This window comes from Lactobacillus sp. UMNPBX19 (assembly GCF_002553805.1).
Lineage (GTDB): Bacteria > Bacillota > Bacilli > Lactobacillales > Lactobacillaceae > Lactobacillus.
In genome coordinates, this window is sequence record NZ_PCYR01000006.1 from 1 (window position 1) to 85,040 (window position 85,040).

69 protein-coding genes, 6 tRNA genes and 5 pseudogenes are annotated in these 85,040 nt (G+C 35.0%); 63 read left to right on the forward strand and 17 right to left on the reverse strand.

From position 1 onward, the window contains the following. Positions 1-67 precede the first annotated feature (67 nt). Positions 68-140 (forward strand) — tRNA-Asn (locus tag CP370_RS02820). A gap of 113 nt (positions 141-253) precedes the next feature. Here the strand turns inward: CP370_RS02820 and CP370_RS02825 are convergent. Beyond that, positions 254-1,627 carry an amino acid permease gene (locus CP370_RS02825; RefSeq protein ID WP_087712684.1) on the reverse strand — a complete coding sequence of 458 codons (1,374 nt, stop codon included), beginning with the start codon at positions 1,625-1,627 and terminating at the stop codon, positions 254-256. A gap of 312 nt (positions 1,628-1,939) precedes the next feature. Between CP370_RS02825 and adhE the strand changes: the two genes are divergently transcribed. Further along, complete coding sequence (gene adhE / locus CP370_RS02830) at positions 1,940-4,549, forward strand: bifunctional acetaldehyde-CoA/alcohol dehydrogenase (protein ID WP_012846603.1); 2,610 nt, start codon at positions 1,940-1,942, stop codon at positions 4,547-4,549. 191 nt (positions 4,550-4,740) lie between these two features. On the opposite strand, the gene CP370_RS02835 is transcribed toward adhE, so the two are convergent. After that, positions 4,741-5,163, reverse strand: a complete 423-nt coding sequence (locus tag CP370_RS02835) for a hypothetical protein (RefSeq protein WP_087712686.1) — start codon at positions 5,161-5,163, stop codon at positions 4,741-4,743. A 282-nt stretch (positions 5,164-5,445) separates the two neighbouring features. Here CP370_RS02835 and CP370_RS02840 point away from each other — a divergent pair, with 282 nt between their 5' ends. The 4 genes from CP370_RS02840 (at position 5,446) to CP370_RS02855 (ending at position 11,715) form a co-directional block, all read left to right on the forward strand. Further along, positions 5,446-6,153 carry a carboxymuconolactone decarboxylase family protein gene (locus CP370_RS02840; protein WP_180707238.1) on the forward strand — a complete coding sequence of 236 codons (708 nt, stop codon included), beginning with the start codon at positions 5,446-5,448 and terminating at the stop codon, positions 6,151-6,153. 113 nt (positions 6,154-6,266) lie between these two features. Next, positions 6,267-8,147, forward strand: coding sequence for a TerB N-terminal domain-containing protein (locus CP370_RS02845; RefSeq protein ID WP_087712688.1), 1,881 nt, complete (start codon positions 6,267-6,269; stop codon positions 8,145-8,147). A gap of 3 nt (positions 8,148-8,150) precedes the next feature. Next, a complete protein-coding gene (locus CP370_RS02850; protein ID WP_180707239.1) occupies positions 8,151-9,485 on the forward strand; it encodes an ATP-binding protein in 1,335 nt (444 codons plus the stop codon). A gap of 7 nt (positions 9,486-9,492) precedes the next feature. Then, on the forward strand, positions 9,493-11,715 hold the full coding sequence (locus tag CP370_RS02855) for a DEAD/DEAH box helicase (protein ID WP_087712689.1): 2,223 nt from the start codon (positions 9,493-9,495) through the stop codon (positions 11,713-11,715). A 42-nt stretch (positions 11,716-11,757) separates the two neighbouring features. On the opposite strand, the gene galE is transcribed toward CP370_RS02855, so the two are convergent. Together galE and CP370_RS02865 are read right to left on the reverse strand one after the other, a co-directional pair. After that, on the reverse strand, positions 11,758-12,750 hold the full coding sequence (gene galE, locus CP370_RS02860; protein ID WP_004893395.1) for a UDP-glucose 4-epimerase GalE: 993 nt from the start codon (positions 12,748-12,750) through the stop codon (positions 11,758-11,760). A 61-nt stretch (positions 12,751-12,811) separates the two neighbouring features. Beyond that, the gene (locus tag CP370_RS02865; RefSeq protein ID WP_087712690.1) at positions 12,812-13,579 is read right to left on the reverse strand and encodes a TIGR02452 family protein; all 768 of its coding nucleotides are present in this window, start codon (positions 13,577-13,579) and stop codon (positions 12,812-12,814) included. Between the two features lie 123 nt (positions 13,580-13,702). Here CP370_RS02865 and CP370_RS02870 point away from each other — a divergent pair. From CP370_RS02870 to CP370_RS02885, 4 genes and pseudogenes are all read left to right on the forward strand, one after another. Continuing rightward, positions 13,703-15,034 (forward strand): annotated as a pseudogene (locus CP370_RS02870) (FAD-dependent oxidoreductase). An 81-nt stretch (positions 15,035-15,115) separates the two neighbouring features. Continuing rightward, positions 15,116-15,973 (forward strand): aldo/keto reductase, encoded by an 858-nt coding sequence (locus CP370_RS02875; protein WP_087712691.1) that lies wholly within the window; start codon positions 15,116-15,118, stop codon positions 15,971-15,973. Positions 15,974-16,071: 98 nt separating this feature from the next. Beyond that, positions 16,072-16,144 (forward strand) — tRNA-Thr (locus CP370_RS02880). A 152-nt stretch (positions 16,145-16,296) separates the two neighbouring features. Next, entirely contained in the window at positions 16,297-16,818 is a 522-nt protein-coding gene (locus CP370_RS02885; protein WP_087713444.1) for a GNAT family N-acetyltransferase, read from the forward strand. Here the strand turns inward: CP370_RS02885 and psiE are convergent. Then, positions 16,813-17,217 carry a phosphate-starvation-inducible protein PsiE gene (gene psiE / locus CP370_RS02890; protein WP_004893411.1) on the reverse strand — a complete coding sequence of 135 codons (405 nt, stop codon included), beginning with the start codon at positions 17,215-17,217 and terminating at the stop codon, positions 16,813-16,815. The genes CP370_RS02885 and psiE overlap by 6 nt on opposite strands. A 143-nt stretch (positions 17,218-17,360) precedes the next feature. Between psiE and CP370_RS02895 the strand changes: the two are divergent. From CP370_RS02895 to CP370_RS02915, 5 genes and pseudogenes are all read left to right on the forward strand, one after another. Further along, positions 17,361-18,078 (forward strand): annotated as a pseudogene (locus tag CP370_RS02895) (putative ABC transporter permease). Positions 18,079-18,300: 222 nt separating this feature from the next. Then, entirely contained in the window at positions 18,301-19,059 is a 759-nt protein-coding gene (locus CP370_RS02900) for a hypothetical protein (protein ID WP_087713445.1), read from the forward strand. Between the two features lie 356 nt (positions 19,060-19,415). Then, positions 19,416-20,330: a cell surface protein gene (locus CP370_RS02905; RefSeq protein ID WP_087712693.1), complete on the forward strand. Its 915-nt coding sequence runs from the start codon at positions 19,416-19,418 to the stop codon at positions 20,328-20,330. A gap of 189 nt (positions 20,331-20,519) precedes the next feature. Continuing rightward, positions 20,520-20,591 (forward strand) — tRNA-Gln (locus tag CP370_RS02910). Positions 20,592-20,652: 61 nt separating this feature from the next. Beyond that, positions 20,653-20,973, forward strand: a complete 321-nt coding sequence (locus CP370_RS02915) for a DUF898 family protein (RefSeq protein WP_087712695.1) — start codon at positions 20,653-20,655, stop codon at positions 20,971-20,973. 61 nt (positions 20,974-21,034) lie between these two features. Here the strand turns inward: CP370_RS02915 and CP370_RS02920 are convergent, their stop codons facing one another. Then, positions 21,035-22,021: a Gfo/Idh/MocA family protein gene (locus CP370_RS02920; RefSeq protein ID WP_087712696.1), complete on the reverse strand. Its 987-nt coding sequence runs from the start codon at positions 22,019-22,021 to the stop codon at positions 21,035-21,037. A 5-nt stretch (positions 22,022-22,026) separates the two neighbouring features. Next, a complete protein-coding gene (locus tag CP370_RS02925; protein ID WP_087712698.1) occupies positions 22,027-22,692 on the reverse strand; it encodes a ribose-5-phosphate isomerase A in 666 nt (221 codons plus the stop codon). A gap of 152 nt (positions 22,693-22,844) precedes the next feature. Between CP370_RS02925 and CP370_RS02930 the strand changes: the two genes are divergently transcribed. From CP370_RS02930 to CP370_RS02945, 4 genes are all read left to right on the forward strand, one after another. After that, complete coding sequence (locus CP370_RS02930; protein ID WP_087712700.1) at positions 22,845-23,684, forward strand: MurR/RpiR family transcriptional regulator; 840 nt, start codon at positions 22,845-22,847, stop codon at positions 23,682-23,684. Positions 23,685-23,756: 72 nt separating this feature from the next. Beyond that, positions 23,757-24,665: an L-lactate dehydrogenase gene (locus tag CP370_RS02935; protein ID WP_004893431.1), complete on the forward strand. Its 909-nt coding sequence runs from the start codon at positions 23,757-23,759 to the stop codon at positions 24,663-24,665. 88 nt (positions 24,666-24,753) lie between these two features. Continuing rightward, positions 24,754-24,835, forward strand: a tRNA-Tyr gene (locus CP370_RS02940). A 55-nt stretch (positions 24,836-24,890) separates the two neighbouring features. Further along, a tRNA-Gln gene (locus tag CP370_RS02945) sits at positions 24,891-24,962 on the forward strand. Between the two features lie 69 nt (positions 24,963-25,031). On the opposite strand, the gene CP370_RS02950 is transcribed toward CP370_RS02945, so the two are convergent. Further along, on the reverse strand, positions 25,032-25,334 hold the full coding sequence (locus CP370_RS02950; RefSeq protein WP_087283693.1) for a rhodanese-like domain-containing protein: 303 nt from the start codon (positions 25,332-25,334) through the stop codon (positions 25,032-25,034). A gap of 92 nt (positions 25,335-25,426) precedes the next feature. Between CP370_RS02950 and CP370_RS02955 the strand changes: the two genes are divergently transcribed. After that, positions 25,427-26,548 carry a hypothetical protein gene (locus CP370_RS02955; RefSeq protein ID WP_087712702.1) on the forward strand — a complete coding sequence of 374 codons (1,122 nt, stop codon included), beginning with the start codon at positions 25,427-25,429 and terminating at the stop codon, positions 26,546-26,548. Between the two features lie 54 nt (positions 26,549-26,602). Then, positions 26,603-27,304 carry a GntR family transcriptional regulator gene (locus CP370_RS02960; protein ID WP_004893439.1) on the forward strand — a complete coding sequence of 234 codons (702 nt, stop codon included), beginning with the start codon at positions 26,603-26,605 and terminating at the stop codon, positions 27,302-27,304. Between the two features lie 53 nt (positions 27,305-27,357). Here CP370_RS02960 and tagD read toward each other — a convergent pair whose 3' ends face one another. After that, positions 27,358-27,744: a glycerol-3-phosphate cytidylyltransferase gene (tagD, locus tag CP370_RS02965; RefSeq protein ID WP_004893441.1), complete on the reverse strand. Its 387-nt coding sequence runs from the start codon at positions 27,742-27,744 to the stop codon at positions 27,358-27,360. A 142-nt stretch (positions 27,745-27,886) separates the two neighbouring features. Between tagD and CP370_RS02970 the strand changes: the two genes are divergently transcribed. The 24 genes and pseudogenes from CP370_RS02970 to CP370_RS03090 all read left to right on the forward strand — a co-directional run. Beyond that, entirely contained in the window at positions 27,887-28,621 is a 735-nt protein-coding gene (locus tag CP370_RS02970; protein ID WP_087712703.1) for a WecB/TagA/CpsF family glycosyltransferase, read from the forward strand. Further along, entirely contained in the window at positions 28,618-29,733 is a 1,116-nt protein-coding gene (locus CP370_RS02975; protein WP_087712705.1) for a glycosyltransferase, read from the forward strand. Before CP370_RS02970 ends, CP370_RS02975 begins: the two co-directional genes overlap by 4 nt. Continuing rightward, a complete protein-coding gene (locus CP370_RS02980; protein ID WP_087712706.1) occupies positions 29,717-31,711 on the forward strand; it encodes a glycosyltransferase family 2 protein in 1,995 nt (664 codons plus the stop codon). The genes CP370_RS02975 and CP370_RS02980 overlap by 17 nt, the downstream gene beginning before the upstream one ends. Positions 31,712-31,820: 109 nt before the next feature. Continuing rightward, entirely contained in the window at positions 31,821-33,293 is a 1,473-nt protein-coding gene (locus CP370_RS02985) for a nicotinate phosphoribosyltransferase (protein WP_087712707.1), read from the forward strand. 1 nt (position 33,294) lies between these two features. Beyond that, on the forward strand, positions 33,295-34,128 hold the full coding sequence (gene nadE / locus CP370_RS02990) for an ammonia-dependent NAD(+) synthetase (protein ID WP_004897875.1): 834 nt from the start codon (positions 33,295-33,297) through the stop codon (positions 34,126-34,128). 24 nt (positions 34,129-34,152) lie between these two features. Then, the gene (locus CP370_RS02995; RefSeq protein ID WP_087712709.1) at positions 34,153-36,138 is read left to right on the forward strand and encodes an AAA family ATPase; all 1,986 of its coding nucleotides are present in this window, start codon (positions 34,153-34,155) and stop codon (positions 36,136-36,138) included. Between the two features lie 205 nt (positions 36,139-36,343). After that, a complete protein-coding gene (locus CP370_RS03000) occupies positions 36,344-39,037 on the forward strand; it encodes a calcium-translocating P-type ATPase, PMCA-type (RefSeq protein WP_180707250.1) in 2,694 nt (897 codons plus the stop codon). A 125-nt stretch (positions 39,038-39,162) separates the two neighbouring features. Next, positions 39,163-40,311: a CDP-glycerol glycerophosphotransferase family protein gene (locus tag CP370_RS03005; protein WP_087712712.1), complete on the forward strand. Its 1,149-nt coding sequence runs from the start codon at positions 39,163-39,165 to the stop codon at positions 40,309-40,311. A gap of 11 nt (positions 40,312-40,322) precedes the next feature. Then, complete coding sequence (locus tag CP370_RS03010) at positions 40,323-41,765, forward strand: oligosaccharide flippase family protein (protein ID WP_012846575.1); 1,443 nt, start codon at positions 40,323-40,325, stop codon at positions 41,763-41,765. Beyond that, positions 41,762-42,463, forward strand: coding sequence for a glycosyltransferase family 32 protein (locus tag CP370_RS03015; RefSeq protein ID WP_087283726.1), 702 nt, complete (start codon positions 41,762-41,764; stop codon positions 42,461-42,463). The genes CP370_RS03010 and CP370_RS03015 overlap by 4 nt, the downstream gene beginning before the upstream one ends. Further along, positions 42,463-42,921 (forward strand): SprT family protein, encoded by a 459-nt coding sequence (locus CP370_RS03020; RefSeq protein ID WP_087712713.1) that lies wholly within the window; start codon positions 42,463-42,465, stop codon positions 42,919-42,921. Before CP370_RS03015 ends, CP370_RS03020 begins: the two co-directional genes overlap by 1 nt. Before the next feature lie 57 nt (positions 42,922-42,978). Next, a tRNA-Leu gene (locus CP370_RS03025) sits at positions 42,979-43,067 on the forward strand. 72 nt (positions 43,068-43,139) lie between these two features. Continuing rightward, complete coding sequence (locus CP370_RS03030; RefSeq protein ID WP_087283730.1) at positions 43,140-43,757, forward strand: ECF transporter S component; 618 nt, start codon at positions 43,140-43,142, stop codon at positions 43,755-43,757. Position 43,758: 1 nt separating this feature from the next. Further along, positions 43,759-44,385, forward strand: coding sequence for a glycoside hydrolase family 73 protein (locus tag CP370_RS03035; protein WP_087283733.1), 627 nt, complete (start codon positions 43,759-43,761; stop codon positions 44,383-44,385). Between the two features lie 97 nt (positions 44,386-44,482). After that, positions 44,483-46,729: a DNA helicase PcrA gene (gene pcrA, locus CP370_RS03040; RefSeq protein WP_087712715.1), complete on the forward strand. Its 2,247-nt coding sequence runs from the start codon at positions 44,483-44,485 to the stop codon at positions 46,727-46,729. Positions 46,730-46,767: 38 nt separating this feature from the next. Further along, positions 46,768-48,774 carry an NAD-dependent DNA ligase LigA gene (gene ligA, locus CP370_RS03045; RefSeq protein ID WP_087712717.1) on the forward strand — a complete coding sequence of 669 codons (2,007 nt, stop codon included), beginning with the start codon at positions 46,768-46,770 and terminating at the stop codon, positions 48,772-48,774. Between the two features lie 21 nt (positions 48,775-48,795). After that, on the forward strand, positions 48,796-49,935 hold the full coding sequence (locus CP370_RS03050) for a CamS family sex pheromone protein (protein ID WP_004897864.1): 1,140 nt from the start codon (positions 48,796-48,798) through the stop codon (positions 49,933-49,935). Between the two features lie 10 nt (positions 49,936-49,945). Beyond that, complete coding sequence (gene gatC / locus CP370_RS03055; RefSeq protein ID WP_004897863.1) at positions 49,946-50,248, forward strand: Asp-tRNA(Asn)/Glu-tRNA(Gln) amidotransferase subunit GatC; 303 nt, start codon at positions 49,946-49,948, stop codon at positions 50,246-50,248. After that, the gene (gene gatA, locus CP370_RS03060) at positions 50,248-51,687 is read left to right on the forward strand and encodes an Asp-tRNA(Asn)/Glu-tRNA(Gln) amidotransferase subunit GatA (RefSeq protein ID WP_004893485.1); all 1,440 of its coding nucleotides are present in this window, start codon (positions 50,248-50,250) and stop codon (positions 51,685-51,687) included. Before gatC ends, gatA begins: the two co-directional genes overlap by 1 nt. Positions 51,688-51,690: 3 nt before the next feature. Continuing rightward, a complete protein-coding gene (gene gatB / locus CP370_RS03065) occupies positions 51,691-53,121 on the forward strand; it encodes an Asp-tRNA(Asn)/Glu-tRNA(Gln) amidotransferase subunit GatB (RefSeq protein ID WP_004893490.1) in 1,431 nt (476 codons plus the stop codon). Positions 53,122-53,144: 23 nt separating this feature from the next. After that, a complete protein-coding gene (locus CP370_RS03070) occupies positions 53,145-54,053 on the forward strand; it encodes a diacylglycerol kinase (RefSeq protein WP_087712718.1) in 909 nt (302 codons plus the stop codon). 51 nt (positions 54,054-54,104) lie between these two features. Further along, the gene (locus CP370_RS03075; RefSeq protein ID WP_004893496.1) at positions 54,105-54,314 is read left to right on the forward strand and encodes a hypothetical protein; all 210 of its coding nucleotides are present in this window, start codon (positions 54,105-54,107) and stop codon (positions 54,312-54,314) included. Between the two features lie 9 nt (positions 54,315-54,323). Beyond that, entirely contained in the window at positions 54,324-55,139 is an 816-nt protein-coding gene (locus CP370_RS03080) for a Cof-type HAD-IIB family hydrolase (protein ID WP_087712720.1), read from the forward strand. 188 nt (positions 55,140-55,327) lie between these two features. Further along, positions 55,328-56,184 (forward strand): annotated as a pseudogene (locus CP370_RS03090) (SP_1767 family glycosyltransferase); the annotation flags it as partial. 74 nt (positions 56,185-56,258) lie between these two features. Here the strand turns inward: CP370_RS03090 and CP370_RS03095 are convergent. From CP370_RS03095 to nhaC, 6 genes are all read right to left on the reverse strand, one after another. After that, positions 56,259-56,972, reverse strand: coding sequence for a Bax inhibitor-1/YccA family protein (locus CP370_RS03095; RefSeq protein ID WP_012846564.1), 714 nt, complete (start codon positions 56,970-56,972; stop codon positions 56,259-56,261). 62 nt (positions 56,973-57,034) lie between these two features. Beyond that, positions 57,035-57,865, reverse strand: coding sequence for an energy-coupling factor transporter transmembrane protein EcfT (locus tag CP370_RS03100; RefSeq protein ID WP_087712721.1), 831 nt, complete (start codon positions 57,863-57,865; stop codon positions 57,035-57,037). Beyond that, entirely contained in the window at positions 57,858-59,579 is a 1,722-nt protein-coding gene (locus CP370_RS03105; protein ID WP_087712723.1) for an ABC transporter ATP-binding protein, read from the reverse strand. The genes CP370_RS03100 and CP370_RS03105 overlap by 8 nt, the downstream gene beginning before the upstream one ends. Positions 59,580-59,600: 21 nt before the next feature. After that, a complete protein-coding gene (locus CP370_RS03110) occupies positions 59,601-60,158 on the reverse strand; it encodes an ECF-type riboflavin transporter substrate-binding protein (protein ID WP_012846562.1) in 558 nt (185 codons plus the stop codon). Positions 60,159-60,178: 20 nt separating this feature from the next. Beyond that, the gene (locus CP370_RS03115) at positions 60,179-61,042 is read right to left on the reverse strand and encodes an S-adenosyl-l-methionine hydroxide adenosyltransferase family protein (protein ID WP_087712724.1); all 864 of its coding nucleotides are present in this window, start codon (positions 61,040-61,042) and stop codon (positions 60,179-60,181) included. A gap of 106 nt (positions 61,043-61,148) precedes the next feature. Next, entirely contained in the window at positions 61,149-62,525 is a 1,377-nt protein-coding gene (nhaC, locus tag CP370_RS03120; protein ID WP_012846560.1) for a Na+/H+ antiporter NhaC, read from the reverse strand. A gap of 359 nt (positions 62,526-62,884) precedes the next feature. Here nhaC and CP370_RS03125 point away from each other — a divergent pair, with 359 nt between their 5' ends. The 14 genes from CP370_RS03125 to CP370_RS03185 all read left to right on the forward strand — a co-directional run bounded on the left by CP370_RS03125 (position 62,885) and on the right by CP370_RS03185 (position 76,340). After that, entirely contained in the window at positions 62,885-63,589 is a 705-nt protein-coding gene (locus tag CP370_RS03125; protein WP_087712726.1) for an ABC transporter ATP-binding protein, read from the forward strand. Then, positions 63,582-64,265 carry an MFS transporter permease gene (locus CP370_RS03130; RefSeq protein WP_087283758.1) on the forward strand — a complete coding sequence of 228 codons (684 nt, stop codon included), beginning with the start codon at positions 63,582-63,584 and terminating at the stop codon, positions 64,263-64,265. Before CP370_RS03125 ends, CP370_RS03130 begins: the two co-directional genes overlap by 8 nt. A gap of 49 nt (positions 64,266-64,314) precedes the next feature. Next, positions 64,315-65,667, forward strand: coding sequence for a 23S rRNA (uracil(1939)-C(5))-methyltransferase RlmD (rlmD, locus tag CP370_RS03135; RefSeq protein WP_087712727.1), 1,353 nt, complete (start codon positions 64,315-64,317; stop codon positions 65,665-65,667). 114 nt (positions 65,668-65,781) lie between these two features. Beyond that, the gene (locus CP370_RS09835) at positions 65,782-65,922 is read left to right on the forward strand and encodes a hypothetical protein (RefSeq protein WP_180707233.1); all 141 of its coding nucleotides are present in this window, start codon (positions 65,782-65,784) and stop codon (positions 65,920-65,922) included. Positions 65,923-66,099: 177 nt separating this feature from the next. Continuing rightward, the gene (locus tag CP370_RS03140; RefSeq protein ID WP_369821753.1) at positions 66,100-66,930 is read left to right on the forward strand and encodes a restriction endonuclease; all 831 of its coding nucleotides are present in this window, start codon (positions 66,100-66,102) and stop codon (positions 66,928-66,930) included. A gap of 2 nt (positions 66,931-66,932) precedes the next feature. After that, positions 66,933-67,256 carry a DUF3841 domain-containing protein gene (locus CP370_RS03145; protein ID WP_087712730.1) on the forward strand — a complete coding sequence of 108 codons (324 nt, stop codon included), beginning with the start codon at positions 66,933-66,935 and terminating at the stop codon, positions 67,254-67,256. 103 nt (positions 67,257-67,359) lie between these two features. Further along, on the forward strand, positions 67,360-67,866 hold the full coding sequence (locus tag CP370_RS03150; protein ID WP_087712731.1) for a hypothetical protein: 507 nt from the start codon (positions 67,360-67,362) through the stop codon (positions 67,864-67,866). Positions 67,867-67,920: 54 nt separating this feature from the next. Next, a complete protein-coding gene (locus tag CP370_RS03155) occupies positions 67,921-68,355 on the forward strand; it encodes a hypothetical protein (RefSeq protein WP_087712733.1) in 435 nt (144 codons plus the stop codon). Between the two features lie 9 nt (positions 68,356-68,364). Continuing rightward, positions 68,365-68,568 (forward strand): helix-turn-helix transcriptional regulator, encoded by a 204-nt coding sequence (locus CP370_RS03160; RefSeq protein ID WP_087712734.1) that lies wholly within the window; start codon positions 68,365-68,367, stop codon positions 68,566-68,568. Positions 68,569-68,746: 178 nt separating this feature from the next. Next, complete coding sequence (locus CP370_RS03165; RefSeq protein ID WP_233186310.1) at positions 68,747-69,343, forward strand: methylase; 597 nt, start codon at positions 68,747-68,749, stop codon at positions 69,341-69,343. Further along, positions 69,327-70,409: an Eco57I restriction-modification methylase domain-containing protein gene (locus CP370_RS03170; RefSeq protein ID WP_087712737.1), complete on the forward strand. Its 1,083-nt coding sequence runs from the start codon at positions 69,327-69,329 to the stop codon at positions 70,407-70,409. The genes CP370_RS03165 and CP370_RS03170 overlap by 17 nt, the downstream gene beginning before the upstream one ends. Continuing rightward, positions 70,409-73,753, forward strand: a complete 3,345-nt coding sequence (locus CP370_RS03175) for a DEAD/DEAH box helicase (protein WP_087712739.1) — start codon at positions 70,409-70,411, stop codon at positions 73,751-73,753. Before CP370_RS03170 ends, CP370_RS03175 begins: the two co-directional genes overlap by 1 nt. A gap of 1 nt (position 73,754) precedes the next feature. Next, a complete protein-coding gene (locus tag CP370_RS03180; protein ID WP_087712740.1) occupies positions 73,755-75,725 on the forward strand; it encodes a DUF262 domain-containing protein in 1,971 nt (656 codons plus the stop codon). Between the two features lie 12 nt (positions 75,726-75,737). Next, a complete protein-coding gene (locus CP370_RS03185) occupies positions 75,738-76,340 on the forward strand; it encodes a hypothetical protein (protein WP_087712741.1) in 603 nt (200 codons plus the stop codon). 232 nt (positions 76,341-76,572) lie between these two features. Here CP370_RS03185 and CP370_RS09840 read toward each other — a convergent pair whose 3' ends face one another. Beyond that, the gene (locus CP370_RS09840) at positions 76,573-76,734 is read right to left on the reverse strand and encodes a hypothetical protein (protein ID WP_180707232.1); all 162 of its coding nucleotides are present in this window, start codon (positions 76,732-76,734) and stop codon (positions 76,573-76,575) included. An 810-nt stretch (positions 76,735-77,544) separates the two neighbouring features. Between CP370_RS09840 and CP370_RS03190 the strand changes: the two are divergent. Together CP370_RS03190 and CP370_RS03195 are read left to right on the forward strand one after the other, a co-directional pair. Further along, positions 77,545-78,675, forward strand: a pseudogene (locus tag CP370_RS03190) (IS30 family transposase). Positions 78,676-78,865: 190 nt separating this feature from the next. After that, positions 78,866-79,132: a hypothetical protein gene (locus CP370_RS03195; protein ID WP_002328812.1), complete on the forward strand. Its 267-nt coding sequence runs from the start codon at positions 78,866-78,868 to the stop codon at positions 79,130-79,132. A gap of 130 nt (positions 79,133-79,262) precedes the next feature. Here CP370_RS03195 and vat(E) read toward each other — a convergent pair whose 3' ends face one another. After that, positions 79,263-79,907 (reverse strand): streptogramin A O-acetyltransferase Vat(E), encoded by a 645-nt coding sequence (gene vat(E), locus CP370_RS03200; RefSeq protein ID WP_087712743.1) that lies wholly within the window; start codon positions 79,905-79,907, stop codon positions 79,263-79,265. Positions 79,908-80,054: 147 nt separating this feature from the next. On the opposite strand from vat(E), the pseudogene CP370_RS09950 reads away from it, so the two are divergent. Both CP370_RS09950 and CP370_RS03210 read left to right on the forward strand, forming a co-directional pair. After that, positions 80,055-80,883 (forward strand): annotated as a pseudogene (locus tag CP370_RS09950) (IS30 family transposase); the annotation flags it as partial. Positions 80,884-80,998: 115 nt separating this feature from the next. Continuing rightward, on the forward strand, positions 80,999-85,040 hold a 4,042-nt coding region (locus tag CP370_RS03210), incomplete at its 3' end, for a YSIRK-type signal peptide-containing protein (RefSeq protein WP_098046667.1).

Below are 85,040 nucleotides of genomic sequence, written 5' to 3' on the forward strand. Positions count from 1 at the left end.
AACGCCGAGAGTAGTTGGTGGGAAACTGCCTGCGAGGGTAGGCAGTCGCCGTGCTCTTTTTTAATATTCCGGCTTAGCTCAGTTGGTAGAGCACCTGACTGTTAATCAGGTTGTCGTCAGTTCGAGTCTGACAGCCGGAGTAAAGTAATGAGTTAAAGGAAGAATGAAGGATTATCTTTGTTCTTCCTTTTTTTGTATAGTTATTATTTTTCATGAAAAAATCCTCTAGTTTTCTTAACTAGAGGATTTAATATTAATTACTTTTTTTCTGTATAAAGTGAGTTAGACATACTAAAACTGTAAAAATTATTCCTGCACTTATCATTGGAATTCGATAATTTGGAAATATTAGTAACACAATAGTCATTGCCATAAAAAATATTAGTACTGCTATATCTGATATTGGATATAACGGCATTCTAAATGTTGGAAGTTCATTCTTTGGTGTCTTTTTACGGTAAGTCATATGAGTCACGATCATAATTGACCAAATTAATAAAAACATACTCGTTGCAGTGGAAGAAATAAAGGTAAAAGCATCCTTTAAAAAGAGATTTAAAAGAGGTGCTAATGCAATTAAAACTGTTGAGAATACTAAAGCATTTTTAGGTAATTGTCGATGATCCAACTTACCTAAATGCTTACTGATTTTGTTTTTACCATTGTAATTTATTGAAAATAATAAACGGCCCGCACTATAGATAAAGCTATTAGTTGATGAAATGGCTGCACTTATAACAACAAAGTTAATTATTGAACCTGCATTTTTTATTCCTGTTGCACCTAATGCTTGGACGAATGGTGAACTTGAAGTTGAAACCTTTGTCCAAGGAATTGCTAATAAGATACTTAGAATTGCAAGCACATAAAATAAAATAATTCGAACAGGCAGTTGGTCAATAGCACGTGTAATAGTTTTCTTTGGTTCTTTTGCTTCAGCAGCAGTTAAACCAATTAACTCAACGCCGATGAAACTAAAGATTACCATTTGAAAACCTAATAAAAAGCCTTTAGGGCCTTTGGCGAAAATACTGCCATCAATCATCATGTTATTCCAGCTAACATGCCCATACTTTGTTGAAGAATTTGTAATTAATAGGTAGAAGACAAGAATAACAAATGCAATAATTGTTACAATTTTAATAATTGCAAAACTGAATTCTAAGTTTCCAAATACCCGTGCTGAAATTAGATTAATACCTAATAGTACTAATAAAGTAATTAATCCGGGAATCCAACTTTGCAGGTTGGGCCACCAATATTGAAAATAAATTCCTAGAGCAGTAATTTCTGCCATAGCGAGAGTCAACCAACTGAACCAATATAAATATCCTGTTGTTGTTCCAATACTTTTTCCTAAGTATTCTGAAATAAAATCAATATAGGTATTTTTCTTAATATCTGAAAGTATCAGTTCTCCGAGTGCTCTCATTAACAGAAAAAGAAAGAATCCAACTAGGCAATAGATAAAAATTACTGCAGGACCAGCTAGTTCAATACTATTTCCAACTCCTAGAAATAGTCCTGTTCCAATTGTTCCCCCTAATGCAATTAGTTGAATATGGGCGTTTGTCAAACTCCGTTTCATAGTTTTAACCTCAGATGATTCCGAGATATTTTTTGACATTAAAATATAAAACTCCTTTCATAGTTTATTAAAATTTTAACATAAAAATCTATGATAACTGATAAAACGTATAGTTTTTAAGATTTTTTATAAGATTATGAATAAAAAAATTACTTGATACTTTTGTGAAAAATTTTTCAATATTATACAAAATGTAACCGATAACATTATTGAAAACAGTTATTTCTTACTTTTTATCATATTGTGAATTTGTAAAAAGATGCACAAAGTCATTTACAAGTGTTGGATATAAGGACTATACTGTCATTGTTCAAAAAAATGCCTAGATTTCCGAGTAGGAGGCCCAATTAAATGGTGCAAGATAAAAAGGCGACAAAAGAAGAAAAAGCAATTGATGTAAATAAAATGATTGATGGCTATGTAGAAAAAGCTCATGTTGCTTTAGATGAGATGGCCAATTTTGATCAAGAAAAAGTTGATAAAATTTGTGAAGCTATTGCAAGTGCTGGGGAACAGAATAGTTATTTACTTGCAAAAATGGCTGTTGAAGAAACTGGTCGTGGAGTAGTAGAAGATAAGACTATTAAAAATATGTTTGCCAGTGAAAATATTTGGAATAGTCTTCGTCATGAAAAAACTGTTGGCGTTATTGAAGAAGATAAAGAAAAACAATTAGTTAAAATTGCAGAACCTAAAGGCGTAATTGCTGGAGTAACTCCCGTTACTAACCCAACTTCAACTGTAATCTTTAAAGCTATGCTTGCTTTAAAAACTAGAAATGCTATTATTTTTGGTTTCCACCCACAAGCACAAAAGAGTTGTGTAAAAACTGGTGAAATTATTCGAGAAGCAGCAATTAAAGCTGGTGCTCCTAAAGATGCTATTCAATGGATCGAATATCCAAGTCTTGAAGCAACTAGTACTTTAATGAATCATCCAAATGTTCAAACTATTTTAGCTACTGGTGGTCCTGGAATGGTTAAGGCAGCTTATTCATCTGGTAAACCTGCAATCGGTGTTGGTCCAGGTAATGGTCCTTCATATATTGAAAAGACCGCCAATATTCCAGAATCCGTCTATGATATTGTCCTCTCTAAGACTTTTGATAATGGTATGATTTGTTCCTCCGAAAATTCTGTAGTAGTTGATGAGGATATCTATAACGAAGTAAAAGATGAGTTTAAGTCTTGGAATTGTTATTTCTTAAAACCAGATGAAATTAAGAAGTTTGAAGAAAAATTCATTGATCCTAAGAGAGGAACTGTTGCTGGTCCAGTTGCTGGTCGTTCGGCTTATCAAATTGCAAAATTATGTGGAGTAGATGTACCAGAAGATACTAAGGTAATTATTGCAGAATACAAAGGTGTGGGTAAAAAGTATCCTTTATCTGCTGAAAAGCTTTCTCCTGTATTTACCATGTATAAAGCTAACGGTCATGAAGATGCCTATAAGATTTGTACCGACCTTCTAAATTATGGTGGGCGTGGTCATACTGCGGGGGTTCATTCTCAAGATGAAAAAGTAATTGATGAGTTTTCAATGAAAATGGATGCATGCCGTATTTTGGTTAACTCTCCAGCTTCAGTTGGTGGCGTTGGTGACTTGTACAACAATATGCTTCCTTCCCTTACTTTGGGGACCGGTTCATATGGTGCTAATACTTTTTCACATAATATTGGTGCTAGAGACTTGCTTAACATTAAGACAGTTGCAAAACGTCGTGATAATATGCAATGGATCAAGGTTCCAAAGAAGACATATTTTGAACATAATGCAGCAAATTATTTAAAGCATATGCCTGATGTTGAAAGATTTTTCATCGTGACTGATGAAGGTGTAGCAAGCAAATACATTAATAAAATTACTGATATCATTAGTCAACGTCGTGGTAAAAAGAGCTATGAAGTCTTTCAAGCAGTAACTAAGGATCCTGATACTGATATAATTGCTGACGGTGTTCACCGGATGAATATCTTTAAGCCGGATGTCGTGATTGCTATTGGTGGTGGATCTGTAATGGATGCTGCTAAGGTAATGCGATTATTCTATGAAAATCCAGATATGAGTTTTGAAGATGCTTATTCAAAATTTTTAGATATTAGAAAAAGAACGGTAAGATTTCCAAAATATAATGCTATCCAATTAGTATGTATTCCAACTACTTCAGGAACTGGTTCAGAAGTATCACCATTTTCAATTATTAAAGATGCAAAGACCGGAATTAAACACACTCTTTGTGATTATTCTTTAAATCCTGATGTTGCCATTGTTGACGATCAATTTGTAGAAACTATGCCAAAGGAATTGATTGCTCGCTCTGGTTTTGAAGCATTAGCTCATGCAGTAGAAAGTTATGTTTCGACTATGGCTACTGATTTTACTCGTGGCTGGTCGATGGAAGCTATTAAGTTGATTTTTGAAAACTTAGAAAAATCATATAATGGTGATCAAAATGCTAGAAGTAGAATGCATAATGCAGCTACTTTAGCTGGTATGGCATATGCAAATGCATTCTTAGGTGTAGGACATGCAATTGCTCATACAGAATCATCTGAGTTTGGTATTCCAAGTGGCTTAAGTGATGCTATTGCAATGCCATATGTGATTAGATTCAATTCTAAAAAGCCTAGAAAACTTGCTATGCGCCCACATTATTCAACTTTTAGAGCTGATAAAGATTATGCAGAAATTGCACGTAGTCTGGGATTAAAAGGAAATAGCGACCAAGAACTAATTGATGCTTTAATCAAGAAAGTTGTTGAATTAGGACATGCTGTTGGGATGAAGTTAAGCCTTAAAGCTAATGGAATTAGTGAAGCTGATTTTAATAATAAGGTAGAAAACATGGCTGTTGAAGCCTATGGCGACCAAAACGTTGTAACAAATCCTTCTGCGTTATTGATTAGTGAAATTAAGAATCTAATGAAAGAAACATACACTGGAAAGGGTATTAAAGCTTAATTTTTTCGTATCTCTCTTAAAATATTAATATGAATTCGCACGTAAAAGGGGAAGCAATATATTGCTTTCCCTTTTTTATTTTGATCAAAAACAAAAAGAATGATAATTCTTTACCAAAGAGGGTAAGGAATATATCATTCTTTTTCTGTATGTATGTAAATTAAACTATAAAACTATTACTATAAATTAGACTAATTTAATTTGCCGGCTTTCTTCAAGATGTCTTGAGCCTTTTCAAGATAGTGGTGTTCAGTTCTGAAAGCATCAATATCTCCACCGCTGAAGTCATTTAACTTAGCAAGTTTGTCATCTAATTCTGCGAAGTCCTTCTTCAAATCGTTGATAAAAGGTTCTTCTTCTTCATAGACGTAGTGGTTTTCCGTTGAATCCTTAGGACCTTCGCCTTTGAATTCTTCGATCTTGTCTTCGTCTTTGTCGACTTTTCTTGCGTGCTTAAGAATTGACTTAATATCCTTAATTGTTTCATGTTGAGCGGTGCGATGTTTCTTATCATCAATACTATCTTCAATCTTTGTTAAGTGACCTTCTGCATCTGAAATCTTCTTAGCAATTCTGTCTAATGCTTTCATTTCTCTTTTTGCATAATCTGTCATAACAATATACCTCCTAAAATCATTCTATTAACTTAATCATCTTTACTATAGAATCTAATAGTTATATATTAAAAATGTTATTTTATAAAATAAGCGTATAGGTCTGAAATAACTAATACTTTCATAAATATATATGGCTATGCTTTGAATATTAATAACGCAAGTTACGATAATGTTATTTATGAATCTATGTTTTAATAGTATATTTCTACATGCATATAAAGTAGTTTTAAATAGAATTTTTAGCTTTTATAATAAGTTATAAGAAAGAAGAGTGAAATAATGCTTAGAGAAGATGCAAAAAATATCCATGAAAAAATTTTAAAAGTAAATGATCCTGAAGCTTGGGAAAGAATTGGTCATTTTGCTTTTGAGGAAGTCCAAGATGACGTAGACCTACCAAATAAAACAAAATTATTATCTAACTTAGCTTATTTGTTAGGGATGCAAGGTTTAGAAGAATATAGCTTAATGCTTCCGGTTGCTCTAGATAATGGAGTAAGCCCAGTTGAAGCAAAAGAAGTAGTTTATCAAGCGGTTGATTATTTAGGATTAGGACGTGTAATGCCATTTTTTGAAGCAACAAATCAAGTTTTGCTCGATCGTGGTGTTAAATTGCCATTACCTAGTCAAGCTACCACTACTATGAAAAATCGTCTTGAAAAAGGTGAAGAAACTCAAATTAGATTATTTGGACTACAAATGAAAGATTTTGCTAAAAAGGGTATTATCAATAAGTGGTTAGTAGATAATTGTTTTGGGGATTATTACACCAGAAAAGGCTTAGACGATAAAGAGAGAGAAATGATAACTTTCTGTTATTTGGCTGCTCAAGGAGGGTGTGAACCACAATTGTTGGCCCACGCCAAGGCTAATGTAGGTCTAGGAAATGATCAACAATTCTTAACGAAGATTGTTTTAGCTAATGTTCCCTTTATTGGCTATCCTCGTAGCTTAAATGCAATTAATGTTATTAATCAAGTAAAATAGTGAGGCTATTTAATAGCGCTGAGATCATTATGGTTTCAGTGCTTTTTTATTGCACCTTCATGGCTAGACAAATAAAAATATAGTAGAATATATGTTCGAAAGGAGCTAGACCCATGAATACCGATGAATTATTAAGTTATGCTATAAGACATTTTGGAAAAAATAGTATTAGTGAAGTTAATGACAATCCTAATTTGGTAACTTTTAGTTCACCGATTACTAAAAATTGGTTTGCTCTTTTAAATTTAGATCCTAAAAATAAAAGTTTAAACATTAATTGTGGAGATTTTGCAGCAACAATTAAAGACTTACCCGGCTTTTCAACTTCATCCTTAATAAAAGAAGCTAAGTGGGTTGAAGTTAGCTTAGGGTTAAGTAATCAAAAAATAAAAAAAGCATTGGAATATGCTTTTAAAATCGCTCTCATGTCCAATAAACGACCTAATCCTGAAAAATTAATTTATATTCCTGATACTATTCAAAATGATGAGGAAAGTGTCTATCATGAGCAAAAATTAAACTTTAAAAATTGGAAAAGGTCATCTAATATACTTCGAAAAGAAGAAAAATCTACAGAAGAAAAAATTAATTTAAATTTTGAAGATACCCAGTTTGTTCCTAAAGAAATAAAAAAGATGATTGAGTACTATCAATATTCTTTACCAGGATCTGTTCGTAGAGAACAAAATTTTTATTTACAGGGTAAATTAATGGCTTTATACGAGGATCACTATGAAGGAAAACAAACTTTCCTACGATATTATCCAACTTACCATGACTTAACAGTGGGACAAGCAAGGACGTATTTCACTTGGCGTACGAAAATTAGACAAAATATCTATGAAAAAATTTCAGATTCATATGCTTACATTTATTTGTATGAATTACTAAATGGAATTGGAATTAAGGATCCAGAAGAAGGATTAGATAAGTTAATTACTTTTAATAAAAATTATGCGCAAAAATTTTCACCGGAAATAGGAGCTTATCTTGAAAGATGGATTCGTGATTATATTGTTTTTTACAATATAAATAAAGCAAATGATACGTTTTTTGTTAAAGAAAAAGATAATGATAAAAAGTATGAACGGTTGTTATCACCAGATCAATTTTCTAGGCACGAAGTTGCAGGAAGCTTAATGAAGTTATCTAATTATAAGATTGGCAATTGTCCCTTGTATAAAAAGAATATAGAAAAATTTGAACATCTTTTAGTCCTAATTTGGCGCAAAATTTTAGATTTACGGAATGATGGATTTGATTTTTTTAATAGTTATATTGCTTATAAGAATCAGATGACAGTTCAACTATTTTCAGCTGCTGTATTTAATCATCAGCTAGAGCCAAAGACAACTAGTTATGAAATCGATCAAATTAGAAAATATTTTTATGATGAAGAAAAAAATACATGGTATTGTGAGTCTTACTGGGGATTGACCGGTCAAAAAAGTATTATGGGTAATTTTTTGCATGAAGTAGATCGAGAAATAAGATTACGTTTTAATTTGGGACGAAATTTAAAACCTCGAAAAATAGAAAAGCATTATCTTAGGGCTATTAGGGATGGAATTAAGGAATATCAAATAGAGAAACAAAAATCAAAACAACCTAAAATTGAATTTAACCTGGCCCAGTTATCTACAATTCGAGCTGATGCAGCAGGGACTCGAGACAGTTTATTAACTGAAGAAGAGCTTCAAGCTGAGCAAGAAGAAAATAAGCAAATTGAAGAAGCTGTTGTAGATGATGAGCAAGAAAACTACGGGTTAAGCTCAGAAGAGACGACCACCATAACTTTGCTTTTAAAAGGAAAAGATCTAAACAAATATCTTAAAGGACAACATTTAATGGCTGCCGTTATAATTGATAACATAAATGAAAAACTTTTTGATGAATTTGGTGATAATGTCATTGAGTTTATAAATGATATACCTACAGTAGTTGAAGATTACCAAGAAGATCTAGAAGATATGTTTTTGAAAGGAACAAACTAAAGTATGGCTATTAATAAAAATAGAAAAGTGCCTAAAAGAATAGCTCAAACTATTTTGAATTCTTTAAAAGGAGGAGTAGTACCTAGAATCGGATTACCATACATTACTGTTGGAAGAAAAGCCGAAGTTGAAGCTTTATTACATGATGTAGAGCTAATCAAAGATGGAGGAGCTTCTTTTAGATTTATAGTGGGTCGGTATGGCTCGGGAAAGAGTTTTTTACTTCAAACTATTAGAAATTATGTAATGGATAAAAACTTTGTTGTGATTGATGCTGATTTATCGCCGGAAAGACGGCTGCAGGGTGGAAAAGGGCAAGGATTGGCCACTTATCGAGAACTAATTCAAAATCTTTCTACCAAAACTAGGCCTGAAGGTGGAGCACTAACCTTGATTTTGGATCGCTGGATTAATTCGGTTCAAATGCAAGTTAAATCAGATACAGGATTAAATGATGATACTCCTGCCTTTGAAGACGCAGTCAATAAGAAAATTTATGCAGTAATTTCTAATCTTTCTGAATTAGTGCACGGGTTTGATTTTGCAAAGTTACTTGAAATGTATTATCAAGCCTATATCAATGATGATGAGAAAACAAAAGCCAAAGTTGTTAAGTGGTTTAGAGGTGAATATGCCAATAAAACACAGGCTAAAAAAGAATTAGGAGTCGATATTGTAATATCTGATGACGATTGGTATGAGTACTTAAAATTATTCGCATCGTTTTTTAGACAAGCTGGATATGCGGGCTTGATGATTATGATTGATGAATTGGTCAATATTTATAAAATCCCGAATAGTATTAGCCGCCAATATAACTATGAAAAAATATTAACAATGTACAACGATGCCTTACAAGGAAAGTCGAAGTATCTTGGAATTATTATGGGTGGAACCCCGCAGGCAATTGAAGATAAGAGACGCGGAGTATATTCATATGAAGCATTGCGATCACGTCTTGCTAGTGGAAAATTTTCTGAAGCCGGCAATCGAGATATGTATGCACCTGTTATTAAGCTTGATCCTCTTACTCCAGAAGAAATGCTTGTTTTAACTGAAAAACTTGCAGATATGCATGCTAATCTGTATGGATATGAAAAAACAATTACAGAGGATGATTTACAAAAGTTCATAAAAATTGAATATTCACGTGTAGGAGCATCAACAAATATTACGCCACGTGAAATTATTCGTGATTTTATTGAATTATTAGACATTGTTTGGCAAAATCCAGAGACTGACATTGAAAAACTACTTAATTCGGGTAAGTTTTCTTATGCCGAATCAGAGGCAGTTTCTAATGAAAAGTCTGATGATTTTGCTGAGTTTAGAATTTAAGTGAAAAATGGATATTTTTACACGTTTTGCTCCCTTTATTCAAGATTATATTTATGAACATGGATGGAAAAATCTCCGTTCAATTCAAGTTGGAGCAGCAGAAACTATTTTTAATAGTCGAGATAATGTCTTGCTAGCTGCGTCGACTGCTTCTGGTAAGACGGAAGCTGCATTTTTTCCAATTTTAACTGATCTCTATGAAAATCCTCCTCAATCAGTGGGTGTATTATATATTTCTCCGCTAAAAGCCTTAATTAATGATCAATATGAACGTTTAAACGAACTTTGTCAGGATGTTGATATTCCTGTATGGCGTTGGCATGGCGAAGTGACCCAGACACAAAAGAGAAAATTATTTAAACATCCCTCTGGTATTTTACAAATTACACCGGAATCTTTAGAGTCATTGATGATTAATAAACACATGGATATCCCCAATTTGTTTCATGATCTGAGATATATAGTAATTGATGAATTGCATTCTTTTTTAAGATCTGACCGTGGAGGCCAAACCTTTTGTTTAATCGAGAGATTATCTAAAATAGCCGGTGTTGATCCTCGTCGTATTGGACTTTCTGCAACAATTGGTGATACAAAATCTGCGGCTGAATTTTTAGGGGCTGGTTCTAAACGTAAAACTACTGTTCCTAAAGTAGAAGTAAGGGGACAAGTTTGGCGGCTATCAATGGAACACTTTTACGATAATGGCCCACAGGCTGATAGTAATGATTTTGATCCTGCTCAACCAGTTTTAGATGAGAAAAGTGATCAAGCTCCAAACACAGCTGATCCATCAATGGCTTATATTTTTGAACATACACGCGGCAAAAAATGTTTAGTCTTTACTAATAGCCGTGAAGAATGTGAAGCAGTTTGTCAGATATTAAGACAATACTGTGAAGTAAAACATGAACCAGACCGTTTTTTAATTCATCATGGTAATCTATCGGCTGCTTATCGGCAAACAGCTGAAGCAGAAATGAAAGATGAAGATTCTTTGATGACTACTTGTGCTACTGCCACACTTGAATTAGGCATCGATATTGGAAAATTAGAGCGTGCTTTTCAGATTGATGCGCCATTTACTGTATCTGGCTTTTTACAAAGGATGGGAAGGACAGGACGTAGAGGCAATCCTTCTGAAATGTGGTTTGTAATGCGCGAATCGCATCCTGAATCCCGTGCTATGCTTCCTGAGATTATTCCTTGGTCTTTATTACAAGGGATTGCTTTAATTCAACTCTATTTAGAAGAAAGATGGGTAGAACCTCCTGAACCCAATCGCTTACCGTATAGTTTGCTCTACCATCAGACTATGTCTACTTTAGCTTCCAATGGTGAAATGACGCCTGCAGAGCTAGCTTCGCGAGTATTGACACTGCATTATTTTCGGAATGTTAGTCAAGATGATTATCGAGTATTACTTAGACATCTAATTAAAGAAGATCATATTCAGCAAACTGAAAATGGTGGTTTAATTGTAGGTCTAAGTGGTGAACGCATAGTTAATAATTTTAAGTTTTATGCTGTTTTTCAAGAAAATGAAGAATATTCTGTTAAGTCAGAATCAGAAGAGCTGGGAACTATTGTTAAACCACCGCCGGTTGGGGATAAAATAGCGATAGCGGGTCGTGTTTGGGTAGTAGAGGATGTAGATCGTAAGCGACATCAAGTCTATTGCCATCCTGTTAAAGGACGTATTCCGGCATATTTTGGGGATGTTGCAGGCGATATTCAGCCTGAGATTTTACAAAGAATGAATAAAATTTTAACCGAGCAAAAGCAATACCCCTATCTAATGAAACATGCTATTGCACGTCTTAAAGAAGTGCGTGATACTGCTAAAACTTCGGGTATGCTAGAAAGTAACTTGATTAACTTAGGTGGAAAAATGTGGTGTCTCTTTCCGTGGACAGGAACATATGCATTCTTAGCTTTAGAAAGATTGATCAAAATTAAGTGTGCTAAACGAATTGGCTTGCGCGGCTTTAATTCTAGTCGTCCATATTTTATGCAATTTGCAATGGATGTAAGTAAGGAAGAATTTTTAGAAATTTTAGTAGAAGAAGCCAATAAGGATTTTGACCCATTAGAGCTAGTGTATCCAAATGAAGTACCGGTATTTGATAAATATGATGAATATTTACCCGATGAATTAGTGAGAAAAGAATTTGCTCATAGTATTTTAGATATTGAAGAAATGAGAAAATGCGTTAATCAATTGCAATAAAAAAATCCATTCAATCCTCACGACTGAATGGATTTTTTTTATTTATTTATCTTCGTAACCCTTTGGGTGACTCTTGTGCCAGTTCCAAGCAGTAGCAATTACGTCATCAACATCTTCGTGTTTTGGCTTCCAGCCTAAAACTTTACGAGCTTTGCTTGAATCAGCAACTAAGGAGTCAGGGTCTCCGCCTCTTCTTGCACCAATAGTGTAAGGAATGTCGATACCAGTAACTTTCTTAGCAGCTTCAAGAATTTCTAAGTTAGAGTATCCTTGTGCAGTACCTAAGTTAAAGACATCAGATTTATTAGTGTCCATCACATGCTTAAGAGCTAAGATATGAGCATCAATTAGGTCTTCAACTTGAACATAGTCACGGACGTTAGTACCATCTTTAGTGTTATAGTCATCCCCAAAAATAGTGAAGTTACCGTCGCCCGCAATAGCACTCTTTAAAATGTTAGGAATCAAGTGAGTTTCAGGTCCGTGATCTTCACCGATTGAACCATCACTTGAAGCACCAGCTACATTGAAGTAACGAAGGGCGATTGACTTAATGCCATTAGCCTTGTCAGCCCAGTGCATAATTTTTTCCATCATCATCTTAGTTTCACCATATGGGTTAATTGGATTTAATGGAGTGTCTTCAGTAATTGGTAATTTTTCAGGAATACCGTAAGTAGCAGCACTAGAAGAGAAGACTAAATATTTAACTTTAGCATCTTCCATAGCTTGAAGTAGTGAAATCATCCCAGAAACATTATTATCATAGTATTTCAAAGGTTTCTTAACTGATTCACCAACTAATGAGTAAGCAGCAAAGTGCATTACTGCGTCAATATTTTCATCACGTAAGATTTTGCTTACTAAATTAGTATCTTCAATGTCACCTTGATAGAATTTAGCTCTCTTGTCTACGGCCTTTCTGTGACCAGTGTAGAGAGAATCAAGGACAACAACATCGTTTCCTTCTTCAATTAATTTTCTAACAGCGTGAGAGCCAATGTAACCAGCTCCGCCGATAACTAATACTCGCATTAACGTGTTACTCCTTTTTAAATAAATAATAACCGAATCAAGTTAATTTTATCATACTAGATTATTTTGAAAATTCTGATTTAAAAATTTGTGCATTTTGAAATCCTAAATGATCTATTACTGCAAATTGTATTTCTTTAATCGGTGAAGGAGTGCGCCATACATCATGCCACATTTTAGCAACCTCAATTCCACGAAAACCAAATGCGCCAGCTCCCCAAGCCCCTAAAATTAATTTATCTACTCTTTCATATTCAGCGATGTTTTTTACAAATTCCATTCTTTTCTTTAGTACTATACAAGCTTTTTCATAAGAAATATTAGTATGTTTGGCGATAGTATAACAAGGAGCGGCACAAGTGATAACGTCTAGTGTATTAACAAAACTTCCGTCTAAATTTGTAAATACGATATTAGGAGTATAAAGAGCACGATGTTCATATAAGTTTTGATTGAGATTCATTTGATTCCAGCTATAGTATTGAGAAAATTTGGTTAGAACTTGATAAAGATCTGATTGATGACATAAAACTTCTTCTTGAGCTAGTGCTCCGTGTAAGTAGCCTCCTCCTGGGATGGTGTAATTTGCAAAATTAAGAATAGCTACTTTTAGATTAGAATCTTTTTCTTTTAGAGATATTCCTGCATGTGCTGAATCTATATTTTTAAAACTTAAAATAGGGTAATTATTTCCTGTATATTTCACTTCTGAGGCATTGGTAAATATTTTACTTTGTATAGCACTATGCTTTATTTCAGTCTTATATTTTTTCCCTATTATTTTATTATGCTTTTTTGCCATTTTTATATGTTGTTCTACAATTCCCATTTTTTTACCTATAAATAAAATGATTTTATATAAAAATTATAAGCATAAAAGATGCAAATTAATATTATATGTATAAAATAATAGTTAAAAGAACAAACTTATAAAAAGTAAGATGAAAATAATATAGAAACAATTAAAAACATAATTATCGGCTTTGGAAAAGGTGGGAAAACCTTAGCTAAGTTTCTAGCACAAAAGGGAAAAGAAGTAATAGTAATTTAAAAATCTAATAAGATGTATGGAGGTACTTGCATTAATATTGCCTGCCTACCTTCAAAAAGATTAATTATTGAAGCTGCAAATGGTGTCTCTTATGTGGATGCAGTAAATGGTAAAAATGAAATGACTGCACAATTGCGGGAGAAAAACTATCATATGCTTGCAGATGAAAAGACTGTAACTGTATTAGACGGAAAAGCTCATTTTATTGCTGATCATGAAATTGAAGTAGAACTTCCGAATGGTAAAAAAGCTTAGTATAAAGGAGACCGTATTTTCATTAATACTGGTGCAGTTCCAGTGATGTTACCAATCCCTGGCTTAAAAGAAAGCAAGTATATCCTTGATTCAACTCAAGCTATGGATGAAAAGAAGATACCAAAGAATTTAACAATTATTGGAGCGGGATATATTGGGTTGGAATTTGCTAGTATGTTTGCAAAATATGGTAGTAAAGTTACAGTGCTTGATCATAATAAGGAATTTTTAGTCCGTGAAGATGAGGATATTAGTAATGCGGTAAGAAAAGATATGGAAGACGCTGGTATTAAGTTTGAATTTGGCGCTGATATTGAAAAGATTACTGATGAAAAAACTGATGCAAAAGCTACTTATCAAATAAATGGAAAAACAAAGACGATTAATGCAGACCGAATTTTGGTAGCAACTGGTCGTAAGCCAAATACTGAAAACTTAGGTTTAGAAAATACTGCAATTGAAACGACTGATCGTGGCGCTATAAAAGTAGATGATTTTCTAAGAACTACTGTGGATAATGTATGGGCAATTGGGGATGTTAAAGGAGGTCTTCAATTTACCTATATTTCTTTAGATGATTTTAGAATTATTAAAGATCAACTGTTTGGTACGGGTGCTCGCATGGTTAGTGACCGAAAGGTAATTCCTTATAGTGTATTTATTTCACCCGCTTTGTCTCAAGTTGGTTTAAATGAGAAGCAAGCAAATAAATTAGAAAAAGAATACAAGTTATTTAAGTTGCCCGTTACAGCAATTCCTAAAGCAAAAGTTGCAAAAGACAATAGAGGTTTATTTAAGGCACTCGTTGACCCAGAAACCGAAAAAATTCTAGGGGCTACACTTTATGGAATTGAGTCATATGAATTGATTAACATGATTTCTTTAGCGATGAAGGCCCATTTATCCTATACGGTTCTAAGAGATCAGATTTATACGCATCCGACCATGTCTGAAGCTTTTAATGACTTATTTAAATAAATTCATTGTGAAAAGCTAAATTTCATAAAAAAAGCATAAATTACTTTTATAATGTAAGTAATTAAAGAAAAGAGGAAAAATATGAAATTTAATTCAGTTGAAGATACATACACATTGAATAATGGTGTCAAAATTCCTATTATTGGTTTTGGTACTTGGCAAACTCCAGACGGGGATGTGGCAAAACACGTAGTTGAAGCAGCATTGAATAGCGGCTACAGACATATTGATACTGCTGCAGCTTATGGAAATGAAGAAAGTGTAGGAGAAGGAATTAAGAATAGTGGCATTAACCGCCATGACTTATTTATTACTACTAAACTTTGGAATTCAGATCACGGTTATAAGGAAGCAAAAGCTGCAATTGATAAAAGTTTGCAAAATTTAGGGACAGATTATTTAGATTTATATTTAATTCACTGGCCTAATCCATTGGCTCTTCGAGATCACTGGGCTGAAGCAAATGCGGAAAGCTGGAGAGCTATGGAAGAAGCGGTTAAGGCGGGTAAGATTAGAGCTATTGGAGTTTCTAATTTTAGAAAGCATCACCTAGAGGAATTGTTTAAAACTGCAGAAATAAAACCAGCCGTTAACCAAATTATGCTTAATCCAAGTGATTTACAATCAGATGTAGTGAAAGTAAATAAAGAGTTAGGATTATTAAGTGAAGCATATAGTCCATTAGGCACGGGTGGTTTGTTAGGAAATGAAGTTGTTAACGAAATAGCTAATGAAGTTGGAAAATCACCAGCTCAGGTTTTAATTCGTTGGTCGCTAGAACACGGATTTTTACCTTTACCTAAATCAGTTCACGATAAATACATTGCAGCCAATATTGATGTATTTGATTTTGAATTAAATGATGAGCAGATGAGCAAATTAGATAGTTTACATGGAGTTAGTGGCTTAGCTACTGATCCAGATACGGCTAGCTTTTAATTAAAAGTCGAAGTAGGGTTACTTCGACTTTTTTATTTATAAAATTTTACTGATGCTTTACAGGGGAAGAAAATCTTTGTTATAATTCTAGTGTTAATGCTGAATTAGCTCAGTTGGTAGAGCGCTTCCCTCGTAAAGAAGAGGTCGCCAGTTCGATCCTGGCATTCAGCACTCAGGGTATTAACTAAGAGTCTTTCAAATAAAGTTTTAGAAAACTTTATTTGGCAGGCTCTTTTTTTACATTAACATTCAATATAACCTAAAAAGCAGGGCCTAAGCCCTGCTTTTAGGTATACTAGTAGAAAAATGAAATGAGTGAGATTATGACTTTAATTTATACACGCTATGCCACTAACGCCGATTTATCAAATATCATGGGTATTATTAATGAAGCAAAAGATTTTCTAAAGCAAAGCGGAAGTAGTCAATGGCAAGGAACCTATCCAAACGAAGATACAATTTTAACTGATATCAAAAATAAAAGTGCCTTGGTTTTAATAGTAGATGATAAGGTGGCTGGCTATGCGGCAAGTGTTGTTGGGATAGAGCCGACTTATCAGAAAATAAATGGGGAGTGGAAAAATACTAACGATGATTATGCTACTTTTCATCGTTTAGCTATTAGCAGTAAGTATCGCGGGATGCACTTAGCTAATTTTATGTTTTCAGATTTGATTTCAATTATGGTAAATCAAGGAATTAAAAATTTTAGAATTGATACATCACGTAAAAATCAAATTATGCAACATTTAGCTTTAAAAAATAATTTTATTGAACGTGGGATTATTATGGTTGATGAAGATCCAGAGGATCCTAGTCGTTTAGCCTATGAATTAAATCTATAATTTGATATGTTTGTTCAAAATTACTACTCCAATAATTAGTAATAATATTGCTACTGCATGAATTAAAATTTGCATTGGTTCACCATGCGCAGTAATTAAATTTCTTAAAAGGGCTGTAATTCCTAGACTCATTAAAAAGTTTAAGCTTGTATGCCCCATATGCTTTAAGGCTGCCACGATCATAGCCGAAAATTCAAAGAATAAGAAGAAAGTGACTATTTCATCTAACACTTTCGTAGGTATGTTAATTAAATTATTGCTAATCATAATACGACCTATTGCAAATAATTGACTAAACATCAGGATCAGCATTAAAGCCCCCAAAATTCCTAAAGCAATTATAGTAAAAAAGCGTAGAATATTAGCATATTTACTAGCTGTTTTATTAAATTTCTTCATTATATATGTACCTTTCAATTGCAGATAAGAATATTTTTATGCTTTTTAGTTAATTTTTCCAGAGGTGTTGTACGCCTTAATTTCATTAAAGAATGATATCTTTAATATAGAAGAGTCTAAAAATTACTTATGAGGTATTAAAAATGCCGTTTACTTTTTCTGAAATTATTGTTTTATTTTTTACGTATTCTGTAATTGGCTGGATATGGGAAACAATCTATTGTTCGATTAAGGATCATCATTATAATTATTGGGTATTTTTGTTTGGGTCTTATTGTCCCGTATATGGCTTTGCAGTAACAACGATTTTAATCTGTACCTATCGCATTCAAAATAATCTTTTCCTATATATGTAGTTGGTGTAATAGTAGCGACAATTTTTGAGTATTTCGCTAGTGTACTTTTACAATATGTTTTCCATATGAAGTTATGGGACTATTCACATTTATGGGGCAATGTCCAAGGTAGGATTGCACCAATTATTTCTTTATTTTGGGGATAAGGGTAGGCTTTCTTGTAAAAGTCATTCAGCCATTTGTTCAAAAGTTAATTATTTGGGAAGAAATAAAAACGCATGGCTATCTTGCTTTAGTAATAGTAATTGTGATGGGAACAGACTTTATTCTTACTATCTTTAGTGTAGAGAAACTACATATGAGTACTAAAAGTTGGAATGGGAGCTTGAACACTCGCATGAAATTAGATGAAGGTAAATTAAACCAGGCCTTTGATAAATTAATGGAAACATTATCCTGGAATCAGAAGCGATTCCTTACGAGTTTCCCGCAGTTAAAGTTTACTGATACAAAGAAATTTAACCAATTTAAGAATAGATGGATAAAGAAAAGAAGAGAGAGTTAAGAAAAATGACTCTCTCTTCTTTGTTTTGCTACAGAAAGATTACATCGTTACATTATTGTAACTTAAGGCGCAAATATTACAGGAATGTAACAAGATGAAATATATCCTTAATTTTCTAGGAACTATTCTGCAATATTGGCCATGTATTATATAAGCTGTAAATAGAAATGACGAAATAATGATTCAAATCAAATTTATCAAGGAGAGAATTTAATTTTGGATATGCTTAATAAAAATTTGAAATCTACTTTAACTAAAACTGCTGCAGCTGCTGCCCTTACTTTAGCAGGTGCTGCAATTGTAAATAACACTCAAAACACTGTAAAGGCTGCAGAAGTTACTGTTGGTCAACAAGAAAAAGTTGTTACAATTAACTACCTTCCACACAAGAGCATTGCTGTTTGGAATTCATACGGTCCTGATAAGCAAATGACTGGTCAATACTTACCACATGCAACTGCTTGGAAAGTTATCAGAGCTGCATATGACGATGCTGGTAACAAGTGGTACGATCTTGGTGCAAACCAATGGGTAATGGCTAAGTACACTCGCTTAGGAAAAGATACTGTTGATCCTAATGTTGCTTCAGAATTGTTTACTTCACAAGCAAGTTCATACAATACTGCTGCACAAACTCAAACTACTCAAGGTTCATACTCAGCACCTAAGACTTCTGTAGGTACTTACTCTTCAGTACAAAGTACACAACAAACTCAACCTGCACAATCTCAATCAAGTTACACTTCAAATGTATCTGGTTCTGAAGCAGCAGCTAAAGCTTGGATTGCAAGTCGTGAATCCGGTGGTTCATACTCAGCAAGAAATGGTCAATACATTGGTAAGTACCAATTATCAGCATCATACCTTGGTGGAGATTACTCAGCAGCAAACCAAGAACGTGTAGCAGATAACTACGTAAAATCACGTTACGGTTCATGGTCTAACGCTCAAAGTTTCTGGCAAGCAAACGGCTGGTACTAAAAGTTAGTGAATAAAAAAAGAGATATCAGTTATGATATCTCTTTTTTTATTCGTAGTCCGAGAACGGAAAATACACAATTCATTTTTGTGACATTCTCGTCTTATTTATCACCTAGCATCTAATAAATCATTAAGGGGGCAGTAAGACAGAATAGGGCTAATTCATAAGGCATAGTAGTTTTATATAGTAATATTACAAGAAAACGTGTTCAAGTTACAAATATTACATAAACTGTAACATAAGGCACTTTTATTTAATAATGTGGTAGCATTCATGTCATGGTTTTGACATTTTGAGGCTGTATTATGTAACTTGTAAATTAAATGACTGATAAATATGAAAGGAAGAATTTCTCTTGAAATTTCAATCTATCTTAACTAAGTCACTTGCAGCAGCTGCTCTTACCGCAACTGGTTTGGTAGCTTTAAATTCACAAAATACTAATGACGCACAAGCTGCTACTATTGTTCAAAATGATACTAATGTTGTAACTATTAACAATGCAAACTCTACTGTTGCCGTTTGGGATGGCATTGAAAATGCCAACTTTACTGGTAAAGAATTAGTACATGGTACTACTTGGAAAGTTGTAAGAACTGCTTACGATGTTATGGGTAACAAGTGGTATGATCTTGGTGCAAACCAATGGATTATGGCTAAGTACACTGTAGAAGGTGGAAATGCTGCTAGTGCTCAAGTTGCTACTCCAGTAGCTCCTCAAGCACAAACTACTGTACAAGCTCCAGTACAAAAGCAAGAAACTGCTCAAGTACAACAAACAAAAACAGCTACTCCTGCAGCTTCACAACAAGTTTCTGCACAACCTGCACAAGCTCAAACTAAGCAAGCACCAGTAGCTTCTGCACAACAAACTACTCAAGTACAAGCTCCTAAGACTAACTACAACTACAATGTACAACGTACTTACTCAGCTCCTGTACAACAACAAAGAACTTATAGCTATGCTCCAGCACAAAAGCAAACTACTCAAGTAGCACAAACTGCTCAAACTCAAGCAACTACTAGCTACACTTCAAACGTATCTGGTTCTGAAGCAGCAGCTAAAGCTTGGATTGCAGGCCGTGAATCAGGTGGTTCATACTCAGCAAGAAATGGTCAATACATTGGTAAGTATCAATTATCAGCATCATACCTTGGTGGAGACTACTCAGCAGCAAACCAAGAACGTGTAGCAGATAACTACGTAAAATCACGTTACGGTTCATGGACTGGTGCTCAAAAGTTCTGGCAAACTAACGGCTGGTACTAAAATATCAACTGAATTATGCTAAAAAAGATCGCCAAAAGGCGATCTTTTTTATGCTCCTAATTAATTTTAAAAAATAATAAATATTTTTTAGAGAATTTTGTTGACAGAGGTTCGTATTTATAATATGATATTAATCGTTGGGTGATTAAGTTCATTCAAATAGAGCCAACAAGTAAAAGGCTTGAAGGATGGGTTATAGCCAAGTGGTAAGGCAATGGTTTTTGGTACCATCATGCGCTGGTTCGAATCCAGCTAACCCAATAGATTTGCCAGGTTTTACCTGGCTTTTTTTGTGCATAAGTTTGGATTGGAAGAGATCATAATGGGAACAAGACATGGACGTAATTCTTTTTTTGATGGGGGCTTAATTTCTTTTATTGGTTGGCATATCTTAGGAACACTTATTACTGTTTGTACATTAGGGATTTGCTATCCTTGGGCTGTGTGCATGATTTATGGTTGGGAAATTAACCATACTGTAATTGAAGGGCACAGGATGAAATTTACTGGAAGTGCCTTTGGATTATTTGGAAATTGGATTAAGTGGCTACTTTTAACCATTATTACAGTCGGCATTTATGGCTTTTGGGTAGGAATAAAAATTCGCGATTGGAAGGCAAAAAATACAATTTTTGTTAACTAATAGAAAAGACTAGAGATGATATAAAAAATGCACCATCTCTAGTCTTTTAATTTATAAAAAATTATTTTTCATCAAATGGATATTTCATTCCCCACGAAGTACGAACACTCGTTAAGATATGTGCTACATCTCTTGAAATACTTAATTCACCATCATCATGGCCTTGTTCGATATAACGCTCCATGTCTTGTATTTCATATTCAAGTGCTTCAGAAGTTTTACCAGCTGTTATTGTCTCATGACTTTCTTCATGAGCACTTGCAGTATAAGTAATCTGAGCTTCAGTTGCTCGAGGATAATTAGATATTTCTATATAGCCTTTAGTTCCAGAAATCACACCTCGTTTAGGCTGTTTTGCTCGCATTGAAAGAGCCATAACCGCCATCTCGTCATGAGTATTTTTTAGGATAATTCCTGATTGTTCATCAACACCCGTTTCAAAAAATTTTACTGTTGTTAAAATGCTTTCTGGTTGTTTTGATAAAAACATTCTTGCAAAAGCAGTAGCGTAGCCACCAATATCTAGAAGAGCTCCGCCAGCTAAAGCTTTATTAAAAAATCTATTGCTTGGATCATAGTCTTTAAGACTACCAAAGTTTACTTGAACTAGCTTAATTTTGCCTAATTTACCATTATCAATTAAATTCCTAACTTTTTGGTAAATAGGCATGTGGTAAAGTGTAAATCCCTCTGATAGAATCAAATTCTTTTCCTTAGCAAGTTTTTCTACTTCATCAAATTGATCTGCATTCACTGTAATGGCTTTTTCACAGAGAACGTGTTTACCAGCATTTAAAGCTTTTTTGATGTAGTCATAGTGAAATGTATGTGGAGTAGCAATATAAATAATTTGGATATTTGGATTATTAATCATTTCGTCAGGATTAGTAAAGATATGTTTGACCCTTTTTTCAGCAGCAAATTTTTTTAATTCATCTTCATTTGGATTAGCTGCTGCGTATACGTCACCTTTGCTAGCTTGCAATGCATCTGCCATTTCATGCGCAATCCATCCTGTACCAATAATACCCCAATTATATTTTTTCATAATTATTATCCTTTCTTTATTTCAACTGCTTTATTTTTAGTTTCGGTTATAATGCTGGTAACAATTCCTTCAAAATATGAACTACTTACAACCCCATTTTGTTTTAGGAGAAAACTGTTCAGCTTTTTTATATTATTCCAAGAAGTGTGAGGATAAATATCAATTAAAATATTACCCAATGGTGATCGCGCAAAGGATGCTACTGCTTTACCCAGACGAATTTTATAGTCGTATTCTTCAGGAATAGAGTTTATTATATTTTCAAGACAAGCGGGGACTACCTCAAGACAGAGGGGAATAGTAGGGGATAGTTCATCTCTAAATCGTTCTGCTGGAAGCAATAAGATGTATTCTTCCGTATTTTCAGCGGCTAGCTTTTCAAAAAGATGGATACCACCACCGCTCTTTAGAGCATTGAAATTTTTATCAATGCTATCACATCCATCAAAGGCTAGGTCTAAGTGAGGTGAATTTTCAATAAAAGGTAGTACCTTTAATCCAAATTGCTTACATTTAGCTTGAGTTATTTCAGAGGGAGAATAGAGTGTTAGATTCGAAATGTGTGCTTGATATAGATCTTTTGCGAGATTCAGCACATTGCTTCCACCACCCAAACTAATACTCATATTGGGTTTAATCTTACTAAGTGCTTTTTGACTAATTAGTGACATTTTAGTTCTCCGTAAATTATTTTTATAAATATAATTTTGTGAAAATTATTTACAAACTCAATAATACTTTCAAAAATTATTTTCGTCAAATGCAAAAATATGAAAATTATTTTATAGGCATGATATAATTTTTATGAAATGAGGGGAAATTTTTGGAAAATATTATTGATAAAATTTATGCGCAAATGAATAAAATGTCCGCTTCTGATCAAAAAATTGGAAGAGCAATTCTTGAAAACCCGGTTGAAGTTATAAATATTACAATTTCTCAATTAGCTAAAAAAGCAAAAGTAAGTGATGCATCTATAACAAGATTTTGCCGGAATTTATCTTTATCAGGATTTCATGAATTGAAAATTTTACTTGCACAAAGTATGGGGCAAAAGGAGAGTGAATCTTTAAGAGAACTACCTAAGGATGATATACAAGCTGCTCTAGCCCAAATTGAAAAAAATAAAATTAATGAAATTCAATCTACTTTAGGTCATATTCCAACCGATCAATTAGATCAGATTCTTTCTCTAATTGAAAAAAGTAGAATTGTTCAAATCAGTGCTGAAGGCGATACCTATCCTGTAGCTGCAGATGCAGTTTATAAATTTAATCAAATTGGTATTTTGTCGTTTGCTTCTGGTGGAAATGTTGAAACAGCAGATGCACAAACAATGAATTTAAACAATAAGGATTGTTTAATTGTAATTTCAAATTCTGGAGAATCGGCAGCTCTAATAAAAGAAATTGAGTTGGCTAAAAAGAATAAAATTAAAATTATCGGTATTACTAATAATCCAGATTCTCCGATTGCGTTAAATAGTGATTATCATTTAAGAACAGGAGTAAGACAAACGGTTTTACAAAATCAATATTACTTCTCTCGTGTAGCAGCTTTTACAATTATTGAAGCCTTATTTTTGTTGCTTATTAAAAGAGACGAGAAGCGAATTGAAAAGATTAAGCAACATGAAAAAATAGTTTCTAGTCAAAAGATATAAAATGAATTTAAAACTTAGGGCAAATGGATTATCCTTAAGGTGTAAGAATTTTTATAGAAAGTAGGAATTACAATGAGAAATGTAGCCGTAATTGGTATGGGACATGTTGGTGCGACAGTCGCTTTTACTTTATTTACTCATGGGATTGTTGATAATTTATACTTATTAGATAAAAATCAAGCTAAAGCAGAGGCGGAATATAATGATTTACGTGATACTTTAGCTAGAAATGATTATCATGTTAATGTGTTTCTAGGTGATTATAGCGATTTAAAGGATGTTGATATTATTGTAACTTCCTTTGGTAATATTGCTGCGACAGTTAAAACTGGAGATAGATTTGGTGAATTTGAAATTAATTCCAAGAATGCTAAGGAAGTAGGAGCTAAAATTAAAGAATCTGGCTTCAAGGGCATCCTAATTAATATTTCAAACCCATGTGATGCAATTTCGACTATTTTACAAGAAACTACTGGTTTATCTAAAAAACAAGTTTTCGGAACTGGAACTTTCCTAGATACTGCTAGAATGCAAAGAATTGTTGGGGAAGCACTTAATGAAGATCCAAGAAATGTAGCAGGATTTGTTTTAGGTGAACATGGAGCATCTCAATTCACTGCTTGGTCAACTGTCTCAGTTAATGGTAAGTCGGCTAAAGAACTGTTCACAAAAGAGCAAGAGGAAAAATTAAGTGCACAACCTAATAAAAATTCTATGAAAGTAGCATTTGGAAAAGGATATACCTCATATGCAATTGCGACTTGTGCTGTTCGCTTAATTCAAGCTGTATTTAGTGATGCCAGATTATTTGCACCAACTTCTGTATATTTAGATGAAGTACAAACATATATTGGATATCCAGCAATTATTGGAAAAGATGGGGTAGAAAAAGTTATTCCGTTAGAGTTAACTTCTGAAGAAGATGAAAAGCTAAGGGAGTCAGCTGATATCATTAAGAAGCATATTGCTCAATTAAAGTAGTTAATACTAAAATAAAAAAATTAGATTTTTTTCTAATTTTTACTTGCTTTTTGCTAGGCAGTTCGTTATTATAATTAAGTAACGTTTCGGAGGCCTAGCGAAGTGGCTAAACGCGGCGGTCTGTAAAACCGCTCTCTCTGAGTTCGGTGGTTCGAATCCACTGGCCTCCATTGCTGAATTTTATTCAGCTGGTTGCATTGAACAACAAGTAAAAGTTCAATCAAATGGGTTATAGCCAAGTGGTAAGGCAATGGTTTTTGGTACCATCATGCGCTGGTTCGAATCCAGCTAACCCAATAGTTCGAAAGAACACCCAACCCGAAAAAAAGGTCATCATATGATGACCTTTTTTGTTATATTGCGTTTTTAATTTATACTTTGTATTTTACCTTTCCAGTTAAGGATACCATCAGAAATGTTAATTAAATTATTATAACCTTTAGATTTTAAAAGTTGGCATACATGATGTGAAAGATCGCCAGACCGACAAATAAAATAGTAGGTCTCATTTTTAGGATCATTGAAGTACTTTAATTCTTCAAAAGGTAGATTATGACTCTCAGGAATATGACCTGATGCAAATTCAATTGGTGTTCGTAAATCATATAAATTGATGTTAGAATCTTTTTCTAAAATTTCTGCTAATTGATTTGTAGTAATGTTAATCATAGTTACCTCCGTTGATGATTATATTTAAGCAGAAAACATTGAAAATAAAGGGAATAATGTATGAAATTTTTGTGTAGAAAGGATCTATTTGTATGGCACGTCTTGTTAAAGTCAGTGGTCGAGGAGACGGTACTACTTGGAAAAGTGCTCTTAAAGACTTGCAGCCTGATGATGTATTACTACTTGCTCCTGGATTTTATGAGTTAGATCGAGGCTTAGAAGTAAATAATGTTACAATCAAGGGAACAGGCAATACTCCTGATGAGACAGTAATTAGTGGCTTTTTTGTGTTAGAGAATAATTGTAACTTTTTTACATTAGAAAATATTGCTCTTCAAACAAAATCAGGTCATAATACTATTTACGTTGAAGATGATGCCGATACCTATCTTACTTTACGTAATACTATCCTTTATGGGGATGAAGATGATATGGCTGCAATTGCTGTGAATGGTAAATGTACACTGGAATTATTCTCAAGTAAAATTTTGAACTCTAGTGTTTCTCTATTTGCTCAAGCTGATTTTAGACTTACTATGACTGATTCGTTAATTGATTATGATTCTGAAAATTACGCAGCTTTAGGTATTCAGGGAAAAGGGACTGCAATTATTTCTAACAGTATGATTCATGGTAATCTAAGTACATACCCTAATTCAAATGCTGAAGTTGACTTGAGTAATACGTCTATTTCCTATGGGTTAATTCATGGGCAGACTTGGGTAAATATGCTTAATTCAACTGTTGAAAAAAATGATGACTCTAGTTTCTATATTTCAGATGATTCATGGGTAAATATTTTACAGTCTGAATTTAAAGGTGGTATTTTTCTAGACAAAAATACGAGAACTTTAATTCAGAATAGTAAAATAGACCGTTTAATTGCTTGTGATAATGCAAAAGTAACCTTAAATAATTCTACTATTGTCAGTCATGCAGATTTTCAAGATAAGGCCACGGCAGATGCAACTAGAGTTGCTTTTTCTGGAAGAGATGATTTTGAGTATTTCTTAGCCTTAAATGGACAAGCGACTTTAGGAGGACGAGACTTAATTATTAATCCAAATGGGAGCAGGTTGGCAGTACAGGATGATGCTAAGATTAAACTAAATATTGTTTCAAGTAGTACTCAAGATTTAGAGGTTGAATGCAATAGGAGACCAAATATTAATATTTTGGGAATGCGTTGGGAAGTAAAGAAGAACAATGACTAATCAGCTAGTTTACGCTAAAATAAGTTTGGTAGCAGAATGAAGTGAGGGGTTATCATGCAAGAACCAATGTATATTAAAATTCACAACCAAATAAAGCGTGATATTGAAAATAAAAAATATAAAGTTGGAGAGCGGATCCCTGCTGAGCGGCAATTAGCTTCAAAATTCAATGTTTCTAGAATGACATTGCGCCAAGCAATTAAGACATTAGAAGACGAAGGAATCCTAGAGAGACGCTTAGGTAGTGGAACCTATGTCTCTAGTCAAAAGGTTCAAGAGAAAATGTCTGGGATTATGAGTTTTACTGACATAACTCGTTCCAATGGTCAAGTTCCTTCTAGTAAATTACTATCTTATCGTATAACGAAGCCATCGTTATCTGAAAAGGAAAAGTTGAAAATTCAAGATACAGATAACGTGCTAAGAATGGAACGTGTTCGTTTTGCAGATAATGTGCCGATTTGTTATGAAGTTGCTACAATTCCTTATGAATTAGTTTCCCGTTTTTCTAAAGATGAAATTTCAAGTAGTTTATATCAAACGCTTGAAGAAAAGGGTGGCTATAAGATTGGGAGTGTTGTAGAAAATATTGGTGCAGCTGTTGCTAATGAAAATGAGGCTCGTTTATTGTCAGTTAAAAAGGGTGAGCCATTAGTAACTAGACGCCAGGTTACTGAACTCAGCAATCACTATCCTTTTGAATATGTTCGTGCATCATATGTGGCCGAAAGATTTGAATTTACATTTGAAAAATAAAAAATGCATAATGCAGTTTGATTTTGTGATATGAACTACATTATGCAATTTTTTTATTTTAAGTCTTTTTTGATTTGTGTCGTAGAAATTCCAGGAGTTCTTTCAAGGTATTCAACTTTACAATAAGGTTTTAGAAAATCGAATTTTCCTTCCCAGTCATTACCCATTACGAAAGTATCAATATCATATTTTTGTACATCATTAATTTTTTGATCCCAGTTCTCTTCTGGAATAACTTTATCTACATATCTAATTGCTTCTAGAATATATTTTCTTTCCGCATAGCTATTATAGGCTTGCTTATGTTTGCTAAATTCATTAAATTCGTCTGTTGATAGACCTACGATTAAATAATCTCCTAAGGCTCGAGCTCTTTTTAGAAGACGAATGTGACCATAATGCAGTAGATCAAAGGTTCCGTAGGTAATAATTTTTTTCATAATAAATACTCCCTTGTAATAGTTACTATTCTAGCAGAAGTAGAAAAAAGTGAAACTTTTATATTGAAAAAGTTTTAAGTGTTTTTTTGTTAAAATAATAAATAGAGATATTACTTCACATAGAAATGGTTAAAAGTAGAGAATGAGTAGAGTTAATATTTTAGGAATTGAATTTGATAACTATTCTTTAGAAGAATTTAAAGATAGATTGATTAGTAGGTTAAATAATAAGTTATCAACCATGGTAGTAACAGCTAATCCCGAAATTGTAATGGCAGCTAATAAAGATCCAAAATTTATGAACCTTATTACCAAGAATGCGGATTTGATTACACCTGATGGAATTGGAATTGTCTTAGGTGGAAAAATGTTAAAAAAACCGCTTAAAGAACGAGTAACAGGATATGATCTATTTACTTGGCTGCTACAGGTAGGAAACTTAAGAAAATTGCGAGTATATTTAATTGGTGCAAAGCCTGAAGTAATGCGAATTACTAAAGAAAAAATTGCTCGTGATTATCCAGGAATTGAATTAGTTGGAGCAGAAGATGGCTATTTTAAGGATGATCTAAAGACGGTAGCTAAAAGAATTGAAGAATCAAGTCCTGATATGGTTTTTGCAGCAATTGGTTTTCCAAGACAAGAAGAGCTGATCTCCATCCTACGTCAAGCAAAAGTGCCTGCAATTATGATGGGAGTGGGCGGAAGTTTTGATGTTTTTTCTGGCGTAGTCAAACGTGCTCCAGAAGTATTTCAAAAAACGCATCTTGAATGGTTCTATCGCTTAATTACTAATCCAACTCGCTTTAAGCGCATGCTCGCATTGCCAGAATTTGTAGTTGAAGTTGAAAAATCAAAGAAAGAATTAATTAAATGAAAGTTTTACATATTAATGCTGGTTTAGAAAAAGGTGGTGGCCTGTCGCATATTGTTAATTTGTTGACAGAGGCAAAAAGACAAAATGTGGATTTTGAGCTTTTAACTTTAGCAGATGGGCCTGTAGCAAAAGCTGCTAAAAAGGCAAAAATTAAAACAACAATTTTAGGAGCACAAAGTCGTTATGATCTGAGTGTTTTAAAGCGTCTTACTAGTCTTATCAATGAGGGAAATTTTGATATAGTTCATACTCATGGAGCAAGAGCTAATCTGTTTGTCTCAATGATTAAAAAGCAAATCAAAGCAAAGTGGATTATTACGGTTCATTCTGATCCTTTAAAGGATTTTGAAGGTCGAGGAATGATTGGAAATATTTTTACTAAATTAAATATCATGGCTTTAAAAAAAGCAGATGGTATCTTTGCAATTACTCAGAACTTTTCTAACCTTCTAGTTGAAAAAGTAGGTATTCCGAAAACAAAAATTTGCGTAATTTATAATGGGATTTTTTTCCATCAAAATAAGAATGTTCCTAAAAAATATACTCATCCCTATTTCAATATTATTAATGTTGGTCGAGCTGAAAAAGTTAAGGGACAAGACTTGCTTTTAAAGGCAATAAAAAAAATTAATGATCAAAATATTCGGCTGCATATTGTAGGTGATGGCAGTGAATTGAATAATTTAAGAGCATTAGCACGAGATTTAGGAATTAGTTCACAAGTAACTTTTCATGGCTTTTTGACCCAGCAAGAGACTAGAAAGTTATATCAAAAGATGGATTTGGCAGTTTTAACATCGTATTCAGAAAGTTTTCCCCTTGTCTTATTAGAGGCTAGTGATAATTTAGTACCAATTTTGTCAACCGATGTTGGTGATATTGAGAAGATGATTCCTAATGAAGAGTATGGTTTTGTTGCTAAAATTGGAGATATAGACAGCATTAGTGAAAAAATAAGACAAGCTACGGCTAAGAGCAAGACAGATCTCATGGCTATGGCTGAAAAAGAAAAGACATATCTGATGCACGCTTTTTCAATGAAAAACCAATTAGTGGCAATTGAAAATTATTACAAACTTGTTTTAGGTGAAAATAGTGGAAAATTATCATAAAAGCAATATTTTAGCAATTTTAATTGGAATTCTCCCTTTAATTTTTGAATTTAGTAGCAATATTTGGAAGGGTGATAATGGCTTTTTCATTGTTAGTGCTGCTTATGGATTAATATTGCTCTTATTAGCTTTATCAATTCCTATTGAAGATTTAGATCAATGGTTTTTAGAAAAAACTTTGAGTCTTCTTTCATTTTTTTTAGCGTTAGCAGTGGTTCTAAATAATCTTGATATCTTCCCTTTATCAGAAATTGGTGCTTTATATCAATTGACAATTATCTCTTACATGGGGATTTTATATTTTTTAGATCTACACTTTAATGCAAAGAACTTAGTATTACTATTACTTAATTTAAATATTTTAGCTCAATTACCAATCAAAGCAGGTACTTTGCTAATTTTAATTATTTCTGTTTTGACTTTTGTCTTTTATCTGATTAGAGTTGTGGTTACTTTTAGTGAACAATTACGTCCTTTTTTATTGTGTGTTTACTTGATTGTTCTACTTATTTCTCTAGTTTGGTATGTACCTGAATTGCCTGATTTTGTTTTAAAAAATCTTTCTTGGAGTATTGGTTCAATCATCTTATTAATAGAAATAATTGGATCAATATTTTATTTGAAAGTTAAGGATCATTTAAGACCTACTAGTCATCTAATTGTCGGGATAATAATATTTTTAATTATTAACGAAATAAGCATGCTTGTTGCTGAGTCAAATGTGCTTAATACGAGTTATTTAGTTTTAATCTTTATTTTGTCTCTATCTATTGTTAATATCTTTGGAAATATTAGTTTAGGGAAGAAACAAGTAAAAATTTCTGTCCTCATCCCGGCTTATAACAGTGCAAAGACGATTGTTGAAGCCCTAGAATCAATAAAAAATCAAACCTATCAAAATTGGGAGATTATTTTAATTAATGATGGATCACAGGACGAAACAGAAACAATTTTAAGACGATACTTAGGAAATACAAAACTACCTCTTAAATATACTAAGCAAACTCATCATAATTATTTTAAGGCTATTAGACATGGTCTGAAGTATGCGAGTGGAGAAATAATTTTTGTTTTAGATGCCGATAAAATTCTATTCAACCAAAATGTTTTTTATCGTGCTGTTAGCACCATTCTTGGTGAAAAATGTGACGGAATGTTTGTTGGAATTAGAGCTATGTATCAGCGCTTAAAAGATGGTAAATTTCATTTAGTTAGACCTTATTATCGAAACGAAGTTAGTCTAATAAAAACCGCCCTGGGACTTGGAACAAATATTTATACTAATTATGCTTTTTGGCGAAGAGAGATATTTGAGACCAGCGTATATGAAAATTATTTAATTAATGGGATGCCAGCTTGGTATAATGCAGAAAATAATTTAGGATTAAGAGTAGTAAATGGTAATTTTGTTGGATTAAAATATCGGGTTTCCAAAAAAGTAAATTTAGGTGATAATCCTCTAAAACAAAATAATTCTAAAACTTTATTTGAATTATCTACAAATTTGAGGACTTTGCATCATATTGTAAGCCGGATAAATGTGCCGGCCTATTCTACTCAAGCGACTTTATACAATTTAATCAATCGGCTTCATATTGCTTCTTTATATCCATCAATTTTTAAACAAGGCCAAACTTCTTTAAAGGAAATCACGCCTCTAGTTGTTAAAAATATTAAAGATTCTGAATTGGATAATGTATATTTGAAAACAATTGTTGATTTTAGCAATAATTTTGACCCTCAAAAAACTGCAAAAATTGTTATTCCCAAAGGTACAAAAATATATTGGGGAACAGGAATTGATGAGTTTAGTAATAAGTTGTCAAAAAATACGTTAGAGCAGTTTTATTACGATTTAATAAAAATAATTAGTCAAGGAACTACTATTTACAAAATTAAAAAAGATGATCAGAAAAAGTTAGAACAGATCCTAGAATTTTTTACAATTAGGGATTATGTAAAAATAATAAGTAATTAAAATATCAAAAAGAGGCATCAAATTTGATGTCTCTTTTTGATATCTGCTCTTGTTTGATTATAATAAAATACAAGAAAAAAATTATTTATTTTAGTGATGAGGGGACAAAATGTTTTACCCACAAGTTGATCAAGATGATTCATTAATTTTACATACTGATTTGTATGAAATTAATATGATGTATACCTATTTTAAAAAGGAAATAAGTGAAAGAAATTCTGTATTTGAAGTGTTCTTTAGAAAAGAACCTTTTGGTAATGGCTACGCAGTTAATGCTGGTTTAAGTCATGTTATTCAATACCTAAATAATCTTCGTTTTAAAGAAAGTGATTTAGAATATCTCAAGGAAACTTGTGACTACGATGATGACTTTATCGATTATTTACGTAATTTAGAATTGAAGTTAACCATTCGAAGTGCTAGAGAAGGTGAATTAGTTTTTGCTAATGAACCAATTATGCAGATCGAAGGACCATTAGCTCAAGCACAATTAGTTGAAACTGCAATTTTAAACATTATCAACTTCCAGACTTTGATTGCTACTAAGGCAGCTAGAATTAAGGTGGCTGTTGGTAACGACGGCTTGATGGAATTTGGCTCACGTCGTGCACAAGAAACGGATGCAGCTATTTGGGGAACACGGGCAGCATACATTGGTGGCTTTGACGCTACTAGTAATGTTAGAGCAGGAAAATTATTCGATATTCCTGTCGCTGGTACTCATGCTCACTCTTTGGTTGAAGCTTTTAATAATGAATATGATGCTTTTAAAGCATATGCTGAGACTCATAAGGACTGTGTATTCTTAGTTGATACCTATGATACTTTAAGAAGTGGTGTGCCAACTGCTATTAAAGTTGCTAAAGAAATGGGCGACAAGATTAATTTCCAAGGAGTTCGAATTGACTCGGGTGATATGGCGTATATTTCTAAAAAAGTGCGTAAACAATTAGATGATGCTGGCTTCCCTGATGCAAAAATTTATGCTTCAAATGATTTAGATGAAAAGACTATTCAAAACCTTAAGATGCAAGGCGCAAAAATTGATGTTTGGGGAATCGGTACTAAATTAATTACAGCATTTGATCAACCTGCTTTAGGTGGTGTATACAAGTTAGTAGCAATTGAAGATAAAGAAGGCAATATGCGCGATACTTTGAAAATTTCTTCAAATGCTGAAAAAGTGTCTACTCCAGGTAAAAAACAGGTATGGCGGATTCAAGCAAACTCTGAGAAGAAAAATGAGGGTGATTGGGTATCACGCTATGATGAAGATCCAAGAAAATTTGATGCGCTCTTTATGTTCCATCCGCAATACACTTACATTAATAAGGTTGTTACTGATTATACTGCTCGTCCTTTACTACAAGAAATCTTCCATGAAGGAAAACTTGTTTATAAAGAACCTACTCTTAAAGAAACAAAAGAATTTGCAGCCAATAACTTAGACGGATTATGGGACGAATATAAGCGTAGTTTGAATCCACAAGATTATCCAGTGGATTTATCGCAAAAGTTATATGACAACAAGATGAATTTAATTAATGATATTCGTAGTCGAATTGTGAAAAGAGGATATTAAGATGCGTCCATTACAAGAAAAAATTGTTGCTTATGAACATGTGTTACCAGAAATTGACCCTAAAAAAGAAATTAGAAAGTCTATTGATTTTTTAAAAGATTATTTAAAAGAAAATCCTTTTTTGAAGACTTATGTTTTAGGGATCTCTGGTGGTCAAGATTCAACTTTAACTGGTAAACTCTGCCAAATGGCAATTGAAGAAATGCGTGAAGAAACTGGAGATAATTCTTACCAGTTTATTGCTGTTCGTCTACCTTATGGCGTTCAAGCAGATGCAAGTGATGCTGCCGATGCAATTGCTTTTCAAAAGCCTGATCAAGATTTGATTGTTAATATTAAAGAACCAGTCGATGCAATGGTAAAAGTAGTTGAAGCAACTGGTCAAAAAATTACTGACTTTAATAAAGGAAATATCAAAGCTCGTCAAAGAATGGTAGTTCAATATGCGATTGCTGGTGCCAATAATGGGGCTGTTGTAGGTACTGATCATGCAGCAGAAAACTTCTCGGGTTTTTACACTAAATATGGTGATGGTGCTGCTGATATTACTCCGTTATTTAGATTAGATAAGCGTCAAGGGAAGGAAATGCTTAAGGAACTTGGATGTCCTAAGCACTTATATGAAAAGGCACCAACTGCTGATTTAGAAGAAGATCGTCCAGACTTACCTGATGAAGTAGCATTAGGAGTAACTTACAAAGATGTTGACGATTACTTAGAAGGTAAAGATGTGAGTGAAGAAGCAGCTGAGCAGATTGAAAAGTTGTGGAAAAAGAGTGAACATAAGCGTCATTTGCCAGTAACTATTTTTGATGATTTTTATAAACAAAATTAGTTAAGTATTTTTCTTGGAGGAAATATGACGTTTTTTGTAGTTGGACCAGATGATCGAGGCTTTTTCAAAAAGCAGCGTACTACCTGGGAATTTGAAGATGCATTAAATCAAGCTTCAGATGGGGATGATATTTTAATTAAGAGAGATTATCAGTTCCCACTTGAGGATCAAAATTATGTAATTAACAAGAGTCTAAATATTTCTGGCGAAGATAATACTTTTATTTTAGGTGGCTTTATCATTAAAAATGGCGCCCAGGTAAAATTAAATAATCTGACTCTGAGACACTATCGAGATAAGAATAATTCTCTTCAAGTAATAAATAACAGTCAATTAATTGCGACACATGTTTCGGTCGTTAATGACGCTACGACTGGTCAAAATTATCCAATTATTTATGTAGATGATGGTGCTACTGCTCAATTTGATGATTTGTACGTTAAAAAGGATAAAATTGGTGACGGTGCACATAGAATTTATGTTGAAAAAGGGAATGTAGAGATAAAGAATAGTACTCTTAATTGTAAAATTACTGCTACTGAAGCAAATTTAACTCTTAATAATACTACGCTTAGCTATGGTGAAAGTAATGTCCTTAGTTTATATTCGAATACTGTTGCTACATTGCAAAATGTAACTGTAACGGGTGGAGTAAAAGAAAAAGATTATCCTTGCATTTTTAGTAGTGAATCTATTCTCAATATTACCTCTTCAATTATTAAAGAACCTAATTATTCTGGGGCCCTTTATTTACAAAAAGCTGCTCAGGCAAAAGTAGAAAATTCAATAATTGATTCTTTATATCTCTATGATCAAAGTAAGATAAATGTAGGAAATACAAGTAGAATTGTTGAGTCAATTACTCTAGAAGATCATAGTGCTTTAACTGGAGAAACTCTTTTACTTGATGGTAGAGATAATGGTAAAATCAACATTTTTGCTAACGGTGAAAGTAATATAACGCTAGACTGGATTGGCCTAGCATTTGAAAGTTCACCTAATATTAAAATTGAAGATAATGTAACTTTTAATGTTCCTGACGTTTATGTGTTGAAATTTGATTCTACTAATGATGAGTATGATTTAAATGAAAATAATCAATACACAATAGTAAAAGATAATTTACAAAACGATATTGAGTACTTTACTACCCAGAAAAAAGAGCAGGTACATAAAGCAGAAAAAGACCAAAAGGATCTACCAAAAGGTCCTCAAAAATCAGGTATGCAGCAGCTTGATGAAATGATTGGTCTAGAAACGGTAAAGCAACAAGTCAAAGAATTTATTGCAGTCACTGTTTTAAATAAAAAACGTGAAGAAAAAGGTTTAAATACTAGTTCTCAAACTTTGCACTCATTGTTTTTAGGAAATCCAGGAACTGGAAAAACAACGGTTGCTCGTATTGTTGGCCATGTTCTGTATGAAAAAGGCGTAATAGCTGAAGATAAGTTAATTGAGACATCTCGAGCTGATTTAGTAGCAGGATATGTTGGTCAAACAGCTGAAAAAACTAGGAAAGTTCTTGAATCAGCTTTAGGTGGGATCTTGTTTGTTGATGAAGCATATACCCTAGCTGGTGGTGGTCAGAATGATTTCGGTAAAGAAGCAATTGATGAAATATTAAAGTTTATGGAAGATCATCGCTCTAATATTATGATTATCTTTGCTGGTTATACTAACGATATGGAGAAGTTTTTAGAAACTAACCCAGGATTACGTAGTCGTATTCCGAATAAATTTGATTTTGAAGATTATACAGTTGATGAAATGGTTCAAATTGGATTGTTTTCTCTAAAGAAACAACAATATCATGTAAATCCTTCAAGTTATGCAGACTTATTGAAGAATAACTTAAGTAAGGATAACGATAACAGTAATGGGCGTTGGGTCAGAAATTTAAATGATAAGATCATAAAGAAACAAGCAGTACGCGTAGCCATGACTGATAGTTATTCAGAGGAAGACTTGATAAATATTACCGATGCCGATTTAGATGCTGTTAGACTTTAATTTTATAAATTTTAACTACTATTTTTGATGATTTATGTAAAAAGAACTAAACTTGTATCGGACTAGATAGTTTAATATACCATAGATGCATAAGAGAGTAACGGCAAGTTATTGCGATAAGTTCAACAACCGAGATGGATATCTCTGGACTTATCTTAATTAGTGAGACTTATGGCTGATAACTGGTCATAAGTCTTTTTTGTTTATGGGAGGATGTTTTACGGTGAAAGAGAAATACTATGCTCAAGAAATTTCTCAAATTGAGAAAGAGCTGAATACATCGTTAGACAATGGGTTGTCTGATAATGAGGCTAAGAAGAGATTAGCTTCAGATGGGCCCAATTCTTTAGCTTCAAAGAAAAAGCGTAGTATGTTTATGCGCTTTATCGATCAATTTAAGGACTTTATGATTATTGTCTTAATTGTGGCTGCCATTTTATCTGGTGTAGTTGCTAATGAATGGACTGATGCAGCAATTATTATGATTGTTGTTTTGCTGAATGCAATTTTAGGAGTAATTCAGGAAGCTAGGTCAGAAGCTGCAATTGATGCTTTAAAGGAGATGTCAACACCCAATGCCCATGTAAGACGTGGAGGCGTAATTTTAGAAATTCCAAGTACAGATATTGTACCTGGTGATATTGTCTTGCTTGAAGCAGGGGACGTTGTTCCAGCTGATATGCGGCTAGCTAAGACTGCGAGTTTAAAAGTTGAAGAGTCAGCTTTGACAGGTGAGTCAGTACCTGTTGAAAAGGATAGTGACGTGTTAAAAGCTGATGATGTAGCACTAGGTGACCGTGTTAACATGGCTTACGCAAATACTAATGTAACTTATGGACGAGCAGAAGGTATTGTGGTTGGCACTGGTATGAATACCGAAGTTGGTAAAATCGCAACAATGCTTAATAATGCAGATGAAACAGCTACTCCATTAAAGGAAAACTTGAATCAGCTTGGTAAGACTTTAACGATTATGATTTTGGCAATTTGTGTGATTGTCTTTATCGCAGGAATGTTTACCAAACAAGGAAGCGAGCCAACTAATAAATTAATTATCGATATGTTTCTAGTTGCTGTCTCCTTAGCTGTAGCTGCAATCCCAGAAGGATTACCAGCTATCGTAACTATTATTTTGGCTTTAGGAACGCAAACAATGGCTAAACATAAGGCAATTGTTAGAAAATTGCCAGCTGTTGAGACCTTAGGAGCTACCGATATTATTTGTTCTGATAAGACTGGTACTTTGACACAGAACCAAATGACTGTTGAAAAAATTTACTATAACGGTGAACTGTATAATGATGAAGCAACAATCAATAGTGATAATCCGGCTATGATGTCGATGATATTAGCTAATGATACAAAGATTGAAGACGGCGGTCGGCTTTTAGGAGACCCAACTGAAACAGCCTTGATTCAATATGCTTTTAATCAAAATATTAAGGTTGAAGATCTTCTTAAGAAAGATAGCCGCGTTCAAGAAGTTCCATTTGATTCAGAAAGAAAATTAATGTCTACGGTTAACCATTATGGCGATAAGTTCTTTGTTGCTGTAAAGGGTGCTCCAGATGAATTATTAAAGCGAGTAACGAAAATTGAAAAAGATGGTCAAGTAACGCCAATTTCAGATAGTGAAAAAGAAACAATTCTTGCATCAAATAAAGGGATGGCTGAACAAGCTTTACGTGTCTTAGGACTAGCTTATAAGATTGTAGATAAAGCTTATGATGATCCAACGACTAGTAATGTTGAGCAAGATCTAATCTTTGCTGGCTTGGTGGGAATGATTGACCCAGAAAGGCCAGAAGCAAAAGCTGCTGTTGCCGAAGCAAAAAGTGCCGGTATTAGAACAGTAATGATTACTGGTGACCATCAAATTACAGCTGCTGCAATTGCATCTCGTTTAGGCATTTTAGAAGAAAGTCCAGATAAAAATAAGGCTGTAATTACTGGTGCGGAACTTGATAAACTTTCTGACGAATACTTCAATGAGCATGTTCAAGACTATAGTGTCTATGCTCGTGTTTCACCAGAAAACAAGGTTAGAATTGTTAAAGCATGGCAAGCAAATAATAAGATTGTTGCTATGACTGGGGATGGTGTTAACGATGCACCTAGTCTAAAACAAGCTGATATCGGTATTGGTATGGGAATTACTGGTACTGAAGTTTCAAAAGGTGCAGCTGATATGGTTTTGGCAGATGATAACTTTGCGACAATTGTTGAAGCTATTAAACAAGGACGTAAGGTATTTGCCAATATCCAAAAAGCAATTCTTTATCTGATGAGTTGTAACGTTGGTGAAGTTTTAACTGTCTTTATGATGACAATGCTTGGTTGGGATATATTGATGCCGGTTCAATTGTTGTGGATTAACTTAGTTACTGATACTTTGCCAGCTATTGCTTTAGGTGTTGAGCCTGTTGAGCCAGGTATTATGAAGAATAAGCCTCGCGGTAGAAAGTCTAATTTCTTCTCCGGTGGTGTTGCAAGTTCAATTATTTATCAAGGTATCTTAGAGGGTATTTTGGTCTTAGGTGCATATCAGCTTGGGTTACATGTTGGTCCACATGTTGGAAATGCAGCTATGCAACACGCAGATGCTTTAACTATGGCCTTCCTTACCTTAGGATTAATCCAATTATTCCATGCCTTTAATTCTAAATTTATTAATAAATCAATCTTTAGAGCACAAACATTTGAAAATAAGTGGTTTAATGGAGCAATTCTTATTTCTGCTTTAGTTATGGCAGCAGTAGAAATTCCATTTTTAACTAAGATTTTTGATGTAACTGAGTTAGATGGGATGCAATGGCTTGTAGTCATTGTTGCTGGATTCTTGATGATAATTATTGTCGAAATTGTCAAATTCTTTGAAAGAAAAGCTGTTAGAAAGTAAAGTTTTATCAAATAATCAAAAAAAGCTTGAGTTTACTCAGGCTTTTTTTATACCCTTAGTAGAGAATAATAAATAATTAAAAATAAATAATATGCATATATGTGTACGTTACTGGAGAATATCTAATGAAGAGTTTATTTTTTCGCTTATACTTATGGGGGATGAGCTTGTTGGCGAGTCTTCGTCCAATTAAAGAAAAAAATATTGTTGTTCTAAACGGATCGGGTAGATCCGGCTCAAACGGTTATTTATTCTATAAATACATTAAAGCTAATCATCCGGATTATGACGTAACCTTAGTTGAACCGTGGCCATCGTCACATTTGTCTTGGAAAACGTGGAAAAAGATTGGTGCAGCCAAGTATGTGATTACTACGCACCAACCTTTTAAAGCACGCCGTGCACAAATTAATATTCAATTCTGGCACGGTGTTCCGCTAAAGCGGATGGGATTTATGGCACATAATACATGCTATCGTGCTAATAAACGAAATCAAAAGCTTTGGCATAAAAATGCTGATATGGTAACATCAAGCTCAGATTTATACGAAACTTTAATGAGCGCATGTATGGCAATTGAGGGGAAAAAATATCAAAAGCTGGGCTTTCCTCGAATTGATTATATTGATCAACCAGCAATCGCTAAAGAAAAATTATTAGAGGATTTATTTAAAACTAAGGATGAGCAAGCTAAAATCGGAATTTATATGCCAACTTTCCGCTACGAGCTTGAGGATCCAAGTGTTATGGAAATGATAAAACAAGGTAATTTCTTTGCTTTTTTAGGCTTTGACCCTTATGAGTTAAATGATGCCTTAAAGGATAATCACCAATACTTGATTGTGAAACTTCATCCCTATGAAATGCGAATGTTTGATAACTTTAATAGTCAGTGTTCAAATGTTGCTTTTTTAAATAATGATTATCTTTTTGAAAATAACCTTGATTTATATGAATTGCTTGGAGATACTGATTTCTTAATAACTGACTTTTCATCAATTTATTTTGATTACTTGTATTTGGATAAACCAATTATCTTTATTACTAATTATCTAAAGCAATACGAAAAAGTACGCGGTTTATTATTAAGCCCCTACGAAGATGTTACACCGGGACCCTGTGTTAACTCACAAAAAGAACTTCTGCAATTTTTGAGACATCCTGATGATAAGCAATACCAAAATCAGCGTTTTTATTGGCGTGAATTAATTGATGAAGTTGAAGATATTGATTCTTGTGAGCCTATCTTTGATTACATGACGAAGAATTTTTAGAGGAAAAAGTAGTGAAGCGAACTTTTCTTAATATTTTATATAATGCGGTCTATCAAATTTTTCTAGTTTTAGTACCGCTGATAACCGTTCCATACTTATCACGAGTGTTAGGACCTAAGACCTATGGTATTTATGGCAGTGTAAATAATACTGTGCAATTTTTGATGGTATTTTGTACCTTATCAGTCTCTTATATTGGGATTAGGACAGTATCTCGGACTAGAACATATGGTACCCCTCAAGAATTAACTGAAGCTTTTTGGGGATTGTGGTATTTTCAAGCAATTGCAGGTTTAGTGACTATTTTAATCACTTTATTAATTACGAATATTTTCCATGTTCAATATTGGAACTATTTAATCTTAATGGTTCCATATTTGGTCTCAGCTCAAGTTGATATTTCTTGGTTCTTTCAAGGATTGGCTGATTTTGGTAGAGTTGTATTAAAAAATACGATTGTTAAATTAGCCAGTGTAGCTCTGATTTTGCTCTTAATTAAATCACCTGCAGATCTTTGGAAGTACTTCCTGATTATGTCAGTTTCAACCATGCTAGGATCTTTTGTATTTTGGCTTGATATTCATCGTTATGTCGGAAGACCAGTAGGACATTTCTATAAATATAAGACTACCATTATTTCGATTATAACCTTGATGATTCCTCAGATTGCTACACAGATCTATACTTCTCTTGATAAACCAATTTTAGGTTTCTTCAGTACTTCGACTCAGGTAGCTTTTTATGATAATTCACAGCGAATTTCAAATATGGTATTAGGAGTAATTACTAGTATCTCTTTGGTGATTATGCCGAAGATGGCTAGTGAAGAAAAAGAAACCCAAAAGGTAGTTTTAAAGAAGTCTCTTGAAGCAACTACAATGCTTGGAACTTTATTTGCAGTAATTATCATGGCAAATACTAAGCAGTTTGTACCTTTCTTCTTTGGAAAACAGTTTATTCCGATGACACCACTAATGTTCTTCTTTGCACTAACTATTATTATGATTCCGATGGGTGGAGTATTTGCTAATCAATTTGCACTTGCTAATCGAAGAGATAAAGAATATGCGATTCCAGTTGTAATTGGGGCCATAATTGAATTAGTTTTAGCAGCTATACTAGATCGACCATATGGAGCCGGCGGTGCTACAGTAGCAATTTTAATTACAGAATTTGTAGTGTTAATTTTACGGCTTTGGATCGTTAGAGATGACTATAATTTTAAAGATGCTTTCTGTGATGTACCGAAATATTTCTTAATTGGAACAATTACCTTAATTGCTGGCATGTTAATGCCAAATTTAATTACCTCGAGTTTTTTAAATATGGCAGTTAAGTCAATTTTGATTCTAATGATTTATGCAGCAATTATGTTTATGATGAAGTTAGATTTTAATCAAGATATGATTGAATTTGTTACTAGCTTTTCTAGAAAGATTAAAAGACAAAAATGATTCCTAAAAAAATCCATTATATTTGGGTAGGAAATAACCCTAAATCATCTTTAATTGAAGAATGCATTGCCACCTGGAAAAATAAATTGCCAGATTATGAAATTATTGAATGGAATGAAAATAATTTTAACGTACATGAAAATAAGTATATTGAACAAGCCTATGAGGCCAAAAAGTGGGCATTTGTTTCTGACTATATTAGAGCCCGTGTGATTTATGAGCAAGGTGGCATTTACTTAGATACAGACGTTAGAGTCCTTAAGAAATTAGAGCCACTTTTAAATAATCGTGCATTTATTGGTTTTGAAAACAATGATTACTTGTCAGCAGCTATTTTTGGAGCTGAAATGAATCATCCTTTTATGAAGGATATTCTTAATTATTACAATAATCGAGATTTTACTTTTGATAAGAATGATCAAATGGCAGGAGTGAATAGTATTTCAGTAACTGATATTTTAAAAGAAAATTACGGTCTAAAAATAGGCAATAAGGAACAAATATTAAAAGATGGAGTCCATGTTTATTCGGATGGATTTTTGTGTAATCCAAGTAAGAATTCATATTCAATTCACTTGTTTACTGGAACGTGGATAGATGGAAAGCAGTCTTTGAAGCAAAGAATTGTGACTAATTTAAAGAGAAAGATATCTTCTCCTAAACAAGCTGGAATATATCAAAAATTAATACGAAAATAATGAATCAAGCAGAGTTACAAAAATTAGTAGAAGAAATTTCTTTACAGTATTTTCATGTTCCGTTTAAACATGAAGTTAAAATTAATAATCGAATGACAACGACGGGCGGAAGATACTTTTTAAAGGATCATCATATTGATATTAACGGTCATTTTTTAGAGAAAAAATATCATGCAGATTTAGTTGGAATAATTAAGCATGAGTTAACGCATTATCACTTACATTTAGCGGGTCGCGGTTATCAGCATCGTAATCGTGATTTTAAGTATTTGCTTGCTGCTGTTGGAGGCAGTCGTTATACATCTGATATTGGTTTACGACGTCGACAAAATCGAAACTATATTTATGAATGTAAAAATTGTCATTTTCAGTATCCTCGCGTTCGTAAAGTAAATACAAAAAAATATAGATGTGGCAAATGCAGCGGAAAATTAACATTAATCAGAAAAAATAAATAAAAAATTTGAATTTTCATTTGCTAAAAGAAAAATTATCTGGTATATTATTTAAGTACCGCGGGCGTGGCGGAATGGCAGACGCGCAAGACTAAGGATCTTGTGATCGCTTTTAGATCGTGGAAGTTCGAGTCTTCTCGCCCGCACCACTAAGAAAAGGAAGTCGCAAATGTGGCTTCCTTTTTTTGTTAAAGTTATAAATTAATAAAGTAGGAAAGACTATGATTAATAAGAAGACTTTTAGAATTGCCATCAGTGCTATTTTTGCTGCAATTATTTTAGTTCAGACCTTTGTCCCTTATATTGGTTATATCCGTATTTTGCCAGGATTACCCTCTATTACAACTATTCCTTTAACAGTTGCATTGGCCGGATGTTTAATGGGACCAGGTTTTGGAGCATCAATTGGTTTATTTTGGGGCTTATTGAGTATGTTTGTTGCATATACGCAACCAGGTGACATTGTCAGCATGCTTTTATTCCGAAACATTCTTATTGCTTTAGTTCCTCGGACAGCTGCGGGTTTTATCGCAGGAATGATTGGACAAGCGGCAAAGGATGATTCAAAATTTCAAAAGACGGTTGTTTATACAATCACGGGATTATGTACTTCTTTGACTAATACGCTACTTGTGGTTGGTATTACTAGCCTTTGGTACATGAAGGATCCCTCTGTTTTACTTCATTCATTAGGTCAAACTCAAAATTCAGCTCCTTTAATTGCTATTTTAATTAGTGTTTTAGGCATTAATGGTATTGTAGAAGCAATCTTTACTGCTGTTCTTACTCCGGCAATTGCGATGCCTTTCAAGCAAGTGATGAAAAGGAAGATGAGTTAAAATGCCGCGTAGACGCCGTCAAAAAAATATTCGGTATATAATTGCAAGAGCATTTGCGATTTGTTTTACTTTGGTAATAATTTTATCAGGCTTTTTGTACTGGCGTCAGCAAACTGTGAATAATGAACGATTACGTCAGGCACAACTAGAAAAAGAACAGTCTCTTCAAAGTAAAGAAAAGTTTATTAAAGTAGTGGCTCCAATTGCTCAAAGGGCTGCCAAGCCTTATGGTCTCTTTCCAAGCGTTACCATCGCGCAAGCCTGTCTAGAAAGCAATTTTGGTCAGAGTGAGCTTTCTAGAAAATACAATAATTTATTTGGCGTTAAGGGAACGGATCCTAATACAAGTCGTGAGTTAACGACCTCTGAATTTGTTAATGATCATTGGGAAACCGTTACGGGGCGTTTTCGAGTTTATGATACTTATGAAGAATCAATCGAGGCACATACACGCCTATTTGTGAATGGAACTACTTGGAATAGAAACCAATATCAGCATGTTTTAGCTGCCAAAGATTATGCTACTCAAGCACAAGCATTAGAAACAGATGGATATGCGACAGATCCAGGTTATGCAAAAAAATTAATTGATATAATTAAAGAATTCAATTTAACACAATATGATTAAATTAAAAACGACAATAGTTAAGTAAATGCTATTGTCGTTTTTTGTTATAATAGACAAGTCTATTTTAGCGTTTGAGTTAACAGAAAAGGAAGAAGCAATGAGCGAAGAAACAATTCTTGCAGGATTAAATCCTCAGCAGAAAAAAGCTGTGCAGTGTACTGAAGGTCCACTTTTAGTAGTTGCTGGAGCTGGTAGTGGAAAAACATCAGTTTTAACACGTCGAATTGCCTATTTAATTGAAGAAAAGGGCGTTGCGCCATGGAATGTTTTAGCCATTACTTTTACTAATAAGGCTGCAACTGAAATGAAAGAACGTGTCCAAAAGTTATTAGGACCAGCAGCTGACAGTGTTTGGATGTCAACTTTTCATGCGTTATGTGTCCGTATTTTACGTCGTGATGCAGAAAAAATTGGCTACTCCAATAATTTTTCAATTGCTGATTCTGCAGAACAATTGACACTAATTAAACGAATTGAAAAGGATCTTAATATTAATCCTAAAATGTATGATCCAAAAGCAATTTTAGGTGCCATTTCAAATGGAAAAAATGACTTACTTACTCCAAAAGACTTTAAAGATCAAGCAGCTAGTCCGTTTGAAAAGGTAACAGCGCAAGTATATAGCGAATATCAGCATCGCTTAAAGCGAGATCAAATTATGGACTTTGATGATTTAATTATGCAAACTCTCGTCTTATTTAAGAAGGACAAAGAAACTTTGCATTATTATCAAAATAAATTCCGCTATATTTTAGTGGATGAGTATCAGGATACAAATGAAGCACAGTATCAACTTTGTGTTGCGTTAGCCGCTCAATATAAAAATATTTGCGTTGTTGGGGATGCAGATCAGTCGATCTATGGTTGGCGCGGAGCTAACATGGAAAATATTCTTAATTTTGAACATGACTATCAGGATGATGAAGTTACTACTATTAAACTAGAGCAAAACTATCGCTCTACTGGCCATATTCTTGATGCAGCTAACTCAGTAATTAAAAATAATCTGAAACGTAAACCTAAGAAACTTTGGACTGATAAAGGTGCTGGTGATAAAATCAATTATTACCGTGCTCAAAGTGGAAATGATGAAGCACTGTTTATCATTTCAAAGATTAAAGAAGAAATAAAAGAACATCAAAGAGACTACAAGGATTTTGCTGTTCTTTATCGGACCAATGCTCAATCACGTAATGTCGAAGAAGCCCTAGTTAAAGCTAATATTCCGTATCGGATTGTTGGAGGACATAAGTTTTACGATCGAAAAGAAATTAAAGATATTTTGGCTTATTTAAAAGTTGTCGCAAATCCTGCGGATTCAATGAGTTTTAATCGAATTATTAATGTACCAAAACGTGGGTTGGGTCCAACTACGATGGCTAAGTTTAACGGTTTTGCTAATGATAATGACTTTACAGTAGAAGAGACTTTTAAGAATTTGAGCTTAGCACCAATTACGGGTCGCCCAGCTAGAACACTAGCTACTTTTGGAACGGCCTTAAAAGATGCAATCGAATATAGTAAGACACACGGTGTAACAGGGTTAACGGAAAAAATATTAGCGGATTTCGGCTATAAAGAAGCTTTAGAAAATGAACACACAATTGAAGCAGATACTAGATTAGAAAACTTAAATGAATTTCTGACTGTTACTAAGCGTTTTGATGATAATTATGAGCCCGAAGATGAAGATTCAACAGCTTTAGGTGATTTTCTTTCAGAGATTTCATTATTAAGTGATCAAGATGATTTAGAAAATCAAGATAACCAAGTTGCATTGATGACTCTTCATGCTGCTAAGGGACTAGAGTTTCCAGTAGTCTTCTTAGTCGGAATGGAAGAAGGACTTTTCCCACTTTCAAGAGCAGCAGAAGATCCAAGTGAGCTTGAAGAAGAACGTCGTCTGGCCTATGTAGGAATTACACGAGCTGAAAAGAAACTCTACATAACCAATGCTTTTTCTAGAATGATGTATGGCCGTCCGCAACGTAATCAACCATCACGCTTTATTGATGAAATTGAAGATAAAGATTTGGAATTTGTTAACCCAATGCCATCTAATTCTGTCATGTCTGTTCCTTTTGCTGCTAATAAAAAGGAACAAGCAAACTCTCATGTTTACCTTCCAAAGATTAAAATTGAGGAGGCTAAGAAAGCAACTGGTGCAGTTGGAGCTGAGAAAAAGTCCTGGAATGTCGGTGACCAAGTTTCCCATAAGGCATGGGGAAAAGGTGTTGTAGTTAAAGTTAACGGTACTGGCGAAGATATGGAATTAGATATTGCTTTTGCAAGTCAAGGAGTGAAACGCCTTTTAGCTGCTTTTGCACCAATTAAAAAGATATAATGAAATAGAACAGTTTGATTTAGAGAGGGGCTAATATAATGGCAGTTTTAACTCATAGTGAGGCTTCTCAGAAAGTCGATGAATTAAGAAAAAAGCTCGATAAATGGGCAGATGATTATTATGCAAAAGATGCTCCGGTAGTTGAAGATGCAGTATATGATAAGACCTATCAGGAATTAGTAGAATTAGAGCAGAAATTTCCTGACTTAGTAACTGCTGATTCAATTACCCAACGAGTTGGTGGAGAGATTAAAAGCGATCTTTCTAAAGTTGAACACCCCGTTCCGATGCTTTCAATGGGGGATGTTTTCTCAAAAGATGAGCTTAAAGAATTTGATGAAAGAATTACGAAATTAGTTGGTCACCCAGTAGCTTATAATGTGGAATTAAAAATTGATGGATTATCTTTATCCTTAGAATATACTAAGGGAAAATTAACACGTGCTTCTACAAGAGGAAATGGCCGTGTTGGTGAAGATGTAACAGCTAATGCCAAATTTATTAAAGATATTCCTCAAACATTACCTGAGCCTTTAACAACTGAGGTTCGTGGTGAATGCTATATGGAGAAAGAAGCATTTGCAACCTTAAATGCAGAACGTGATGAAAAAGGAGAGCAAGTTTTTGCTAATCCTCGAAATGCTGCTGCTGGTTCTTTAAGACAATTAGATGCTCGAATTACTAAAAAAAGAAATTTAAGTACTTTTATTTATACTTGGGTTAATCCACCAAAAAATATTACAAGTCAACATCAAGCGATTGATGAAATGAATCGATTAGGATTTCATACTAATCAGTCCGGACGACGTTTTGAATCAATGGACGAAGTATTTAAGTTTATTGATGAATATACCGCTAAACGTAATGATTTAAGTTATGGAATTGATGGTATTGTTTTAAAAGTTGACGACTTAAGTTTACAAAATGAACTGGGTAATACTGTAAAAGTACCTCGCTGGGAAATTGCCTATAAGTTTCCACCAGAAGAGCAAGAGACTGTAGTTAGAAATATTGAATGGACAGTTGGCCGAACTGGAGTAGTAACACCTACTGCAGTAATGGATCCAGTTAAACTTGCTGGAACTATTGTTTCTCGTGCGTCTTTACATAATCCAGACTACTTAAGAGAAAAGGGCGTAAGAATTGGCGATACAGTTAAATTGCATAAAGCTGGAGATATTATTCCAGAAATTTCTAGTGTTGTTTTAAGCAAAAGACCTAAAGATAGTAAGCCATATGAGATTCCAAATGTTTGTCCTTCATGTGGAGAAACTTTGGTTCACTTGCAAGATGAAGTAGCACTTCGTTGTATTAATCCGATGTGTCCAGCTCAAATTGAAGAAGGAATTATTCATTTTGCTTCACGTGGAGCGATGAATATTATGGGACTTGGTCCTAGAATTGTTAAACAGTTAATTGATAAGGGATTTATTAATGATGTAGCTGATTTATATCATTTAACTCCGGACCAACTAGGACAGCTCGATCACTTTAAGGAAAAATCAATTACTAATTTATTATCTTCTATTGAAAATAGTAAGCAAAACTCTGCTGAATTATTACTGTACGGCTTAGGAATTGATCATGTTGGTGCTAAGGCAGCTAGATTAATTTTGGAAAAATATAAAAATTTGGAAAAGGTTAGTCAATTAACAGTGCCAGAATTAACAAGTATCGATACAATAGGAGAGACGATTGCGGAGTCATTAACAGCATATTTTAATCAACCAAGCGCACAGAAACTACTACAAGAATTGCGTGACAGTGGATTAAATATGGAATATTTAGGAACAGTTGAAGAAGAAGCACCAGATAATTTCTTTAAGGAAAAGACAGTAGTTCTAACTGGAAAATTATCTGCCTTTACTCGAAGTGAATTTACTAAGAAGCTTCAGGATCTTGGTGCAAAAGTCACTGGGTCAGTTTCTAAGAAGACAGATTATTTGATCTACGGAGCAGATGCGGGCTCTAAAAAAGATAAGGCTGAAAAACTTCAAGTTCCAATGTTAACTGAACAGGAAGCAATTGCAAAAATTGAAAAATAAAGAATAAGAAGGAAAAATAAATTGAAAAGATTTTTGCAAATAGCACTACTACTAGCAACTGGGTTAAGTTTAAGTGCATGTGGCAATTTAAAAAATTCTGATCTTGCCAATAACCCTACTACTTCTACAACAAAGAAAAAAAGTTATCAAACTACTAGTACCAGTAAAAATGGGTATAATGTTCTTTTAAAAGATGGAGAGTATGTAACTAGTCCAATTGAAGGAACAACTGAAAATACTAGTGATAATAATGTAGATAGTCGTGCTTTAGAATCTGGGTTAATTGATTTATCTCACAATACTTTTTCAAGTAGTAAGTATGTTTTTCAAGAAGGACAAAAAATTTCTGTTGCTGATGCTACTGATTGGCTAGGAAGAAAGTCTAAAAGTAATCCAGAAGGTCTAAATGCGGAAAAAAGTAATAAAAAGAATTCGTATAATCCTATTATTTTAGATCAAATTTTAGAACAAGATTTTTTGACTAAATCTAATTCTAGTTACAAAATGGATGGTATGAGTGTTGGGCTAGCTCTTAACTCGGTTGATTACTACCAAAAAGTTAAAGATGGTCCCCAATATCATAAAGATATTTCTCGTGCAGAACAGGAGACTTTTGGTAAAGAAGCAGCTAATAAGTTGGTTTCGTATTTACGTAAAAAGAAGGGATTAAAAGATATCCCAATTTTGGTTGGACTTTTTAGTAAAACTAGTAAAGATTCTCTTGTAGGTGGAAATTACTTTGCATATGGAATTGCTAATGCAAATAGTAGTAAAATAAATGATTGGAAAACAGTCAATAATCGTAGTCAAGTACTACCGACTGTTGGAAGTGAAAAAGCAATCAATTCTACTGATGCAGCTTCATTTAGTGATTTTAAAGCAGCTATTCAAGGTTATTTCCCTAATATTAGTGGGGTAACAGCGACTGTTCATTATCAAAATAAAACTTTGACACAAATGAACATTACTGTAACTACCCAATTCTTTGGTTATGCGCAGATTGAGAGTTTTTCAAGACTTGTATTGTCAGCTGCTAAGAAGTACTTACCTAAGGATGCACCAATAGAAATTAAGATTAATTCTGTTAATGATACGCAGGCATTAATCGCTAAGAATTCCGCAGACGATAGTTATTATGTCCACGTCTTTGGCGGTGAATAGGAGGCAAACGGTGAAAATTACAAAAGATGAAATCAATCACGTTGCAGCACTATCTCGACTTGAGTTTGGTGAAGACGAAATTGATAAGTTTACTGAACAAATGGGTGACATTATCAATATGGCACATCAATTAGCCGAAGTTGATACTGAAGGAGTTCCTGAAACTGTTCAAGTTGTTGATCGAGAGACTGACTTTAGAGAAGACAAGCCTGAACATTGGGAAAGTCGCGCAGAATTAATGAAGAATGTTCCTGAAAAAGCTGATGGCTTCATTAAGGTGCCAGTAATTATTGATAAGGATGATAATGAATAATGAATTACTTAAATGAAAACATTGACTCATTAAATAAAAAATTACAAGATGGCGAAATAACAGCTGAAGACCTAGCTAAGGAAACAGTTAAAAACATTAAAGAAACAGACAAAAAGATTAATGCCTGGATTACTGTTGATGAAGAAGCAAAGCCAGCAGAAAATTTAGATTTTAATAAAAATAAATTAGCTGGTATTCCTATTGCTATTAAGGATAATATCATTACTAATGGTATGAAGACTACAGCAGCTAGCCACATTCTTTACAACTATATGCCCGTTTACGATGCTACTGTAATTAGCAAATTAAAGAAGGCTCAAGCAACTTTTGTTGGTAAGACTAACATGGATGAATTTGCAATGGGTTCATCCACTGAACATTCTTACTATGGTGAAACACATAACCCATGGAACTTAGATAAAGTTCCTGGTGGTTCATCTGGTGGTTCTGCAGCTGCAGTTGCGAGTGGTGAAGTTGTTGCAGCTCTTGGATCAGATACTGGTGGTTCTATTCGTCAACCAGCTGCCTTCAATGGTATTTTTGGTATTAAACCAACTTACGGTAGAGTATCACGTTGGGGACTTATTGCTTTTGGTTCTTCATTGGATCAAATTGGTGTAATGAGTAAGCGTGTTAAGGATTCAGCTGAAGTATTAAACGTAATTGCTGGTCCTGATGAACATGATGCAACTGTTTCTGAACAAGAAGTACCTGATTACACTAGCTTCTTAGGCCAAGATGTTAAAGGCTTACGTGTAGCTGTTCCTAAGGAATATATGGATGCTGTTGACGGTGAAATGCGCGAAGTTATCCAAAAACAAATCGATGTTTTGAAGGATGCCGGTGCAATTATTAACGAAGTTTCATTGCCACATACTAAGTATGTTGTTCCTACTTACTACATTGTTGCTTCTAGTGAAGCTTCTTCAAACCTTCAAAGATATGATGGTATCCGCTATGGCTACCGTGCAAAGGACACTAAGAACTTATTAGATGTTTATGTAAAATCAAGAAGTGAAGGCTTTGGTGACGAAGTTAAGCGTCGTATTATGCTTGGTTCTTTTGCTTTATCAGCTGGTGCATATGATGAATTCTTTAAGAAGGCTGCACAAGTTAGAACATTAATTTGCCGCGACTTTGAAAAGATTTTTGAAGAAAACGATGTTATTGTTGGACCAACTACTACTGAGCCAGCATTTGGTATTGGTGAAGAAATTTCTGATCCAATTAAGATGTACAATAACGATATTTTAACTATTTCAGCTAACTTAGCTGGTATTCCAGCAGGTAGTGTACCTGCAGGCTTAGTTGATGGTATGCCTGCTGGTCTTCAAATTATGGCTAAGCGTTTTGATGAAGGAAATGTATTTAAAGTTGCTGATTTCATTGAACGTAATAATAAATTCTACGAAAAAACACCTACAGGAATGGAGGATTAATTAATGAATTTTAAATCGACTATTGGTCTAGAAGTCCACTTCGAATTAAAAACAAAGAGTAAGATTTTTTCTCCATCACCAGTTAGTTATGGTGCTGAAGCAAACACTGAAACTAATGTTATCGACTGGGCTATGCCTGGTGTCTTACCTCGTTTAAACAAGGACGTTTACCGTCTTGGTATTATGGTTGCTTTAGCAACTCATTCACATGTTTTACCAGTAACTCACTTTGACCGTAAGAACTATTTCTACCCAGATAATCCTAAAGCTTATCAGATTACTCAATTCTTCCAACCACTTGCTCGTGATGGTTATATCGAAATTGAAGTTCGTGGTAAGAAGAAACGCATTGGTATTCATGAAATGCACATTGAAGAAGATGCTGGTAAGAATACACACGGTGCTAACGGTTATTCATACGTTGACTTAAACCGTCAGGGAGTTCCACTTCTTGAAGTTGTTTCTGAACCTGATATGGAAGATCCAGAAGAAGCTTATGCATATTTGACTAAATTACGTCAAATTGTTCAATTCACTGGTGCTTCTGACGTTAAGATGGAAGAAGGTTCAATGCGTGTTGATACCAATATTTCTATTCGTCCTGCAGGTCAAGAAAAGCTTGGTACCAAGGTTGAAATGAAGAACTTGAACTCATTTGACCACGTACGTCGTTCTCTTGCTTATGAAGAAAAACGTCAACAACAAGTATTACTTTCTGGTGGTAGAGTTCAACTTTCTACTCGTCGTTTTGATGAAGCTACTGGTAAGACTGTCCTAGAACGTGTTAAGGAAGGTGACGCAGACTATCGTTACTTCCCAGAACCAGATATTGCTCCTTACCATATTAAGCAAAGCTGGATTGACGAAATTGAAGAAAGTTTACCTGAATCACCATTTGAACGTCGTAAGCGTTACGTTGAAGAATATGGTATTAAGGAATACGACGCAGACGTTATTTTACAAACTAAGGAATCAAGTGATTTCTACGACGCTGCAGTTGCTGCTGGTGCAGATCCAACCTTAGCTGCTAACTGGTTAAACACTCAAGTTAATGGTTACTTGAATGAAAACCAAGTTGGCATTGCAGATATTAAGTTGACTCCAGAACACTTAGCCGAAATGATCAAGATGATCAAAGATGGTACTATTTCATCTAAGATTGCAAAGAAAGTATTTAAGGAATCTATTGAAAATGGTACTGATCCTAAGAAATACGTTGAAGATAAGGGTATGGTTCAATTATCTGACGTTTCTGTTCTTGGACCAATGGTTACTAAAGTTGTTGATGATAACCCACAATCTGTTGAAGACTTTAAGAATGGTAAAGATCGTGCAATTGGATTCTTAGTTGGTCAAATCATGAAACAAACTCGTGGTAAAGCTAACCCTAAAGTTGTTAACCAATTGCTCAACAAGGAACTTCAAAGTCGTTAATCATTTTAGGGAGGCGAGAGGCGATGACGAAAAAAGCAAGATTGATTTATAATCCTGTCTCAGGTCACGAGCAAATGCTTCAAAATGTAGCAGACATTTTAAATGTATTAGAACAGGCTGGTTTTGAAGCCAGTGCTTTTAGAACTACGCCAGACCCTTTGTCTGCTCAAAATGAGGCAAAAAGATGTGCCTTAGCAGGTTTTGATTTACTAGTTGGTGCTGGTGGAGACGGTACTATTAACGAAGTAGTTAATGGAGTAGCTCCATTAGAAAAAAGGCCAAAACTCGCTGTTATTCCGGCAGGAACTACCAATGATTTTGCTCGCGCATTAAAGATTCCCAGAGATGATTTAGTTGAGGCAGCTAAAGTAATTCTGAGAGGTAAAATACAAAAGATGGATATTGGGCGTGCGGGTAAGCAATACTTTATGAACATTGCTGCTAGCGGTTCATTAACTGAGCTCACTTATGGTGTGCCATCAGAAGTAAAGTCCGTCCTTGGTTATAGTGCATATTTACTTAAGGGTGCAGAAATGCTACCAAAAATCAGCAGCAATAAGATGCGTTTAACCTATGATGAAGGAGTCTATGAGGGAGACTTATCAATGTTTCTTTTAGGGATGACCAATTCAATTGGAGGTTTTGAACGTATCATGCCAGATGCTCAATTATCCGATGGACTATTTCAGTTAATTGTAGTTAAAACTGCAAATCCAGTAGATGTTTTACGTTTAATGGCCATGGCTTTGAATGGAAATCATGTTAATGATCCACAGATTATCTATACTAAGACTAAAAATTTAAAGGTAGAATTATTAGGTGATAGTAAAGATAAGGATACTATTCCTGTGAATTTAGATGGTGAGATTGGTGGTCATTTACCAATTGATTTTGAAAATCTAAAACAGCATATTGAATTTTATGTTGGTTAATATAAAATAGAGACTAATAATTTATTAGTCTCTATTTTTGTTGGAGAAGAAATGAAAAAATTCATTCATAATTTAAGTACAGATGTTAATGGAATTGCTGAATGGGCAATTATTTTTTACACTGTTTTTCCCTTAGTGGGCTTTATTGCGAGCCTTGTATATTTAATAAAAAAAGAAAAAATTAAAGCTAATGCAGTGTTCTTTTATGCATTAATGGGATTATTAATAAATGTAATTTTCTATATGATTTTTGGAAGATAGGGGTAATTTATGGCAGTAAAACTAATTGCGGTAGATTTAGATGGAACTTTACTAACTAGTGGAAATACAATTTCACCTGAAACTCTGAGAACTTTACAGGTAGCACATGGGATGGGAATTAAGGTAGTTCTTGCTTCTGGTCGTCCTCTCTCTGGAGTGATGCCTTTTGAAACTCAATTAGGGCTTGAAGGACCAGAAGAATATGCAGTTGTCTTTAACGGCGCAGTTGTACAAGACTTGTCTGGGAAAGTTCTGATGAGTCAAGAGATGAACTATCGCGATTTTGAAGTAATGCTTCGCTTGCAGAGACTTGCTCACGTAAACTTACACTTTGAAACGACTGAACGTTTTTGGACTTTAGATTGTGATCTTTCGGTACAAATGCAAATTAATGCTGCTTTAACTGATAATGAAATTAGAGTTCGTGAACGTAAAGAAATTCCAAAAGATTTTACTTTTAACAAGGTAGGATTTACTTGTGCAAAAGATAGTGATCAAATTGAAAAACTATGGAATTCTATTCCGTACTGGGCCTTTGAATCATATGATATAGTTCGTAGTTTAGATAACTGTATTGAGCTAAATGGAATTGGGGCTTCAAAAGGAAATGCTTTAATGGATTTGGCGCAACGTTTAAAGATTAGCCCCGAAGATATCATGGTCTTTGGCGATCAAGGTAATGATGTTTCTATGTTTGAAAATCCAAGCTTTAAGAAAATTGCTATGGGAAATGCAATTGAAGATATCAAAGAAAAGGCTGATTTTGTAACCGATGATAATAATCATAATGGGATTGCCAAAGCCCTTAAAAAGTTTGTGATTTAATCAATTAAGGTTATTTAATAAAAATTAATAATTAAAATACCCGATTCTATAAGAGGAGAATTTTATAGAATCGGGTATTTTTTTGTACTTTAGTACTAGGATTTTAGGTAACTTTATTGTAATTTATTTTATATAATACTCATTATTTTTTACTACAGACTTAAGCCGATAAATAACTGCTTTATCTGATCTCAGAAGCGATTAAAAAGACAGTAAAAATTAATGGTCCAAAATATAATATTAGAGTAAAAGATATGGATGAATCGTTAGACTTGATTTTGCAAGACAATAAATCTGTGATTCGCTTTGGAGATGGTGAATTTGATTTAATTAGAGGAGCCTCAATTCCTTATCAAACCTATGATTCAGAACTTGCCAATAGACTAAAAGATATTATTTTGGGGGCCAATTTAATAATACCTTGGTTTGTTTACCGGATGTATTTACCAAACCGGAGCGTTATCAAGATTTTACTCAATCATTCTACGAAACATCTTTCTTTCCAAATAATGAAAGTTTCTTAAAAGAAATTGGACAAACTGGTAATTGGTATGGTTCAACTTTTATTTCAAGACCATATATTGATCTAGTTGATAAAAGTAAAAGTGCTGCATACTTTGATAAATTGAAACAACTTTGGAGTGGTCGTGATCTCCTAATCGTAGAGGGAGCACTGACGCGTTCAGGAGTAGGAAATGGTTTATTTACTAATACTAAATCAATTAAAAGAATTATTGCTCCATCAAAGAATGCATACCAAAAAATTGATCAAATAGAACAAATGATTCGAGAAAATGCAGAAGATAGATTAGTTCTATTAATGCTTGGACCAACAGCTAAGGTAATCGTGGATGATCTCCAAGATTTAGATAATCAATTGATCGATTTAGGGCATATTGACTCAGAATATGAATGGTTCAAGATGGGAGCTACTTATAAAGTTAAGCTTAAAAATAAGCATACAGCAGAATTCAATTTTGATGAAAATATTGAAGCAGTTCATGATCAAACTTATGAGAATGAAATTATTGGCAAAATTGAGTAATAAATAATGCAAACCAAAAAAGCTACTAAATCAAGGTTTTAACACCAAGATTTAGTAGCTTTTTATGTAGAATATTAATTTCTATCGCTAAATCCAAAGATTTGTAAGAATTGTAAGAATAAGTTAACGAAATCTAAGTAAAGTGCCAAAGCACCAGCAACTGCTAAGCCGTCAACAGAAACTTGGCCACTGTAGTTTTCATAGATTTGCTTCATTCTTTGTGCATCCCAAGCAGTTAAAATAGTAAAGATAATAACTGCAATAAATGAGAAAATGTAAGAAACCATTGGATTTCTTAAGAACATGTTGATTAGCATTGCAACAATTAATCCAATTAAAGCTGCAGAAGCATATGATCCCAAATTATTTAAGTTCTTTTTAGTCGTGGTACCAATTACAGCCATTGTAATGAATACAGTAGAAGAAGCTACGAATGCAGAAGCAATGCTGCGGCCAGTATAAGCACCAGCAATTAATGAAAATTCAACTCCATAAACAATTGCCATGATCATTAGCATTACAAAGCTAGCTACTGGATTTCTCGTTGCTCTAAAACTAATTCCAAAAGTTAAAGCAAGTGGAACTAGCAATAAGATCCAAGTCATTGCTGGATTGCTAGCAAAAATGGTCATAACTTGTGTTCTAAAGACAGTCATTGTTAAGTAAGCACTTAAGGCAGATACTAAAACAGCAATTGTCATCATGCCGTACATTCTGCTTAAGAATCTATTTAAACCAGTTACATCGACAATTGTACGGCGTTCTGGTTCTTGTGAAAAGTTATTCATAAAGCTCTCCCTCTTTCTTTTTATTAGTATATTTTAACTTATCTTGGCAGTAAAAGAAACTTTTATACAAAAGGATTATAGAAACGTCCTGAGTTGACTTTAAAGAGCAAAATTACAACTAGTACAAGAATAAAAGCCAAAGTAGTAACTAGATAATCAGTTAAGTTGAAATTTTCTGCAACATACCAAGTACGTTTCTTTTTAGAACCAAAGCGTCTAAGTTGCATTGCGGTACTAATTGTATCAATACGATCAAGACTTGAAAAAATAAGTGGAGTAACAATATTTAAAGTTCCATGAATTCTTTTTTCAAGAGAAGCTTTTTTAGAAAGTTCATTTCCTCTTGCTTGTTGAGCTGCAGAAATTGACCAGTAACTTTCCTGAATATTAGGTATATAGCGTAGCGCTAGAGAAACAGCATAGGCAACTTTATAACTGACCCCAATTTTATTTAGACTAGCTGCAAATTGACTAGGGTTAGTAGTTAATAAAAAGAGTAGAACCAAGGGGATAGAACAGATATACTTCAAAATTACGTTAAATAAATAAAATAGTTCCTGTGCAGTTAAAGTGAAGTATCCTGCATTGATTAGAATCGTTTTTGAATGGTAGAGTGTCTCACCATAAGTTGGCTGAAAAATAAAAACAGCGATGATATTAATAATGGCAAAAACAATAATGAATTTAACAATAAAAGAAACTTGCTTCCACTTAATACCAGCAACTTTTAACAAAATTAAGGATAGGATACAGATAGCAATCAAGAAGCGAGTATCATAGGTAACCATACAAGCAATGGATACCAGGATTAAAAAGATCATTTTTGTAGTAGCATTGAGAGCATGAATAAAACTATTACCTGGCTGGTAGCCCAAAATTTTACTATCATTCATAATCTTCATCCTTCCAGTTTTGTTGTTCAAAATTAATATAAGCCTGCACAAATTTATTTGGATCAGGTAAGTTATAATGTTTTGCCAGATCGTAAAGACTAGTGCGCTTTAATGAAGCTTCTTTAATTAAAGCTTGATTGGTTAATAATTCAATTGGGGTAGTATCTGCAATTAATTTTCCCTTAGCAAATGCTAGAGATCGACTAGTGTACTCAAGCATCAAGTGCATATCATGCGTGATAATAATGATTGTTTTCCCAATAGTATTTAGGTGCTTTAAAAAGCTCATAATTTCCGTATATGTCTTCCAGTCTTGACCAGCAGTTGGCTCATCTAAAATAATAATCTCTGGTTCTAAGACCAAAATCGCAGCAATTGTGACACGCTTTTTCTGTCCAAAACTTAATGCAGAAATTGGCCAATGTCTAAAGGGATACAGTCCACAAATTTTCAACGTTTGGTCAACTTTTTGCTTAATTGTTTCTTCATCGACATTGCGTAAACGTAAACCTAGAGCAATTTCATCAAAGATCATTTTTTGAGAAATCATTTGGTTAGGATCTTGCATTACGTAGCCAATTTTTTCGGCTCTCTCTTTAATTGATAAGTCACTTAAATTCTGGTCCTTAAGAGTGATTTTTCCTTCGTTAGAAATAAAACCACAAATAGTTCGGCAAAGGGTAGTTTTACCTGCACCATTTTGTCCAACTATTGAAATAAAGTCGCCCTGATTAATAGTAGTAGAAACATCTTTTAAGGGATAGAGCTGATTCTTGCTGTATTGATGACCAACGTGATCTAATTTTAATAATGGTAAATTATCTGCTTCTTTTTTGGTGATTTTAGCTTGTTTAGTCCAAGCTGCTAATTTATCGCTGATTTTTTCAGAAACAGGGAGAGTTGATATTTGGTCTACTTCTTTAATAGAACTTAGATTTACATCAGCAGCTGTAAGAGCCTTTAGGTATAGGGGCTCTCTAACTCCAATTTTTTCTAAGGTATGAGAATGTAGCAGCTGATTAGTAAGCTGGTCGGCAACAATCGTACCTTCATTTACTAAAATAATTCTGTCAATTGGTTGACTGAGGACTTCTTCTACGCGATGTTCAATAATTATAACTGTCGCATTAAGTTCCTTTTGAATTTTATCGATAATTGCCATCGTTTTAAGACCAGAAGCGGGATCTAGATTAGCAAGTGGCTCATCGAATAATAAAATAGGTGACTCGTCAACTAAAACTCCAGCTAAGGCAACAATTTGCTTTTGGCCTCCAGAAATACTTTGTGGAGATTGAGTAAGTAATTCTTTGATTTTTAATTCATCAGCCCACTGGTTTACAGTTTGGTGCATTTTATCTTTAGGTTGACAGTCATTTTCTAAAGCAAAAGCGATATCTTCACCAACCGTTAAGCCGATGAATTGGCTATCAGCATCTTGTAAGATAGTTGAAGTAGTGAATGAAAAATCAAAAAGACTTGTGCTAGTAATATCTTTTCCATTCACTAAACATTTTCCTTTAACTTCACCTTGATTGATATTTGGAATAAGACCATTAAGGCAGCGACCAATTGTGGATTTGCCGCTGCCTGAAGGTCCAGCCAAAAGAATTTTTTCTCCTTTATTAATCTTCAAATTAATATTTTTAAGAGTAGGTTCTGCTTGGCTATTATATTTAAATGAAAAATCTTTAAATTCAATAATAGGTTCTGTCATTAATTGAGTAACCTTTCATAATTAATCTCTACGTAAACTACCTTTTTTAACTTTAGTCGCTGCATAAGCTTTAAGCAAGATAGTTCCTAAAATAAGAATAGAGATTGAATTAGTGATGGTTGCAGTTGCTCCTTGCAAGAAAACTTTGTTTTGGGGTTCACTGTAAATCAAAATATCTCCAACTGGAGCGATGATTAACCAAGAAACAACATTAGCAATAATTTGGACAATATTAAAACCAATCATTTGTTTAGTAGTAAAAACACCATTTTCTAAGTCAAGACGCATACCATAGAGTCCGATAACTAAACCTAGAACAGCAGTTGCAAGGACCCAGCTCCACCAAGTTTGTCCATACATTAAGAAATCACCTAGGGCATGACCAATGAATCCCACGGAAAAACCAACAACTGGTCCATAAATGGTTGCAAGCAATGCTAAAAATGGATACACAATTTCAATGTTAGTGTTTGGAATACCAGTTGGAATTGATGTGAAACGAGCTAAAATAACATAAATGGCAGCTCCAATACCAATTGCAACAACACTTTTTACTGATAAGCCTTTTTGATTATTCATAATTTTCCCCCGTAAATAAATTATTCTTTTATTAAATCAATTTTCCAGTCATTTCCTGTACCAATATTATACGTATCCGCAAATGAAGCTTGGTTTAAGGCGATGCCGACATTAACTAGTGAATTAATATAGATTAAAGGATCATTGATTGGTGCATCGGCAAAAGACCGGACAAAAGGTATTGTATCATGATAATAAACTTGGTCTTGATAAGTAATAGTAACAGTAAGTTTATCACCGCGTTGAATATTCGCCTTTTTAATTAAGTCATAAGGAATATTAGTCCATAAAGAACCAAAGCGAATATCTAAAACATCAATTGATCCGCGTAGATGATCGTTTTCTAGACTAGCCTCAGTAAGTGGTAGTTTAACAACTGAAGTTGGATCTAATGTTTCGCCTAAATCTTCAAAAGATTTTTCTCCCTCAGCGAGTAAGGCCCCATTGTAAGCATAGATATCACGGCCATGAAAAGTGTTACTTTCTGAAGAATGTGGAAGACGATTCTTTTGTTCGTCAATCTCTCGTACTTCGTCTAGCCCCATATAAGTTGCAACATGAGTTAAAGAACCATTGTCTGGTGTAATGATAAAGTGGCCACTTTTGGTTTTAGCGGCAATACTTTTTCGGTTAGATCCCACTCCTGGATCAACAACTGAAACAAAAGTTGTTCCTTTTGACCAGTACTTAATAGTTTGATATAGACGATACGAAGCGGCCCAAATATCATAAGGCGGAATCTCATGAGTTAAGTCGGACACAATAACATGTGGCGCAACCATATGTGCTACTCCGTGCATGGCACTAACAGCCCCATCTTTTAATCCAAAATCAGTTTGTAGTACTAGAAAATGATTTGTTGTCTCAAATTCCTCCTCTTTAATATTTTTTTAATTACTAATAATTTACAATGTAATTAAAAATTCGTCAATAAAAAATCCGTACTATTTTGCTATGTAAACGCATATAGTACGGATTTAATGAAATGAATTAATTTTTAGGATTCTTTTGCCATTTTAAGCCAATCCCCGTAACCCCGGAAAGAATTGAGAAAAGTGGGGAAAGTAAACTAAAGAAGGTAAAGGGAATGAAGGCTAAAACTGGAACGCCGAGAGTAGAAGCAGCAAAAGATCCAGCTACTCCCCATGGAATTAAGTAGTTAATTACACTTCCTCCATCTTCAAGAACCCGACTTAAGGCAAGTGGGTGAAGACCAATTCGGTCGTAAGCTTGTTTAAAGGCACGCCCTGGTAGAATTACTGAAAGGTATTGTTCACCAACAAATAAGTTGATACAAATGCCTGAAAGAATAGTAGTGATGACTAAACGGCCTGGTTTTTTAAGATGTTCAACTAGCGGTTCCATAGCAGTTTGAACAATATTGAATTTCATAAGGAGTCCACCAAGAGATAAGGTAGCAATAATTAAACCAACTGTATCCATCATGCTGGAGATACCACCTCTGGTTAAAAGGGTATTAACAGATGAATCACTAGTTTTTGCTACAAAACCATTCATAATTAAGTTAGTTAAGTCAGTAATAGATTGGTGCGGATTTTGAATAAAAATCATAATGACTGTAACGGTAATGTTTAAAAATAAGGTAGGAATTGCAGGTATCTTGCGCCATGCACAGATTAACATCAATAAGATTGGTATAATTGCCCACCAAGTAATAGTAAAGTTATGCTCTAAGATAGAAACGGTGTGATTAATTTTTGAAGCATTAATTGAACCACTGTTTCCTAGAATCCAAAAAAGGATTAAAGAAACAATAAAGGCAGGAATAGTGGACCACATCATGTTCTTTATATGGGCAAATAATTCACTTTCTGCAACTGCAGAAGAAAGATTAGTTGAATCAGATAAAGGAGACATTTTATCCCCAAAAACTACTCCAGAAATGATTGCACCAGCGACAAGAGCTGGATTAGCATTCATACTAGTCCCAATTCCAAAGAGTGCGATGCCGACAGTTGAAATTGTTGTAAAGCCACTTCCGATAGCAAGCCCAACAATTGAACAGACAATAAAGACAGATGGAACAAAAAATTGACCACTAATTAGGTGGAAGCCTAGTACCATGATTGACGGAATAATACTTCCTTTAATCCATAGTCCAATTAAGGCCCCAATTAAGATAAAAATAAAAATTGGAATAATAGCTATGCCGATTCCTTCCTTAATTCCATCTTGAATTGAAGACCAGTTATTTCCGCGAATTCTAAGCCAAAATAATAATAGACATACTGTAAATAGAACGGGAACTTCTGGCATTAGTCCAAACTTAATAACTGAAATACCTAAAATAAGTAGAAGCAAGAGTAGGATAATAATTGCTTCTGGAAAAGAAACTTTCTTTTTCATAAAAATCCTCCAATAAAAAAGTCCTGTTGAAATTAATCAACAGGACGCATTACCGTGGTACCACCTATTTACTGCAGATTGCAGCACTCTAATCAGGTGGTAACGGCACTGATTGTGGCCGAATAAAGATGAATCGTTGTAATTCGTAACTTATGCCTGACTGGTTCGCACTTCACCACCAGCTCTCTGACGCTTAACATAAGCACTACTGTGACGATAATTATTGCAATTATGATAGCAAGCTTAAAAAAAGATGTCAATGAATTTATTAATAAAAATAATAAGATTTCGAATTATGTAGTCTGAGCGGTAAAATAGATAGGTATAGAAAAAATAAAAATTTAAATTGAGGGATTAAGATGAATGATATTTTAACCACCAAAGAATTAGGAAAAAATTTTAAACGTAAGCATGTTCTAGATCAAATCAATCTTCATGTTCCGACTGGCAAAATCTACTGTATTATGGGACCAAATGGAGCTGGAAAGTCGACACTATTAAAAATAATTAGTGGAATTGAAAAGCCAACTGAAGGAGTAGTTACTTTCAAAGATAAAAATTGGAAGAGAGAAGATTTAAAAGTAATTGGTTCCTTAATTGAAGAGCCTGGATTGTTTGATAACTTAACAGTTGAAGAAAACATCAAATTAAAACTAAAACTTCACCGTGTTGAAAATAAAAATCAGGAACAAATATTAAATACACTGGGCTTTGGTGATCATAATCATGAAAAAGTCAAAGGCTTTTCTACAGGGATGAGACAACGCTTGGGAATTGCTTTAGCTTTTATGGGAAATCCTGATTTAGTTATTTTGGATGAACCAACAAATGGTCTTGATACTTTTGGTATTCATGAGTTGCGTGAGCTTTTGATGCTCGAGAAAAAGCAAGGAAAAACAATAATTATAGCTAGTCACATGCTTTCTGAGATTAAAAAGGTTGCAGATCGAATTGCTATTTTAGGTGATGGAAAATTGCTCCTAGAAGAAGATTATGAACCAGAAACAGATTTAGAAGAATTATTCATCTCAACTTTAGAAAAGGCAGGCATAAAGCATGACTAATATTTTAAAAGTTGAATTTTTAAAAACAAAACATAGTGTAGTTCGCTTACTAGTATGGCTACTACCAGTGATTGCTGTTTTGATGATGACTGCTGTTTTCTGGGATAACCAATATCTAGTTCAATTAATGATGGGCCAATGGAGTTACTTCTGGTTAAATATGTCAATTGGGCTACTGGTTGGTCTTAGTACTTATTATCAAAAGCAAGCGACGAAATTTAGAGAAATATTAACGTCTCCACAGGACTTATTGAGCTATGAAATTGGTAGAATTCTCCATGGAATTATTCAAGCATGTATCATGAGCGTGATTTTTATAGTTTTGATGATCTGTGTTCGTTTTATTTTTTCAAGTACCGAAGAAATAGGCTTAATGATTTGTTCAGTAATTGGAGTTTTATTAGCATCTTTATGGCTGTTGCCATTTTATTCTTGGCTTGTAAGAATTACTAATCTATATTTTGCATTAGGAATTGGTTTTTTAGGATCCATTTTAGCCATGTTTTTAAGTCATACGACTTGGAGCATGTGGTGGCCGTTTGATTGGGGGATGCTCTTAAATAATCTGTGGATAAAAGGCGACTTTGTCTTTGGATCATGGAGCTTAGTAATTTGCGGCTTAATTTTAGGAATTATCTTAAGTATTTTTAGTGCGTACTCTTTTAAAAAGCAATAATATTTTTTAGTAAAATAGTAACAAGTATCTAAATATTGAGGATTGAATTATGCAAAAAAATCAAATAGTTGACTTAGAAATTACAGACTTGTCTTATGAAGCAATGGGTGTTGCTCATCTAGATGGAATGACTGTTTTTGTGAATAATGCACTTCCTGGTGAAATCGTTTCTGCCAAAATTTTAAAAGTAAAGAAAAATTTTGCTTTTGCTAAAATTGAAAAAATTAAAAAAGAGAGTCCAGATCGGATTAACGTGAAACTTCGTCAATGGGTTCAAACTGGCTTAGCATCTCTTGCTCACATTAAGTATGATAAACAGCTTGAATTTAAACGTAATCAAGTTGTTAATTTACTACATAAAGCAGACTTAGATAATGTTAAAGTAGGTCAAACGATGCCTAGTCCAGAAGAAACAGGTTATCGGAATAAGGCACAAGTGCCAGTACGTGAAGTTAATGGCAAGCTTGATATTGGATTTTTTAGAAAACATTCCCATGACTTGGTGCCGTTAACTAACTTCTTTACTACTGATCCAGAAATTGATCGGGTTTTACTTAAGGTACGTGACATTTTGAGAAATAATCATGTGCCTGCTTATGATGAAAATCGGAATAAGGGAGAAGTGCGCTATCTTGAAGTTCGCCATTCTAAAGCAACGGGTGAAATTATGGTTATTTTAGTATGCTTGCATAAAGATTTTCCACAATTAAAAGGAGTTACTAAAGAAATTAGTGAGATCAAAGGCGTAACTAGCGTAGTTTTGAACCATAATCCTAAAAAGACGAATGTGATCTTAGGTAAAAAAGATTACTTGCTTTGGGGAGAACCACAAATTACCGATAAAATTGGTGATGTTAGTTTTAAAATTTCTCCACAAAGTTTCTTTCAAATTAATTCTCTGCAAACTCCACGTTTGTATGATTTAGCTATTCAAAAAGCTGATCTTAAGCCGGATGATGTCATAATCGATGCTTATTCTGGTATTGGTACAATTGGGCTTAGCGTGGCTAAGCATGTTAAGGCAGTGAGGGGGATGGAAGTCATTAAGCCCGCTGTTGAAGATGCTAATGCAAATGCTAAATTAAACGGCATCACTAATGCAGAATATGTTGTAGGTAAAGCTGAAGAAGTAATGCCGCGCTGGGCTAAAGAAGGGTTAAAAACTGATGTTATCTTCGTTGATCCACCTAGAAAGGGACTTACTCCAGAATTTATTGACGCTGCTGTAGAAACAAATCCGAAGAAGATTGTTTATATTTCATGTAATCCAGCAACTATGGTGCGTGACTTACAACTCTTCAAGGAACAAGGTTATGACTTTGACGAAATTGATCCAGTTGATATGTTCCCGCAAACTCCTCATGTCGAGAGTGTTACGGTGCTGGAACGTACAGAAAAATAGCCGACAAATCGCGTTATAATGGCATTTATAGGTGATTGAAAGTGTACTTTTTCCTTTCTGAACGATTGGAATTAGTACACTTTTTCTATTTGAAGCTGGCGGGTCGAGTGTTCTATGTCCTATTTCGATAGTCGAGTAGACGATCGTTCAGTTTGGCAGGTCGTATTGATTATGGTAGTGAAAGTAGGAATAAAGATTGATATAACAGCATTTACAGAGGGCGCAAAAATCAGTCAATTTAGCGTTGAGAGTTGAGTTAACGAGTATGCTATTAAATTTTGACTGTTTCGATTAAAAAATAGAAAATCTGCACAACGGTAGTTTACTCGACGTATAATATTAATATTCCTGAAGATTATTAAGGCGGTAAACAAGATGGCAAATCGACAAATTGAAATAGAAAATAAAGCGATGAAAGAGATTCTTATCGCAATGCATAATTTGGGAGGTCAGGTTACGAGAAAACAAGTACTACAAGAACTTCGTGACGGCTCAGATGTGTTCAGTGAAAAAGAAATTGACGCAACCCGAACTTCGAAGAAAAGTGGAAAAATTTATCATCCGTTTCAATGGAAGTTTAACTTTGCGGTTAAGCATTTGATCCTTGCTGGATTCATTAATACGGAGAATGGACACGAGCTAGAACTGTCCAAAAAAGGACGCAACGTAGATATTAATAAATTTGATGCAAAAAAGGACGTCAGATCTATTTCAGAAGCTAAGTTTCCTCATCACAAATCAAAAAATGAAGTAGTTACTGATAAAATAGAAGATAATCAGGATGGCACAGATGAAATAGAAGAACCGTGGCGCCAACAGTTATTGGATGCATTAATGAAGATGAATCCCAGAAAATTTGAGCTCTTTTGCCGTGGGTTACTTACCAAAATGGGAGTAGATGTCGATGATGAAAAGGGTGTTCAATATGTAGCTGATGGTGGCATCGACGGTTTTGGTTATGTTCGTTCAGATGACTACCGGACTACACGGGTGGCCCTTCAAGCTAAGCGTTGGCAGGGTAAAGTATCGGCCCCTGAGATTGATAAATTCCGTGGGGCAATGGACAAGTTTAATGCTGAATTTGGTATTTTTATTACTAATTCCGACTTTACAAGGGAAGCAGTTAGGGTGGCTCGGGAAGGAACTCGTATCATCACATTGATTAATGGCGATCAGATCTGTGACTTGGTGGCAAAATACAACTACTATGTTGAACCAGTTACTACTTATCGATTGAAGGACTTTTACTTGGATCAGGATTAATTATGATTGTTTGGACAATGCGACCTTATAATGTTTATCTAGAAATTATGGATAAAGGTGAGTTTTTCTGCAATCTAGACCTTTCTATTAACTTAAAAGATGACAATGATTTTTTAAGAGCTTATCATTGGATGATTCAGCAAATGATCAAGAAAATTGGAGTACCTAGTAAAGGAGAAACGTACCCCATCTGGACCTGGTATCGGAGTCATGATTATAAACACCAACGTCCGGATTTTAGATGGGTTAGAGACTATATTTCTGGGCAAATAGAAATGGCGGAGGATAAAAAATCTCGGCTAAGACAAAAAAAGCAACGGAAATGAACCAAAAATACAGACGGAACTTGATAATTTAACTAAGCAATTAGATGAAGTATCCGCTCTTGTAACAGATAAACTCACTAAAAGTAAGGGACTCTTCAACCAGATGAGTAAGCTTAATGACAATCTGGTAGCAGCAGATGTAACCTTATCCAGGTATGAGTCGGTGAAAGGGCAATATGTTTCTGATATTAAAAGGTTAAGCTTCATTGTTGATGGGGAAGTTGCCTTTGAAAATATTGAAGAACCTTTACTTTGCCCAGTGTGTGGACAGCCAGTCATTAATGTAGAAAGCGAAACTAAGCACGTTGAAGCAGCTCAGAAAGAACTCTCTAGAACCCTAGCCTTACTAAACGATCTCGAGCAAGCAACATCTAGTCTTGCCGAGGAGAAGCTTTCTTTGCAAAAAAGATACGCTGAGCTGGAAAAGGAAAGTGATGCGATCCAAATAAAACTTAATGAGAAGCTATATCCACGCTTGGATAAAATAAAAACAGCTGAAAAAGATTATCGAGAACAGATAGAGGTAGTATCGAAGGTTAAAGTTTTTGATGACTTATTAGGAAAAAGGACATCGAAGATTAACGAATTAACGGATGAAGGAATACCATAAAAGGATGTTAAATTCAAGCCAAAACAAGAGCTGGGAGAAAATTTTTATGATGATATGGGCGATATTTTAAATTGTCTGTTAGAGAAAGGAAACTATCCTAAACATCATGTTGCCACCTTTGGTCAAACTTCATTTGATATCATGATCAATGGTAAAAAGAAAGCAGTTAGTCATGGTAAAGGTTTCAGATCATATCTGAATTCTGTTACAGTTATGGCCTTGAGCAAATATATAAATGAGAATGCCTTATACAAACCAGAGTTTTTAATTATCGATACACCACTTGAGGGGCTATCAGAGAAATATAGTGACAATCCTAATGAAAGTATGAAGCATGGTATTTTTAAACTTTTTATAGAACGAGGCAAGAAGTACCAAACAATTGTTGTTGAAAATCCGGATCATTTACCAAGTGATATAGATTTTAAAAGTGAAGATATCAATATGATTAGTTATGAAAATGAAGAAGGATTTTTAAAAGAAGTCTAGGAGGTCCAAATGCAAATTAGCTATAACAAGCTATGGAAGCTACTAATTGACCGTGGCATGAAGAAAAAAGAACTGCAAGAAGCTAGTGGCGTTAGTGCTGCTTCAATTGCTAAGTTAGGCCGTAATGGTAATGTTACGACCGAAGTATTATTGAAAATCTGTATCGCCCTTGATTGCGATATCAGTGATATTTGTGAAGTTGAAAGAAAGTAAGGGGTGAATTCCCATAACAGAAGAAAATGAAATCTCATTGTTTGATGAGCAAGAATTCACGGTAGAAGCAAAACAATATGAGTTACAAGAAACAGCCGAATCCACGGAATTAATTAAATCAAAAGAACGAGTCCAGAATCATGGTGAAGTTTTTACCCCAAAATGGATGGTGCAAAAAATGCTAGCCGAGCCAGCAATTCAGGAGAAGATTAAAGATATACATGCAACATTTTTAGAACCCAGTGCTGGCGAGGGCGCATTTTTAGTTGAAATTTTGCACCAACGATTAACTTATCTTGATCAGCGGGTTAGTAAGGCTAGCTGGCCCAAGCAAGCAATCTGGGCATTGATGAGTATTTATGGGATTGAACTTTTGCAAGATAATTTGCTTAAAGCAAGGGATGCAATGTTAGAAGTGGTGATTAACCACTACCAAGCAAAGCTACAAAAGCAACTGAGCGTCAAGACGGAATTCTATAAGGCAGCTAAGTTTGTGATTGCAACTAATATAGTCCAAGGAAATACGCTTGAGTACACTACGAACGAGGACCAGCTGATTGAGTTTAGCCATTGGTGGCCAGTTGATGAAAAGGTTCAACGTGAAGTCTTTACCTACAAGTCATTATTCAATAATAGTGATGCTGGCGATGTGGGAGCTGCAGAGGGACAACTTAGTTTGTTTGATGAGTTAGAGACAGAAGCTGAAAAAGAATACGCATTATGTGATGTATTGAAAGTCTATAAGGAGGAACGGGAAAATGAGCGGAGAAGATAAGCAATTTAAATTCGATGTGGTGATTGGGAACCCGCCATATCAGGAAGAAACTTCTGAGTTAAGTAAGAAGAATGGTCAGAAAAGCGTAAAAAATATTTTTCAATTGTTTCAGGAACAAGCTGATAAAGTAACAAGAAAATGTGTTTCTCTAATTTATCCAGGTGGTAGATGGATTCAGCAATCTGGAAAGGGAATGAAGAATTTTGGATTGAGCCAAATAAATGACCCTCACCTAAAAGAAGTAACGTTTTATCCTGATGCAAATGAAATTTTCGATAAGGTCGGAATTGCTGATGGAATTTCTATAGTTGTAAAAGATATGAATAAAACTACCTCTGGGTTTAAGTACATTTACTCTAAGTCAGGTAAAACTAAAAGATTAGATTTAGATAATCCTGGAGAACAAATACTTCCGTTGGATCCAGCCGATTTATCTATGATTACAAAAATATCAACGTTTGTAAAAAAGTATTCATTAAATTATTTACATGATGAGATACTTCCAAGATCGCTATTTGGAATTGAAAGCAGTTTTGTAGAGGATAATCCTAACAAAATTCACCCTTTTAAACGAAATTTCGATACTAAAAAATATGTAAAGTTATTTTCTAATGATAAGGCTGGTAAAGCTGGAAGAGCTACATGGTTTTTAGCTGATTTAGACTCTATCAAAAAAAATAAGGAATATATTAGTAAATTTCAAGTGGTAGTTTCGAGTGCAAATGCCGGTGGTCAGAAGCGTGATAACCAAATATCTATTATGGATAATTATTCGGCTTTTGGCAGATCAAGAGTAGCATTGAGGTCATTTGATACGTTGAATGAGGCCGAGAATTTTATGAAGTATGCTGAATCTAAAGTAATTAAATATACTTTTTTATTAACAGACGAGGCATTATCGTCTCTCGCAAAATGGGTTCCTGATGTACTAGATTATACAAATAACAATAATTTGATTGATTTTACTCAAGAAATTGATAAACAACTTTGCGATCTCATAGGTTTTAGCCAAGAAGAATTCAAATATATAAATGATAGAGTAAACAGTATACGGGGTGACAAATAATGAAAACACCAACAATTAAATCATTCAAAAAGATCATCCCCATGATTTATGCTTATACCACGCCTAATGATATCTCTCACCGGGGATGGACGAAGATTGGCTATACCGACCGTCAATCTGTTGAAGATCGAATTAAGCAACAAACCCATACGGCGGATGTGAAAGCTGAAATTCTCTGGAAAGGTAACGCGCGTTATCAAGATGGCTCAGATGAGACTTTTACTGATCATGATTTTCACTATTACTTAACCAGTAAGCAACATGTTGAACGCAAACCGAAAACCGAGTGGTTCCATGTTGATGGTGATACTTCCCATCGGTATTTCTACAAGTTTACTGAACGTGATTTTAGTGATATTCAAGGAACTGATGGTACTCAGTATGAATTACGCAAAGAACAGCAACAAGCAGTGGACCAAACGGTAAGCTACTTTCTTAAACACGGCGAAGGCAGTGAGTTCTTGTGGAATGCGAAGCCTCGCTTTGGTAAGACCTTAACCACTTACGATTTAGTTCGTCAGATGAACATGCAAAATATCTTAGTGGTAACTAATCGACCAAGCATTGCCAATTCTTGGTTCGATGATTTTGATAAGTTCATTGCATGGCAGACGAACTTTAAGTTTGTGAGTGAAACTGATGCTCTGAAGAAGCGGCCTGTACTTTCAAGAAGTGAATTCATCGACACAATCTCTGATGGCAAGGAGTACGGTCAAATTGCCTTTGAAAGTTTGCAAGGGCTAAAAGGCTCGGTCTACTTTGGTGGTAATTACGATAAGTTGAAATGGATTAGTGACCTTGAGTGGGATTTGTTGGTAATTGATGAGGCCCATGAAGGAGTAGATACCTATAAGACCGATAAAGCTTTCGATAAGATTAAGCGCAAGTACACCCTGCATTTGACTGGGACACCATTTAAAGCTTTGGCAAAGGGTAAGTTTGCTTCAGACCAAATCTATAACTGGTCATATGCGGATGAACAACAAGCCAAACTTGACTGGGATGAAAATCAAGAAGGTAGTAGCAATCCTTATGAAGTGATGCCTCAATTGAACATGTACACCTACCAGGTATCAGCAATGATGGCTGACGAGTTAAAGGGGAAGGTTAAGCTCTATGATGGTGATCAAGTCGACCCAGCCTTTGACCTTAACGAGTTCTTCAGAACAAAGGAAAATGGTAAATTTGTTTACGATGAAGCCGTCGACCGTTTCTTGGATGCTCTGACCAAGCAAGAGAAGTATCCCTTCTCAACACCAGAGTTACGCCAAGAACTTGCTCATACTTTCTGGCTATTAAATCGAGTCGACAGTGCCAAGGCCCTAGCTAAAAAGCTAAAGGTTCACGATGTCTTTGGTGAATATGAAATTGTCTTAGCTGCCGGCGATGGTAAGCTTGATGATGATCAATTAAATGAAGATCAACTAGAACAAGCCAATGAAAAGTCCTTCGATAAGGTCCAGCGAGCAATTGCAACTCATGATAAGACAATCACTCTCAGTGTAGGACAACTAACAACTGGGGTAACTATCAAGCCTTGGTCAGGGGTACTAATGCTCTCTAGTATGAAGAGTCCTTCGGAATACATGCAGGCTGCTTTCCGGGCACAAAATCCATACACTTTTGACCGGAACGGTGAACTGGTTCAAAAGCAAAATGCCTATGTCTTTGACTTTGACCCTACCCGAACCCTGACAATTTTTGATGAATTTGCCAACAATCTACTAGAAAAGACAGCTAATGGTAAGGGAACTGCTGAGGAACACGAAGCTAATATTCGCCAGTTATTGAACTTCTTCCCAGTCATTGGGGAAGATGAAGATGGCAAGATGGTAGAATTAGACGCTAAGCAAGTGATGTCAATTCCACGTCATTTGAAGTCACAAGAAGTGGTTAAGCGTGGTTTCATGAGTAACTTCCTCTTTACTAATATTAGCCGCATCTTTAGTGCACCGACTGAAGTGCGTAATATTTTGGATGGCTTGGTAACTGCTAAGGAAGAAAAGGGTAAGCGAAGCCAGAACGCAATTGAGGGTGCAGAAGACGTTGCTGTTAATGATCAAGGCGAAGTTGAGATTCCTAAGGAACGTGTGATTGGCAAGTCTAAGGATTTGTTTGGTGATAAGGTTTATAGTGATATGGGTCAGCAAGTTGCCGATGCTGTTACCAATACAGATCAAACTGACTTTAAATCTGCTGCTAAAGAAATTGCTAAGCAGTTGAATGATTCTGTCGGTAAGGAAGTCGTTAACCGGGTTAGTGACGATTATGGTTTGAGCAAGTCTGAGGCTAAACGTTATCAAAAGCAAGTAGAAAAGGATACCGAGCAAGCCTTCCATCAACTTGCTGACGAACTAAATGATAAGAAGAAGTTAGCTGAAGTTGACTACAAGCAGAAACAAGCGGCTGCACGGAGCGAAGATGAACTGCATGAGGCAGATCAGGAATATGAAGCAAGGTCGGAAGCTATCTTACAAGAGTTTACTGAGAAAGCTCGCCAGCAAGTTCAAAAGACTGTTGCTGATACGCCTGCTAATGTAATCGAACGGGTGGAAAAGCATCAAGAAGAGCAAAAGATGAAGAATGTCGAAGAGGATGCGCGGGCTCACTTACGTGGCTTTTCACGGACCATTCCAAGCTTCATTATGGCTTATGGTGATGAAAACTTAACCTTGCAGAACTTTGATGATTACACGGAAGACGATGTCTTTAAAGAAGTAACAGGTATTAGTGAAGATCAATTCCGTTTTCTTCGTGATGGTGGCGACTATGTTGACGAAGCTAGTGGTGAGAAGAAGCACTTTGATGGGCACCTCTTTGATGAAGTAGTCTTCAACGATTCCATTCAACAATTCTTGGAATTAAAGGAAAAGCTAAGCGACTACTTTAATGAAGATAACGATGAAGATATTTTTGATTATATTCCGCCGCAAAAGACCAATCAGATTTATACACCAAAAGCGGTAGTTAAGCACATGGTCGATGATTTAGAAGCTAATAACCCAAGAATTTTTGCTGATCCTAATAAGACTTTTGCGGACCTTTACATGAAGTCTGGGCTCTACATTACGGAAATCGTCAAGCGCCTTTTCCAAAACGAGAAGATGAAGGAATTATTCCCGGATGACCAGGAACGTATCGAGCATATTATGAAGCATCAAGTTTATGGTCTAGCTCCAACTCGGATCATTTACTTGATTGCAACTAATTATATTTTTGGTTTTGACGAAGGCTTAAAGAATTCAGTGCTTGGTAAACATTTCAAGCAAATTGATGCTGCCGAATATGCGAAGAATGGAACGCTAGAAGAAGTAATTCAAAAAGAATTTGGAGGTGAGAAATAAGGTGAAAGCAGACAGTATTCATTTGTTTGACTTCCTTGAAAACGGAAAGACCATCTTTGAAATTCCTGTTTTTCAACGAAACTACGAATGGGATGAGCAGCAATGTAGCCAGCTGTTTAAGGATCTGACCATTGCCGCTGAGGATGATCAAGATCATTTTATCGGGGCAATGGTCTATGTTGCTGAAACGGGTCGGAAGCTGAGTCATATTTACCGAATCATTGATGGTCAACAACGGTTAATGAGTTTAATGCTTCTTTTGAAGTCCTTAGCTGATGTAAATGATCAAGTGCGGGCAGAGATTCAAGAGCAGTATTTGACCAACAAATATCTGGAAGAAAATAATCATCTCAAGTTGAAACCCGTTGCTCATGATATGGAAGCCTTTGAGGCCGTGATGAATGACCGACTCGATCAGTATAATGAGCCTTCTAAGGTAGTCAAAAACTATCAATATTTCAAGAAGCGGATCCAACAATCCGAATTCTCAAGTATGGAACTCTATGAGGCCTTGAACCATTTCAATATGGTTTATATAGAGCTGACTAATGATGTGCAAGATGAGAATCCGCAGGTGATTTTTGAAAGTTTGAACTCGACAGGGGTATCCTTGTCTGCATCCGACTTGGTGCGTAACTTTCTATTAATGAAGCTAGATTCAGATAAACAATCTCGCCTATACCAAGAGTACTGGGTTAAAATGGAGAGAATTTTCACAACCAATACCTTTGCAGATTTCATCAGATTTTACTTAACGATGAAGATGCACAAGATGATTAATAAAACTAAAATCTATCCGCTTTATAAGGAGTTTTACCATGGACAGGGGTTGGACTCTGAAGAAGCCCTAGCCGATCTGTATCGGTTTGCCATTTTTTATGATCAATTGATCCATGCTGAGACCGGAATTCAGGAGTTAAATCCAATTTTGCGTCACATTAATGCCATGGACAGTCGAGTGGTTTATCCTTACTTTTTCATGATGCTGGAGATGACCTCAACAGGTGAAGTTAGCCAAGATGATGTGATTGAAGTCGCTCAGATCATGGAAAGCTACCTCTTCCGACTGAAGGTTTGCCAACTTCCTACTAATGGGCTAAATCGCATGGTAATTGCCTTATGCGATAAGGCAAAGGCAGTTGGTGATTATCGTGCAAGGCTAGTTTCATTACTAAATGCCTCCTTCCCGGATGATAAAAAATTTGCAGACAGTCTGATGAATGTTAACTTGTACAGTCTACGAAATAATTTAGCCAAATTAGCGTTAGTGGTTCTAGAGGAGTCACGGACTAAGGAAACCATCGACTTTGACGATGCCCAGGTTGAACACATTATGCCACAACGGCTAAACAATGATTGGCGAATTGAACTCCCTAATGCTAACCGGATCAATGAGGAAATGGGTGGTGTGATTGGCAACTTAACGTTAACTAAGTATAACCAGGAAATGGGTAATAAAGTGTACAGTGAGAAGAAGGAAGTTTACCAAACATCCAATGTCAGTTTAACGCGAGAAATTGCAGCCGAGTATCCAACTTGGAATAAAGAAAGTATCGTTAAGCGAACAGAACAACTTGCCCAAGAATTAATCTCAATTTTTCCTAGACCGGTTGATACGCTTCAAGTGGAGGATATCTCTGGAGAGCACACAATTACCGAGTCAATTGATATTACTGGTAAAAAGCCAACTAGATTAACTATCAGTGACGAAGATATTTCACTCGATTCTTGGCGCAAGATGTTGATTAGTTTTATGGAGTATATTTGGCAATTGGATAGTCGCAACTATGAGAAGATTAAAGGTGACAGCTCATTGAATAAGATGCTGTTTGCTAGTCAACGGGTGCCAGAAATATTGGACAATGGAACTAGTATTGAAACCAACTTCTCAGCTAATGTGGTTTTAGCCTTGATTTCTAAGATTGCCGAAATCTGTGACATTGCGGATGAAGTATCGTATACGATTAAGTGAGGTGTTTAACATATGGCTGAGATTATTGAAAAAATGGTGCCCCGAAAATTTGTTGATAAATTCTGTGATTTAATGGCGAATCAAAACATCCACAATATTTTGATAAGAGGTTACTTTGACGATGATAAAGTATTATTAGCTTTCGGAATTTTAAATGATTTGCCAAATTACCAAAATGGTACACTCGTAATAGGCAATACAAGAGTACAGGATGAAAAAAGGTTTTTGGAGCAAGGACTTCGCAAACCATTACCTCGTTTTAATTTAAAAGATATTTTCAAAATTAACGGTTTGAATATTCAGTTCACGCAATGGAAAAAACATAGGGACTTTCGATTTAATGACAATAAGGACTTTGCTATCTTTCATCCAGTCCAAACAGTGATAAGTGATATTTCAGAACTGGATAAATTTAGAAAAGTATTGACAAACTCTAAGGCTAGAAAGAACATCCTGATAACCACCAATGATTTTAATAATAATCCAGAAAAAATATATGATATTGTTGATGCAGTGCTAATTTTGGATACAACAGCTTCAAATGAAGAGAATAAACAAACCTATGACACGATAAAAGCAAATTTAGCAGCTGATGGCAAGGAAGAGCCATATTGAGTGTGTAGTAAGTTTTGCTGATTGTTTTTAGATCACGTAGCAAAAATCAAGGTAGGTTACGTGTATTTGTCACTGATGGCTAGAATATTAATGTTCAAAGAAAACTGAGCAGCCTTAAAGATAGCTGCTTAGTTACTTAGGCTGATAAAAGGCCGTCCGCAATCTGCTAAAGTTAACGGGACGGTCTTTTAGTATGCTCGGAATGTGGATAGTGGTGTAACATTTCCCACTGCTATTGCCTCGACTCCTTTTTAGCTAACTCTTCTCGACGTTGCTTGATGGCTTCTTCAATCTTTACTAGATCTTCTTCCTTAGCCAAATTAAGAATGTATTGTTGAGCTCGAAAAGTCTCTGAAGCATTATTCCATTTACTGATTAGTTTAAACATGCTCATTGCTATTTCACCCCTTGTAGTATTCAATAACTAAATTGTAGCATATTGTTATAGCGCACTCGACAGGCACTAAGTACGCTATAACATAGTAGCGTTCATGGAGTTCCTGTTAGTTGATGAAATGCTAAAATAGTGAGACTGGGTATGATAAGCAAGCACTCATCTTAGTTAAATTGCTGTAGAAATTCATCCCTAGAATACTGCAACAAACTGCACTACCACAACGTTTGAGGTGATGTGTGATTAGGATAAGGCGGACGCCACATGTTGAGTCTGTTACGGTCCTTGAACGTACAGATAAATAGCCTGTAAACGCTGGTATGCCGGCATTCTTGATAGATGAAAAGTGTACTAATTCCTCTTTTGGTGATTGGAATTAGTACACTTTTTCTATTTGGGGATAGCAGGCCGAGTGTTCAATGTCCTATTTCGATAGTCGAGTATGCTAATGTCCAGTTTAGCAGGTCGTGTTGATTAGGGTAGTGAATATGTGTGTAAAAGTTGATATGAAGGCAGACATAGATGGTGCGAAAATAGACTAATTTGGTGGCTCTTATTGCATGTGCTAATCATTTAAATAGAACGATCATAAATTTGGTTCGCACTAATCAAGTTTACGACTATAACCCAACTGCTCATTAAATGATCTTGCATTTATATAATGAATGACTTCAAAAAAACTATTTTTGAAGTGGTGGATTATAGAATGAAGTTAGCCACCTAATTGGTGGTAAATGCAAAAACGCCATTCGGCGTGACATCAGGTATCATATTAAGTGAATCAAACCTATATGAAAGGATGTCAGTCAAATGACGCACTTAAATGATACCATGCCCACTAACCTTTTGGCCACTCATCGCAAATATGCACACCTTACTAAAGAAGAGCGAGTGATGATTGCGATTTTAAAGTCGCAAGGACTTTCCAATCGCGCAATCGGTCGTCAATTAGGAGTGAACCACCAAACCATTAATAATGAGCTTAAACGTGGTACAGTTCGCCAAATTCGTCGTTAAAAATTCAATGGTAAGACTTACGATTACTCTTATCACATCTACAGTTATGAAGCTGGTCAGAATATTTATCTTAAATGCTACCAACGGTCCGGTCGTCCTCGTTTATATTACCGCTCAAAGCGTTTTTTACAATTGGCCGACCAATTAATGCTTGGTGAATTTGACGACCACCATTACTCCCCACAAGCGGTTATTTATAAGGCTCGAGATTTAATGAATGATGGCACCCTGATCCCAAAGTCGGTTGTAACTTTATATCAATGGATTAATGAGGGTGTGCTTCGTACATCCAATTTAGACCTCTTTGAAAAACCTAAACGTAAGCATCATCGAACTCATCCGCAAGCTAAAAGGTGTTTAGGGCCTAATATTGCTCAACGATCTCAAACTGCGGACCAACGGTCCGAAATTGGCCATTGGGAACTAGATACAGTTCAGGGACAGAAAAACGGTAATGACAGTGTTGTACTAGTAATGACTGATCGTTTTTCACGGGTTAATATTACGAGAAAAATTGCTGGTAAAACTGCGCATGCAGTAAATCAGTTCTTTATAAATTTACGCCAGAAAATGGGCACAGATGCTTACTATCGCATCTTTAAGACAATAACCTCTGACAACGGTTCAGAATTTAGTGAGTTAACACAAGTTCACGATCATGTTTTCTATGCTGATCCGTATTCCCCTTGGGAACGTGGATCCAATGAAATCAATAATCGTTTTCTCCGGAAGGAGATTACTAAGGGCCAAGCTATAAATAACTATAGTAGTGCTCAGATCATAGCGACTAATGATTGGATGAATCACTATCCACGAGCTATGTTTAATGGACATTCGTCAATGGATATCTATCGTAAGGCCTTCTACCAAGAGATATCACAGCTCCATCAACCAATAATCAATTGGTCAGTATTATTTATTTGAGTCCAGTGGCTAACTTATTCTTGAAATTTAGGACAAGATTAAAAATCCCCCAGTACTGTTAATTATCCAATAAGATGGCAAAAAAGTGTTGAATTGTTTCTTGGAGACGTTTTCAAAGACATTTCCCTTTATTTCAGAAAATTATTAGTGTTAACATAATATACGCTGAATTAATTATGGGGGTGTAATTATGTTAGGGATTATTTTTATTGTAGTTTCAATCGCCTCTCTGATTCTTGAGAAATATGTGCTAGGTAACAATTCACATGTTTGGTTAGGCGCAATTATTCCATTTTTAGCAATTGCCTTTATCGTTGGAATGATGCTCACTAATAACATGAAATTCGATGTTTTCAATATAATATTGGCTGTCGTTTATGTTTCACTAAGCTTTATTTTCTGGGGACAGGGAAGTGACCTTTATCATCAGAAGGTCGTAAATAAAATATACGAGTAGAGTACCGCCAGAGGTGGCTAGTGTATTTTTTACTGGTATATCATATCTATTATTAATAAATTGGATTCACTAAATAGTAAAGGCCGTGTAAACAATCATTCTTGGATTGCTTGCACGGCCTTTTTTGCTTTTATTTTTCCATTAAACTGTTTATCAATTCAACTGTGGGCGTTGTTTGCATTAGTTTAGGAACATTAACAGTTATCCATTCAACATCTTTATTCCACCATGCCAGGTTTTCTAATGCTTGAATAACTTCTGGTTCAAATCTTGGTTTGATGAGTTGAATTGGATTGCCACCGACAATTGTATATGGAGCGACGTCTTTTGTTACGACACTATTTGCTCCGATAATGGCACCGTCACCTATTTTTACGCCTGGTAGGACGGTCACATTTTGCCCAAACCACACGTCATTTCCGACTACAGTATCACCTTTCAACGGCAAATCAGTCAGTTCAGGAGTATATTTCTGCCAATCGCCACCCAAAATATTAAATGGATAAGTTGAAATACCTTTCATTACGTGATTGGCACCGTTCATAATAAATTCAATACCACTGGCGATAGAACAGAATTTACCGATGATTAATTTGTCGCCTAGAAATTCATAGTGATGGGTAACGTGTTTCTCAAAATCGGTGGGATTTACTGGGTCATCATAATAGGTGTAGTCCCCAATTTCAATATTGGGACTTTTGACCACGTTCTTGATAAAGACAACCTCTTTGATGGCTGGATTGGGATAAATTGCATTTGCGTCAGGTATGGTCATGTTAGTACCTCCGAATTGAGTTATTTGATTTTAATTATAGTCTAGAAGATTGGTAGCGTCAAGAATCTTGTGTAAATGAAATGCCTTCGTACATATAATATGTAACTAACTCAAATAAATGATGCTTCCAAGGTGTCCTGGAGTCCTCGTTTATATTACCGCTCAAAGCGTTTTTTACAATTGGCCGACCAATTAATGCTTGGTGAATTTGATGAGCATCGTTACTCTCCTCAAGCGGCTATTTATAAGGCACGTGATTTGATGAGTGATGATTCACTGATCCCTAAGTCTGTTGTGACTTTGTATCAGTGGATTAATGATGGTGTATTCCGTACGTCTAACTTGGACCTTTTTGAGAAAACTAAACGTAAACACCATCAATCTCATCCACAAGCCAAAAAGTGCTTAGGACCTAACATTGCTCAACGTCCACAGGTTGCGGACCAACGGTCCGAAATTGGTCATTGGGAACTAGACACTATTCAAGGTCATAAAGATGGCAAGGATAGCGTTGTTCTAGTAATGACTGATCGTTTTTCACGGGTTAATATTACGAGAAAAATCACCAATAAAACTGCATATGCAGTGAATCATTTTTTGTTGAGTTGCGTCAGAAGCTTGGCAAGAATGCTTACTATCGCATTTTTAAAACAATTACTTCTGACAACGGTTCAGAATTTAGTGAGTTAACACAAGTTCACGATCATGTTTTCTATGCTGATCCGTATTCCCCTTGGGAACGTGGATCCAATGAAATCAATAATCGTTTTCTCCGGAAGGAGATTACTAAGGGCCAAGCTATTAATGATTATAGTAGTGCCTAGATTATAGCGACTAATAACTGGATGAATCACTATCCACGAGCCATATTTAATGGACGTTCTGCAATGGATGTTTACTGTAAAGCATTCTATCAAGAGATGTCACGTTCTCATCAACCAATAATAATTGGTCAGTGCTATTTATTTCAGCTTAGTGACTAACTTATTCTTGAAATTTAGAAAGTCTTTTTTTGATAGATTTATACGAAATATGTGCTACACTAAAAGTAAAATAACTATATATATTTTATGAGCTTAGGGGGAACGGATATGGTTTCGAAAAACAATCATCAAGTCTACCAACAAAAGCTTGCCGAAAGGAAGCAACGTTGGGGAATACGGAAGTTATCTGTAGGAGCAGCATCAGTATTGTTGGGGACAACTTTTATGCTATATAGCAACCATGCGGTATTAGCCGATACGATGCCAACTAATACACATACTACACCTACTGGTCAGACTGCCCAAGCAGATAGCAAGGTAGCAGACCATCAAGGTTCTGAAGGGACTGCAGCTCCTGCTGCATCAACTACAGCTGATCAAGAAAAAAAGGTAGCAACTACAGCTCCTGCTGCATCAACTACAGCTGATCAAGAAAAAAAGGTAGCAACTACAGCTCCTGCTGCATCAACTACAGCTGATCAAGAAAAAAAGGTAGCAACTGCAGCTCCTGCTGCATCAACTACAGCTGATCAAGAAAAAAAGGTAGCAACTACAGCTCCTGCTGCATCAACTACAGCTGATCAAGAAAAAAAGGTAGCAACTACAGCTGAAGAAAAAGATAAAGACAAGCGGACAAATGCGAGTGAAACTCCGCAAAAGCCTACCAATGTCGGCAAAAAAGATACTGAAGTAACGTCGACTAACGACGCAAAACCAGCTACACAAAAGACAACCGCCAAGTCTAAAGTACGGGTATGGGCTGCACGACTACGACCAGTAATGAAGGTAGCGAAGGCAGCACCTATTGCTGAAACACCAGATCCAACGGTTCCAGATAAATCAGCTAATACTGCTATTATCAACGACCAAAGTAACTTGGCTAATGACTGGATGCAGTTAAAGCAAGGAAAACTGAAACTTTACCTTACAGTTAGAGGGCTTGATAACAAAATTTACGTTTCTTCATATGCGGATGCACAGAAAAAAATTAAGTCATTGATAATTAGTAATCGACTGGATCCTAACAGTTTAGAGGTTCATGTGGATTTTGAAAACACTGACGTTAAAAAGAATATTGCTACTTTGTTTGGCTGGGATACAAAAGTAATGCAAATAGATACTAGCCGGCTGGGAACCGATGGAATTGTTGCTCATGGAAAATCAGGTAAGACATATCAAATTGGTTTGAATCATGACGGCGGTAGCTATGATTCTTACGAAAGAATGGTTAAAATGGGCAAAGACATCAGTAAGGTAGGAGCATTCTATATGACCGACCCTATTGAAGCTAATGATACTATTTCGACGACAATTCCAGTTAAATATATTGGTAATACACAACAAACAACTAGTATTTTTCTGACTAGTTATTTTAATGGATTTAATTCGTATCCAGGATTGGAATTAGAATTTCGTGAATTACATCCAGCTCAAATTGAAACACCAGCTAAGCCAACAACTGATAAAGACACTGTTACTACTGGGATCTACAATAATCCCCAGAGAACTACTTCAGACTGGATTAAAATGACACATGGTGATGCTATTGGTTACTACACTGCTAAAGGCAAAGATGGTAAAACATATGTAACAGGATATGTGGCTGCCAATGGTAATTCACAATCAATCTTTAATGTCGACCAAATTGATTTAAATAGCTTAGAATACCACCTTATTTATCACAATGGTGACAAAGAAGTTGGCTCCGGACTTTGGTTTAACTTTGCTGATAATAAAACGATAGCAATTGATACTAGTCGTTTAGGTGCCGATGGTCCGCAGTTAAAGAGCCAACAAGGTTGGTCCTATAAATGGGCTATTAATGGACCTAAAGACGGAGGTAATTATTATAATAGTTGGGCAGAATATCTCAAGGCTCACAACAATGTAGGGGATCAAGCCACTAATATTTCTATGACAGGGGTTGCTATCAAGCCAGATGATATGGTTGAATTTGTTATCCCAGTTAAGTATACCGGTCAGCTGTCTGCCAGAACCCCATCCTTAACTTTCTCTCCACATATTAACGACTATGGTAAGGGTTTCACTCAAAACTGGGCAGATCTTTACTTTACAACTGTGAAGAAGGACTTAAGCGAGGTTAAGCGGGTAGTCTTGCTTCCGACTGAGTTCATGGGGGAACAACCTGGTGAATCAGACTGGAAGCTCGTTAAGGAAATTTCCAAAGATATGCCAAATGGGTGGGATGCCTTAAAAATTAGCAACTTCCCAACCTATAAGGGATCATTCAATATGGATTCACTACCAAAAGGGCACTTACCATCGGTTGTTTATGGCAGTGCGCAATACTTTATTGACCTAAGCAAAATTCAAGAAATTTTTGCTAACCATGGTTACACGGTCAAGTATGCTAACAACAACGGTAAAGCTCAGGAAATGCCATTCTATGCATACGTCACCCTGCCACTGGCAAAACGTGTTGATGATGATAGACCTGTCTATAATGACCCATCTACCTGGGTAATCCAAGTTCAAGCTGTGCCTGCTATTATTTTAAATAAGGATCAACACTATGTGGCAGATCCAAATGCTAAGCCATGGGACACCACTTCAATGATTGATGAGATTTATGCTGCTGATGACGCAGGACAGCGTAAGACGCGCGATCAACTAGAAAAGTTGCCAAAGACGGACGTGGATATTAGTTATGAATACCAAGCTCCAGGGGCTGCTACGGCCGCTGTGGTTGATAAGGTCGACTTGACTAAGGCGGGGGTATACACTGTCACTTACAGTCATACTTATGCTGATGGGCAAGTAGTTAAAGATAGTCGAAAGGTTTATGTCGATGGTGTTAAGCAAGAAACCAAGGACATTACTCGAACAATTATTGTCCACACGCCAAACGAAAGTGACCAAAAAGTTATCCAAACAGCAACATTGACACGGGAAGTGATTCTTGATGCAACTACTGGGGAAATCAAATCTGTGGGTGAATGGAATCCTGCTAAGTGGGAAACATACTCAGCTCCAGAATTTAAAGGTTACACTCCAGCCCCGGCTCAAATTGATGAAACTGCTGTGAACAAGGACACTCAGGATACAACTGTTGAGATTAGCTATACAGCTAATGAGATCACAAAGCAAGAAACCAAGGACATTACTCGAACAATTATTGTCCACGAGCCAAACGGAACTGACCAAAAAGTTGTCCAAAAAGCAACAGTGACACGGGAAGTGATTCTTTATGCACCTACTGGGGAAATCAAATCTGTGGGTGAATGGTCTACTGCTAAGTGGGAAAGATACTCAGCTCCAGAATTTAAAGGTTACACTCCAGCCCCAGCTCAAATTGATGAAACTACTGTGAACGAGGACACTCAGGATACAACTGTTGAGATTAGCTATACAGCTAATGAGATCACAAGGCAAGAAACCAAGGACATTACTCGAACAATTATTGTCCACACGCCAAACGGAACTGACCAAACAGTTAAACAAACAGCAACAGTGACACGGGAAGTGATTCTTTATGCACCTACTGGGGAAATCAAATCTGTGGGTGAATGGTCTACTGCTAAGTGGGAAACATACTCAGCTCCAGAATTTAAAGGTTACACTCCAGACAAAGCACAAATTGATGAAACTACTGTGAACGAGGACACTCAGGATACAACTGTTGAGATTAGCTATACAGCTAATGAGACCCCAAAGCAAGAAACCAAGGACATTACTCGAACAATTATTGTCCACACGCCAAACGGAACTGACCAAAAAGTTATCCAAAAAGCAACATTGACACGGGAAGTGATTCTTTATGCACTTACTGGGGAAATCAAATCTGTGGGTGAATGGTCTACTGCTAAGTGGGAAAGATACTCAGCTCCAGAATTTAAAGGTTACACTCCAGCCCCAGCTCAAATTGATGAAACTACTGTGAACGAGGACACTCAGGATACAACTGTTGAGATTAGCTATACAGCTAATGAGACCCCAAAGCAAGAAACCAAGGACATTACTCGAACAATTATTGTCCACGAGCCAAACGGAACTGACCAAAAAGTTGTCCAAAAAGCAACAGTGACACGGGAAGTGATTCTTTATGCACCTACTGGGGAAATCAAATCTGTGGGTGAATGGTCTACTGCTAAGTGGGAAAGATACTCAGCTCCAGAATTTAAAGGTTACA

What these genes read in the sequence shown, in the direction of transcription:
- CP370_RS02825 (WP_087712684.1), bottom strand. Translation starts at nt 1,627, where the DNA reads ATGTCAAAAAATATCTCGGAATCATCTGAGGTTAAAACTATGAAACGG.
- adhE (WP_012846603.1), top strand. Translation starts at nt 1,940, where the DNA reads ATGGTGCAAGATAAAAAGGCGACAAAAGAAGAAAAAGCAATTGATGTA.
- CP370_RS02835 (WP_087712686.1), bottom strand. Translation starts at nt 5,163, where the DNA reads ATGACAGATTATGCAAAAAGAGAAATGAAAGCATTAGACAGAATTGCT.
- CP370_RS02840 (WP_180707238.1), top strand. Translation starts at nt 5,446, where the DNA reads ATGCTTAGAGAAGATGCAAAAAATATCCATGAAAAAATTTTAAAAGTA.
- CP370_RS02845 (WP_087712688.1), top strand. Translation starts at nt 6,267, where the DNA reads ATGAATACCGATGAATTATTAAGTTATGCTATAAGACATTTTGGAAAA.
- CP370_RS02850 (WP_180707239.1), top strand. Translation starts at nt 8,151, where the DNA reads ATGGCTATTAATAAAAATAGAAAAGTGCCTAAAAGAATAGCTCAAACT.
- CP370_RS02855 (WP_087712689.1), top strand. Translation starts at nt 9,493, where the DNA reads ATGGATATTTTTACACGTTTTGCTCCCTTTATTCAAGATTATATTTAT.
- galE (WP_004893395.1), bottom strand. Translation starts at nt 12,750, where the DNA reads ATGCGAGTATTAGTTATCGGCGGAGCTGGTTACATTGGCTCTCACGCT.
- CP370_RS02865 (WP_087712690.1), bottom strand. Translation starts at nt 13,579, where the DNA reads ATGGGAATTGTAGAACAACATATAAAAATGGCAAAAAAGCATAATAAA.
- CP370_RS02875 (WP_087712691.1), top strand. Translation starts at nt 15,116, where the DNA reads ATGAAATTTAATTCAGTTGAAGATACATACACATTGAATAATGGTGTC.
- CP370_RS02885 (WP_087713444.1), top strand. Translation starts at nt 16,297, where the DNA reads ATGACTTTAATTTATACACGCTATGCCACTAACGCCGATTTATCAAAT.
- psiE (WP_004893411.1), bottom strand. Translation starts at nt 17,217, where the DNA reads ATGAAGAAATTTAATAAAACAGCTAGTAAATATGCTAATATTCTACGC.
- CP370_RS02900 (WP_087713445.1), top strand. Translation starts at nt 18,301, where the DNA reads ATGCTTAATAAAAATTTGAAATCTACTTTAACTAAAACTGCTGCAGCT.
- CP370_RS02915 (WP_087712695.1), top strand. Translation starts at nt 20,653, where the DNA reads ATGGGAACAAGACATGGACGTAATTCTTTTTTTGATGGGGGCTTAATT.
- CP370_RS02920 (WP_087712696.1), bottom strand. Translation starts at nt 22,021, where the DNA reads ATGAAAAAATATAATTGGGGTATTATTGGTACAGGATGGATTGCGCAT.
- CP370_RS02925 (WP_087712698.1), bottom strand. Translation starts at nt 22,692, where the DNA reads ATGTCACTAATTAGTCAAAAAGCACTTAGTAAGATTAAACCCAATATG.
- CP370_RS02935 (WP_004893431.1), top strand. Translation starts at nt 23,757, where the DNA reads ATGAGAAATGTAGCCGTAATTGGTATGGGACATGTTGGTGCGACAGTC.
- CP370_RS02950 (WP_087283693.1), bottom strand. Translation starts at nt 25,334, where the DNA reads ATGATTAACATTACTACAAATCAATTAGCAGAAATTTTAGAAAAAGAT.
- CP370_RS02955 (WP_087712702.1), top strand. Translation starts at nt 25,427, where the DNA reads ATGGCACGTCTTGTTAAAGTCAGTGGTCGAGGAGACGGTACTACTTGG.
- CP370_RS02960 (WP_004893439.1), top strand. Translation starts at nt 26,603, where the DNA reads ATGCAAGAACCAATGTATATTAAAATTCACAACCAAATAAAGCGTGAT.
- tagD (WP_004893441.1), bottom strand. Translation starts at nt 27,744, where the DNA reads ATGAAAAAAATTATTACCTACGGAACCTTTGATCTACTGCATTATGGT.
- CP370_RS02970 (WP_087712703.1), top strand. Translation starts at nt 27,887, where the DNA reads ATGAGTAGAGTTAATATTTTAGGAATTGAATTTGATAACTATTCTTTA.
- CP370_RS02975 (WP_087712705.1), top strand. Translation starts at nt 28,618, where the DNA reads ATGAAAGTTTTACATATTAATGCTGGTTTAGAAAAAGGTGGTGGCCTG.
- CP370_RS02985 (WP_087712707.1), top strand. Translation starts at nt 31,821, where the DNA reads ATGTTTTACCCACAAGTTGATCAAGATGATTCATTAATTTTACATACT.
- nadE (WP_004897875.1), top strand. Translation starts at nt 33,295, where the DNA reads ATGCGTCCATTACAAGAAAAAATTGTTGCTTATGAACATGTGTTACCA.
- CP370_RS02995 (WP_087712709.1), top strand. Translation starts at nt 34,153, where the DNA reads ATGACGTTTTTTGTAGTTGGACCAGATGATCGAGGCTTTTTCAAAAAG.
- CP370_RS03000 (WP_180707250.1), top strand. Translation starts at nt 36,344, where the DNA reads ATGGGAGGATGTTTTACGGTGAAAGAGAAATACTATGCTCAAGAAATT.
- CP370_RS03005 (WP_087712712.1), top strand. Translation starts at nt 39,163, where the DNA reads ATGAAGAGTTTATTTTTTCGCTTATACTTATGGGGGATGAGCTTGTTG.
- CP370_RS03015 (WP_087283726.1), top strand. Translation starts at nt 41,762, where the DNA reads ATGATTCCTAAAAAAATCCATTATATTTGGGTAGGAAATAACCCTAAA.
- CP370_RS03020 (WP_087712713.1), top strand. Translation starts at nt 42,463, where the DNA reads ATGAATCAAGCAGAGTTACAAAAATTAGTAGAAGAAATTTCTTTACAG.
- CP370_RS03030 (WP_087283730.1), top strand. Translation starts at nt 43,140, where the DNA reads ATGATTAATAAGAAGACTTTTAGAATTGCCATCAGTGCTATTTTTGCT.
- CP370_RS03035 (WP_087283733.1), top strand. Translation starts at nt 43,759, where the DNA reads ATGCCGCGTAGACGCCGTCAAAAAAATATTCGGTATATAATTGCAAGA.
- pcrA (WP_087712715.1), top strand. Translation starts at nt 44,483, where the DNA reads ATGAGCGAAGAAACAATTCTTGCAGGATTAAATCCTCAGCAGAAAAAA.
- ligA (WP_087712717.1), top strand. Translation starts at nt 46,768, where the DNA reads ATGGCAGTTTTAACTCATAGTGAGGCTTCTCAGAAAGTCGATGAATTA.
- gatA (WP_004893485.1), top strand. Translation starts at nt 50,248, where the DNA reads ATGAATTACTTAAATGAAAACATTGACTCATTAAATAAAAAATTACAA.
- gatB (WP_004893490.1), top strand. Translation starts at nt 51,691, where the DNA reads ATGAATTTTAAATCGACTATTGGTCTAGAAGTCCACTTCGAATTAAAA.
- CP370_RS03070 (WP_087712718.1), top strand. Translation starts at nt 53,145, where the DNA reads ATGACGAAAAAAGCAAGATTGATTTATAATCCTGTCTCAGGTCACGAG.
- CP370_RS03075 (WP_004893496.1), top strand. Translation starts at nt 54,105, where the DNA reads ATGAAAAAATTCATTCATAATTTAAGTACAGATGTTAATGGAATTGCT.
- CP370_RS03080 (WP_087712720.1), top strand. Translation starts at nt 54,324, where the DNA reads ATGGCAGTAAAACTAATTGCGGTAGATTTAGATGGAACTTTACTAACT.
- CP370_RS03095 (WP_012846564.1), bottom strand. Translation starts at nt 56,972, where the DNA reads ATGAATAACTTTTCACAAGAACCAGAACGCCGTACAATTGTCGATGTA.
- CP370_RS03100 (WP_087712721.1), bottom strand. Translation starts at nt 57,865, where the DNA reads ATGAATGATAGTAAAATTTTGGGCTACCAGCCAGGTAATAGTTTTATT.
- CP370_RS03105 (WP_087712723.1), bottom strand. Translation starts at nt 59,579, where the DNA reads ATGACAGAACCTATTATTGAATTTAAAGATTTTTCATTTAAATATAAT.
- CP370_RS03110 (WP_012846562.1), bottom strand. Translation starts at nt 60,158, where the DNA reads ATGAATAATCAAAAAGGCTTATCAGTAAAAAGTGTTGTTGCAATTGGT.
- nhaC (WP_012846560.1), bottom strand. Translation starts at nt 62,525, where the DNA reads ATGAAAAAGAAAGTTTCTTTTCCAGAAGCAATTATTATCCTACTCTTG.
- CP370_RS03125 (WP_087712726.1), top strand. Translation starts at nt 62,885, where the DNA reads ATGAATGATATTTTAACCACCAAAGAATTAGGAAAAAATTTTAAACGT.
- CP370_RS03130 (WP_087283758.1), top strand. Translation starts at nt 63,582, where the DNA reads ATGACTAATATTTTAAAAGTTGAATTTTTAAAAACAAAACATAGTGTA.
- rlmD (WP_087712727.1), top strand. Translation starts at nt 64,315, where the DNA reads ATGCAAAAAAATCAAATAGTTGACTTAGAAATTACAGACTTGTCTTAT.
- CP370_RS09835 (WP_180707233.1), top strand. Translation starts at nt 65,782, where the DNA reads ATGTCCTATTTCGATAGTCGAGTAGACGATCGTTCAGTTTGGCAGGTC.
- CP370_RS03140 (WP_369821753.1), top strand. Translation starts at nt 66,100, where the DNA reads ATGCATAATTTGGGAGGTCAGGTTACGAGAAAACAAGTACTACAAGAA.
- CP370_RS03145 (WP_087712730.1), top strand. Translation starts at nt 66,933, where the DNA reads ATGATTGTTTGGACAATGCGACCTTATAATGTTTATCTAGAAATTATG.
- CP370_RS03150 (WP_087712731.1), top strand. Translation starts at nt 67,360, where the DNA reads ATGAGTAAGCTTAATGACAATCTGGTAGCAGCAGATGTAACCTTATCC.
- CP370_RS03155 (WP_087712733.1), top strand. Translation starts at nt 67,921, where the DNA reads ATGGGCGATATTTTAAATTGTCTGTTAGAGAAAGGAAACTATCCTAAA.
- CP370_RS03160 (WP_087712734.1), top strand. Translation starts at nt 68,365, where the DNA reads ATGCAAATTAGCTATAACAAGCTATGGAAGCTACTAATTGACCGTGGC.
- CP370_RS03165 (WP_233186310.1), top strand. Translation starts at nt 68,747, where the DNA reads ATGCTAGCCGAGCCAGCAATTCAGGAGAAGATTAAAGATATACATGCA.
- CP370_RS03170 (WP_087712737.1), top strand. Translation starts at nt 69,327, where the DNA reads ATGAGCGGAGAAGATAAGCAATTTAAATTCGATGTGGTGATTGGGAAC.
- CP370_RS03175 (WP_087712739.1), top strand. Translation starts at nt 70,409, where the DNA reads ATGAAAACACCAACAATTAAATCATTCAAAAAGATCATCCCCATGATT.
- CP370_RS03185 (WP_087712741.1), top strand. Translation starts at nt 75,738, where the DNA reads ATGGCTGAGATTATTGAAAAAATGGTGCCCCGAAAATTTGTTGATAAA.
- CP370_RS09840 (WP_180707232.1), bottom strand. Translation starts at nt 76,734, where the DNA reads ATGAGCATGTTTAAACTAATCAGTAAATGGAATAATGCTTCAGAGACT.
- CP370_RS03195 (WP_002328812.1), top strand. Translation starts at nt 78,866, where the DNA reads ATGTTAGGGATTATTTTTATTGTAGTTTCAATCGCCTCTCTGATTCTT.